We start from the raw sequence: 115,343 nt of genomic DNA on the forward strand, positions 1-115,343 counted from the left end.
TTATTTCGTCGCTTACTTTCGCTCGCATCGCTTTCGCTTTTTGACAACTTTATTACTATACTTTATTCTTCTCGCTTTGTCAACTACTTGCTCGCGTTCTTTTTCACTCGCTCACACCGTTGCTCTCTTTCGCTCTTAAGAACATATACTAATATACCAACCTTTTCCCCCCTCGTCAACTACTTCCTTTACTTTGTTTTTACTCTTCGTTTTATCTTCCTTATCCTCTTGATTTCCCCTTGCCTCGTTCGCTTTCTGCCTGTGAATTTATCAAAAAAGCGCACAATGTTCTTTTTTATTCTCAAAATAAATTAAGTGCCTTAATGCGATTTGCTGCTTCGACTAATCTGTCTTCGGTAATAGTTAACCCAACACGGACATAACCTTCACCGGCATCCCCAAATCCAGAAGCATCTGCTACAGCAACATTCGCCCGATTCAATAACAACTCAGCAAATTGTGCCGATGTATATCCTTTCGGTACCGGCATCAAAACATAGAATGCCCCTTTTGGTACATACGGCTCCCAATTAAAGCTACGTACAGCATTAATGAATGCGTTTCGGCGTGATTCATAAACTGCCTGTAATTGTCCTACGGCATCTGTCCGTTGCTTACGCTGAGCTAATGCCGCAATCGCCGCATCCTGAATTGCTGGAAAAATAGAAACAAACAGATGGTCTTGAATCAAGTTGAGCGCAGCAATCATATCAGCATTGCCAACTGCAAAACCAACACGCCAACCAGCCATATTGAACGTCTTGGAAAAAGTATAGGTCTCAATACCAACACTTTTGGCGCCTGCTGTTTGTAAAAATGACAGTGGCTGGTTACCATCAAAACCAATTGCCCCATAAGCAAAGTCGGACACAATACCGACTTGATGTTCCTCAGCAAAAGCAACTGTATCTTTATAAAATTGTGCTGTAGCGACTGCCCCAGTTGGATTATTGGGGTAATTCATATATAAGAATTTTGCCTGTTGAGAAACACCATTGGGAATGGCTTGATAATCAATCAAAAAATCGTTAGCTTCTTTAAGCGGTATACGCGTCACATTGACCTGACCTAACACAGCACCTGATAAGTAATCAGGATAACCTGGGTTTGGTAATAGCAATGTTTCGCCTGGGTTCATTAAAGCCAAGGGTAGTTCTACTAAACCAATCTTACTACCTGCTAAAATAGCTACTTCGCTATTTGGATCCAGTGTGACACCATATTCAGTACGATAAAAATCTGCAATTGCTTCTTTAAAGCGCATTTCACCACGGAACGGTGAGTATTTATGGTCAGCTGATCGCCCTGTTGCCTCTTGCATCGCTTTAACAATATAATCGGGTGTTGGCATATCCGGATTGCCTTGCCCTAAATTGATAACATCTTCACCCGCTGCAACCTTAGTATTAACTTTGGCAACAAGCGACGCAAAAAACTGTTCTGGTAGTTGTTTTAATAAATTTGACTCTGAAAAATGCATGCTTGTTCTCCTAATGATATAACGTTGGTCGGCGATCATTGAACACAGGTATTTCGCCACGAATTGCCTGTTCTTGACTAATATCAATGGTACGAATTAACAATGCTTCTTGCGTATCGGATGCTTGCCCAACAATATGGCCTAAGGGATCGATGATTAATGAACGACCGCCAAAAATATTGTCATCATCATGCCCGACACGGTTTGCTGCAATAACAAATGCTTGGTTTTCAATGGCACGTGCCTGTAGCAAAATTTGCCATTGCGCAATGCGTTGAATAGGCCATTCAGCCACGATATACAGTATTTCTTGTGGGCCAACTGCCATCATTGTTCGCAGCCATTCTGGAAAGCGGATATCATAACAAATCGCACCTGCAGATGGGATACCAGCCAAGGTGAAGACATTAGTAGTACGTCCGGCTGAAATAAATTTTTCCTCCGCCATTAAACCAAAAAGATGTAACTTATTATAGGTTGATACCTGATGCCCATTTTTATCGTAGACAAACATTGTGTTATAAAACGCATCTTGCTGACGTGTGGCAACAGAGCCACCAATAATGTTGATATGATATTGACGTGCTAATTGGCTTAACAAGTCTTGCGTTTTGACACCCTCTTCGTCTGCTAAGTTAACAAGTTGTTCTAAGGCATAACCGGTACGCCACATTTCTGGATAAATCAAAACATCCACACCAGCTTCTCCGGCCTTTTGTGCGTACTGCGCCACTGTCAACTGATTAATGTCTGGCTGAGCTAAAGCAATATCTATCTGAGCAATCGCCACTGTTAATTTCATAGCACACACTCCTTATGAGCTATTTTGCAACAAATGAGATTTTTTGTCAATATTTTATCATCTTAAACTCATTTTAAAATAAAAAACGCCTACTGGCGTTTAAGGAAATTTTGGAAACTGGTCAAAATCAGGTTGTCGCTTTTCTTTGAACGAATCGCGCCCCTCTTTTGCTTCGTCAGTTGTGTAATAAAGCATCGTTGCATCACCCGCAAATTGTTGTAACCCAGCTAGCCCGTCTGTATCGGCATTCATGGCTGCCTTAATAAAGCGCAACGCTGTCGGTGATTTGGTTAACATTTCATCAGCCCAAGCTATTGTTGCTGTTTCAACTTCGGCCAATGGGACAACTTTGTTAATCCAATTCATTTGATAAGCTTCGTCAGCACTGTACACATGATTCAAGAACCAGACTTCTTTTGCACGCTTATGTCCAACGACACGAGCCAAATAACCCGAACCATAACCTGCATCGAATGAACCAACTTTTGGTCCTGTTTGCCCAAATTTAGCATTATCAGCGGCAATTGTTAAATCAGCAACTAATTGCAGGATGTTGCCACCACCAATCGACCAGCCTTTAACCATGGCGATGATTGGTTTAGGGATGACACGCATTAAGCGTTGTAGATCCAAAACATTTAAACGTGGAATGCCATCGGCACCAACATAACCACCATTCCCACGTACTTTCTGATTACCGCCAGATGAGAATGCTTGGTCTCCAGCACCTGTTAAAATAATAACCCCGATATGGGCGTCATCTCGTGATATAGTGAATGCATCAATCATTTCAGCAACCATACCAGGGGTAAATGCATTGTGCGTTGCGACATCGTTCATCGTGATTTTAGCAATTTTGCCAGGATTCTGGCCATCAGCATTGACTTCAAATAAAATTTCGTTGTACGCTTTGATAGCGTGCCATGTTGTCATAATATGTTATACTCCATTTCAGAAAGGGGATTTTTGTCCTATGAATATTATAGAACTTTTGGGCCTAAAAACCACATTAATATCAGCAGAAAAAACCATTGTCTCAGTATCTGTTTCAGATAAACTTATGCAACCATACGGCATCGTACATGGTGGTGTCAATGCACTCCTAGCAGAAACAGCAGCTTCTTTGGGAGCCAAAGCAACTTTACCACCAGAATATATTCCTGTTGGCGTAGATATTCAAACACACCATCTCAAAGCCGTGTCTGCCGGCCATCTTATCGCTACTGCAGAGCCTATCAATATCGGTCATAGCATACAAGTTTGGTCAGTCACGATACAAGAGCAAACAGCCAATATAGTAACAAGCTTTAGTACCGTCACAATTAAGTGTCAAAAAAACAACAAATAACACGAATTCTACGTGTTATTTTTTATTTGCCGTAAAAAAACGCGCAACCGCATTTTTCTTGGGATGAGCTGCATCATAAGCGGCTTGCAATCGTACTTCTTCCGGTGTCGGTGTCTCGTACGTTAGCATATCCAGTCGCTCATACTTAGGTCTGATTACCTGAACCGCCAACGTGTAGTTTGGTGCAATTGGGTTACTTAAATAATTCACACCAGTGACTGCACGTTCAAGTCGCAAATCTGGTGCTGGTACTAAATTAACATCCTCACTGATTGTTGCCAAACTCCCCTTAAATTGACTTTGATAATACAATGCGGCGTAACTAGATATCGGCCCATAACCAATAAATTCGACGCGTCGTGCATGTACTTGTTTACGTGCTTGTTTAATAGCCATTATCACTGCTTGCTCATCTTGTCGATAATAACGTGCATTGATAGCACTACTAGCAATATATTGTACCGCTTGCTGTGTTTCTTTCACCCAATCAGACATATAATCAGTGACCTGATCTTCCGGCTCGGAGAAAATGACACGCAATGTTTTTGACGTGATTTTTGCTGGTATTTCAATATAACTATAAAGATTTGGCGCTATCCTTTGGTCATCATCACGTAAAATGCCCTTTTTTTGTGGTCGAATGGCAATATTGTGGAAAATAAAACTACCAAGACCAGCCGACACCAAGTCAATGGTGTAGAAAGCATAGTTATCTGGGACTTTGATCACCACTTCATCTTTATTTTGACTTGTTGTCATCAAGGTTTGATACTGATCATCATAAAATGTCACCGTCAAATAAGCAAACATACGCTCACTATTATCGATGTGCTTAATAAATGCGTAGGTCTCACCACGCAATAACTGTGGTAAATCTGCAAGCCGTTGATTTTGACTGCTATGTTGTGATTGCCAAGAAACAATTGTGCGACCACTAGGCAAAAAGTAATTTTCATAATAAACATCATCACGTGCACGAAAATCAACCGTAGCGCCTTGTAATTCCAGCAATTGTGTTTGCGGCGTCCAATAAACTTGATATTGCATCTGTTAGTTTGCCTCCTGCCGTAAATCATCACGTAGCTTAGTGAGTTCTGCCGTTATAAATGCAACCATCTCAGGTATTTTTGCTGTATGCGGTCCTTCGGCAATAACATGTGTTAGTGCCACATCACGTGTAGCCCAAAAGGTTAATAACTGCTGTAAGCTTTGTCCATCATATTCATCTTGTGACATCGTAAATAATGACACTGGAATTTTTGACCAGTCGACATTTTGTATGTGTTCCCAAAGAATTTGATTTAGCGCTTCAGTATCATCTAGGGCCATCCGCCCAGCTAAATAGCGACGCAAATCTAACGTCCAATCTTGATTAAATTCCCTAGGAAACTCTGGATTGGCGGTCATGGTGCCAATGTTGATAATCGGTTTAGCAATAACGATTGCACCAGGTTTAATGTCAGCAGCATAGTATATTGCTGGCAAACTCCCCATGGAATAACCTGTCAAAATAACCTCTTGAGCAGATAGGTGCAACGCCGCCATAGCTTGATGGATAATTTCAACGACTCTCTCTTCATAATGTTTTGTACCAATTTCAAACGCACCACCTTGAGTTCTTGTATCAGTAAATAACAAAAACGGTGTGCCTAGTTCTCGCATTGGTCCTAACATCTCAAAGCCATCCACATGCAAACGCAAGCCTGAGAAATTAACAATCAGGGGGCCTTTGCGATCACCAGGATTGAAGTAACTCATAATTTCTTCGTTCTCTTCTGTCAGTTCCCAATGATCACCAGGTAACAGCAACCCAAAGCCATGCCTACTCTGACGTTGATGCAATACATGTAAGTCCAGTCCGCCCTTACCACGTGCATAAACTAACACTTGATAATCTTGATAATCTGATACATCCCCAATTGTGTTCAAACGGCGTAACGCATCCCCTGAAATTGTTTGTGTCGTTTGTATCTTGCCTTGATTAAAGAAAACAAATTCAAGTTGGACTTCTACAGTTCCGCTTTGTTCATAATCGAGCCAAACGTCATGAGCTTTTGCTATTGCAAAGTCAGTTGCATACGTTTTTAATTGGCCAATTTGTTGCCATTTTGTGCCAAAATTACCATTAAATTGTGCTGAAAAACGGCCCTCTCGCTTAAAATGCGTATTGTTAGGCGGCAGTGGGATAAATTGTGTTTCACTAAAGCGCGTTTGAAAACCAACTTGCCTAAGCTGTAAGTCAGTTAGAATACGCGAAATGATGGCTTCCGGCGCTTTTTCTGGCAAATGAAAAGCGCGTCGTTCATCTAAGATATGTTGAAAATCATCTGTGATGTCTTCGGCAAAATAAAGTGTTCTATATGCCGGCCATTCGCTAATCTGGCTAGATAATAACGTACTATCTAATATATTATCGGTAAGTAAGACATAAGTTTGCTCTAGCACATACGGGTCACGTTGTTGTGCCAAAAAGGTTGGTAAATCTAACACTGCCGTATAATGCCAGTCTATATGATTGTGATTAATCTTTGGCGTCCAATCGGTTGCACCAATTTGTAGCACTGAAATATCTGCCATGGCTCATTTACCTGATGCCTTTCGTTGCTTAATCTGATTAAAAACTTGCTGCCACTTAATCCACAACATGTCGTCTTGATAATTAGCCCCTATCGCCTGAGAGGTTTCTCTAACAGCCTGCTGATTGTACCGCCCTGTTAAATAAGATACTAGTATTTCTTGCAACTGATCTGAATTTTGAATGATTTGTCCATTCTGATTTGGCTTCACGTACGGTGTTTCGATACGATTAATTTGTGGCACATCATGACTAATAGCCGCTGTTTGTAGAAACTGTTCTGGCGCTGGTGTTAAGTCCATTAAAAGGCGTGCATTGCTGAGATAACGTAACCGACTAGCTTCATCTTGTTGTGATAAAAACTGATATCGTGCTTGATGGGCTTTTTGGCTGTGTTCATCAACTAGACCGTGCACATTAACAGCTTGTTGGCTATCCAAGAGAATCAGGTCATCAAACGCGCGATGATCCTGTGTTGTCTCAATTAAGAGTAACCATTTTGGATAGGCTAACATTAAGGCACGCATAGCATCAAACACTTCATTATCTATTTCAGGTGCATACCAGTATACTGTGGTAATTGGCGCTGGTGTTTGGACAGGTAAGGCCGTCGTTGCATAAGGCGGAATAACTGCGACTGCTGTCTGATCATCAAATTGTGAATTGATAGTCTCCAACTGTTGCTGGGTATCAACGACCGCAAAATCAACTGTACCAGAAATCTGGAGCAATAGTTCTTGTTCTAACTGCGGTACTGTACGTTGGGTTTGGTAACTTAAAATAATCGCCTGTTTAGGGGCAACTTTATTCACTAAAAAGATAGCTGTTTGACTTTGTGCTATGATCAAAGTATCTTCATCAGGCAAATCATGAACGTGATAAGCTACTACTTCAGCAATTAGTTCAGCCATATTTTTAAAAGTCGTTTGGGGTGTCCAAGATTGTTGGGTTGTGACTGCTCCTGTCAGACAATCTTCTTGGACGGCAACCGCGCCGCTGGGCGTTAGGTAATCTCGCCTCGTTGCCCGGCCATGATTATCAAGCGTTGTTGCACATGAAATAAAACCACGATCATCGAGGATTAATTCTTGCACGCGTTCACCCGCCTCAAACAAATCAATGCGATCGTAACGGGCATGCGTGACTTGATCAAGCCACACCGTTGCATAGTGCTTTTTTGCGACACGAACAACGACACGATCAGACATCTCAATAAATTCAGCGGCATCTGGCCAATCAATATCCATCAAGGCTATCGGACTATCATACTTCAATTGAACGCGTTGCAACACATCATAGGCAGACCATATTTGGGCAGATTCAATTTGGCCATGAAAAAGAATCTGTCGTAGATTTGGTAAATAGTCAACTACAACTAATGCGACTGCTTGTCCTTGTGACAGAAAAAGCTGCACTTGATGAACTGTGTCGTTGAATTCTGGCAAACGCCTCTGATAAGCGTGCCAATCAGGAATAATATGCAATGTCATCGTTCACCTCTCACGAATAGGGTACCTGCTTAAATAAGCTACCATTATTGCTTACTATTATACCAAATACGACGGATGACTTTTACCGATATCCTGTAACCTTTTAAGTGAGGGTTCGCACCAATGACCAATTGCTAACTTGACTGCCATTAAAATACAGCATGCGCTCATCTACAACTTGAAATTGATTTTTTTGATAGAAACTAACATTTCGTGGTGTATTGGTAATTAATGATAACGTTTTAGCACCATGTGCTTTAGCATATGGTATGACAAATGCTTCCAAAGTACGTGAGCCAATTTTTTGGCCTTGATGTACTGGATTTACGGCCAACAAATTCACATGCCAATTTGTTTGTGGCTTTTGTTGTGGCAATTTTTCTGCTTTATCTAACATCGTTAAAAATTTACCAAGTTGATTGCCTATAAAGTATGGCACTAATTGCCAGCCACCTGCTTGAATATATTGCCACATATTGGCCGACGGCATGCGCTCGTTATCTAGCACTACAACCGACAAAATTTGTTGCCCGTCCTCTAAAACAAAAACTTTATTTTTTGCAATACTTGCCGCTAAATGCACATCGTGTAATCGTTTTAAAAACTGATGAAAATCTGCCGCTTGTTTAAATGTCTGACCAATTGTTTGTTGATACAGGTCATAATCTTTAAACGCATCTGCTACTAATTGGGACAAGTATTTTACTTCAGGTTGTACAGCTAATCGAAAGTTCATGTGTCACCCCTTTATAATTGAATTTATTAGATTATCACAAGTTTAACGTTATATTTGACGTGTTACAATGAACACATCTTTACTTTTTGTTGATTAAACAACATATCTAATGAAATTGAGGCCCTTTAGTCATGGATCGTAGACAAAATAAAACACAAGCACAAATTAAAGCCGTTTTCGTTACCTTGCTGGCCGAAATGCCCATTGAAAAGATAACTGTTTCACGCATTGCTGACTTAGCTAACATTAATCGTGGCACATTCTATCGACATTATAAGGATGTCTATGATTTACACGACCAAGTTTTATCTGATTTAATGACTGATATGACGCAAATCTTTAAAGCCACTTATCCTTCAGAATCTACTTACCACGATGATTTTAAAACGCTAAGTTATCTATTAGTCACTTATATTGAGCAACACAAATCAACTGTTGCTGTCTTGCTTAACCACCCGCAAGCAGGTGCCCAAGCATTCAGGCAAGTTAAAAGGGCCTTTATTCAAAAAGTATTGCTACTCGAAAAAGACCGCCCTAATAATATACCAAGTCTTGTTGAAATTGATTTTATTGTTTCTGGTATCATGGGGCTCGTCACGGATTACGTATCACAACAGTTAACCCTGACTGCCGATGAACTATATGAAGAGATTTACCGTCTCCTACAAAAGTTTTAAACTTGCCAGTGTTGATTTCCTATCAGCATGCTCATCCCCATACCACCAGCAACACATAGCGTGGCAATACCCAACGCCGGTTGTGTGATGCGATTTAAACTATTCAATAATCGCGCAATCATAATGCCACCCGTAGCACCATAGGGATGACCATAAGCTAACGCGCCACCTAATGGATTTAATTGTTCATCGGTAATTTTTAACGCTGCTTGGCATAAAATACTTTGCACGGCAAAAGCCTCATTAAGTTCCACAACTGCAATATCAGACATATTTAGTGCATATTTGTCTAATAACTTTTGTGTGGCAGCAATTGGACCCAGAATGAATTTTTCAGGCGCAATGCCTACGGTCGTATGCCCTAAATAATACCCCGCCATTGCTTCCCCTGTTTGACTTCCCGTCATCAGCACCGTTGCCGCACCATCATTAATCGGACAACTATTGCCCGCAGTCACCGTACCACCAGAACGAAACGCCGGCTTCAATTGGTGTAATTTACTAAGCGAGGTATCAAATCTCGGACACTGGTCTTGTGTGATATTGACTGACGCCTGACTAAAAGGAACAATTTCAGCATTGATTTGCTTATTTTCAAAAGCTTTTTTTGCTTTTTGATGGCTGTTGCACGCGTAATTATCCTGTTGCTCGCGTGAAATGTTATAACGAGAGCTCATATTTTCCGCCACAATACCCATGTCTAAGTCCAGTTGCCCTTCTGGTACCATTGGAAAGCGTTTAAGTGGCTCATTTGTTTCTCGATCAATTGTCACATAACTACGGGAAGTACTTTCGACGCCACCCGCAACGACTAATTTGGCATCCTGATTCAAGATGGCTTGGGCGCCGGAAGCAATAGCCACCAAACCAGAAGCACATTGCGCATCTATAGTATAAGCTGGTGTGCTCGAACCTATCCCAGCGGCTAAAGCTGCACGACGTGCAATATTTCCCCCTTGATTCGTGACATTGCCTAAAATGACTTGATCAACCTGCTTTAAACGATGTGTTGATAGCATGGCTACCTGCTGTTGTAACAAATTAGCAACAAGTGTCTCAGGCGACTGTTCTGTGTATAAACCATTAATTTTACCAATTGGGAGACGTTTTGCACTTAATATGCCTACCGGTGTTGTCAAGTTATTCATGTCCATTCTCCTGCCACGTATCGCAAGGCTAATTGCGTTCGTGAAATTTTTTGTTGCTTTGTTTTTGGGATCTCAGATACAAAAATGTATTGGCTTGGGCGTTTATAAGCTGGGGTCTGCTCTGCCATCACCATTTGTAGCTTATCTAAGGGCTTATTTGTGACCACCATAGCAACAATTTTCTCACCATAAGTGCTGTCTGGCACGCCAAAGACAACCGCTGCCGTTGTGATTGTTTGCAAAATGGTTTCAAGTTGACTAGGATAAATTTTATTGCCACCATGATTAATGACATCACTTGCGCGACCGTAAACAAATAGCTGCTCATCTTGATAATCGCCTACATCATCTGTCTCAACAAAGGTTATTTTTTGTGTTGATCCTAAATAGCCACTAAATAGATAGGGACTAGCAACTGTGATATGTTGGTTTGTAAATGTTAGTTCAACATCCGCAAACAGTCGGCCAACTTGGTTGACCTTTTTTCCGTGCATCAAGTTTTGAAAAGCAATTAAACTGGTCTCCGATGCCCCATATAATTCGTATAGTGCCTGTTGCGGGTATAAGCGATGCCAATCTCTGACTAATGACGGTGTTAATTCGCCACCGCAAGAAACAACCCCTTTAACCTGTGCATCATCCGCCCAACCACGATATTTTGCTGTCATGAAGGTTGGTACAGTGTAGACTAACGTTGCTGACGTCAATTGCTGCTGTTGCTGACGTGTATAGCAATAAAATGTTTTACCAAGATATAAGCTTAATAGTAAACTATGCAATCCGAGCGACGTAGCCATTGGACTCGTTGTCATCACCCCTGCATAGTCAGTCATTTCGAATGCTTTTTCACATTGTTTAAAACCAAGCTGCCAGGACAACCAGTCACGTTGATAAAATTTAGGGGTTCCGGTTGTGCCCGAGGTCATACCTAAAAATAGCAAGTTTGAGCGAGTAATAGGCTTTTTTTTACTGACAGCGCAATCGTCTAGCCACTGCCAGTCTATTGCAGACAATAAAGTAGCTAGTTGTGGCGCCTCTCTTTGATTAACTACCACAGGTACGCAGCCTGCTTTATGAATGGCTAAAAACTGACTAATAAATGTGAGGTTACTTTGTGCAATTAAAACCACATATGGCGCATTGAATTGATGCGCCTTATAAACAGCTGCCACTTTATCTGCCAGTTCGCCATAATTGTATGCCCGCCCGTTATCTACAATTGCCGTTTTGTTTTGATATTTTTGAACCAATTTTGCAAAATCAAAATCACGTGTCATATTTCCCCTTAATATTTCCGGATAACCTAATGAAAAACGATGTTTCACGTGAAACATCGTTTTTTAAGCCATAAAAGTTATCTGCCCATTTTCAAAAGCAGCAATCCGAGCTAGACTTTCAACACGTATGCCAGCCTCGTCAAGTAATTGACGACCTTGTTGAAAAGCCTTTTCAATCACAATACCAGCCCCAACGATTTCTGCATGGGCTTGTGTGACGATAGCTACTAACCCAGCAACAGCCTGTCCGTTAGCCAGGAAATCATCAATAATCAAAACGCGCTCCCCCGCTGTTAAAAAACGTTGATCGATCATAATATGATTTGTCGTTTGCTTTGTAAAAGAATAGACATCGGCAATCCATACGCCGTCTGGTAATGTTAGCGATTTGTTTTTTCTAGCAAATACCACGGGCACATGCAAAGCTAAGCCGGTCATTACCGCTGGTGCAATACCTGAGGATTCAACTGTTAAAATCTTATCAATAGCAACATGACGGAAAATCGTTGCAAATTCATCCCCTATTTTCTGCATTAACTCAGGGTCGATTTGATGATTCAAAAAGGTATCAACTTTCAAAATGTCCTTTCCCAAAATACGGCCATCTTGACGAATACGTTCTTCTAATAGTTTCATAATACTCCATTTTTATTTTCGAAAAAAACCATTTAATGCCAATAAAAGACTTACCAAGCCCATCAGTAAAACGGTGATTACAATAGATACCCACCAGCCTTCTTGAATATCAGCAAAGGGTAACCACTTCACATTTTCACCGTAAAAACCACTCACGATTGTTGGCACAGTTAGCACAATTGAATAAACAGTTAAGACTTTCATTGTCCAGTTTAAGTCACGATTACTTAGATTACCATAAGCGTCTGACACTGAATTAATAACAGCCATGGCCAAGTCTGCCATGTGCTCAGCCTGTCCCACTTCAACACGCACATCATCAATATGCTCCAGTTCAAAGGCTTGCATCTCTAGTCGATAATCCTGCTTAAAGGCATCTAGCATCACATGGTTATTAGCCAATGAATTTTGAATATAAATCATTTGCGTCTGTAAGCGCAACAAGTCATTCATTTGTTTTGTCGTACGTTTTTGATGACCAAATTGCGCTTGGATAACACGACGTTTACGATTAATTTCGGTGACTTGCTCAACATAACGTGTCATCAAAGAATAGAGACCAGTCATAATAAAATCAATGGCAGTGATTTCCTCATCCGTTGCACGCTTTTGCCGATTTTTTGGCGCCAACAAAACTGCCTGTACGTAATCTGTTACAGTATGCGAAAAAGTGTATAGATTATTATGAGCAAATAATATACCAATTGGTCGCGTCTCAACAACATCTTCATGATAGGAAATGACATCTATCACCATCAATGATTCGTCTGCTTCTTCATCATATTCCATTCGCACAGCTTCATTATGATCGACGGCATAGCCGATAATCTCATTAGTGAGTCTGTGCTGCTCAACCAAGGTTAAATTATCATCTGGCGTCATGTTGGATACATGGTACCAAGTAAATTGATTAAATTGTTTAACTTTTTCTATCATCTCTATATGTCACATTTTCTGGTTTTGCTAATTTTGAATAACTGACAATCTTAAAGCCTTCACGCTCATAAAATCGGCGTGCAGCCTGGTTAACTAGCACAACTTTCAGTTCCAGCGGATGGTGCGCTTTTTGTCGTGCCCAAGATAATAACGCTGCCCCAATGCCTTGCCCATGCCAACCTACTTTGACAAAGAGCAAGTGCAAAAAACTATCCCATTCAGATAATGATGCAAAACCAACAATTTCATCATTTATCACAGCAACCCGAACAGTTTCTCCCTTACTGGCCCGCTGGAAATCTTCTAATTTTGGTTGTCGAAGCCATGAAAAATATTGTCGACGGGTTGTGAGATAAATTTGTGATAAAGCAACGACATCATCAGGCACCATATCACGCAATATCAAGTTGTTGATACCAGAAATAACCTTGTCTTGATTGTTTCCCATAATTATCTACCTACTAAATGGTCAAATTGTTCAATACATTAAAGTTTATTATAGCAGTTTTGAACTATTGAAGCGTTCTTGAGACTAAATTATTTATTAAATATTTGTTTTTTGTAACATCACCATCTGCCAAATAACGTCAGCGTATCTCGCCTGTTTGTTAAATTGTGTTAGTAGCGCCCGCGTCTGTTTAGGATAATCTGTAATATACCCCGTCACTCCGAGCGCATACGCGGTGGCAATATCAGATTTCTGATTCAAAGTCCAAACATAAAGTGCCTTGTGATACTGTGTTACACGTTGGGCCAAATTTGCGTTCGCATTTGAATACTCGATGGCGTAAAAACGACTAAACTTGGCCCCATCAATACTATTAACAACGGGAGATAACAGGCCCATAGGTTGATTCATGTGTTCTGATAAGCGTTTAATTATATTTTGATTCAACGATTGTAATTGTGCATGATTTGCTTTCAAAGCCTCACCATAGCGATTTTGAAAGTCCAATAACGCCTGTGTCGTGATTGTATCACTGATTTTTAATTCAACTAAAAGTTTTTGATGTAATTGATTAGCACGCGAAATATAATCATTAAATGAGGTTACGCTGAGTGTTTGACCTTTTGTGCGGTAACGAATTGTTTTCAATGTCTGCCACGAAGTCTCATCTATCTTGTAGCTTTTGCCATCAGTAGCCTTAATATCACCATCGTGACTTAATACATAGACCCCATCACGCGTTGGCTGAATATCAATTTCAACAAAATCAGGCTTTGTTTGTGCCACTTGTGTCAGTGTCGCAAGCGTATTTGGTGCTTGTTTTTCTGAAGCTATTCCTTTATGAGCTATGACAACTGTATTTTTATTTGGTTCCCTAACAAATTTTCCAGACAAAAAACTACTAAAAATACCAATTATCATTAATATACCCAAATAACTCACACCCATTAATAAACTTTTAGTTGATTTCGATTGTGTTTCGGGTTTAACCAATGCTGTGTAGAATAAGTAACATTGACTTGTCACAATGTAAAAATAACCAATGCCAATAGCAATGAGAGCGTTGGCTATCCAACGTTTTTGTTCGCCCACTAGGAATTGATCCAAACCTTTTTGTATCAAAAATAGCACAATTATGACGAGTGCAATGCACCCCAGCAATTTTATGCCAAAATACAATACAGACCTATTTTGCTGGCGTGTTTCCTGCCAACTTTGCTTGATATTTTTCTTCATCCCTTGTGCTGTCGTGATGGCAAAATAAGCGACTAAATATAAGCGAAAAGCTAGCCATAATAAAATCAAATAACTAACAACCGATAGACACCAAATTATTGGATTTTGAATCACATCAATAAATGTTTTTGGCATTGTCAAATAATAAGCCACTGGGAATTTAAAGCCAATTTGTGTTAACGGCACGCTCAATAGCAACATCAGTAGCACACTCAAATGTATTTGGCCAGATTTCAATGCCTTAATATAATACCGCCGATTTAACTGATGCCAAGAGAGCAACATGATTGTCACAGCTAACGTCACTAATAAACCCCAAATAACTAGATAACCGACCAGCGTGATGGTATATGTACGCCAATTTTGTGCCATAAAATGGCCTAATTTTTGCAAACTACCTGTCGCAATGTCATAAGCTGGTGGTTGAAATGACTGTAGTGTGTCAACAATCTTTGCTGTTAGCATATTAAACAAAAATAACAAACTAGCGGTCAATAGCAGTAGCTGGCCATGATGCAATCTCTCTTTTATCATTCTACACACTCCAAATTTATGATTATTAGGTTAGCATACCACGTTTACACGGTGTCGTCTTTAGAATAATAAAAAGCCATGTTACTGATTTCGTAACATGGCTTTTTATTAATTCTTATAATTAACGCTTAGCACTACGCTTTGCTTTTTTAATTTTACGTTTCATATCGCGTTCTTTTTGCGCCGCTAATTCACGTTCACGACGAATCTTAAATGGATTCTGTAAGAAGAACGTTTGAATTGTTTGGAATAAGTTTCCGACAACCCAGTAAAGTGACAAAGCACTTGGTACAGCCATCGCTGAGAAGAAGATAACAACTGGAAAAATATATGGCATCGCTTTTGTCATACCATTTTGTTCCGGTGTTGATTGCATTGACAGCCAAGATGAAGCAAAAGTAAAGACTGCAGCCAGCACTGGCAACACATAATAAGGGTCATGACTACCTAATTGTAACCATAAAAACTTACCAGATTTTAAAACTGGTGAATTATAAATTGATTGATACAAAGCAAACAATACTGGCATTTGGACAATTAATGGCAACATTGAAGCAAACGGATTAACACCCTCTTTTTTATAGAGTGCCTGTTGTTCAGCCATCATTAATTGACGACTTTCAGTATCTTTTCCAGGATACTTGGCTTGCAAGGCTTTTAATGCTGGTTGCACAACTTGCATCTTCATCATTGATTGAATCTGATAAACCATTAATGGCAAAATCAAGAAACGAATCAGAATTGTGAAAACAATAATGCCTAATCCATAATTATTGCCAAACCATGCTGAGGTGCCTAATATTGACGACGTAAAAGCAGCCACAATGGCGCTCCAAAAGCTATTAGAAGCAACATGCCCTTTAAATGTTAAACTAGCAACAATAATAATGGCCAACGCAATAATCGCAAGAATAATTGGTAATGGGCCAATCCTTTTTAAAATGTTCTCAAAACGTTTCATTTATCTTCTACTTTCAATATATCAGCTAACTTTAGCACATGGATAATCTGTTCTTTAATAAATTTTTGGCTTTGCTTAGCAACAGCCGGCCGTGCGATGACTAGTAAGTCGATATCGTGCGGTAAATCCGACTTCAATTCTAAAATACTTTGTCTGATTCGCCTTTTAACCCACACACGATCATGTGCTTTACCAACTTTTTTGCTGACCGAAAGCCCCAAACGGAAATGCTTTTGCTCGGGCTTATCAATGTGGTATACAATAAAATATTTGTTGGCTACTGACTGATGTTTATTGAAAACGATTTGAAAATCAGCAGGCTTTTTAATTCGAAAAGTTTTTCTCATTAGTTCTGGACTCTCTTGCAGGATATGTACGCGGTTATAGCCGCATGAAACTCAGTGACACGCTGTGCTTTTAGAGAAAAATCAGACGTATCGAAATAAAAAAGCCACTGCTTAGCAGCGACCTTGTTAGGCTGATAGAACCTTGCGGCCCTTTGCACGACGGCGAGCCAAAACTTTACGACCGTTGCTCGTGCTCATACGCTTACGGAATCCGTGTACGCGTTCACGATGGCGTTTCTTTGGTTGGTATGTACGCTTCATGTGTGTTCACCTCCATTCGCGATTTTTACCTGCAAAAACTTTGCAATTCGAGTTTAATCATAACATGTATTAATACCATTGGCAAGCTAATCTCAACAAATCTACGTATTGTTCTTGCTGAGATGAGACTGACACTTAAATTTTACGTTAATCTGGCATAAAATACAATAAAAAACCCAACCATAAGGGCTAGGCTTTGAGTAAATTATAATGAGACGTTATGGTGAACAGTTTGTACATCTTCATCGGATTCAAGTACATCAACTAACTTCTCAAAGGTTGCTAAGTCATCTCCTTCAAGGGTCACTTCTGCTTGTGGTAACATTGTGATTTCAGTCGTTGAAAATTCTGAAACACCACTTTGTCTTAATGCGCCAATGGCTTTATGTAAGTCACTTGGTTCTGTGTATACGACAACCTGATCATCTTGTTGCTCGGCATCACGTACGTCTACTTCGGCGTCTAGTAGCGTTTCCAATACGTCATCGGCATCATCCCCTGCAAAAACAATCACGCCAGTTTCATCAAATAGATAACTGACTGATCCGGCAGCCCCATACGTTCCACCATTTTTGTTAAAAGCAGTGCGTACGTTTGTTGCTGTCCGGTTAACATTAGATGTTAATGTATCAACAATGATCAATGAGCCATTAGGTCCAAATCCTTCATAACGGCCGGTAATAAAAGTTTCGTCTCCGGAACCACTGGCCTTCTCTAAAGCACGTTCGATAACATGTTTTGGTACCTGTGCTTGCTTAGCACGATCAATGACAAACTTTAAAGTTGAGTTTGCTTCTGGATCAACACTGCCACCTTGTTTGGCAGCAGCATAAATTTCAATACCGTACTTACTATTCACTTTAGCGGCAGCCCCATCGGTCTGCGCTTTCTTCATTTTGATATTTTCCCACTTGCGTCCCATGGTTCACCTCATTAAATTTGTTTATTTTCTTATTATAATGTTTCTTTGCCGTTTTGCATTAAAAAAATCACTCATTTTATAGTAATTAAACGCAATTCACTTAATAATTCGATACTGTCCTGGTTGCAAATCTGCCAAATGATAATCACCAATATGCGTTCGAATTAATCTTAAAGTTGGTATACCAACTGCAGCTGTCATCCGTCGAACTTGGCGATTACGACCTTCTTTTATTTTTAACTGAATAAAACTCGTTGGTTGATTTTGCCGTGTGCGAATTGGTTTTTCCCGCGCCCATAACCACTTAGGATATGGTATTCGTTTTACTTTCGCTGGTAATGTTAAGCCATCCTTAAGGTCGACACCCTGCTCAAGCTGTTTAAGTTGCGCTTTGGTGGGGATTCCTTCGACTTGTACAACATAAGTTTTGTAAGCTTTATTATCTGGATCAGTCAATGCATGGTTCAAATGCCCTTGATCTGTCAACAACAAAAGCCCCTCACTATCCATGTCCAAACGCCCAGCAGCATATACACGTGGTATATCAATATAGTCTGCTAAGGTTGCACGGCCTTCAGTGTCGGTAAACTTCGTTAAAACATTATAGGGTTTGTTAAACAATACAATCATACGCCCCATTATAACAAATATTGTGGTATTAAAAACATTAAAATTTAAGCACCTTAAGATTTTCTTTACAATTCACAATGTTATCCAAAAACAACAACAACCCTGTGTAACAACAAGGTTCTTTCATTTTTTACCCACAAGGCTATTTGGCACTTATCCACATATCCACAACTTGTGATTACAAAATTGTGGATAATGTTCATAACAAACCTCAAATATTGTCCTTACCCACTTTAGCGTGTGCACAACATTGTTTCTTTGTGGATAACTCGCACATTTGTTCGTGTTTCTATCCACATTCTGTTTATTTCTGTGTCCACAGTTGTTGATATTCTATAAAGTTGTCCTTCACCTGTGGAAAACTAATTTTCTTACTGTTATAATTATCTTTGCTACTTCTTCTTTAATTATAGAAAAGTTGACTCGTGTGTCATGCCCGACATATCGTCGTTATTTTTGTGCGCACATGATTTATTAGGAGAGATATTCGTGACCAAACCAATTACAAAAGAGGAACTATGGAATCAAATTAAAGCTAAATTCTATCAGGAAATTGGCCCCGTTTCTTTTGATACCTATATAGAACCGTTAATACCAATAACCTTAACTGAATCCAGCATTATTTTAGAAGTCCCTGCTGATGAAAGTACTGATATCATCGATAATTGGAATAAATCTTATGCCATGAGTTTTGTTCAATACGCGATGGAGATTGCTGAAGGTTTTATTAAGCCTGAGTTACGCGTAGCAGACATTTTACCAAAAACCATGCCACTGACTTCTGAAAACTTGACCTTCACACGCGAATCTGATCTCAACGAAAATTTCACATTTGATAAATTTGTTGTTGGCACTGGTAATGAGAATGCTTATGCTATCGCTCGTGCCGTTGCCGAAGATCCTGGCCGTGTTTATAATCCGTATCTTATTTATGGTGGTGTCGGTTTAGGCAAAACACATCTGATGCAAGCTATCGGCAATGCTTATTCTAAAACGACGCCTTCTGCTCGTATTAAGTATGCAACAGCAGAGGATTTTCTTAATGACTTCACTGAATCATTACGTGCTGGTGAAGGTGCAACGGCGGCTTTTAAGAAAGAATATCGTACCGTTGATTTGTTATTAATTGATGATATTCAATTTTGGTCGGGCAAAGAAAAGGTGCAAGAAGAATTTTTTAATACCTTTAATGTGCTCACTAAAACAGGCAAACAAATTATTATGACCTCTGATAAATTACCAACTGAAATTGTTGATTTGCAATCACGTCTAACATCACGTTTTGAGGCAGGCATCTCGATGGATATCCAAAAGCCTGATTTACCAACACGTGTCGCCATTTTAAAAAACCTCGCCGAGACAGATGGTCTAACGATTCCAAATGATGTCTTAGAATTGATTGCTGATAAAATTGATTCAAATATTAGAACATTAGAAGGGACGTTCCATCGTTTTGAAGCCATGTTGCGTTTCAGAAATAAGCCGGCAACCAAAGAGACTGCACAACAAATTTTAGGTGACTTAAATATTAATCAAGGCTTTAAAATTACGGTGGAGCGTATTCAACAAGTTGTAGCGGACTATTACATGCAAACAATTGATGACTTAAAAAGTACCAGCCGTAAAAAAGATTTAGTCACCGCACGACATGTTGCTATGTATCTGACACGAACATTGACCAATGAAAGTTTGCCTGATATTGGCCGCTCGTTTGGTGGCCGAGATCATTCATCAGTACTGCACGCAACCAACAAGATAACTGAAAAGGCTGAATCAGATGCTCGGACAAAAGAGATGTTAGATGCCTTAACCGATGAAATAAAAAATGGTAAATAAGCCGTGTGAATAACTTTGTAAAAACAAAGCGTTTTACACACAGTGTTGTGAACAAGCAGAATTAAGACAGCTGTTATACACAGCCGCTTATCCACAAGATAAACACCCCTTATTATTACTACTAGATCTTTTAATCTATTAATTACAAATAGGCATCGCCTTAGATACTAAAAAGGAGCATAAATATGCAATTCTCAATTAATCGTCAGGCTTTTATCAAATCACTCAATGAAATTGCACGTGCAATTTCATCACGCACAACAATTCCTATTTTGACAAATATCAAAATTGTGCTATCGGAAGACGAGCTCATTTTGACTGGATCTAATAGTGATATTTCTATTGAGACACGCATTGAACAATCAGATACAACAGCACAGCTTGTGATTAAAGAAAAGGGCGGCATTACATTACCAGCAACATTCTTTGCAAACATCGTTAAGAATTTACCAGCTGATGATTTAATGTTGGCAGTTGATGGCCTACGTGCAAATATCACTTCAGGAGCATCAGCATTTACAATTAATGGTCAAGATGTTCGTAACTATCCGCAATTACCTGAAATGGATGATGTGCAAAGTTTGAGTGTCTCGGCAGCACAGTTAATTGATATTATTTCGCAAACAAAAATATCAGCATCCACGCAAGAAAGTCGACCAATTTTGACAGGCATTCATTTAGCGCTTAATGGCAATGACGTCAAAGCTGTTACAACAGACTCACATCGTTTATCACAACGTATTGTCACGCTAACCGGCACAGAGGCACATGTCTCAGCTGATGTGATTATTCCAGCTAAATCATTCAACGAATTACAAAGTTTGCTAGAAGGGCAAGATCGTGTAGATATTAAATTATCTGCAAATCAAGCTGTTTTTGATTTAGGTCATACAACATTCTATTCTCGTTTACTAGAAGGTAATTACCCCGAAACTGATCGCTTAATTCCAACAGAGAGTACAACGGAACTTACCATGGATGCCGGTGCATTGCTTGGGGCCATTAACCGTGCGAGCCTATTGAGTCATGAAAGTCGTAACAACGTGGTACAACTCACTTTGAAAGCTGGTGTTGCGACATTAACAGGGACATCTCAAGAAGTTGGCCAAGTACAAGAAGAGTTGGTCACTAAGTCAGTTGCCGGAGAAGACTTAGAAATTTCATTTAATCCAGATTACGTTCGTGACGCACTCCGAGTATTTAGTGGTAAGCCTGTGGATGTTAAGTTCACAAGTAATTTGAGACCGTTTACATTAACGCCAGCTGGGGAAACTGATAATAAGCAGTTACAATTGATTACGCCAGTAAGAACTTTTTAATTGCTCATAGGCGTTTTAAATAATTTTATAGACAATCAAACACTTATGCTTAAAACGGCCTAAAATCGCTTAAAATCGATTTTAGGCCGTTTTTTAAAGCTATCAAGTTGAAAAAATGGTATAATACAAAGGTAACTAATATGACGAAAACTGTAAAAATTACAACTGAATATATCACACTCACACAATTACTAAAGGAAGAAAATATTATTTCTTCAGGCGGGCAAGCAAAATACTATCTTATGGATTTTCCTGTATTATTGAACGGCGAACAGGAGAACAGACGCGGTAAGAAGTTATATGATCACGATGAAATCATTGTCGGCGATGAAACTTTTATTATTGCACTAGCAGAAAATGCTGACGAATTAATTGTTGCTGCACAAGAAGAGAAGGCAGAGCGTGCAGCAGCAGCTAAAAAAACAGTGCGTGATGACCGTATTAAGGCTCAAAAAGCAGCAGCGGCTAAAGTACGTAAAGAGGCGCGTTTTGCTGAATTACGGCGTCAAAATCGGACGCGCTCAGGTGGCGTTGGTCGTCAAACTGCTACGGGTCGTAATAATAAAGGACCCAAAGGACCAGGTTCTTGGAACTCACATCACTAAAACTGGTTAATTATCGTAATTATGCCAATTTGGAGTTAGACTTTAGTCCCGGAGTGAATGTGTTTTTAGGTGAGAATGCGCAAGGCAAGACGAACTTGTTAGAAAGTATCTATGTCTTAGCTTTAGCGCGCTCTCATCGAACGAGTAGTGATAAAGACTTAATTAATTGGACAGCAAAAGAAACCACAATCAGCGGTCGTATTAAAAAAAACATTAGCGAAACACCTTTGTCTTTGCATTTTTCCAGTAAAGGCAAAAAAGCACGTGTCAATCATTTAGAGCAGTCCAAGTTATCTCAATATGTTGGACAATTAAATGTTATTTTATTTGCTCCTGAGGATTTAGAATTAGTAAAAGGGGCACCAAGCGTTCGTCGTCGCTTTATTGATATGGAATTCGGGCAAATGAATCCGCTGTATCTCTACAACATCACGCAGTATCGACGCATTTTGAAAGATAGGAACGCTTATCTAAAACGGTTGCAACTGAAACAAACTAAGGATACTGTGTTTCTGGATGTCTTAACCGATCAGCTTGTCTCAGTTGGAGCAGAAGTAATCTTGGCGCGGCAACTTTTTGTAAGGCGGTTGCAAGCAGCAGCTCAGCCTATTCATGCAGAAGTATCCAATCAGCGAGAACAATTAACACTGGTTTACCAGACAAGTATTGATTTTGAAGAGCATGCAGATTTAGAGCAAATCAAAGCAACCTTTGCAGCAACTTTAAATCGACAGCGGACACGTGAAGTGATGCAAGGTTCGACCGTAGTTGGACCTCATCGTGATGATTTACAGTTTATCGTTAATGAGAATGATGTGGCTGTTTTTGGCTCGCAAGGGCAACAACGGACAACAGCGTTGGCTATTAAATTAGCGGAGATAGATTTAATGGCACAAGAAACGGGCGAGTATCCAATTTTATTACTAGATGATGTCTTAAGCGAGCTAGATGCAAGCCGCCAAACACATCTTTTATTGGCCATTCAGGATAAGGTGCAAACCTTTATCACGGCGCCTTCTTTAAGTGATGTCGCACGGCAATTGATTCATACGCCTAAGGTGTTTCACGTGAAACAAGGAGAAATCACGTTAGAAGCAAAGCATACGTCGGAAAAGTAACAAGTACATAAAGGATTGAATATGTCTGAAGAAAATAATAATGAAATCGAAAACATTGATGGTATCGTGACAGATGATGAAGAGATTCGCAGTGCCAGCACGGTCACGGCTAATGCTGGAGATTACAATGCCGATCAAATTCAAGTTTTAGAAGGTTTAGAAGCTGTACGTAAGCGACCAGGAATGTATATTGGAACGACAACAGCCCAAGGGTTGCATCATCTTGTTTGGGAAATTGTTGATAATGGTATTGATGAGGCTTTGGCCGGCTTTGCCTCACATATTACAGTCACAATTGAAGCCGATAATTCAATCACGGTCACTGATGATGGGCGCGGAATCCCGGTAGACATCCAGACTAAAACTGGCAAACCAGCGCTTGAAACAGTCTTTACAGTGTTGCATGCTGGTGGTAAATTTGGTGGCGGTGGCTATAAAGTCTCTGGTGGATTGCATGGTGTTGGGGCATCAGTTGTTAACGCTTTGTCAACCAATTTAGATGTTAAAGTTGTCCGTGATGGGCAAGTTTATTATATGGACTTTAAAGTTGGTCGCGTAAATACCCGTATGGTTAAATTGGATGAAAAACCAACAATTGCACGTGGGACAATTGTTCATTTTAAGCCGGATGCCGATATTTTCAGAGAAACAACCACCTTTAATTACAATACATTATTAACTCGTGTGCGGGAATTGGCATTTTTAAACAAGGGCTTGCGTATCTCAATTACAGATAATCGTGCCGAAACGCCGATGACGGAAAGTTTTCACTATGAAGGTGGGATTAAAGAATATGTAAAGTATCTTAATGCCGAGAAAGTGGTTGTTTTCCCAGAGCCTGTTTACGTTGAAGGGGAAGAAAACGGGATTGTCGTTGAAGCTGCCTTACAATATACAACAGATGTGAAGGATAGTTTACGTACATTTACGAATAACATTAATACCTATGAAGGTGGGACACACGAAACAGGCTTCAAAACTGCGCTAACACGCGTTATCAATGATTATGCCAGAAAGAACGGCCAGCTCAAAGAAAATGCCGAAAGTCTAACTGGTGAAGATGTACGTGAAGGCATGACAGCCATTGTATCAATTAAACATCCGGACCCACAATTTGAGGGTCAGACCAAGACAAAACTTGGGAACTCTGATGCCCGCCAAGCAACTGATCGCATGTTTTCTGAAACCTTCAGTCGCTTTATGATGGAAAATCCCGCTGTGGCAAAGCAAATCGTTGAAAAAGGTATTTTAGCGCAAAAAGCGCGCTTAGCAGCTAAACGTGCGCGCGAAATGACACGGAAACAGTCCGGCCTAGAGATTGGTAATTTACCAGGAAAATTGGCAGATAATACGTCAAATGATCCAGCAATCTCTGAGTTATTTATTGTTGAGGGCGATTCTGCCGGCGGCTCAGCTAAACAAGGAAGAAATCGCTTAACACAAGCTATCCTACCAATTCGTGGTAAGATTTTGAACGTTGAAAAAGCAACGCTAGACAAGGTTTTGGCTAATGAAGAAATCCGCTCATTGTTTACGGCAATGGGTACAGGTTTTGGCGATGATTTTAACGTTGAAAAAGCGAATTATCATAAAGTGATTATCATGACAGATGCTGATGTGGATGGCGCACACATCCGGACATTATTGCTGACGCTATTCTATCGTTATATGCGGCCGTTAGTTGATTCAGGTTACATTTATATTGCGCAACCACCGTTGTATGGTGTTGCTTTGGGCAATTCAAAGAATCGCGAATATCTTGATTCAGATGAGGAACTAGAAGATTATTTGGCGCAGTTACCAGCAAATATTAAGCCAAAAGTACAACGTTATAAGGGATTGGGAGAAATGGACTTTGATCAGTTAGCTGATACAACCATGGACCCACTAAATCGTCGTTTATTACGTGTTGATCCAGCTGATGCAGAAGCAGCGGATAGCATATTTGATATGTTGATGGGTGATGATGTTGCACCGCGTCGTGAGTTCATTGAAGAGAATGCGGTTTTCGTCGAAAACTTGGATATTTAGTGGCAAGCTAAATCAAATACATCACAAAACTGCTTAGTTAATTAAGCAGTACATAAATTCAAGAATAACGTTATTAAGGAGTAAGAAATGTCTGAACAAAATGACACGCGCATTCGTAATGCGAATTTGTCAGAACAAATGAAAACATCATTTTTATCATACGCGATGTCAGTTATTGTTGCGCGTGCATTACCTGATGTTCGTGATGGCATGAAGCCCGTTCATCGTCGTATTTTGTATTCAATGATTGAACAAGGCAATACACCAGATAAACCACATAAAAAGTCTGCACGTATTGTAGGTGATGTGATGGGAAAGTACCATCCTCACGGTGATTCAGCAATTTATGAATCAATGGTACGTATGGCACAACCCTTTTCATATCGTCATATGCTTGTGGATGGACACGGTAACTTTGGATCTGTCGATGGTGATAGCGCAGCGGCAATGCGTTATACTGAAGCGCGCTTATCAAAAGTCGCGATGGAGATGGTACGTGATCTTAACAAAGATACAGTTAATTTTGTGCCAAACTATGATGGCGAAGAACGTGAGCCAGAGGTTTTGCCATCACGTTTCCCTAATTTATTAGTTAATGGGGCGACTGGTATTGCGGTGGGAATGGCGACTAATATTCCTACACATAATTTGGGTGAGGTTATCTCAGCGCTGCATGTTTTGATGAACAATCCTGATGCTACCACAACAGATCTTATGGATGTTTTGCCGGGACCGGATTTTCCAACTGGTGGCATTGTTATGGGTAAATCAGGTATTCGTCGTGCTTATGAGACTGGGCGTGGGCGCGTTACAGTTCGCGCTAAAGTCGATATTGAGCAAACAAAAACTGGTAAAGAACAGATTATTGTGACAGAGTTGCCATATGCTGTTAATAAAGCACGATTGATTGAACGTATTTCAGAACTCGCAAGAGACAAGCGTATTGAAGGTATTACTGGTATCCGCGATGAATCAGATCGTGATGGTTTACGTATTTCAATTGATGTGCGACGTGACACGTCAGCCAGTGTGATATTAAATAATCTTTATAAAGAAACCTTATTACAAACAAACTTTAGCTTTAATATGCTGGCTATCAATGGTGGCAAGCCACAGACAATGAGCCTTAAAGATATTCTGGTAGCTTACTTAACGCATCAACGGGAAGTCATTCGTCGTCGTACAGCATTTGATTTACAAAAAGCTCAGGCTCGTGCGCATATACTAGAAGGGTTACGTATTGCCCTAGATCATATTGATGCCATTATCAATATTATTCGGTCTTCAGCAACTTCTGAAGAGGCCAAGACACGTTTGATTGATGGTTACGCGTTATCAGATAAACAGGCGCAAGCAATTTTAGATATGCGATTAGTGCGTTTAACTGGTTTGGAACGAGATAAAATCGAGGACGAATACCAAAAATTGGTTGCATTAATTGCTGATTTGAAAGATATTTTGGCACATCAAGAACGTGTTGATCAAATTATTTATGATGAATTACTAGAAATCCAAACAAAATTTGGGGATGCACGTCGCACTGAGCTTCAGGTTGGGGATGTGACAAATCTTGAAGATGAAGACTTGATTGAAGAAGAAGATGTGATTGTGACATTAACACGCAACGGTTATATTAAGCGCGTCCCACAAGCAGAATTTAAAGCACAAAATCGTGGTGGTCGTGGTGTTCAAGGCATGAATGTCAATGATGAGGATTTTGTCGACCAAATGTTAGCAACTTCAACTCACGATACCTTGCTCTTCTTTACTAATAAAGGGAAGGTTTATCGGATGAAAGGGTATGAAGTACCCGAATATGGCCGACAAGCTAAGGGCATCCCAGTTGTTAATTTATTAAACTTTGAAGACGATGAAAAAATTCAAGCTGTCATTAGTGTTCGTGGTGAAGCGAGTGAAAGTAAGGACTACTTATTCTTCGTCACACGATTGGGCGTTGTTAAACGTACTGCCGTCAGTGAATTTGCTAACATCAGAACAAATGGTCTAAAAGCATTAACCTTACATGACGGGGATGAAGTGCTTTCAGTTCAAATTACGAATGGGACACAAAGCATTCTAATCGCCACGCAAGCGGGTTATTCAGTCAGATTTGCTGAGGATTCTGTGCGTGTTATGGGCCGATCAGCAGCTGGTGTCCGTGGTATACGCTTACGTGATAATGATGTTGTTATTGGAGCAGATGTGGTGACATCGTCAGACAATGTGTTGGTCATTACAGAAAAAGGTTTTGGAAAGCAAACGCCAGCCAGTGAATATCCTATCAAGGGTCGTGGTGGAAAAGGCATCAAAACTGCTAATATTACTGATAAAAATGGTGTATTAGCTGGCATGACAATTATTCATGGCCATGAAGATATTATGGTAACAACGACACAAGGGGTCATGATTCGGTTTGCAGCAGATTCTGTGAGTCAAACAGGTCGTGCCACGTTAGGTGTTCGTTTAATTCGTCTGGAAGAAGGCACTAAAGTGGCAACCTTAACGAAGGTAGATCAGGAAGATTTACCTGATGAAATCGCTACCGATGTGACCGATGACACAGTATTAAATAATGAACAACTTTCACAAGTATCAGAACTTCTGTCGCGCGCAGCAAGAGATGATGAGGATAGTGAAGCATAATTAGCAATGAAAAAGCAGATGACAAAAGTCATCTGCTTTTTGTTATGAAATACCCTTTTTACGAGTAATCAACTTTGATAAAAATTGAAACATTTTATTCACCACCTTTGCTATAAGATACTTAATAGTACGAGCAAAAATAATGAAATACTTATTATTAGTTAAAAATCATCAGGTGTGATATCTTTTCGGCGACCATCACCATAGTAAGAAGTTGACTGCCTTGGATCATCAGGGATAATAATCCAAGCTAAGATATAAAATATGATACCAGGGAAAGCTGCTAGCGTAATCAACACATAAATGAGTCGCGTGATTGTCACATTCCAACCAAAGTATTCGGCAACACCGCCCAATACACCGCCGAGAATACGATTTTTGTGCGAACGGGTCAAATTTTTCTTCTTTGTCATAGTCAATCTCCTTTATTTAATTAAGTGCTGAACGGTTACGGCAATATAGTAGCCAACCGAAGCCCAGCTGAGAAGAGCGTGCCATAATGTGGCAAACCAATCATGTGATGTTGCAAATTCAAGGCCTGCAGCTAATAAAAAGCCGACACCATAAGCTTGTAAGCCATGCGAATCATGGATATGATGGTAATATTCTTTCATATTATTGTTGTCTCCATTGCAATTAAGATTTTAAGACAGTCTAATACACTTTAATTGTACCAGAGTCGACATTTGCGTCAATTGTGAATTTTGGATTATCACCGTAGAACCCACACTTATAACTATTTGTGTTTTTATCGAAGTGCGTTGTCTCGGTGTGATCCATGACGATACTGCCCATATTAGCAGATAAATTAAAATAGCAATCTTGACTTTCAGGCATTGTTACTCTAATTGAGCCAGTCTTGGCCTGTAATTTAAGGTCATCAGTCAATTTATCGATGCGTAAACGCAAAGAACCCGTATGCGTAGCAAACTGACCACCACCGGTAAAATGAGAAATTTGAACAGTACCAGATGTGACTGTGATGTGGCTGTCTTCAACGGTCATATTGTCTAATTTAAGATTACCAGACTTATTAAAAATATCGGCATGCTTAAAGTTTAGTTCCTGTACTTTAACTTCCCCAGCGTGAATTTGCCAGTTAGCAGTTTCAGCTTGAATATGATTGCCCCTAAAGTTACCAGCATGTAAGTATAGGTTAAATTGCTGTAGGCTGAGATCCTGTGCCATGATACGACCAGAGTGGTTAATCATTGTTATCTTACCGTGATTAAAGTCTTTGGGTAAACCAATATTAACTTGTGTTCGGACATGGAACAATAATGGATTATCGCCTTGCGTAACTGAAATCTGCTCATTAGTTTCTTGAATATCTGCAAAGTAGCGGTTATTATCACGGCTAAAAAATTCATCAAGTGTTATTAAATCTGCTTTGTCATTACTATAAAAATGGACGTCAGCGTTTTTATAATCAAAAACGAAAGGTTTATCACTAGTGGGAATCTGCGCATTATGATGAGCTACTGACCAACTAGGCGTATGCGTGGTATCAGAAGGTTCATCTTCGTCAAAACGATAATATTTACGACCAACACGTGCACCAGAACGATCAACATGGAGCCAATCACCTAATTGTACTTTATCGTGCTTACCATCAATAACAATATCATCGCCAAGACGAACGCCTTGACCATCGATATGGAGATTACCGAGATGGAGACCGTCGTTTGAAAATTCAAAAAATGACGATTTTTTCGTCTGACTTTTTGAGTCGTCATTTTCTTGTTTTTTAGTTTGACTAAGTTCACGCAAAATTGTGTCAATATCACCCAACTGTGCAAAAGCGTCATCAAGTGCTTCGTCATGTGATTTATCTTGCTTAGCAAAATCTTGATAAGCATCTAGTAGATCAGCCACCAACTCTTCCTTAAATTCTGTTAGTTGTTCGTTCGGTGTGTATTTCGAAAAAATAACGTCTAAGCGTGTTCGAATTGCCATTTCAATTGAAGTCATGATTCCTCTCCTTCTGCAATAGTACCGGTAATCAGTTGACTGATAACGTTTTTAGCAAATGCCCATTCTGCAATGGCATGAGTGAGATGAGCTTGTCCAGCTGGGGTGATTTTATAATATTTTCGTCTGGCGCCCTGTGTTTCATCGCCCCAATAACTTGTAATATCACCACTTTTTTCTAACCTTCTGAAAGCCGTGTACAGCGTTGCTTCATTCAAATCATATTGATTCTGACTTAATATGCGAACTGATTTACCAACTTGGTAACCATATGAGTCACTCTGATTAAGTATATTTAATATAATCGTGTCAATATGCCCACGAATGAGATCTTTTGAAATGGCCATTTTTTAATCCTCTGTTCGGCTTTGAGTACATCATATAACAAATTACTATGGTTGTCAAAGTAATTTGTTAGGCATAGTTTTAAAGTCAATGAATATAATGGGAATCGTTAGTCGGTTTCATGATGCAGATGTTCTAATAATGTTGTTAATTGCACATCAAAAGTATTAGCAATGGCTAGCAGTGTTGCCAATGGTGGTTCACTAACACCACGTTCCCAATTGGAAACAGTTTGTCTCGAAACAAAAATTTTTGCGCCGAACTGCTCTTGGGAAAGTTGAAAAGTTTTTCGTAAATCTCGAAGCATAAATTTTAACATGTGAGCTAATCTCCATTTTTTGTATATTATATCAGTAATACTTGGTGATGGGAAATATGACAAAAAAAAGTGGCGTAGTCAATTATTAGTACATGATAGAATAAAAAATGTTCTTGTAATAAGATGAGCAATCAATATGTAGCTTATTTATATTGTTAGAACATTAAATTTATCAAAAGGAGGAATAACATGACTTTACGGTCAAAAACATGGCAAAGATTATATGCAATTGGCATAACCTTTTTACTTGTCCAGGGAATAAGAAATTTGTGGTTGGGAGAATTGGTAGCAAAGTTTCACATTGATCGCGCAACAGCTGCGTGGGGAGTGCAGCTTGTAACTGGAGGAGTAGGTTGGGTATTTATTGCAGCGTTTCCTTATTTTTCGCCATGGCTATTAACGATAGAAGGACTTATTGCTACTATTGGTACTGCTGCAACAATTGGTTGGTAATAAGTAAATTTTAAATAATGGAGGAATTACAACATGTTAATGAATATGTTAGGAATGCTTGTTCAGAGATTCGGCATTTCAGAACCGGTTGCGTTTTCAATTGTTCATATTATGAGTACCGGAGGGGCTTACGCAGTAGCTATTGCTTATCCTGCTTTTGCACCATTTATAGCTACCGCGAAGGCTTATCTAGCTATTATGGGAATGGCCGCAGGCGTCGGATTTTAATTTGATGCGACTAAAAAAAGATTTACTGATGACATCTATGGTGGTGATATTTGGCAGTCTTATAGGTTACGAGTTTGCGCCTCATAGTATGCAACCAGATTTACACAAAAATGTTGATTTAAAAATTGAACAGATATGGAATCACAATATTGGTGTCATCCTATTAATTATTTTTGGTGGGATAATAACCTTTGGTTTATTATCTTGTATTATTTTGTTTATTAATGGGTTGTCATTTGGTATTGTTATGGCAAACTTACCTAGTCAGACGATTTTGTTTGTCTTGGTACCTTATGCTACCTTGGAGTTATCTGCTTTTTTAGTAGCCAGTTTAATGAGTTTTTATTTATCTAGAAAAATAAAACAGGCTCTTTATTATAGACAAATTGCATATTTGTATAAAAATTTAGGATACGAAAAATTATTTTTGGCAACTATGTTCATATTATTAGGTGTAGCAGCAATATTAGAGGTTTACTTATGACTAACAATTCCACTAAAGTAATATATCTTTCCCTATTATTATGTGTCACCTTATTAGGTCTAATATTAAGTATTCATGGTGCCACAGAATTGATTCATAATGTCAATAATCTTTCTCATACATCTGTGGTACTTGATGTGCCAATCACTTCGAAATTATCAGGGTGGATAATGTGGTTATCATTCGCAATGTTTATCCTATATATTTTTTTATTTAAAGAAAGGAAGCGCAATCTTTTTTGGATGTTGATATCTTTTATTGGTATAATCATCTTTTCAATAACATCGCTAATTTATGTGTTTAAAAATAAAGAAAAAGCTTGATCTGACAGTTAGACCCCTAGATAGCTATGATATTGTTATGGCTATTGGGATTATTAGCACATCGTGTCACTTTGGTATATATAATTTTATTTTCCTTTATTTATTATTTATGTTACCTGAAATTATAGAAACAGTAGCCTGTATAAACCATTATTTCTCAAATAGAGGGCCTCGTGGAAAATAAAGCGGTAGAACAATAACTAACTAACGCCGAGAAGCGTTAATATGTACTGGCTCTTTTCGATTTTTACCATAAATAATAGTTTTTGTCTACATAGAAAAATGGGCACAAAGTGATAGATGACTCACGTATAATGTAACTATTATTGCTCAAAGCGTAACAAGAGGAGAAAAATTATGAATAAAAAGAATCAAGCGATTATTGCAATTTTGGCAACATTGGTACTGGTCGGTATTAGTATGATAACTGCAGTTGGAACTAATGCTACAAATGAAATGAAGTTAAATAGCACGATGTTGTTGGCTTCCGTCAGCACTGTTGTTATTATCAGTGTGATTATTGGTGCCTTAATTAACAAGCTGTTTATCTGGTTGTCACAGTTAGGGCAAGAAGACCAGCACACGGTCTCATTTCTAACATCTTGGTATGCAGGGAGTATCAGTGCCTTACCAATGGCAATTGTCAATGTTTTTGCGATAACAGTGTTAACACTATACAAGTCTGGTAATACGAGCGTCAATATTATCAGTAGTATTATTTCAGCTATTATTTATACACTTATTTTGCGCAAAGAAAATGTCATTACAAAACGCACGCAGATTATCTATTTTGTGATTATTGTTGTTTTGACTGTTGCAATGAACGTCGTAACAAAGTTTGCTTTTAAATAAATTCCGGTAATTGGGGGAATAGTATGAAAAAATCGACAAAAACGGCATTAATTGTTGTAAGCAGTTTGGTTGGTATTGGGTTACTCACAACTGCTGGTGTGACAACTTATCAAAAAACAACGCATAAAACAGCGACAAAAGATAAAAAAGGGTATCAAAGTTATACGGTAACTACGACACCAGCGCTTTCAATGTCTGGGAAAGTAATAGCAAGTAAAACACAAGTGCTCAACGCACCAGCTGGAAAGCTACAACAACTTAATGTTAGTGATGGCCAGAATGTGCACCAAGGGGATATATTAATGACGGTTAATAATCCAGAAGCTCAAGAAGCAGTTGATGCGCAAAAAGAGATGATGCGTCAATCAAGTCGAGCTGGAACAAGCATAAAAGATGTTGCACAACAAGCAAATAATCGGGCTAATGAACGAGGTAAAGGGCCGTCTGATTCGCAATCGCAACAAATCATAAATGATGCCAATGTGGATGTGCAAGAAGCACAGAATAGGTTAGTAGCGTTACAAAGCAAAGTAACGACAGCTGTAACGGCGCCTTTTGATGGGATTGTTTCTGTGGATTACAATAAAAAAGATGGTTTGCCTGGATTAACGCTCAATGCTGTTGATAAAGTTTTGAAGGCCAATGTATCAGAATATGATTATCACAAGTTACACAGTGGTGATAAATTGTCAGTTAGCGGCATAGATGGCACGCCGACGCAAGAAACAACAATCACAAAAATTGAGCAAATCCCTACAGATCAAGGAAAGGGAACCACTTATTATCCTTTCTCGGCTACGGTAAATAACGATTTTTTGTATGGGCAGAGTGTTAAAGTTAAGATTCAACAATCAGATTTAAAGATACCAAAATCAGCTGTATATCAAGGAAACTTATATAAAATCAGTGATGGTAAAGCACAGCGTATCAGTGCTGATGTTGTACAAGCGGGCACCAATTATATTGTTAAATCGGGCATTGTAAAAGGTGAAAAAATTGTTCTTAATCCAGATAGTCATTTGAAAAATGGTGAGGCTGTGCATGATTAATTTGTCTGACGTTGCTAAAAGTTATCGACAAGGTGGCGATGACTACCAAGTATTACACGATATTAATGTAACAATCAGTGCTGGTGAATTTGTCGCCATTATGGGTCCTTCCGGTTCTGGCAAGTCAACTTTGATAAATATTATAGGTTTTTTAGATCAACATTTCGATGGTAGTTATGTGTTTGACGACGTGACAGTTAGTAAATTGAATCGTAAACAGCACGCAAAATTGAGAAACCAATCTGTGGGATTTATTTTTCAGAATTTTAAATTAATAACAAATCAGAGTGTTGGCGAGAATGTTGGGTTACCTTTATTGTATGCTGGTATGAAGCGTCGGGATATTTTTGCGCGCGTTAATGATGTACTAGCACAAGTTGGTTTGCCAAATAGTTATCATAAGTTGCCTAAAAATTTGTCTGGAGGACAGCAGCAGCGTGTTGCTATTGCACGATCTATTGTAACTCGGCCTAACTTTTTGGTAGCTGATGAACCAACAGGAGCACTTGATTCAGCCACTTCAGCTGAAATTATGGCACTGTTTAAAGCCTTAAATCAGGATGGAACAACTGTTATTATGGTTACCCATGATGAAGAGGTTGCCCTACAAACCAATCGTTTAATTCGTATTCTAGATGGTCGCATTAAAAGTGATGAGGAGGTATCACATGCAAATACGTGAACTTTTTGTCAGTGCATGTCGCTCCCTTCTATCCAACAAACGACGGAGTGTTCTGACAATGGTCGGGATTGTAATAGGCATTGCTGCAGTTATTACAATCTTAGCACTTGGCGATGGGGCACGATTGGCAATGATGAAAAATCTTCAGGCCGACACGAGTGGCAAACAATCTACTGAAATCCAGTTTGTATCAAAAAATGACAGCAAAGTATCAGGGTTTAGTGATGATGATTTAAATCGCATACGAGAAAATGATAAGGTAACTAAGGGTAATGTCCAGTCCGATGATCATGGTATTTTATCAGCTACGGGCAACATTAACGGTAAAAATATTGATTCAACGACATATTTAGCACAGTCTGCGAATCAAAAGTTTTTAACAACTGGGCGTGGCATATCAAAGCAAGATATATTGGTCGGGAACCCAGTAGCGTTGGTCAGTCAACGCATAGCCAAAAAAGGCTATGAAACAGTTAAAAATGCTTTGAATGCAGGTATTGATATTAATGGGACAACTTATACTATTATTGGTATTTTGAGTAACGATGCGGTCCAAGGGAGTTATCAAAACTATGATGTCGTTTTGCCACGTCAAGTTTTTGAAACCAATAACAATAATGGTGCTGCAAATACTTTGAAGCTAACGTTTACTACAGGCACAAATGTCTCTAAGGAAACTCAAAAAATAGTGGATCAACTTAATAGCAGTGGCTCACAACATAATACAGGGGATTATCAGTTTTACGATATGGCTGCAATGCTTAAAGGTATCAGTGCTGTTATTAAAGGGATTACTTACTTTATTGTTGCTGTCGCGAGCATTTCATTGTTCATTGCCGGTATTGGTGTGATGAACATGATGTATATTGCGGTTAGTGAGCGGACACAGGAAATTGGCATTCGTATGGCAGTGGGTGCTTCACAAAATCAAATTTTGTGGCAGTTTTTAATTGAGGCCGTGCTACTAACACTTAGTGGCGGTATGATTGGTTATCTAGGTGGTCTTGGGATTGCTATGGGAATTTCAGTATTCTTACCATTCAAAGCCAGTGTCTCATTAGCAACATTCATATTAGCTTTTGGCACGTCAACAGTTGTCGGTCTTGTTTTTGGAATATTACCAGCCAAAACAGCAAGTAATAAAAATTTGATTGATATTCTACGATGATATGACATGCTAGTTTAGTCTTGTGCATAGCATAAGCAATAAAAAGCGTGGCGCCAATTAGGTGCCACGCTTTTTACTACCGGCAATACAGCTTTGGTGATTAAAAGAGAGTTATGAGATAATAGCTAGGAAACAAATGATAATTGGAGGGGACGATTATGGCAAACCAATGGATTGAAATTGAACATGCGAATCAGAATAACTTAAAAGATATCTCTGTGACTATTCCAAAGCATAAAATGACAGTCTTTACGGGTGTATCAGGTTCTGGAAAATCGAGCTTGGTTTTTGATACGATTGTGGCACAATCACGTCGGGAGCTCAATGAAACGTTTTCCAGCTATGTTCAACATGTGTTACCTAAATACGGACGACCATCTGTATCTCGGATTAAAAATTTACCGATTGCCATACCAATTGAACAGCGTCAAATGAGAGGGAATGTGCGATCGACAGTAGGCACATACACGGAGCTTTATACCTATTTACGATTGCTGTTTTCACGAATTGGCGTGCCATTTGTAGGTTACTCTGATGCCTTTTCGTTTAATGATCCACAAGGGCAGTGCCCTATATGTAACGGTTTAGGATTACAAAAAAAAATCGACTTACATCAGCTTGTTGATTTTGATAAGTCGCTTAATGAAGGACCAATCAATTTTCCGACATTTGGCAGAGATGCTTGGCGTTGGAAGCGATATGCTTATAGCGGGTTATTTGATTTAGATAAAAAAATAAAAGACTACAGTAAGAAAGAATTAGACTTATTACTTTACTCACCACAAATTAAACTTAATCATGCGGCAAATGGTTGGCCTAAAACAGCACTTTATGAAGGTCTTGTACCACGATTTGAAAGAAGTATTATCAATACAGATGAGGGGAAAAGACATGCAGCCCAATTGGCAGTTTTTGTCCATTCTGAGCTATGTTCAGCCTGCCACGGCGCGCGTTTAAATCAGGCAGCACTATCTTCAAAAATAAATGGTCAAAACATATATGAGCTGTCAACTTTGCAGATTAATGAATTAAAAGATTTCATTCAGACGATTGATAATGAGTTAGTTGCTGATGTTAAACATAAAATTATAGATTATGCAGATGCACTAATGCAAATTGGATTAGATTACTTAAATCTGGCGCATCGAACCGAAACACTATCTGGTGGTGAAGCCCAACGACTAAAAATAGCTAAGCATATGACTAGCTCGTTAAATGATGTGCTTTATGTATTGGATGAGCCTAGTGCTGGTCTACACCCAAAAGATATTGAAAAAATTATGTTTTGTTTGGCACGACTAAAAAATCAGGGGAATACAATTTTGATTGTTGAACATAATCCTTTACTGATAAAAAAAGCAGATTATGTCATTGATATTGGACCTGGGGCTGGTGTTAATGGTGGCGAAGTCATATTTTCTGGAACAATTGATCAATTTTTGCTGTCATCTACACAAACTAATCGCTTAATCCAACGACCACTGCAATATGCGCAACAACAGTGCGAGATGTCACACTGGTTTTTGTTTGATGATCAAAGTGCTAATACAGTCAATCATGTTTCTTTCAAAATACCACAGCAAGCATTAACTGTTATTTGTGGTGTTGCTGGTTCTGGAAAATCATCACTAGCTAAGATTATAAATCAACAATTAACACAGTCGGGGCAAGCTGTCATTAGTATCTCACAAAAAGAAATCGGTAAAAGTAGTCGATCCACACTGATTACTTATCTGGATATATTTACCGAGATTCGTCATCTTTTTGCTCAGACATGTCATGTTAGTGCAGCATTGTTTAGTTTTAATTCGCAGGGAGCATGCCCGAATTGCAAAGGTAAAGGGGTGATTGTTCATAATATGTATTTTATGGATAATATGACAACAACTTGTGAACTGTGTTCAGGCACGCGATATCGACCTGAAGTCTTAGCATACAAATATAACGGAAAAACAATTGTTGATGTGCTAGCTATGACGGCTAGCCAGGCTCTGACTTTCTTTAAAAAGCAGCCAAAGATAAAACAAGGCTTGCAAGCCATTAATGATGTCGGACTCGGTTATTTAAAATTAGATCAGACATTTACGACATTGTCTGGTGGTGAGTTACAGCGGGCTAAGCTATCTAAGTACCTTAATCAAAAGGGCAGTGTTTATATCATGGATGAACCAAGTGCAGGATTACATTTGAAAGATATAGATTTATTACTGGCGCTTTTTTCATCACTTATCAAAAAAGGGAATACAATTGTAATTATCGAGCATAACTTAAATTTGATTAGTCAGGGTGATTGGTTGATTGAGACTGGGCCAGGTGGTGGCAAATACGGTGGTCACATTATATTTACAGGAACAGTATCAGATTTGAAACAATCTGATGACGAAATTACAAAGCCATATTTACCATAAAAAAGCGATACTATGCTGTATCGCTTTTTTATATCAAAAATACTGGTTAGGATAACCAAATGCTGATGCGACTATCAGTGAGCTGTCTAATCCGACTTTGAAATTCAGATAGGGGCTCAGGGATCTCTTGACTCATCCATACGGATATAAAGGCCATTAATGTCTCGATGAGATATTCTGTACGTAAGGCATCAGTTTGATTATCTCGATTATACTGGACTAGTAAATATTTATATTTCGAACGAATGAATTGTGTCCACACGCCCCTAATATAGGGACGTGTGTATAAAATATGCAGTGCATCTTTTTTTTGATACAGCATAGGCGCCATATCATCGATGAAGGTGTCGAGAACAGGCTTATTAGTCGCTAAGCTATCTGCTACTTGAGTTTTAATGCTCTGATCGATTTTGTTAATGAAGGCATAAATGATATCGTCAAAAGATGGAAAGTAGGCCTTAATACGATGAATAGAAATACCTGATACTTTTTGAATCGATTTTAAAGTAGGAATTTCATCTAAATTATGTGACATATTGGTTAAAAAAGCAGATAAAATTAAATCTTCTTCGTTATCATGAGCCTTATCATGCGCCATGATGAAAAAATCTAACGGCAAATTGAACGTTTCAATCATTGTGAGCATCATTTCAGCTGTTGGATGACGTTTTTGACGTTCCCAGTTAGAAACAGATTGATAGGAAATAAAAAGTTTGTCTGCAAATTCTTGTTGTGTGAGTCCTTGCGAGATTCTGAGCTGTTTAATTTTTATACCAATATGCATACTTGTCTCCGGTCAATTTGTTATAACAAAAATTATCATAAAACGGCTAACAATGCAATACTTTTAAAGGTTTAGCGTAACAGCCAATGATGCTATCCCCACATTACCATGTAACGTTTCACATGAAACATTGCATGGTAATCACTTAGTAGCCTCAGCTAAGTGTTTTTGTAACCAAAAAAGCAGAAATAGTAGTAATGCGATGACAAAAAGTAGCCATAAAAATTGGTTTAAGCCAACGGCAATGCCACCTTGGTTAGACCCCAATAATGCCGCCACTGTGGTACCCAGGGCACCCATAAACATTTGTGATGCTTGTAGAATAGCGTTGGCATCGTTTTGTTGAGCAATAGGCAATTGATCAACAGCTGCTGTCATACCGGTACTAAAAGCCATACTGCGACCAATAGTAAAAATAATATAACTAATTAAAATTAATATAAATCCCAGACGATGTGTTAAAAGTGCCATGCCGAACAAACTGATGGTAAAAATACCATTCCCTAAAAAAATTAATTTAGTTGCGCCAACTTTATCATATAATGACCCAAAATAAGGTGATAGAAAGGCACCAAATAATGTGCCTGGTAATAAAGCAAATCCGGCTAAGAAGCTAGTTGTGCCAGCACTAGCCTGCAAATAATTGGGAATTAATAAACTTAGGCCAAGATTGGCAAACATATAAAATGTGACAGGAATGAGTAACAGTGTGAATGTTTGCGATTTAAATAGTCTGATATTGAGAAATACTTTCTGACTATGTTGAGATTTATAAATAAAAGCAGTCACTGAAATAATGGCTAGGATTAAAAATAATATATTTAACCGCCCTGTTTCTAGTTGGTTGACGACTAATAATCCGGTGATTAAGGCAATAGCTAATAATGAAAACGCGATGAAATCAAATGAAAGATGCTTATTTTGTTTTGCTACATGAGCAATATTATGCCAGCCAAGTAATAAAGAGGCTATTGGAATTACTAATAACGTAAAGAAAATAGCCCGCCAGCCTAAAGTTTCAATCAAGGCGCCACCATAGGTAGGGCCAAAAGAAGGCGCCAAACTAATTACCATGGCACCAATACCCATCCATACACCAATTTTTGGTTTAGGAATAAGCGAGAGAACTAAATTAAACATGAGTGGCATAGCAAGTCCGGCTGCTATGCCCTCCAATACACGACCGAGAAGTAATATTGCCAAGCTGTTAGCAAAGCCGGCACATATTGTACCACCAATGAATAATAGATTGGCAGTTAGCCATATTCGCCTGGCGCCAAAGCGGTTGGTTAAGTAGGCACTTGTTGTCATAGTCACAGTAACAGCTAAAAGGTAAGCGGTTGTTACCCATTGTATGTTATTAAGAGATGTATGAAAAACTTGCGTTAGTTTTGGAAAAGTGACATTCATAGCTGTTTCTATCATAATGCCGCCGGCTGCCAGTAAGGCAACGGAAATGATAGCTAGAACATGCTGCTTAGGAACTACTGTTGTAGCCATAAATTATTTCTCCTTTTGCGTGACAGATTGACCGACCATTTTTAAAAATTGTAAAATAACAGTTTGTTCAGCATCTGTAAAAGGGGCTAACATACGACTATCGTGTTCAGCAATGTAACCTTTGATGATGTCACTGACCTCAAAACCGCGAGTCGTCAAATGAATTTCATTAATACGCTTATCTTTCGTACTCTTTTGACGTGTGATCAAGTTTTTGTTGGCCATGCGATCTAGCATAACAGTGACTGTGGAACCTTGAATATTAAATTCTTGCTCAATATCATGCTGAGTCGTCACGCGACTCGCGTTACTGAGATAATCAATTATAGTCATTTGAACGGCTGTCAGGCCGTGAGGTTGAGCAATTGCATCTAAATCTCGCATGAGTGATGTATGCGCGATTTTGAGTAATTTACCAATTGATTCTGTCATGAAGTATACCCCTTTATAATAATTAGTTAGCTAACTAATTATTATAAAGGGTTTACTCCCCCAGTGCAAGTCTGACAGTGTTGAAAGTAGTGTATTTTATCACATAGTTTAGATAAAGTCACTAATCTATTTAAACTTGGAAGAGTTGAAATTTCTAATCAAACAATTTGATAGAATAGTTTTTGGGGAGCTGAACGACAAGTGAAGCATTATCATCAAACTAGGGGTTTTCCTATACAACGCATCTACTGAGCCTACACGATAGGCTATTACTTGAGATGTAGGGTATAGGATTTTTTTAATTTATAGTATAAATGAGGGCGGTTGATGTTTGGAAATCGAGAAAAATTTATTGAGAAGAGTAAACAAGGCGTTGGAATTTTAACCGTCACAATTTTAATCGTGATTATTGTTTCTTGCCAAGGTATATTTTTAGGTTGTTTATTAATACCGCGAATAACATTATTATTGCAGATTAGCTTTACAGGATTAAATGTTTTGTTTGGTGTACTACTTGCTTATTTGAGCTGATTACGTTTCTAAAGGATTAGCATAAGCAATAAAAAAGAATGTGCTTGGCACATTCTTTTTTTATAAGACGGTATTTTGTTCGGTTGGTGGGAGTAATTCGCGAAGGGCAATGTAGAATTCAGCACGAATAGCTAGCGTGTATGGTAAAACAAAAATATTTGCCAAACCAAAAGTGATTAGTGTGACAAAGTACCAACCAATCAAGCTTAAATACATGATAAATAGTTGTCCTTTGAAACCATACATCATCTTTCTTGATTCAGAGATGTAAGTGTTGGCTGTCTTAATTTCTCGACCATGGCGTAAATCATCGCGATATAAATATATTGCTTGCGAATAAGATAGACTTTTAATAATACCAGGGACGATGAATAATAGTGACCAAAGTATGGTATAAATAGCACGTAGTAGCGCAATTTTAAAGTTCATACTTGTGAGTAATTGAAAGCCAGCTTTAATTGGGTGTTCTGGTGTGACATTGGTTTCATGCCAATCAATAAATCCGCTAACCGAACTTTCCGTAAAGAACGTTGCGACGGCACTCATTACAGCACTGATGACGAGCAGAAATGCAGCAATAACAAGAGAAACTAATAATATAGTGGGCCAGTTGTCTTGTAAAAAATGATTGATTTCATGTGGGACATTTGTATAATCACTGTTGTCTAACATGCGATCATCAGTAAAGTTAGTAGTGCGGTTATGGTTAGACATAACACTTAATACTGTTAAAATCATTGGTACAAGTGAGACTAAAAAGGCTGCTTTGAAATGCTTTGTCACACGAGCCCAAGCAATAGTTTTAATATTTCTATTATTTGGCATACATCAACCTCAAACTTTCTCTTTGTCACACAATTGTAACAATTATAAGAAGGAAAATCAACGTATAGCTGGTTTATTCTCGAATTGATAACATAATAATACCAAAAACCATAAGACATAGACCGGCTAACTGGGCTGGTGTCGGGAGCGCATGGCCGAGGAATAATAGACTGAGTAAAACAGAAAAAATAACTTCCATAGCTTGTGTCGCTTCAACAGCAGCTAGACTTTTCATATCGTGAACAGCTAATTGTGTTGCACCAAAAAAAAGAACAGTAGCAATCACGCCGGAACACAGTGCGACAATGAATGTGTTAAGCAACTGTGGTGCGGATGGCAAGCCAACCTGAGTATATGATAAAGTAGCGATAATAAGCCAAGTCGGGTACGAACAAATTAACATTGCTAATACTTTTTCAGAAGCAGTGACAGTCCCATCTGTCGTGGCCATGATTTGTCTATTGCCAAGTGGATAAGCAACTGCTGCTAGCATGATAGCAATAATCGCGAATAGTAACGGGGCAATGTGTTTTAAGTGAGTAATATAACTGGCGACAGTTAAGAACACTCCAACAAGAATGATAACCATCCATGGGATTGCTTTGGTTGGGATTTTTAATCGAACGTAGCCGCTTTGTTGTGTTTTGACACGCACCAATGGTGTAGTTAAAACGCCAAAGATGATAGTCAATTGCCAAGTAGCAGATATCAGCCATCCTGGCAGATAGTTAACAGCCCAACACAAAGGCACATAAAATAAAACAAAACAAACCTGAGACCAGATGAACCAGGATTTCATATCGCGTTTGATAATACCCAGAACATGTCTCACATTTGAGCCAAATAGTTTATTGACAATTAACATTAAGGGCAGCATCCATAAGTACCGTAAAGCAGCGGTGTAGCCCCAATAGCCGTGAGCATTGGCCATAACTTCATTAACAACAAAGGTAATTGAAAAAAAGAAGGCAGATATAATTCCTAGTGTAATGGCTTTAAAACGAATCGACATGGTAAGCTCCTAAAAAATAAAAATTTAGTAAAAGTAATATGCTATTCATTTTAGCAAAAAGATTCAACATGTTGACATTCACAAGTTGAATCTTTTTCAAGGACAGATGAGCTTAATAATAGGTGTTCTTGTCAGGTGTAAAAAAGTTTGGCGAAATTGATCGGGTGGTGTGGGAACTGGTTGTGTGAGCCAAGTTGAAATAATCGATAGGGTTGTCTTGACTGTGAGTTCGATGGCGAATTTACGAGAGACTGGTGCTGTTGTAATGTCATAGTTATCAAAAAAGGGTGCGGCCCATTTTTGATAACTATTTTTAAGAAAAGTGAGCCATTCACCATTAGCGTAGTGACCAGTATATAAGATTTTGAGCGTATGATTATGTTGATAGAGAACTGGTAATACAGCATCTGCAATCATCATAAGAGGATCATCATCACTGTAATTATCAAGTGCTGCAATGACTTGTGCATCGATTTGTTGGGCAATATATTGTAAAATTGCTGACGGTGAATTGAACAATGTAATGGCATGTTCATAGTCGATGCCGGATTCAGCAATAATTAAATCAATTGTACTGTATTGGCCGTTATGACGATGAAGTAAAGTTAGGAATGCCTCAACAATAAGTTGACGCTCGGCTGCATGCTCACGATTGGCTTGTTCACCGTCAAGAGCAGACAGTAATTGTGTTAACGGCACATCAAAAGTATTTGCAATAATGCTGAGTGCTGTTACCGGAGGGATACTAATACCCCGTTCCCAGTTAGAGACAGTTTGTCGGGAAACAAATATTTTTTCTGCAAAATCTACTTGTGTGAGGTTTTGCTTGGTGCGTATATTTTGTAAAGTATGTTGTATAGTATTAAATTTCATAAAACCCTTCCCAATCAGAACCTAATTATAACAAGAAATAATCGGTCTGTCATAAAACAGATAAACGTTTATCATTAAAAAGATCAGTTGTTATTATTGTGATAAAAATTTGAAAAATCACATATCTTAATATTTTCTGGTATAATGAAGACATCATCAGTTGATAAAGACACAGATTGACGCGTTAAAGAAAGTTAGTGGTTGATGAGAACTAACCCGTCGCTGTGCTCGAGTTACACAACATAAAAACGTATGACGTATGCCGCGATAAGGCGTTATAAGTGGTAGGTCCGATGACTTACAATTTAGGTGGTACCACGGTTAAAACCGTCCTATAGTATTTATAGGGCGGTTTTTGCTATCCACAAGAAGATATAGGGAGATGAAGATGAATTTTATAGAAGATCTTAAATGGCGTGGTGCGTTAAATCAAATCACAGATGAAGCAGGATTATTAGAAGCTATGGCTAGTGGCAAAGTTGGCGCTTACGTAGGTACTGATCCAACTGCCGATTCGCTGCATTTAGGACATTTGATTCCATTTATGGTATTAAAGCGCTTTCAAAATGCTGGTGGAAAAGCTGTTATTATTATTGGTGGCGCAACCGGGGCAATTGGTGATCCACGGCCAACAACTGAACGTCAGTTGTTATCGTCAGAACAACTTGCAGAAAACGAAAAGGGTATTACAGCGCAAGTAACCAAGCTATTTGGCGATAATGATACGCGAATTGTTAACAATAATGATTGGCTTGGTCAGTTGACATTAACGGATTTTTTGCGTGATTATGGCAAGTTATTTTCAATCAATGTGATGTTGAAAAAAGATGTCGTGGCTTCGCGCTTAGAAACGGGTATTTCATTTACTGAATTCACTTATCAAGTATTGCAAGGGATTGATTTCCATGAATTGTGGCGTCGTGAAGATGTGAAGTTGCAAATTGGTGGTTCTGATCAGTGGGGAAATATCACATCAGGTATCGACTTAATTCACTCTTTGGAAGGTAATGAAGCAAAGGCCTTTGGTTTAACAATCCCGTTGATGACTGATTCAACAGGGAAGAAGTTTGGTAAGTCAGAAGGCAATGCTATTTGGTTGGATCCTAAAAAAACGTCGCCTTATACTTTCTACCAATTCTGGCTTAATCAAGGGGATGCAGATGTTGTGAAATATCTTAAGTATTTCACTTTCTTGGGTAGTGAAGAAATTGATGATTTGGCTGAAGCAGTGGCCACAAATCCTGGCGAACGTTTAGCGCAACGCCGATTGGCACAAGAAGTGACTAAATTTGTGCATGGCGAAGCTGCAGTTAAAGAAGCTGAAGATCTTTCAACTGCATTATTCAGTGGTAATGTGGCAACCTTATCAGCAGCACAAATCGCTGATGCATTTGGTGGTGTGCCTAGTTTTGAGGCAGCAAACACTGTCAAAAATATTGTTGATTTCTTGGTTGATGGTGGTGTCGAAGCTTCAAAGCGTCAGGCACGTGAAGATGTGGCAAATGGCGCTATTAGTATTAATGGTGAAAAAGTAACAGATGTTGCAGCAGAGATTAATCCCTTGTCACATTATGATGGTCAATTTGTGTTAGTTCGACGTGGTAAGAAAAAATATTTCTTAGGTAAAATTAAGTAAACAAAAGCACGCTTTTTGCGTGCTTTTAATTTAAATTAAAAAGGAGCAAGACTGATGAAAATAATAATGTATAACACAGTAAAAGAAGAATTACCCTTTGTTGATGAATGGGTGGCTAAAACGGGACACGATGTTGTCAATGTGTACGAGCCACTAAACGTGGATAATGTTGCACAGGCGCAAAGTTTTGATGCAGTGACGACACAACAAACAACAGCCATACCAGCTCCTGTATACGAATCATTAGCAGGCTATGGGATTAAACAAATAGCTTTACGACAAGTTGGGTACGACGTATTTGATTTACCAGCCGCATTTGGGCAGCATATTCGCTTATCAAACGTTGCTGCTTATTCACCACGTGCAATTGCAGAATATACGTTGACACAATTACTTAATATTTTGCGGCACAATAAAAAATTTGATCGTGCCATGGCGACAGGGGACTACACGTGGGCAGCCGGCGGTCAAGCAAGAGAAATTTATCAGATGACAGTGGCAATCATCGGAGTCGGCCGTATTGGAACAGCATTAGCACAGATGCTACATGCCTTGGGTGCAAATGTGCTTGGGGTTGACCCTGTGTATCGTGCGCAAAACGAGGCATTTTTAGAATATACTTCATTAGATGATGCTTTGTCTCGCGCCAATGTTATTAGTTTTCACACACCATTGAATGATGAAACACGGGGATTAGCGAATCAAAACTTTTTTGATAAAATACAGCCAGGAACAATTATGCTGAACATGGCACGCGGCGAAATTGTTGACATGGCCGCATTAGAATCTAGTTTACTATCAGGACAATTATACGGTGCTGCATTTGATGTGGCACCTAACGAAAATGATTTTATGGATCAAAAACAAGCAGTTGCTGATTTGCCAGAAAATATTCAACGTCTAACGCAATTAGACAATTTTTATTTGTCACCACATATAGCTTTTTATACTAATACCGCTATTAAAAACATGGTAGAAATGGCACTAAATGACGCAGTGACATTGGCACGCGGTGGCTACACAGAAAATGAAATTTTGAGGTAAAAATATGAAAATAGGATTTGTTGGCACGGGCGTTATGGGGACGGGCGTAATTAATAATTTCTTAAAAGCTGGGCATGAAGTCACTGTGTATAATCGAACACGTGCCAAGGCGAATGACGTCCTGGCGCATGGCGCACACTGGGCAAATTCACCGGCAAATGTAACGCGTGCATCCGAGATAACATTTACGATGGTAGGTTATCCTAAAGATGTCGAAACAGTCTGGCTAGGGCCAGAAGGTGTATTTGCCGGTGCGAAAGAAAACGACATTTTAATTGATATGACAACCTCGACACCCCGATTGGCTGAGACTTTATTTAAAAGGGGTGAACAGCAAGGCGTACATGTACTCGATGCACCAGTGTCGGGTGGCGATGTTGGTGCGAAAAATGGCACATTATCTATTATGGTAGGCGGAGACAAAGCTATATTTGAACGGATAATGCCTGTTCTTAAAGCCATAGGAACCCAAATTATTCATGTTGGTTCAGCTGGTAAAGGACAACACATGAAAATGAGTAATAACATTGGTGTGGCTGCAACCGTTCTGGGAATGGCGGAGTCAATGGCTTATGCGCAAGCAGCCGGTTTAAATTTGTCAGATGCCTACCAAGTATGGGCTAATGGCGCCGCTGGTTCATGGTCTATTACCAATTATATGCCACGTGTGTTAAACGATGATTTTAAAGCCGGTTTCTATGTGAAACATTTATTGAAAGATTTACGCATTGCATTAGATGCGGCAGCCGAAATGCAAGTGCAACTACCAGAGACAGTACTTGCTGAGCAATTATTCACTAAATTAAATCAAGAACATGGGGATGAAGGTGTCCAAGCAATTGTCAAGTTATGGACATCGTTAACTTAACGTTTCACGTGAAACAATTAAAAAAAACACAGGAGTTCGCTGTCAATAAGTGCCACTCAAGTTATCATTAAAAAGCCTTGATTTTCTGTATCATCAAGGCTTTTTATATAGCTTATTTAAGTCAGTATAAGTAATGATAGTTGTTTTTACGTATGATTTGATAAGCAATAACAAAGGAAAACTATACGAAAAAGTGACAATTAGTTTATTGCTGGCGAAACATGAATCAATTAATCTTGATTAGTCATCAATTGGGTCAAATCTTGGCTTTGGGATAATAACCAAGTATGAGATTTATCACTAATTTTGAGTTGATTATTTTGATATATAGTTGTGTTAAAGCCGAGTTGATGCGCTTGAATATAACTTTGTCTTATTTGTTTAGGAATCCGCTCAAATATGTCATTCGAATTTTCGGATTGGCGTTGATTGCGCAAGGCAATACCTTGTTTTCGACCAAAAGCCATGAGTGATTCATCTTTTATCTCGCTAACTAATTGCCCACTGATTGTTAAATTTGGTTGCTTTAAAGCAGTATTGACGTTATTTAACGCGGATATAAAATCAAGTTTCAATTTTTCTGGTGCTGCTTCAGCAATGATTGTTAAGCGTGATAACAATTGATAAGCTTGTGATTTGAGCTCAGCTGACAACTCACTACCGGCTGGTTGTAAAGCAACCAAATGATTCTTATTTTTCGCAATACGTAATTTTTCTGGTTCCCAATTTTCAGGATTGATGATGGCATCGATAATGAGTAGATGGAGAAAACTTAATGCGTCTTGTGATATACCATCGACAGTAAAAGGATTAATATCAAACATACGAAATTCTAGGTAGTCCGCGCCGTTAATGCGCAAGTCATTGGGACTACCAGATGCACGAAGTCTTACTGGGCCATAAAATTCACTTTTGTCGTAGAGATCCCCATTGGTAATGTGGTTAGTTAGTTGTTTAATATGTGTGTTAAAGTCGGTATAGTTTACATCGATGTGAGGTTGATTGGTAAAGCCAAAATTACTTGCACGCCAAGACCTTACAGGTTGGCGCTTACGATAATTATTGGGCAAATTTGCTGATGAATTTTCATTCACTGGCGCAGCGCCAAACAAGTAGGTTAATAGCCAACGATAGCCAGCTATTTGTTGAGCAATTTGGAAAAACAATTTATTTTTTGCGGTGACATAATCGGTAAGTGCATGTTGGTTAGCGTAATTTTTGATGACACTATCTTCTGGTGAAAAATTGACATGAATTCCCGTCATAATGTGTTGAAAAGGACCATACCGCAGAAATAATACATCGCGATATTTTTGATACCATGGTCGTTCAAAGTGTGTTTTTAGAAAAATAATGTCGGCTTCTCTCAGATAAGGTGGCATTGATAGTGGCCAAATAAATTCATTCCCTTGTAGTGACTGCGTCAGCATGAACTGCAGTTCATGAAGATGTTGTAATGCTGCTGAAGAAGATGACTGTACTGCGGTAACCACTTCTTCCTGACTTTCTGAGAAGTCAGTTTGGAAGTAGGGATGTGTTTTTCGCTTACCAAGAGATGCGGGATGGGGATGCTGTGATAATGATAAGGTATCTGTTTGTACACGATGTTCTTCAATTTCGATGCCAAATTTACCAGAAAATAAATTACTATTTAAATTATTTGAGCTGATGTTTTCATCATTTGTAGTCATATAATCTCCTCTTTGCAAGCACTTTGCCTTCTAGTGTACCGCACTTTGCAGTCAAAGCGTTGTGAAATGATTAGTCTTGTCAATGTGATTTTTATATTATATATGTGATAAAATATGTTGAACGTTTGAAATTCATTTGTATTACATACTGAGACAAACCTATAGTTATTCACTCAATGGAGACGCAAGCATGTTTCATTCTTTTTTGAATCTACTCAACGCCCTAACATGGTCGGCTTTTGAAGCTTTTGCTATGATAAGTTGGTTTGATATATTGTCTGGCCAAAAAATCACAAAACATAAATTTTGCATGCTACTATTACTTATATATATCGTGAGTATGGTATCTAATGGTGTTGGCTCACCATTTGTTAGAGCAACATTAGCATCAACTATAAATATTGTTTTGTTGTACTATATTGGCTGTCGAGAACGCTTTTGGCATGATAGTCACTTAGTTATCTTACTTTGTGCAGTAGTTAGCACCTTAATGACTTATGGATTAATGAATCCAGTGACTCAGCTCACTACATTAGCGGGTTGGTCAGTTCAGTATCAGGTTATCAGTAATCTCTGTGTTAATATCGTGACAACATTTGTGGTTATTATGTTACGTTGTTTCAGATTCAAGTGGGTGCCAGGTGAGTTTTTACAAGCACACATGAAACAGCTGATGTGCCTTTTAGTCATTAGCATATTTTTACGTATATGGGGTAATTATCAGGCCTATCATTTTGCGCGCAACCACTATACTATGTCAATTTGGCGTGAATTAGTTTGGTTATTAATGATAGTGGCTATAGTATTGGTGCCCATGCTATATCGCTACTATGAACAACTACAGAATAAGGTAGAGCAACACTTTGAAGCATTATCTGCATCGCAATATTATGTTAATCAATTAGAAAAGCAATATGCTGAGTATCGTTTCTTTAAGCATGATTATAAGAATATATTAGCTAGTTTAGAGTATGCTATTCAGACGGAGAACATGCACGATATTAAGGAAACATATTATTCTGTTATTAGACGTAGTCAGCTACTGTTACCTAAAGAAACAATGTTGCAGCTTAGTCAATTATCAGATATTCAGTTGCGTGGCGTCATTCTGGTGAAGTATCAGTTGGCAGCAGAGCACTCAGTGAATATTACGTTATCAGTAGATAAATTATTTGATAATACCAGCATTGAAAAAGACATCGATTTTTATCGTGTGGTGGGAATTTTATTAGATAATGCGATAGAGGCAGTCAGTCTAACAACTGATAAAAAAGTGTCGATTATTTTTTCAAAGGACAATGAGATTATTATTGTTAATTCTTACCAAGAAAATATAGATATTCACCGTATAGAAGAGTTGGGTTATTCGTCCAAAAATACACACGAAGGTATTGGTCTTAGTTTCATCACACGGTATACGATGCAACAGCCATTAATTGAGCATTGTACAATAATAGAAAATAGACAATTTATCCAAAAGTTAATAGTGGGGTGATGATAATGCATTATTATCTATTAGAGGACAATATTGTTCAACAACTCCGTATCAAGCGTATTCTACCTCATTGTGAAGTATTTGGTCAGCCCAAGCAGTTTTTATCAGTGCTAATGTCTGATAAGCAGCCTAAAATTATACTACTTGACTTGGAAATCAATCATCATAATTATACCGGCTTGAGCATAGCACAATTTATCAGAAGTCGAGATGTTATTTCGCCAATTATTATTGTGACAACACATACCGAATTAATGGCCACCAGTTATCAATATCAAATTAGCGCTTTAGACTTCATTAATAAATTTCAAGCTGAATCTATTTTTAAGCAACGGTTAGTATCTGCAATTACTACTGCTGAAAAACAACTTGCTGAACACGTGATAGCAAAACCTGATTTTATAGCTATTCCCAACGGTAGAAAGTCGGAAAAAGTTGACATACACGAAGTAGTCTATATCGCATCAGATGTGTTGCGTAGTCATCGGTTAATTGTTTATAGTGAGAAAAGTCAACTTAGCGTGCGGGGGACGATGCAGCACATTGAACAACTACATAAGGATTTAATGCGAGTTCATGCTGCTTATATTGTTAATCGGCACAAAATAGCGTCGCTGAACACAAAAGAGCGGACTTTGACGTTAACTAATCAGGCCAGGGTACCGTTATCCAAAAAGTATTACAAAAAATTGCAAGCAGTGATGGCACAGGACAAGCATTAGCATGAGTGAACTTTTTGAAAAGCATAGTAAAAACCACTATAATGGTAACTAGTTTATAGATAAAAAAATGCGTCTATTGTTGTACGCTATGGAGAGAAAAATATATGCAAGTTGCAATTATAGGTGCCGGTCCTCGGGGACTAGCAGTAGCTGAGCGATTAATTAATTTAGCTAATGACGACACGCAAATTGATGTTCAAATTTATGATCCACACGCGATTGGGGGACGTGTGTGGGATCCGTTTTTATCACAAAATAGATCTTTTCTCATGAATACAGTTATCGATCAAATTACTTTGTTTAATGATGAATCCATTGAAAATGGGGGGAAACCTTTACCAGGGCCTAACATGTTCCAATGGTTAGAGTCAGAAGCGAAAGATTTTTTGTCCCATCACCAAGAATTCGATGCGAGTTATACTAATGAATTATCGCGTTTGACGCAAGTTGGTGATTTTGCAACACGTGGTATGATGGGTATATATGCTGCCTGGTTTTTTGAATGGTTAATGCGCCGAGTACGACATAATCAAACATTAAATTTTACTCAGCAAAGCGTGATGAATGTTCAGAAACTAGGCGAAAAGTTTCAATTAATGCTCAATGATGGGACACAATTATTAGCAGACCACGTTGTGATGGCATTGGGTCATTCAGATGATAACTTAACTGACGAAGAACAGGGCTTTAAGACATTTGCACAAAATAAGGGGTTACATTATTTATCACCTATGCATCCGGCGGAGGCAGATTTATCGGTATTTAATGAGAATGATAAAATTATTATACGTGGTCTTGGGCTGAGTTTCTTTGATTATATGACTGCTTTATCAGTGGGTAAGGGTGGACGTTTTATTCGCGACGAAAATGATAATCTGATTTATAAGCCTTCAGGACATGAACCATTGGTTGTGGCGGGGTCCCGCCGTGGTTTTCCGTTGCATGCTCGGGGTGTTAATGAAAAATCAGCCAGTGAATTATACGAACCAAAATTTTTCACTATAGCTGCCTTGGAGGCGTTGCGTGCGGCTGGCAATGGTCATATTCAATACCAAGATTTTGAAAACCTTGTCGTTAAGGAAATGACATATAAATATTTGTTGAATCGTATTAATCAACCAGATAGCTCACTAACTTATGATCAATCTGAGGCACTAAAACAGGCGTTGCTAACAAGTATTGATTTAAAAACGACGGCTGAAGAATACGGCTTAGATGACGTTTTTGAATTTGATATTGCTTTAATCCGTAATCCAGCGCGAGATTTACCAAATGATGCTGACTATACGACATGGATGCAGTCTTATTTATCAGCAGATATTCATGATGCACGTTTGGGTAATAAGAGCGCACCGTTTGCCGGTGCATTTGATATCCTTCGTGATATTCGTGATCGCGTACGTTATATAGTAGAACGCGATTATTTTACTGCTGAAGATTATGAAAAGTTTTTGGAACATTTCAAACCATTTGATGCATTAGTATCCGTGGGTCCTCCTTTGGAGCGAATTGAGCAATTACTCGCGCTGATGAAGGCGGGATTATTTAAGATAACAGCGGCCAACATACATGTTACGACTGACGCTACAGGATTTGAGGCCAGTGATTCTCGTGGGCAATTATTTCATGGCAACGCACTCGTTGAAGCGCGCCTTGGCGCAACAAATCTTTCATTATCTCGTAACCCATTAATCGCCAATCTGCGTGACAATGGTATGTTTGTACAACCTAGAAAAATACGTTCTGATGGCACTAGTTATCAATTAGGTGCAGCCAATATTAATAAGCAGACCTTTGAAGTTATCAATCGTGATGGGGAAACAATCAATCATTTATATCTTTATGGGATTACCTTGGAAGGGCTAAAATGGTTTGGTACAGTTATTCCAAGGCCAGGTGTTAATACACTTGTTTTACGTGAAGGTGCTTGGATCGCACAACGAATTTTAGCTTATGCTTAAGAAATTGTCTGATAAATCAGCTAGTCACATGGTACACTATGAGTAATTAAGCACGTAGATCCGCAATATTTTATAAGTTAAGGAAACTAGGATAAAGTATGACAAATATTCAGCTGATAGCAACTGATTTAGATGGGACGTTTTTAGCAGATGATAAAACATTTGATAAAGCACTATTTAAGGTTGTCCTAGAAAGATTAAAAGCAAAAAATATTGGTTTTGTGATAGCAACAGGTGTCCATCAGGAGCGTATTGAGATGTTGTTAGCTGATTTTTTACACGCTGGCTTATTTTATGTCACAAATAATGGCGCACGCGTTATTGCGCCTAATGGTGAGGTACTTTATAACCAAGCAATACCTTGGTCAGTATTGGCGCAAATTCAAACCTTAATCACAGCCTTTGAACCAAAGCCAGATCAAGGTTTGGTTTATTCGACTGATGACACAGCTTATATACCGCGAAGTTTTTCTCATTTAGCCACTGCTGATCGGTTAAAATATTTTAAAAAAGTGATTTTGTTTGACGATGTATCTGAAATCGTGACGCCAATTTTTAAAGTAACCATGAATTGGATAGATTTTGATGAAAGTAAATTGTATGCTGCGGCTAAACAAGCTTTAGGCCATCAAGTACACGTGACAGAGACAGGGACGGGTGCGATTGATATTGTGCCAGCAGGTGTCAATAAAGCAGTCGGATTAAAGGTTTTAGCAGATAATTTAGGGATTCAATTATCACAAGTCGCAGCTTTCGGTGATGGGGGCAATGACATCGAAATGCTGACACAGGTGGGGTACCCATACATTATGCCCAATACTAAACTTTCTGGTGATTTCTTACCAGTTGTGGCTGATAACAATCATGCTGGTGTGCTAAGAACCATTTTAACGATACTAGAAAAAAGCAGTGTGAGTTAACTCACACTGCTTTTATATGCTCATTGATAAACGCTAGCTTTTCATAATAAATAGCGGATGTATTATAGTCACTTGGACCATGATCAGCATTGGGTATGATAAGAGTTGTTGGTTTTTTTCCTACCAATCTGTGATAATCTTCTGCAAGTTTGAGACTTTGTAGATAAGGCACAACATGATCTTTAGTGCCGGCGATAAGTAACGTAGGTGGTGTGGATGGTGTGAAATAAGTTGCAGGATTGGCCTGCTTAACTAATGAGGGGACGCTATCAGGGCGATTGCCTTGTAACATAATGCCTTCGAAGGCTATCGCTGAACCTGTTTCCAGAAATTTTGGGATTATATGCAATTGATTAAATTGTGTTGCAAACTGGTCGACTTGATAAGGGCCGTACAGGCCAATAACACCGGCTACTTTTGGGAATTGATCTAGGAATCGATGGTTTGGTATGTGACCAAGTGTCACGTTTGCAGCAAAACTAGCAGCGGCTAACATAGCTAATTGTGCGCCACTAGATTCACCAATTAAAATGACGTGTTGCATATCAAGATTGTACATTGTTGCACTGCGCGTTAAAAAATCTAATGCCGCACGGATTTCTGCAATTTGATTTGGAAACTCACAATAAGGTGGTACATTTAAACGATAATCCATGCTAATCACAGCAAACTGATCAGTTAAAAATCGTAAACTTGGATTTAGTTTGAAAGATGATTTTTTACCACGCAGAAGGCCGCCACCATATAAGTCTAAAATGACTGGGAAAGGTTTGACACCACTAGGTAAGTAGATGTCTAAAGTGTGTCGAGAACCAGTAGCATAAGGTAAATCTTGTATGACCGTCTTGGCTGTATTGGGCACAGTTGCTGGCGTAAATTGATAAACTTGATCTTTAAATAACATCGGCAATCCTTTTAATTATTTCTATTTATTTCAGTATACAAAAAATGGCAATAAAAAAGACCTGTTAAGGTCTTTTTTTAAATAGTTGTTAAATGTCCATGCTTGTCTTTGGCGATAAGATAATAAACAGTTGCTGCAATCGCCCAAGCCCAAACGATGTGGCCGAAAAATTCTGAAAAATGTTCAGCAAAAGGCTGATGCCAAGGGGCCGGCACTGTACCAAAAGCTGGCATTAAAATAACATGCCAGACGACCCAAAGGACAACGCCATAAACGGCACCTTGCCAAAGGCCAATGAGTGGCCAGTATTGAGATACAAAAACGTAGAGTATCGCAAAAACAATGGCGAACGAAAAGTGTAATAACAATGTAAACCAAAAAACTTTTTGATCTTGAGAATAGTACACAAATGCGTGAACAAGTTTATCTGAAAAACCCAATTGTTCGGCCATATGTTGTGGTGGATTGGTCATATTACGTGCGATGGTGCGTGGTGGTAAAATAGCTTCCCAGCCTATTTTTACCATCCCAGATATCATACCGGCTATAAAACCATAAAAAATGCTTTTGCTTGTGATTTCAAGCAAGTTAGCTTTGGGTTTTTGTAATGTGAACATGTGTGTTATTTCCCCTCTAATAACGGTATTTTTTTAAAGATTATTTGACACTAATATCATTGTTCAAGAACGGCATCTTTGAACGTAGGAATGGTGTAACCCATCTGTCTAAGCCAATTTTTCCTGAATTGAATCCGGAAATGAGCAATAGACCACCTAAAATAATGTAGGTTGGGTTGACTGAAACAACGCCTGCACCAAGATAAGAAAAGTTCATGACTAATGCGAAAAATGCTGCGGCAAGTGTTAACGTGCCAAAAATTAGGCCGAGTCCAACCAGTAGTTCACCCCAAGATACTAAGAAAGAAAAGGCAGCAGTAGAATGACCGTTGTTGGTGAAAGTAGTCAAGAACCAGTCATATAGCGGAAAAGCTTTTGCCCCACCGGGTGCAGTAACAGGATTTTTAATTGCCCCCATAATTAAACCAGATGCATCAAATGGTTTGGGACCAGTTAATTTTTCAAAACCGTCCTTTGCCCAAGCAAACCCCAGATAGAGCCGAATAATAGTCAATCCCCACATTGCAATTTTTGAATGACGTAACCACGCTAACATAACGATTTTCTCCTTATCATATAATTATTATCGTGCTTTCTATTACAATAAGTAAGTATAATGGTTTTATTGTGAAATGTCAAACAATTCCAAGTGTTTACTTGTAAAATAATAGTAAAAGAAAGTGCGTTAATTTTAAAAGGATTTTTTAACTTGAATTTAATCTTGAATCGTTAATATATAGTTATTGATAAGAACAAATAACACTTATTAATTGAACAGAACCCTGCAGATGATATAGGATTTTCATTTCATTCTCTCCCAAATCTTCTCTTCTCATTCTTGAATATATTTTCTTTCTCCCGTATTGTTAACAGATGCGGGGTTTTGTTTTTACAAAAAAGCCAGTAGACGCTACCATGATTGTCTGCTGGCTTTTTTAATGTGTTGGGGCTAATGAGTGTTGCAGTTTCTGGCCTAAAATAGGATAGACAATCATAACAACAAGCAAGGTTGTGACACAATTAACCAAAGTGGGAAAGAGCGTCGATAATGTTGCAACAAATGCCGGCTGAATAGTCATGCCTTTGACTAAACTCATAACAAAATTGTGTAGCGTTGTCATGACGAGTTTGGTGATAATTGCTGCAACAACAATGAGAACTAATTTACTAGTTTGTGGCTTTTTGTTGTAGTGGAGGCTATAAAATACGAGCATAGCACTACCCCCAACGATGAAAATTTCGATAAAATAATAAGGTGCGTCAAGAATATAGTTGTGTGTGACATCAAAAAGCGCTAAGCCCATGCCACCAGCTAATGCACCACGTTTATAGCCCAGAATCAGTACTGATAGGAGTGCAGCAGCATTACCCAGATGGACAAAGGGTTTGCCAATGAGTGCTGGCATTGGCACCTGAATGCTAGTTGCCACAAAAGTAATAGCTGCAAAAAAAGCGACAAAAACAATGGTTTGGGTAGTTTTTTCTTTTGTCATTGATGTATCCTCTGATTACGAATAGTATGATCTAAATGAAAACAATTGACCTAATTTTATCATACATTTGTGCTAAAAATTGATTTATATTTCGTATTTGATTTATCGCATCACGGACTTGACAAATATAACTGTACCGCGTAACATAGTACACATGATACAGATAGTACACTTAGTACACTTATTCATAGGGGAATTAATGAAGCGCATTTTAATCAGTTGGTGTATGTGACAGACGTTGGGGTTAAGCATACACGAAAAATGATAAAGGAAGTGCATAAATGGCACAAATTCAGCGAAATCAGCCATTATATGAGCAGTTGATGTGGCGAATCAAGTCTCAAGTTGCTGCAGGTGTTTTATCCGTGGGCGAAAAATTGCCCTCTGTCAGAGAAATGGCGCTAATCGAAGGGCTAAATCCCAATACAGTTGCTAAAGCCTATAAGGCATTAGAAAGTCAAAATGTGATTGAAACTGTTGCTGGTAAAGGTACTTTCGTACGTGAAAATGATGGTGTGATCGCGGATGATCGTTTTATTGCCAATGTTCAACAACAATTGGGGGAAGTTGTGATTGAGGCAAAGCGTGCGGGCATATCTTCTGATATTTTGCATCAGTGGATTGATGCTAGTTACGGAAAAGATGTTAAAGCGAGCAAGGAGGAGAGATGACACTCGTTATTGAAAATATTTCTAAGAAAATTCAAAATAAACAAGTGTTGAAGAATGTTAATTTTGAATTGCATAAGGGCGAGATTGTTGGTCTAGTAGGCCGCAATGGCGCAGGGAAGACGACATTGTTTGGGACACTGTCAGGTGAGTTATTACCTGACTTTGGTCGTGTTGGACTAGATGGCATAGACTATCTGAAAACAACAAAGCGACATGATCAATTGTTTTATATCGATATGCCTGATAATTGGTTACGTTACTATTCACCAAAACGAATTAAAGCTATTCTAAAAGTGGCCTATAAGGATTTCGATGAAGCTTGGTATGATGCAGAAATCAAACGATTTGGCTTGAATAATAGTAAACAGATTAAAACTTATTCTAAAGGTATGCGTGCACTATTTATGATTATTCTCAGCTTTGCTAGTCGTGCGCAATATATTTTACTGGATGAACCACTAGATGGTCTAGATGTCTTAATTCGAGATCAGGTTAAGCAATTAATTGTTAACCAAGTCATGGAGCAGCAAACAACAGTTTTGATTGCCTCACATAACTTGGTCGAATTAGATACATTAGTTGATCGCATTCTACTGCTCAAAAACCAGACAATCGATCGTACATTTGCTATTGATGAGAATAAAGATGTTAAAAAGTATCAACTAGCTTTTGTCGGCCAAGAGCTACCCGCATTTCTTCGCGAGACAGGGACAATCATTGCTCAAACAGGGCATGTTGTGACGATTGTCTTTAACGATTTTACGGAAGATATTGGAATTAAGTTGGCCAGCCAAGAATTTAAATTTGTTGAAGAATTACCTATTAGTAGTGAAGATATTTTCCGCGCTAGTTTTGCCGAAGAAGCGTATGCATGGCAACAAGAATTGGAGGGGGAAATATGAGACAAGCAATGATTTTGTACATGAAAATCAAAAAGAATCAACTGATTCTAGCATTAAGTTTAGGTGTACTACTAACAGTCATTCAAGTAGGGTCTTCGATATGGCAGTATGGATTACACGGTAATTTCAGCGCTGAAAAAGGATTTGGCCCTGTTTTAATAGGGGTTTGGCTATTTATAGCAGCCATTTCGTTACTCAATGATCAGTCACGTCGCTTAGATTTATGGTTGTTCACGCAAAATATTTCACGTGGTCAGTTGTTTATTGCACGAATATTTTGGTTAGTCATTGTCCCAATCGTCGCCGCTATCGTTGTGGATGGGGCAATTGTTGGTATTTTTCACCCCACTGATTTTGGTCAAGCGCTTAATCTTGATATTATGACTAGCGCGCACTTCTTTTTCATCGCCAGTGTGATGGCCGGCATTTATACTATTATTGGGCCCAATTGGATGAAAATTGCGGGGGCGATGTTTGTTGGGTTGGTTGCTATTCAACCATTAACTTTGATCTATAAATTATTAGAAGATAGTAAACAACCAATACAGTTTATGATTCTGATTCTGGCTGGTTTATTGTTATTTGCGGTTGGTTATTATTTATCTACCAAAATTAGTGGCGACTCAATCGATGAGGCAGTGCGTTTAAGAATTTTACGTTGGCCGGTTGTTATATTTGTGTTTGTAACATCTTATGCAGTAGTCTTAGCCAACAATAGTGAGACGTTGTCTGCTGTAAAATTGTTTGATTTGTTGTTAACACCAGCTATTTTAACAGGTGTTACATTTACGTTTGTATTTAAACCCACACTCAAAGTAACGTGGGATAAATAAGTAGTATTATTTAGGGGGAAACATGGCATTATTAGAAGTTAAAAATGTTAACAAGCAGTATGGTTCAAAAAAGGCAATGGAAAATGTCAGCTTTAATGTTGAAGCGGGACACATTGTTGGCTTGATTGGACCAAACGGTGCAGGAAAGTCGACTGCAATGCGTGCAATTACTGGATTGATGAGCTATTCATCAGGTAACATCACATTTGAAGGACAACCAGTAACCTTTAGTAACCATCAAGCGTTGGGTAAAATTGGTAATTTGATTGAATATCCGTCAATTTATCCGAATTTGACAGCCCTTGAGCATTTGAAGTTGTATGCAATGGATACCGATAATCCAGCTGATTTCAAAACTTTAATGAAACAAACCCAAATTGATGGTGAAAACTTTGGTAAGCGTAAGGCTAAGAATTTCTCATTAGGAATGAAGCAACGTTTGGGAATTGCCATTGCGCTAATTCGTAATCCTAAGTTGGTTATTTTAGATGAGCCAATGAATGGCTTAGATCCACAATCAGTTCATGATTTGCGACGTTTGATTCGCGAATTGGCCGATACAGGTGTCGCATTCTTGATTTCTAGTCACTTGTTGGATGAGTTACAGAAGCTAGTTGATGACGTTGTGATTATTAATCACGGTAAAATTATTGAAACAGCAACAATGGCTGCATTCTTTAGCCATGATAAAGTACGTTGGGCACTCGAAACGTCAGATAACCAAAAAACAATTAATTTGGCTATTGCTAATCAATGGGTAGCGAATATGGAGGATGGGCATGTCCTTGTTTCTGGGGCTGACAACTTGCAGCAAGTCATCACTGCTGTGAATCAAGCTGGTATCGACATTACAACAATGAATACAGTCACAGGAAATTTGGAAAAGTCGTTACTTGATATGTTGGCTAACGATGATAAGGGGGAGTAATTGACATGTTAACATTAATGAAACAGGAATATTATAAAGCAATAAAACAAAACAGACTGTATATTTGGATTGCATTGAGTTTTATTTTTCCGTTGGCAATATTGGCTATTTTTAAATCGCAGCGAACAGTAAATGCGATAACTAACTTTGGTCAGGGGACAATTTATGTATTTATGGCAGGTATTATTATTACCGCGCTAAGTGTTTCGCAAGAATTTGGTTTTGGTACAATTAGACCATTGTTATCACGACGTTTTAACCGCGGGATGGTTTTCACTAGTAAATTATTGCTGAATTTCAGTGTTTATATTAGTTTGTTTGTTGCTGCGTTTCTAGGTACGATGCTTGGCAAGATGATTTTCGCACCAAAGATTAACTTGGCTGATAAAATCAACTATGTCGGAACTGGTTGGCAAAATATGGGGCTAACAGCCTTAACAACTTTGTTGCAAATGATTTTCATTGCCGCATTAGTATTGTTGATTACTAACTTAGTTAAGAATTCTGGTGCTGCTATTGGTTTAGGGGTTGTCATGATTGTTGGAACACCTATTCTGAGCTCTATTTCATCACTATTAATTAATATGGCGCCTATCTTAAAGTGGAATCCGTTTAATATTTTCTTGGGTGTAGCCGTTTATCGACAAATGCCAGCCCACTTATTCAAGGAGATGGTTCATATGTCAGAGGGTGCTGTGTTTACAGCTTACGCTGTGTATATTATTCTGATGTACGGGATTGCATACTTTATCTTTAAAAAGCGTTCTGTTTAAATAAAAAAGCGTTGTTTCACGTGAAACAACGCTTTTTTATTAGAAGTCAGCTTTATCAGCATCTAGGTGCTCGCCGGCTGTATGTTCCAAAGCATCAAGTGTTTGGATATCTTCAATAGATAGTGCAAAGTCGAAGACGTCGCTGTTTGCTTGAATATATTCTTGGTGAGTCGATTTAGGTAGTGGTAGGAAACCACTGTCTAGAGACCAACGGATAAGAATCTGAGGAATAGACTTATTATACTTTTTGGCAATATCGTTTACTGGGGACAAATCAATTAATTTGCCAGTGCCCAAAGGCGAATACGCTTCGGTTAGTATATTGTGTGCTTTATTATAAGCAACTAACTCGTTTTGATGATCAGAAGGATTCAAGAAAATTTGATTAACCATTGGGGCAATCTTTTGCGTTTTAGCCAATGCTTCTAAATGATGAATTTGGAAGTTGGAAACACCAATTGCTTTGGCTTTACCATTTTCATAAGCTGCTTCTAAGGCAAGCCAAGTATCAGCATTTGCTGATTCCCAAGCATTTTCTTGTTCATTTCTAAGGGCTGCCGGATTAGGCCAATGAATCAGATATAAATCTACGTAATCTAATCCTAATTTGTCGAGAGATGTGTCAAGTGCTGCTGTAGCTTTGTCATAATTATGTGCATCATTCCAAAGCTTGGTTGTTACAAAGAGATCATCGCGTGAGATACCAGAATCTTTGATTGCACGACCAACAGAAGATTCGTTACCGTAAATAGCTGCCGTATCAATGTGGCGGTAGCCAGCCTCTAAAGCCCATTTTACAGCTTGGTAAGCAACATCACCGTCAGCCGATTGCCAAGTACCAAAACCAATAACTGGAATTTTGTGTCCATTTGATAAGGTGTAGGTGTCTGTGAGTGACATGAATATAGACCTCCATTTTTAATGATATTTTCTGAGAACAGTAAGACACTGGACCCACAGTCAGTATAACATGACTTGAAATGAAAGCGGTTAAATTTGATGGTTTGTGGTTTTATTTTGCCTGGGTAATTTTTTGAATTTCTTTCAATTCAGCGACTTTCCAGCTAACATAGTGCTCACCATTTGGAATTGTTTCTGTGACATTAACAATAGGGATATTATTTTCTTTGGCTAAGTTCAACATATTTGAAACGGTTGGGCTAGTAGTTTGCTTATTGTTAACAAAAAAGGCGATTTGATGATTAGTGATTGCGGATTTGAGAGAAGTAAGTGTTGCTGGTGAAGGGTCATTACCTTCTTCAATAGCCTCCGAAAAATCAGTATCCATGACCTTGTAACCGAGAGCTGTCAGCATATATTCAAATACAGGCTCACTTTGAGCAACTGATTGCCCTTTAGCCTCTTTTTTGAGTTCGGTAATCAATGTTGTCACTGGGGCTAAACTTGAAATATATTTTTTCGCATTAGCTTGATATTCAGACTTGTTTTTGGGGTCTCTTTTTGACAAATCATTGGCTAAATAGTTAGCCGTTTTAATCATCGTATCTGGGTTATTCCAAAGATGAGGATTAGCACCAGACTTCTCATGTAATACATCTTCTCCGACACGCACGAGTTGCGTTTGTCGTGATGACTTAGCTAATTTATTTAGCCAAGCATCATAGCCAAGACCATTGGCTATTGCAATATCGGTGCCGTTAACCTTTTTGGCAACTGCAGTGGTAGGCTCATAGTCCTCTGGTGATACATTTGCATCTTTAATGATGGCTGTAGCTTTCCCGTGATTGCCTACAATGGTTTGGGCTAATTCGGCATAAAAATCAGTTGATGCAACGATAGTAATTTGGTTGGTTTCTTTTTTTGTTGCTTGGCCCTTAAAGGCTGCAAAACCGACAATAGCAATAATAATAACAGCCATAATGGCAATAATTTTTTTCATGATTGGTTATCCTCTAGGTGATTGATTTGTGCTAAAAATGCCACAATTGTCTCACGTTGTGCTGGTGTAAAAGTTGCAATCGTGTGATCAATGCGATGGTGTAAGTTACGGTGTGACGCCTCGTGTTGCGCTGCTAATTGCATGCCTTCAGTACTTAACTGATAATTAACACTACGTTTGTCATTGACATCTTTAGTCGCGACAACGTAGCCATGTGCAATCAAATTCTTTATAGCTTTTGTAATTGCTGGTTTTGTTAAATGCATGCTCTCCGCTAGTGATGAATTGGTGGCGTGCTGTGTTTTAAGCAACATGAGCAGATGTGCTTGTGTTGCATTTATTTTTTGTGCCGCAGTTGTTTGAATAAATTCGGAACTGGCAGCATAGGTTTGCACGAACGTATTAAGTTCTTGAATAATATGGTCTGATTGGGACATGAGATACCTCGATAGTTTACTGGTTAATTAACAGGTAAACTATATCAATAAAAATAAGCCCTGTCAAGATACATTTTACAACCATAAAAATGAGCGTATAATGACAAATAAAAGATTTTTATTATTTTTAAAATATTGATGAATGAGAGAATGTTAAAAAAATGAGGGAAATCAAAGCGTTGTGCCGTATCTATTTTATAAACATGTTGAGTAATAAGTTTGTATTTATATTCAATTTATTACTGCCAACCGGTTATTTTATATTTCAAAATCATCGTGTCATTGGGAAAAAAATGTCATTTAATGAACAAACCTTAGCTTTTTTGAGCTATTTTTGGGCTTATATTATTTTAGTGACACTTTTAAATAATGTTATTGTGGCGATAATTTCACAGCGAGAAAGTGGATTTTACAAGCAACTATATTTTATTGTTGGATCAAAATGGCAGATATTAAGTAGTCAAGTGAGTGTACACTGGTTTATTTTAAATATTGAGTTGTTGCTTTTTAATGTCGTGTTCATGTCTGTGACCAATCATTGGGATATGCGAATTATTTTTGCTGCTTTTTTGGTATCTGTCATTGTTTCTCTACCGATTATCCTGTTATCTAGTATTCTAGTACTATTACCCATTAAAATTGAATCGCTTAATGTTTTAACCAGCGTGCTGATATTTGGCGCATTTCTTTTTTTGAAATTACCCGAGGGAAAGTTACTACAAGATGTCGTGACTATGTTCAACCCAATATCTTATATAGCCGGTACTGCCGATGAATTACTACTTGGTTTTTTTCATCGAGCAATCGCGTCTCAATTCATATGGTGTTGGTTGATAGTAACGCTAATTTATAGTTTGGTTGGCTATTTTTCAGTATCAAAATTCACAGTGAATGCTGTTGCAAAGCGCGTTTAATTTGGAGGAGCACACTATGCATATTAGTCATTATTCAGCTCAGTATGGCCACCGCGTCTTGGCGCGTGATTTTTCTATGACATTAAAGCCAAATGTCGTGAATATTCTTATTGGAGCCAATGGTTCAGGTAAAACAACGTTATTGGACTTCATTGCTGGTGTCGCAACGACTAAGGTGACGGGGGTCAAGTACGATGTGCCGAAGCCTAAACAGATTGCATATCAATTGCAACAGGTGCAGTTTTTACCAACATTAACCGTGGCACAAACACTTAAAATGTACCAAGAATTGGGAGGCAAAACAACAACTTTTCATGATGATGTGAGTGAACTAATTAGTCCTGTATTGGACCACATCTGGTCAACAAAAATGGGGCAATTATCTGGTGGCGAAATACAGCTGGTGAGTACTTATGGGCAATTTTTATTGAATCGTCAGTTGTATATTTTTGATGAACCAACAAGTAACGTAGACAGTCATAACACTGAAATCATTCTTAACTTGATTGAATATCTTGTGCTGGTGCGCCATAAAGTGGTTTTGATCACCACACATCATCCAGAACAGCTGGCTGATTTACCAACTCATATCACCACACTAAACTAACAAAAAGATTACGGTGTTTCTAGCCGACAAGAACATTTTTAAGGTAGGTATTTTTGTTAAAAGCGAACAATTAATGAAAAATATAATAAATTGTTTCTTTATTTAACCCAATTATAATCAAAAACACGCATATGCAATGCGATACTATTGATTATAATTGGAGGGTATGAGAATGAAAAGTGTTGCAACGCGCAAATTAACGCGTTTATTTGTTGTGGGATTAATGACTGGTTTGGCATTAGTTAGTTACGGCGGGCGAGTACAAGCAGATCTTGCAATTATAAACGGTACGGATCAGTATGCTAAGCCAAAATTGGAAAAAGATTATCCAAGGGCCAACCAGAAGCATAAAAATGATATTGCTGTTCAAATTTTAGGAATTAACGATTTACATGGTGGCCTTGATACCACCGGAGATGTCAAAATAGGGGACAAGAATTATAGCAAGGCCGGCACGGTATCGCGCTTGGCAGCTTATTTGGATCAAGCACAATCGCACTTTAAATCGGTCACTGAATCTGATAATACTTTGCGTATTGAAGCTGGCGATGCTGTCGGTGCAGCACCCGCCAATTCAACGCTTTTGGCCCACGAATCTACAATGCATGCCTTAAAAGCAATGAAGTTTAGTATTGGGACGCTTGGAAATCATGAGTTTGATCATGGATTGCCCGAATTTAATCGTATTTTAACAGGTAAAAAGCCTGATAATTCAGCGGATAAGTTGCTTAAAAATTATCCCCATCGCACGTCAGGTGTTGATATGATTGTTGCCAATGTGGTGAACAAAAAAGATCAAAAAATCCCTTATGGTTATCAACCCTATATAATCAAGACTGTTAAACAAAACAATCAGACAGCTAAGGTTGGCATTATCGGTATTGAGACTGCCACATTACCAAGCTTAACGCTATATCAAAATTATAAAGACTATGATGTGCTTGATGAGGCCGAGACAATTGCTAAATATGATAAAATTTTACGCGAAAAAGGTGTTAATGCCATTATTGTTGTAGCACACACTGGTGTAGAAACAAAAACAGATACAACGTCAGGCCAAAGCGTGGCTATTTTAAACAAGTTAAATAATTTGTCTCCTGACAACCAAGTTGGTTTGTATGTCGCTGGTCATTCACATCAGTATGCTAACGCGAAGGTGGGTCGTACTCAAGTCGTTCAAGCTGTCTATACTGGAAAAGCGTACGATAATAGTTGGTGTTATATTGATGGCAAATCAGGACGTTTTACTGATGTGACGTCACATGTTTATCCGGTACTTTCAGCTAAAGATGATCCCAAAACCAAATCAGATAAAACAGTAGCAAATATTGTTAAAGATGCTGATAAACGCGTCAATAAAAAAGTGAGTCAAGTGATTGGTTATGCGGCAACAAATGAAACAATCACAGGCCGATTGCATAATAATGACACGCTTGAAAATCAAGCGGGTGAATTAGTTGCTGATTCGCAACTTGCAGCAGCACAACATGCACAATTAAACCCGGATTTTGCGATGACGAACACGGGTGGTGTACGAGCTGATTTAGCTGTGAATAAACGTAAAGCAATTACTTGGGGTGCAGCGACAGCTGTTCAACCTTTTGGTAATATTTTGCAAGTTGTTGACATGACTGGGGCTCAAATAAGGCAAGCATTAAATCAACAATATAACGAAAACCAGCACTATTATCTCCAAATTGCAGGATTGCAGTATACTTACCATAAGTCTGATGAGACAAATCCTTCTGATCGTGTGATAGAGATGCGTGATACACATGGCACAAGCATAGAGGACACCAAAAATTATCGTGTTGTTATCAATGACTTTTTGCATGGTGGGGGTGATAATTTCACAGCCTTTAAAAATACAAAAATAGTTGGTGCCGCAGGGACTGATACTGACGCGCTGATTAAATATATTGAAGAAAAAACACGAACAGCACAAAAGGTGACTGCACCACAACTTAATCGTAAAATTGCTGTTGAATAAAAAAAGAAGACTAGCTTAGCTAGTCTTCTTTTTTTATTTTATTAACCCTTAAATACCCAAGCGTCACCGTTTTCGGCTAACAGCTTGTCAGATGCTTCAGGTCCCATGGAACCTGACTTGTATGTTTCAAGTGGTGCTTTATCAGCAGTGTAGACAGCTGAAATAGCATCCACAAACTTCCAAGCAATAGCAACACCGTTCCAGTCAGCGAAGTTTGATCCGTCACCATTCATTGTGTCGTGAATCATACGTTCGTATGGCTCAGGTGTATTTTGCTTATCTTCATCAGAAATTGACCAATCAAGATTAATCATACGTGTATTGAAAGCATCTTCAACTGACTTTGAATTAATCTTGAATTCGATACCACCCTTAGGATCAATCAAAATTGATAACACAGCTTCTTGCGCTTCTTGTTCAGAACCAAAGGCAAAGGTACCAGCCTTGAAGACGATATCGACACGTGTTTGTTTAGCAGCTAAACGCTTGCCTGAACGCACGTAGAATGGCACACCTTCCCAACGTGGCAAATCAAACTGTAATTCACCAGCGATGAATGTATTGTTCTTTGAGTCAGCGGGTACGTCCATTTCTTCAAGATATGGCTTGAAATCAGCAGTGTCTCCGGCACCATACTGTGCACGGACGAAATACTTGTTGACTTCGGCTTCATCATAAATTTTAAGAGCATTAAAAGCCGCATTCTTAGCCGCACGGATATCCTTATCAGTAAATGAATCTGGCTTTTCCATAGCAAGCCAACCAACAATTTGCATAGTGTGGTTTTGAATCATATCTAATAATGCACCGGCTGTATCGTAATAACCGGCACGTTCTTCAACACCAAGCACTTCAGACAAAGTAACTTGGACGTTCTTAATGTAATCTTTGTTCCAAGCGGCATCAAAGATGGGGTTACCAAAACGAAGGGCAGCAATATTTTGGACCATTTCTTTACCAAGATAATGATCAATACGGAATAATTGATTATCGTCAAAAGCGTTTTCTAAGTCTTTTTGTAGCTCTTCGGCAGTGGCGTATGATGTACCAAAAGGCTTTTCAATCATCAAACGGTTGTAACCACTATCAGCTAGCAAGCCCTCTGACTTGAGGTATTTTGCAATTGTCCCAAAGAATCGTGGTGCCACAGACATGTAGAAAATACGATTACCTTGAATATCGAACTTTTCGGCTGCTTCTTCAATTGCTTGTTTTAAGATGTTGTATGAAGCTGCATCGGTTACATCATGTGCACGGTATGAAAAGTGTGCGATGAAGGCCTCGGCTTGGGCTTTATCTTCAGTAAAGTCAGCGATTGATTCGCGAACCAATTGCTTGAATTCAGCATCAGTCAAATCCTGACGTGCTGTACCAACAATGGCAAAATGTTCTTGTAAGTAACCTTTCTTGTAAAGGTTAAAAACTGAAGGATAAAGCTTACGCTTTGCTAAATCACCAGTTCCACCAAAAAAAGTAACTAATGTTTTGATTTCTGCAACCATGATGTTCCCCTTAATACTATAATTAAATTCATTTACCATTATAACGCAAAATCATTTAAAAAGTACCTATTTTCACAAACGGATTAAGCGTTTAACAAATAAAAGTGTGTCGTTATTCTTGGTGTGGCAAAATCAAAACAGCCTCGTAGATATGTTTACTTTAGAATATCATGGACAAGTTCTTCAAATGATTGTTGACCTATGGGAGTTTTCACAACTGTAAAACCGTGATAAGCATTTGGATATCGTGCAAGGGTGACACGCACGTAGGCTGCTACGAGATGTTGTGCAAAAGTTTCGGCTTCATCGCGTAGACTGTCAAATTCGGCAGTATGAATTATGGTTGTTGGAAAGCCGAGTAAATCAGACGTACTTGCAAATATGGGTGATATCATTGGATTTTTAGCAAAATCTACCGTGTCATTTTGTAAATAAAAACGATTCATCAGGCGCGATTCTGCCACTGGAATGCCTTTACCATCAGGGTATTTTTTATCAGCGGCATCAGTGGCTAAGTCTAATACTGGAAAATCCAGTACAACTTTGTTAGCTAAAGGAATGCCGTCTTTTTTAGCACGGAGTTGTGTTGTCACTGCTAAGTTCCCTCCGGCACTATGACCCATAACAATCAAAGGCGAATCTACTGGTGCAAATGTTGTAAAACTTTCTTGTACATATTTAAAGGCAGCAAATGCAGCGTCAACGGCAGCGGGGAAAGGGTGTTCAGGGGCAATAGGGTAATCTACATCGATTACAGTATAGTTTGTTGCATACACAAGCGATTTAGCAAAAGCATAGTCGCCATCCGTCCAAGGATACATAAAGCCCGAGCCGCGAAAATTAAGTATGATACCTTGACTAGGTAAATAGTTGGGCGTGTAGATTATTAATTTTAGGGCGTCTTGATTGGGCACGTCTATTGTTTGTTCTGACCTTGTTATGCCATGATGTCGTTCGTCAGGCAAGGGTAGATCATAAACAGCCACCTGATTTCGCATATTTTTCGCTTGTTCAAGCATGTCATTTTTTGTCATCATGTTGCTCCTTTTCTTTGTCTAACCAAATAAATGCCTCGTGGAGTGATTGGTCCCAAAAATCCCAATCATGAATACCAGGATGTGAAACCCAGGTATGGTGGGATCCGATTTTATCTGCTAATTGTTGGCTAAAAATGACGTTTTGTTGGTACAATGCATCTTCTTCACCACAGGTCGTATAAATAGATAATGGCCACTTGTTGTTATCTAGATGAACTAATGTGTCTGCAAGAGATAGGGGCTTGCGTGTTATATCTTGCCCGCTAAAAACGAGGTCGAAATCAGGCATGGCGAAGATATCGCGTTTATCATAAAAATCAACTAAGTCGACAACACCTGATAAAGCTACGATATGTGCGAACTGTTGCGGACAATTCAATCCCCATTTTAAAGCACCATAGCCACCCATTGAATTGCCAATCACAACATTATCTTCACGTTGGTCACTAAGTGGCAAGAGTTGGCGCAGTCGGTGAGGTAATTCTTCGGTAATAAAACGCCAGTAATCTGGGCCAGAGGTCATATTGTTATAAAAGCTACGCGCGACGTCGGGCATAATAATAGCATAACCATATTCAGTCGCATAACGTTCCAAGCCGGTCATACGGTACCAATCAGTGGCGTCACCTGACAAGCCATGCAACAGCCAGATTGTTTTCAAAGGTTGGGCATGTAATTGGTCGTAGGCTACTGTGCCATCGGCTTCACGCCTTTCGGGGATGATAGCAGAAACTTCTGTCATCTTATTAAGTACGTTTGAGAAGTAGTGTAAGGTCATAAAAGCCATAATTAATTCCGCCTATATTTTATATTGGTTTTAGATAGTAGTTACCGGTTGTGTCGCTGCTTTTTTTGTGTGCTTTTCTAAGAAGGCATGAACAATTTTTTTGGCCTGAGTTGACCAAAAAGCATCGGTGCCGTGATTACTGCCTTTAACTGTGACAAAAGTGTTGTCAACAGTAGCGTCATCTAATGCTGTTTTGAGCGAGACGCTTTGCTGAAAGGGTACAATCATGTCCATTGTACCGTGGAAAATCAAAAATGGTGGACATGCCGTATTGATGTATGTCAGTGGATTAGCCTGTGTCATGATAGGATTCGTTGCTTGAATAGCTGCATGACCAAAGTAAGCGCCGACCCAACTGTTAGCTGAACGGTGTTCTTGTATGGAAGGTGATAGGTCTAAATCTTGTAATACAGTCGGCCCATAAAAGTCAATGACACCTTTAAACTGTCGATTTTTAGCTTCATTGTGGAAAAAGAAAGCATCATCTTGGGTTAACGCCATCATAATGGCAGTATAGGCGCCTGATGATTCACCCCATAGGACAATCTGAGTCGTATCAATATGATAGTCTTTGGCATGCGATAACAAAAATTCTAGTGCAGCATTAGCATCGCGAATAGTTGATGGAAATTCACCGCCTTTATCGCTACCTTGATAGGCTACCGATGCCACAACATAACCTTGTTGTGCAAATTCACTAAGATGTGGCAGATGAAGACCAATTTCTTGGGTGGCAAAAGCAGAGCCTTGAATCCATAAAATAAGTGGAAACTGCCGTTGATCGTTAATGCCAGTTTCCGGAATGTAGACAGGCGGTACTAAAATATCCATAAATAATGACGGATGATTTTCATCATATGCGATGTTTGTAAAGCACATCGGTATGATGGGGGTGTCATCACCGTTTAAAGTGATAGTATTTGGCACCAGTGTTGTATCCTCCGGAAAATCCTGTGGGGAGAATGGTGTCATGTAGTGTGTAGGATTAGACAACAGCGTAACCTCCAATTAATAAGTGTATGGGTAATGTTGCATTTTTAATACGCCTTCATAGTAAACATATTTGTTTTATATGTCAAGCGCAAAGCATAATATTTTATTCTTAAATATAGAGATATAAGGGATAAAAAAAGTTTTTTAAGATATTATTGTGACGTCCGCTTGACACAATGAAAAACACAGCATATAATAAAGTCGGTTAAAAATGTAAGCGCTTTCGCTGATTTAATTGAGGAGGAAACTCAAATGGAAAACAAGTTAACCACTGCTAATAAGGTCGCGTATGGTTTCAGTGACTTTGGTAACAACTTAGTGTTTGTTGCCGCAACAAATTACCTGATGTTTTACTATACTGATGTGGCTGGACTAAGCTTGGCTGCCACGGGTATATTATTCCTAATTGTACGTATTTTTGATGCCTTTGCTGGACCAATCTTTGGTATTTTGGTGGACAAGACACAAACAAGGTTTGGTAAAGTCCGACCATGGTTCTTGTGGATGGCCGTTCCTTATGCCATATCAGCTGTTCTGCTGTTCTCGATAGCATTTTTCCCGGCAGGCTCGCGACTGACATTGGCTTATATTACATACGCAGTCTTTACGGTCTACTTTGCTGGTTTAGGCACAGCCATTAACGCAATTTTACCAAGTTTATCAGCCGATCCGAATGAACGTGCTTCAGCTAATATGTTCCGAAATGTACTAGGACAAGCTGGTGGTTTAATTTCAGGCTTAGCAATTTTACCCCTTGTTTCAATGCTAGGCGGAACGAATAACGCCAAAGGATTTGCTATGGGGATGGGACTTTTCGCGGTAATTTTGGTTATCGCGGAAGTATTTACTTTTATTAATGTTCGTGAAAATATCACCCCTGAGCAAGAAAAACCTGTCCCTTTGCATGATAGTATCAAAGCACTGCTCCCAAATGGTCCATGGTGGACAATCATTATCACTAATATCATCATTTTTATTGGTGTCGTGGTTAAAAATTCATCTACTGTTTACTTCTTTAAATATGTTTTACACAATGAAGGCATGTCAGCTATTGCCAACTCAGTTAGTTCCCTGGCAATGATTGTTGGTGCGATTACGATTCCTTTCTTAATTAAAAAGTATCCTATGCGAACCGTTGTTATCGCTAATTTGCTTGTTGCTATTCTAGGGCAAGGGGTGCTACTGGTTGCCGCACAAACAGCAAGCGTAGGTTCTGCTATCCTTGGTGTTGCAGTATCTGCCTTCGGGTTAGGTGCAGCACAGAGCCTAATGTTTGTTATGACAGCAGAAACTGTTGATTATGGTGAATGGCGCTTTGGTGTCCGTGCCCAAGGCTTGCTGACATCAGTTTCTGCCATTGGTGCCAGCATTGGTGCTGGTTTAGCAGGTGTGATTAACAGTGAAATTTTGGCACGTTTCCACTTTGTGCCTAATGTCACACAAACAGCGTCTGGCATCATGGGGATTAATATCTGTTTTATTTATGGACCAGCTTTGATTGACGCGCTTTGTGTCATTAGTATTTTGTTCTATGGCTTGGATAAAGTGAGTGCTAAAATGCATGCTGATTTAATGGCTAAACGTGAAAGTGAAATGAATGAGGGAGCAATTTAGTGATGATTAACTACGTGAATACGACAATCAATGGACTAACATTGCGAGGCACAGCATATGTGCCAGATAATATCACAGCACCCGTACCAACCGTGCTCCTGTTTCATGGTTTTGGGGCAGTGCGAACAGAGTATTTTTGTTCATTTGTTCAAATTAGTCGATTACTTGCCAAGAGCGGTATTGCAGCGATTGCATTTGACTTTTCGGCACATGGTGAGAGTGATGGCACCTTTATGGATTTCACGTTTAGCAATGAGATTTTTGAGGGAACGCAGCTTGTTTCCTTTGTGAAAACACTGGATTTTGTTGATGAAAACCGTGTGGCGTTGCTGGGTATGAGTCTGGGTAGCGTTGCTGCAAGTATGGTTGCTGGACAATTGGGCAGTCAAATTGCCGGTCTATGCATGTGGTCACCGGCAGCTGTTTTTCAAGACGAAATTCTAGAACATAAAACACTGCAAGGTAAGTCAATCGCTAGTGTTTCTGAGCAAGGCTATTTTGATTTTAATTCGATGAAGTTGGGTGCTGCCTTCTTTGAAGATTTAAAGACAGTGGCAATTTATGACACAGCCGTTAATTATCAGGGACCGGTTAAAATTATTCATGGTGGATCAGATATGATTGCGCCAGTGGCGTATGCTCAAAAATACGTGACAACTTATCGCCAGTCTGCAGACTTGACAGTGGTTGCTAATGCGGATCATAGTTGGGGAGATGTACAGACAAGAGAGACACTATTTAACGCAACGTTAGCATTTTTTGATAAACTATATAAATAAAGACGTTATCGAACCGAGGATGGGTAAATTGGGCTATACATTAAAAGATGTCGCAGAACGTGCAGGTGTATCATTGACTACAGTGTCACGAGTTATAAATAAACGTGGTTATTTTTCCGAAAAAACCGAGTCGCGTATTTATACAGCGATGCAAGAAATGAACTACCATCCTAATTCAGTCGCGCGCTCATTGTCGGGTAAACGCACGAAACTCATTGGTGTGATTTTAACAGATACACGTAATCCATTTAATGCACAGTTGCTTGAGAAAATAGAATCAGAACTATTTAATCGTGAATATAAAGTGATTCTTGCTAACAGCTCTGATAATCCCCAGAAAGAACGCTCTTACATTGGTATGTTGCAATCTAATCAAGTTGACGGGCTGATTACAGCCTCACATAATACGATTATTGACGACTATCAACAATTGAATCTACCCGTTGTGTCTTTGGATCGCTATTTTGGACCTAATATTCCAACAATTAGTTCTGATAATTTTTCAGGTGGGCAAACGGCAGCCCGTGTATTATTAGCCGGTGGTGCCAAAAAGTTACTCGTCTTTTCTGGGGAAATCCATGATACAAATCCCACTGTTGATCGGACAAATGGCTTTATGGACATTGCTAAAAAGCACCAACTGACACCAGCCATACAGATGATGCCCAGCGATGCGACCGTTAATTTTCGTAAGATGCTTATTCACCAAGAAATTTTAAAACAAAAACCAGATGGTATTATGGCAACAGACGATACGACAGCATTGTTAGTTTTAGAAGAGCTACGTATGATGCATTTACGTGTGCCGCAAGATGTTCAAGTTGTTGGTTATGACGGTAGTGACTTTATACGAGAAAGTTTTCCAACGCTATCAACTGTTGTGCAGCCTATCTCTGATTTAGCAAAAACATTAGTAGATACCCTAATTCGGAAAATAGAACAACCAGATTTAGCGCAAGAACGCCAATATACATTTCCAATTACATTTCATCGTGGGACAACAACAAAAAACGCCTAATAAAGGCGTTTTTTTAGTGGTCACCATGACATCTTTAGCAACGATTCATGCTAAAATGAAGTATTAGTTTGGAGGATTTATGCAAACGGATTTAACAGATAAATCGCGTGTTTTGAGTGAAAAATGGTTATTAATTGGGACAATGCTATCTAGCTCGGGCAACTCGATGATATGGCCAGTGATGACATTATATATGACTGGCACGCTACACCAAAGTTTTACGACGGCCGGGATTGTGTTGATGATTGGTGCTCTGATGGGGATGATTGGGGCCTTTATCGGAGGGAAACTATTTGATCGCTGGCACCCGTATAAAGCGATGGTTCTGACCAGCCTCGTGACATTGGTATCAGTGACAAGTCTGATTTTCTGGAATAGCTGGCCAGTTTTTGCCATACTTGTATGGTTAGCTAACCTAAGTATGGGTGTTGAACAAACACTGGTTAATGCTTTTGCCACAATTATTCCTGGTCATAAGGCACGCGTCGTTTTTAATAACCTATACATTGTATTAAATATCGGGGTTGTTGTCGGCACTTTGGCGGTGGGTTATCTCTTTGATTTGGGATTTAGTCTTTTAATGAGTATATCTGCTAGCATTTACGCGGTATTAGCAGTGATTGTTATTACCAAGTTCAATGTGAATTTATCAGCCAGAAAAAAAGTTGTGACTGATGTGACAGAAATGGCCACAACAACAGCAAAGTTCAAGGTGACGTTCTTACTAGCAGTAATAGGTGCGTTATTGTTTATTACTTACTTATCCTATATGTTATGGGAAACGGTCATGGCGCCACATATGAAAATGATTGGTATGCCGACACGTAATTACGCTGATTTGTGGATGATTAATGGTGTTACAATTATTATTTTTCAAAAATTTGTTTCCAATTGGGCTAATAAACACCCCTATCATGTGTCGGTTATTATCGGTAGCGTTATTTTTGCTAGTAGCTTTTTCTTTTTAATTTTTGTGCAAGAATTTTGGCAAATGGTTATTGTTTTTGAATTGCTAACCGTGGGGGAAATGCTGCAAAGTCCACAAGTACCAGCTTGGGTAGCGCAAATCACACCGCCAGCCGTTGCTGGTCAAGCACAAGGTTTTGTCACGATGATGATCAGTTTTGGACGTGTTGTGGGACCGATATATTCAGGCCTGATGATGGATAAAGGGTGGATGAATAGTCTCTTTTTGTCAGTATTTATTGCTATGATGCTTGTCACAGGGTTTTTGTTGTTTATGGTTAGGCGACCGGTTGACAAGCACTCGGCAACATAGTACACTATGCTTACTTGAAATTAGCACTTTTTGAGTAGGATAAACATTCGGCGTCAAGAGAAGCAGTGGTTGGTGAAAACTGCACAGGTGTTATCATCCGAAATACAGCTATCGATTTAAGCGTGGCAGCACCATGTTATCAAATGCCAAAGTGATGCGTTTTTTAGCGCGTAAGCTGGGTGGTACCACGGATTTTTTAATTGTCGATTCGTCCCTTCTGTCATTATGACAGCGGGGACTTTTTTTATTATAAAAAACATCAGGTAACTGGTGACGACAGGAGAAAATAATGACAAATAAGTTAGGAACAAAATTGTCTGTTATATTGTTGTTGGCGACGGTAGTGATTTTAGCCACGGGTGTAATTGGCTTTGGCCTCATGCCAATAGCGCCGATATTAGTGGTTGTTGGCATGATTATGATTGTTGCTAGAACACAGGGGGTGTCATGGCGTGATAGTCAACAGGCATTAATTAAAGGCATTGAATCAGGTTTAACACCACTTTTTCTATTTTTACTGATTGGTGCCTTGATCGCATTGTGGTTGGCTACAGGTGTAATTCCAACTATGATTTGGGTAGGCTTTAAGCTATTAACACCAACTTTCTTTTTACCTACGGCGTTTCTGACCACGTCAATTGTTGGTGCTTTGATTGGTAGTGCTTTTACAACGTTATCAACAGTTGGCGTATCACTCATGGGTGTTGGCACATTGATGGGGATGAATCCGGCACTAGTTGCGGGCATTGTCTTATCAGGTGCTATCTTTGGTGATAAGAGCTCGCCATTATCGGATTCAACAAATTTAGCTAGTGCTATTTCTGAGACGGATTTATTTGCGCATATCAAGAATTTGATGTGGACAACAGTACCTGCTTGGGGACTCACATTTTTGGTGAGTGTTGTACTGAGTTTTGGACATCACACAACAGCCCATGCGACACAAAAAATTGCAGCATTATTACCGTTACTGCAACCGACTTTGTGGGCTGTCGTACCACTTGGCTTACTAGTTATCACAGCGTGGTTCAAAATTCCCGCTATACCAGCATTGATGTTAAATATCATCGTTTCAAGTGCGGCTTTCCTGACGCAGCATAGTATTACGGTATGGGCTAATTTATTAGTAAAAGGATTCAAAACAACTAGTCATAACCCAACACTTATAGCATTACTCAATCGCGGCGGTATGTCTGCCATGATGGACACGATTATGATGATTATGCTGGCCTTAGCGTTGGGTGGTTTACTGAGTGGACTTGGTATATTAAATACTGTCATGGCACCGATTGTGGCACATTTACGTAGTCAACGTGCCATTGTGTTAGCGACACTATTAACAGGCATTAGCGCCAATTTCTTAGTCGGAGAACAATACTTGTCAACTATTTTGGCAGGACAATTGTTTAAAGAGAGTTTCAAAACAGTTAAACTTTCACCATTGGCTTTGGGTCGCACAATTGAAGATTCAGGCACGGTAATGAATTATCTTGTGCCATGGGGTGTAGCAGGTGCTTTCGCCGCACAAACGCTAGGTGTACCTGTTGTACAGTTTGCCCCATACACACTCTTTGCTTTACTCTCACCTATTATGTCTATTTTGTCAGCAATAACAGGTATCGGCTTAAAACAACGTGAATTGTAAGTTGTAACAGCAAGTGAAATGACTGCAGCATACTAAAAAAATCAGGCAGTCACATTGGTGTCACGACGGCAATCAAATGGCATACAAAAAGCCCACCTCATTTGGATTACTCTAAATCAGGTGGGCTTTTGCTAGGGCATGAATACAGTTACTTCATTAAAATAAGATACGAATTAAAATCACTGCTAAAATCACTTGGACTAGACCAGTGACCAAACCATAAGTCAAGAATTTACCACCGGCTTTTTTGATAGTATTAATTTTCAAGTTCAATCCAATACCAGCTAGGTTCACAATACCAAAGAAACCAGAAATGCTTTTCGCACCAGTTGTCAAAACATGGGGGAGCATCATAAAGCTGTTAGCCAGTAAAAGAACGACAAAGGCAATGATAAACCAGGGGATTTTAATCCCTTTCGGTGCAACAACAGTGGTATCAGTTTGTTGCTTTTGTGCCATTTTTGAGAAAACGATGACGACAATTGTGAGCAAAATAACGCGTAGCATCTTAAATAGCGTGGCATAGGTCACAACAGTTGGATTGATCAATGCGGCTGTACCAACAACTTGACCAACAGACTGCACGACACCACCAACTAATGCACCAAGCAGAATGTTGTGCTGGCCAACAAGATAGGGACCAACTGCCGGTAGTAGCAACAAGAGCACAACACCGGTAATGCTGACAGTGGCAACTGTTGTACGACGTTGATCGTCGGTTGCGCCAATCGCTGGGGCTACCGAAGCAATAGCACTGGAGCCACAGACGGCATTACCAGCGCCCATAAGCATGGCAGCTTTAGGTGAGACTTTGAATAATCGACCACCTAGCCACAAAACGATTAAAATTGTCAATGACATTTGTAGCAGAATAAATAAAATACCATGTAGCTTGAGCTGCTCAATAGTACGCAGTGTCACAGTGAGGCCCATGAGGGCGATACCGATTTCAATGGGGTATTTTTCGGCCCACTTCATACCTGGGGCGAAACCGGCTTGTTTTAACAGTGTATTACCTAAGACAATGCCTAGTAACATTGCGATGCCTTCGGCGCCTAAAAAGGGCAACCATTGTGCTAAAAATTTTGAGATCACAGATAATATGAGTGTCATAATGATACCCGATATCATGTTAGATTTAATTCTCATGACTCTTCCCTCCGATGTGTGTGCCAAGCACAACAACTTTTAATATGATTAATGCTACCGCGCTATTTGCTATTTGTAAAATAAATATTTATAATGTGTTTAATTAATAAATGTAATAGGTGAGAACATGTTTAAATTACTTCAAACTTTTGTGGCAGTTTATGAGACGCGTTCTTTTTCAAAAGCAGCAGCGCAACGTTTTATTTCTCAACCAACTGTTAGTGTGCATATTCAACAATTAGAAAAAGAATTAGGAGCCCAACTCTTTCATCGTAACGGTCGGACAGAATTTACACCAACGCAAAATGGTCGGTTACTCTACCAAAAGGCGCGACATTTACTTGATGAATGGCAAACGGTGACAGATAGTGTTGGACGCGATGAAAGGCTGAATATTAGTATTGGTGTATCGCAAACGTCAGCGACAGTTCTTTTACCAAAATTGTTTGCACAGATGCGTTCTGAGCAGCTTGATAGTGTTGATGTGACGATTGAAATGCATAATTCAGAAGAAATTCTGGCCGGTGTTTTAAATCATCGTTTTGATTTTGGTATGATTGAAAAACCCATTACCCATGATTACATTTTGCGTGATGAGGTAGCTGTCGATCAATTGGTATTAGCTGGTAATCTAACAGATCAACGTTGGCTTGTGCGTGAAAAAGGCTCAGGTGTGTATCATTACACACAGCAATATTTTAAACAAAATAACATTGTGCCACAGCACGCCATGACAATTTCTAATAACGATGTTATTGTGAGAATGTTAGCGCAAAATGTTGGCAAATCGATTGTGAGCATCCAGAGTCTGACACCAGATATTCCTTATCAAGTTTTACCGGAGACATTTAACCGCTCGTTTTATATGATTCGCTTATCACATGAAAATCGTGCGGAATATATGAAGTGGTATAATCAGGTTGTTGAAACAGCACGGCAGTTGCAGGATTAGTTGATTATAGTTATGCTGTGTCAAATCAGCAATAATGGAGAATAAGATGATTCGTGATATGGTTCGCGCCAAACCTTTGAGTTGGCTACTTTTTATTTTGGGCTCAGATATATTAACTGCTTATGTTTTAAACATAGTCCATCAGCAACATTTTAATGTGACACGAGATTATTTGACAATTCTTAAATTAGTGGGCATGGATCTTTTGAGCTTTATTTTTATTATGCTATTTTTAGATTGGTTACATATGAAATTTTTTGCTGGTCAACCCGAAAACTGGTTTGATAAAATCACGCGAATTGGTGGCAATATTCTAGCTGCTTATTTTGGGTGGTTTAGTATTTTGTACCTCATGATGCAAAGTGTCTACATTTTAAGAGGGCAATTTTCAGGATTTCAATGGCTGCAGTTATATATATTAATTGCACTTGCTGGCATAGTTGCTGTCAGTCATTTTTTATTACGCCGAAAAACCACATGGCGTTTCCAATTGAACCCTTTCTAAGGCTGTTTTTTTAGTTGTGTAATACATGAATTTGTTAGTGATACGAATCGTATCGTTGAAATAGCAGGCATGATACGATTTGTAGCTACAAAAAACAAAATATATCTGCATAATAAATAGTCAAGGAGGTGCCCAAATTGACAATTAATAATAGAATTAAAGAGCAACGATTGAAAAAAGGATGGACACAAGAATTTTTGGCGAACGCTTTGAATGTCTCGCGTTCGACAGTATCGAGCTGGGAAGTTGGACGCAACTATCCAGATTTGGAAACAATTGTATTAATTAGTGATTTATTTGGCGTATCTCTTGATATTTTATTAAGAGGAGATGTTGATATGATTAAATCAACAAGTAGAAAAACGAGGCATTTTAAAATCTATAAAGTAGTTGCTTTGTTATTAGGTTTCTTGATTGTGGCATATATTGGGTATAACTGGAAATTGCAACACGATGAAAATAATTATCGAGACAATTTATCTTTTTATGGCTGGACTGTTAACAATAAAGTTCAAGGTGATGGTAATGGTTTTGAATTAAAGCAAGGACGTATGCATTTTTTTACACATGTCATGCCTACTGGTGTGATTGGCATACCTTTGTCTGAACAAAAAAGAACGATTATTGTCAGACAAAATAATTTGGTTGTGCAGGTGATGGCTAAACAAAAATATGAAATCATTTTGTCAACGTCTAATGATGAAAGTGTACCCGTGACAGGAAGTATTGCTGTCGACAATCATGTTAATTTACATGAAGATAAACGTATGTCGGCAACAAAAATAATTAAAATTAAAAGTTACTTAGCAAAGTATCAATCAGAATATCAAGATATGATTAATCAAGGTCATAAAAGGAGCTTACAATTGGCTTCGGGAAAGACGAGATAAGCGCTAAAGTCTAAAAAGGTATTGTTTCTGAAAAGAGGCAATACCTTTTTAGACTGAGAACAATTCTGATACTATATCAAGAGTCTAGCATATTTGTCATTCACTAATGACAAATATACTAGACTTTTAGTCATATATAAGTTATGATTTTATCATATTAATAAGAGGGGACGTTTAATAATGAACTATAGTAAAACTGATCGCTGGGGCAGGGATGAGCTTCAGGTTCTAAAAACGGGTTACATTGATACAAGAGGTTTGTACATTGCCATGGGGAGTGTAGTTATTTTAGCAGTGGTATCGTTGTTAGATATGCAGTGGGCTACGACTGATGCACAAATGGTATTTATTTTTTATATTTTGCTCATTCATCAAGCCGTTGAGCAAAATTTACAGTTAACAGATACCTATTTTTTGAAATTAAAACGTGAGACGCAAGTTGCTTTGGCTATGTTTACTGAGATTATTGGCCTTGGCCTGGTGTTTTTGTTTCTTACCAGTGGGTACACTGTTAAACAACAATTAGCCTTTAACGATATGTTGTTGTTGATGAACGCTGTATTTTTAGTGATTTACGGTGTGATTATTGGGTTTGTCATTTATAGAGAAGCGAAATTCGGTGATGACAAATAATAAGAATTTAAAATTAAAGGCAGCCAGAACGCTTGCGGGGATGACACAAAATGATCTTGCTCAATCTGTGAATGTATCTCGTCAAACAATCGTTGCAGTTGAATCAGGGAATTATAATCCGAGTATCAATCTCTGCGTTGATATTTGTAAAGTATTGGGATGCACTTTGGACGAATTATTTTGGCAAACAGACATGTAGTTAATATTTTGTGGTAAATAAAGCATATAAGATGAAATACAAGGTCTTGTATGTTTTTTCTAATTCTAATGATACTATTGGTAAGATTATTACTTATCAGTGGTATTTTCTTGTGCTAATAATGATTGATAGTAACTTTTCTTACTAGATAAAAAATCAATATGTTGTTGTATTTTAGCTTTTTCCGAACGTAGTAATTGCTCTTGTTGCCTGAGAAGACTAATTCTGGCAGCAATTGTACTGTTTCCTTGCTTTCGTAATTGTGCATATGTAATGATTTTTGAGAGTGGCATACCAGTTGCTTTTGCACGCTTGATGAAAGTCAGCCACCGTATGTCTTGATCAGTAAATATACGGTAATTCGCTTCATTGCGAACAGGGTGTATTAGACCTATACTTTCATAGTAACGTAGTGTGGGCGCTGATAGTCGTGTCAATGTTGCGATTTCCGAAATACTGTATGTCTTTACCATGATACTGCCGCCTTTAAAAATATGATTTGCTATAAAGTTTACTTGATAGTTTATAGTCAAGCTTATCATATATAAAAGGAGATAGTATTTTGAATAAATACGAAAATGGTTTAAAAATTAGAGAAGCAGTTATTGGTAAAGAGGCAAGTCGAATGGTTTCTGATAGTTTGTCTGAAATTGCACCATTATTAGATAAAAAAACCTTATTAGTCTTTGATGAAGCAGTTGCGCGGGGCATATTGGATATGAAGCAAAGAGAAATGATTACAATTACCACTTTGTTAACACAAGGGGATACAGTGAGTCAGCTTCGAATTCATATTCAGGCGGCTTTAAATGTCGGTATGACACGAGATGAAATTGTTGAAACAATGATACACTGTTTATCGTATGTTGGGTTTCCAAAGGTGCTTAATGCGATAGCTATTGCTAAAGAAATATTTAATCAGTATGGTGATTAGACATTGTGGGGTGTTGTTAACATGCTGCCACTTTTAACTTATTGGTATATTGTGCTGATACACGACTAGCACAGAAATCTCTAACAAAATTATGCCATTAATAGGTGGGTTCTTCATGTGTTGTCTCGGCACGTCGCTTGATAATCGCCATTTCTTTCTTGAGGGAAAAGTGTGCCACACCAAAGTAATTGGCAAAAAATTCGCGTGCTTCATTGTTAAACTTAAAACCAGAGCCAACAATTTTGGTTTTAAGTGATAACTGTCCTGTCGCTAATTTTTTGTGAGGTGGTCTTTTGCGAGTAGATTTAATGTGAGTGATTGGTTCACCAGATAGATATAAACGGATATATTGATTGAGTTCAGCCTTGGTGCCGTATGCAGGTAAACCATACTGTTTGCACAGCGATACTAATTCTGTTTTATAGAAGTAATGCGCATTAAATTGCGCTAAAGTAAGTTGTTGATGCATTTCAAACCGCCAATCGATGTTAAAAATAACGCGCTAACGCTGTTTTATTATCAGTAATTATTGTGGTTAAATATTATGGTCGTAAAAGATCCAAGCGATTAGATAAATAAGTAACATCAGATTAAAGCATACCGCAATTAAAATAATTGGGATTAAGCGTAACATCATAATAGAATTAGTAAGTAAATTGGAGAATAATAAAATGGCCAAAGATGCAGCCAAGATATTCGTCATAAAGCGGTAAGTAATTTTAGTAGCATGTTGTGAAATGAGTTGTTCACGTTCATCTTGGCAACTGAATTCTGCTGCTTTAGTATCATAACCATCATGTTGACCAAAAACTTTGCCGTAAACGTAGCGGAGAATAGAAAAAATAATAGACATCAATATGAACAATAACCATAATCTGTTGAATTTGATCTCGACAAAATAGTTAGTGTTGGATGTATCAATTGTAGAATGTAATACTGTGGTTGCAGTGGCACAAGCTAATAGTGTTGCGAGAATCATATTAACAACTTGCTCAAAAATAATTTTTGTCATGACGAATAGCACCTTTTTATTCCTTTATACTGAAGATAACATTGATATCTAAGTTAAGTATTTTTGATATCTGCAAAGCCAATAACAACGATGGCGTGTAATGCCCACGTTCTAAAGAGTTAATCGTTTTTCGAGAAACATGGGCTAATTGCGCTAATTTTTCTTGTGTTAGGTTAGCTTGCTTACGATAATGCTGAACATGATTAACTATTTCCAAAACAATGACCTCTAAATGTGTAATTAACTTCTCTTTTATACTATCATAAATGAGAAGTCAACAATACGTTTATAACGATTATAGTCATGAGTAGTATTATTTAAGCGCACAATAATAAAAAAACGCGTAGAATTAAAGAATAAATCATAATCGTCATTTAACAGGAGGTGTCATAATGAAACTATATACGGTGCGACATGGGCAGACAATTTTTAATCAATTAGACAAGGTTCAAGGATGGGCTGACACACCCTTGACGGCACAAGGCGAGCATGATGGTAAGGCTGCAGGAGAACGTTTACAAAACGTGCGTTTTGATGCGGCATTGTCGTCAGATACTTCTCGAGCTATGCATACGGCGGAATTTATTTTAGCTGAAAATCAATTCGATACGCCTGAATTAAAGGTTACAGCAGATTGGCGTGAATATTTCTTTGGTAGCTTTGAAGGCGGCGGCAATCATGAGATGTGGGGTGCGGTTGGTGACGCGTTAGGCTTACCAACTGACAATCCAAGCGAAATTGGTCAACATGTCGATATGACAACTATCATGGATACAATCTATCAGTTGGACCCACAACATTTAGGTGAAAATGCCGCAGCTTTTTGGCGGCGCATCGATCAATCACTAGCTACGCTGCAGCAACATTATCCTGCCAATGCTAATCTGTTGTTGGTCACACATGGTCAATTAATTGGCAATCTTGCGCAACATTACGGCAAACTACAGACGGCCGCACGTCCTAAAAATGGTGCAGTAGCTGTGTTTGATTTAGATGAACATGGTCAATTACATGTCGCTAATTTTAATGATGTCACGACAGTGTTTTAAGTACGCATGAGATAAGCCAATGGCTTATAATGGAATTATGCAAAAACCGCGTGAAATTTTAAAAGAAGTATTTGGGTACGATGATTTTCGTACAGGACAATTAGATATTATAGAAAAAGTGCTGGCACACAAGCATGCATTAGCAATTATGCCAACGGGTGGGGGAAAATCAATTACCTACCAATTACCAGCGTTGATGTTTGAAGGTATTACTTTAGTAATTTCTCCGTTGATTTCATTAATGAAAGATCAAGTTGACGGTTTGAATGCGATGGGAATAGACGCAACATTTTTAAATTCCACGTTACCTGGTTCAGAGCAAGCGCAGCGTATGTCAGATATTCGTGCTGGTCTTTATAAAATGTTGTATGTGTCACCAGAACGCTTGGAAATCCCGAGCTTTTTTGGGTTTATCCAGCAATTACCCATTGAATTGATAGCCATTGATGAAGCCCATGTTATGTCACAGTGGGGACATGATTTTCGGCCGAGCTATTTGAACATACTGCCATTACTGTCACAAATTTCAGGGCAACCAGCAGTTCTTGGTTTAACAGCAACAGCCACGGAGCGTGTACGTCAGAATTTGCAGCAATTACTGGGCGTAGCGGATGAGGATACTGTACTGACAGGGTTCGCTCGCGACAATTTAGCACTTAAGATTGCGCACCAAGTGGATAAGCGACAGTATGTACAAGACTATTTAAGAGCAAATCAGGGTAAAAGTGGTATTATTTATGCTGCTACGCGTAAGCAAGTGGATGAGTTATATACGTCTCTGAATAAACAGGGAATGAAAGTTGGGCGTTATCATGCGGGTTTGCCTGAAAAAGAAAGGCAAGCCATGCAAGAAGCCTTTTTATATGATGAAGTAGAAGTTATGATTGCAACAAATGCCTTTGGCATGGGCATTAATAAACCAGATGTTCGGTTTGTGATTCACTATGCTGTGCCTGGTAATATTGAAGCCTATTATCAGGAAATAGGACGTGCTGGGCGCGATGGTTTACCGTCGGAAGCCTTACTGCTATATGCGCCACAAGACATACATTTGCAAGAGTTCTTCGTCCAAAAATCTGAAGGGACTGAGGCGTATAAACAAAACGAATATAACAAAATTCGTGAAATGAATGCTTTTGCTAATACCGGAACATGTTTACCGCGTTATCTATTAGCATATTTTGGTGAAGTAGTTGCCAAAGATTGTGGGCAATGCTCTAATTGTTTAGATTCTCGTGACATCGTTGATGTAACGACTGATTCACAGCGTGTTTTGGCCAATGTTGTGCGAATGAATCAAAGTTTTGGTAAAACGATGGTTGCCAAGGTGCTAAAGGGATCCCATGATGCAGCTGTGAAAAAGTATGATTATTTAACCGCCTTACCGACATATGGGCTCATGAAAGAACGAACAATTAAAGATATCAGTCGGTTTATCGACTATTTAACCGCTGATGGCTACCTGAAAATTGAAGGTGGTGAGTATCCAGTTCTGAAATTAACGGCTATGGGTGTTCGTGTGCTTAAAGGTGAACTTGTGGTCGAAAAACGTGTCAATCGCCAAGTTATTGCACAACGACAAGCGACATCAGCAGCTACCGGTTTGAAAATGTCAGATGCTGATAATCAATTGTTCGCTAAGCTAAAGGCCAAGCGCTTAGAGTTAGCACGAGCAGCAGGCTTACCGCCTTTTTTGATATTCTCGGATAAAACATTGATGAATATGGCCATTTTAAGGCCAAAAACAGATGAAGAATTTTTGTCTATTTCTGGTGTTGGTGAAAAAAAGTATGCTATTTACCATGAGGATTTTGCTGGCGTACTAGCGAGTGATGGAAATGTTTGATTATGAAAACACTTGCTACTAATGATTTTATCTGGTATAGTAGTATCTGTTATGGAGAAGTACTCAAGCGGCTGAAGAGGCGCCCTTGCTAAGGGTGTAGACGTGTTAAAGCGTGCGAGGGTTCGAATCCCTTCTTCTCCAGTAATATTTAAGCGTAGTATCAGATTTTTAAAATCTGATACTGCGTTTTTTTGTGGAATAAAATGTCAGTAGATATCAAACGATCGTTAGGCTAATAAAAATAGCATTTTAATAACAAGTTTGTTATAATCAGCATTAAAGAGAATTATTGTATCAATAAATTTTAAAATTTATATACAAGAAAGAAGGGGGAGATTTGATAAAAAAAATACTTTTATTTATTTGGCTTTGTTTATTTTCGTGTTTTATACAATATTCTGTGAGTGCTAATGGAACTGGAACTGCTGCTAACCCTTATACAGTAGGTACTTCATCGGAATTAACCTCGGCTCTCAATAATGGCGCGACCTTGTCTTCTTCTGAGACACTACATATAAAGTTAACAGACAATATATCATATACAGCAAATGATTCCTTCAAAATTCAATCCAATGTTGTCGTTGATGGTAATGGCTATTCTATGCACTATACTGGTACAAACTATACAACTGGAACTGCTGGCTATCTGCTGACTAAGAATGGGTATAATGTAACCTATAGTAATTTAATTTTTGGTAGTAGTGACTATTCATTTGGACAAACGTATTATGGCATATTACTGGGCACATCTTACCAAGCTAACTTGACGATTCATGATGTAACTTACTATGGAAAGAATGGTGCTCAACCGATATGCAATTATAATGCAGGAACCATAGTTACAATGACAGGGACAAATAACTTCTCAGCTATACCTGGCAGTTATGGGCAAGAATTTATGGAAGGCGCAAATTTAGTATTTGGCAGTGACAGTATAACTAATATAATCCATAATACTAATGATGCTACTGCATTACTATGGAACTCCGCAAGTGGAAATGATTTTAATATGACTTTACAGAAAAATGCTAAAGTTAATATTCAAACAAGTAAACCTTTGTTTTCATATGGTAAGAGATTGAGCATTGATATGGCAGATTCATCACAGTTAAACATTACAAACACTGCCTATGACATTACAATGACAAACAGTGTTGGCTCAAATATAAACATGGCAAAAAATTCTTCATTCAATGCTACTGGGAACGGGAAATTTGGCAATCAAGCGAGCGGATTATATACAAACTTTACTACATCAGACCCATCTAAAATTAGTTTTGAAAATACATCTTCCACAAATGGTATTTTTACTTCCTCGCCAAAGATTACACCAACAACACAGACCGCATACTCTCTCGATTCGTACGTTAATTCGAATAAAACAACACGGGATGCTTCTGCGAATGCTTTTAACCTAACAGATTCTTTATTTCCATCTAATACTAAAAGAGTAATTTATTATCCTAAAATTATTCCAACAGCCGTGATTAGTAGCCATGTTAATAATAATCCACTAGTTAGTGAAATTTTATTTAATAGTCTTGGTGTCAATGTTCCTTATACTTATGTGAGTACACAATACAAAATTTACAAGAACTCACAAATAGATGGAGATATTACAAGTTCAGACAATCAATCTATTATAGAAAATTCACAATCAGCTCTATATAAGGGTATATTTGAAAATGATACAGGTCAAGTTTCACAGATAAATGCTGGAAACTATGTTGTTTATTTAAAAATAAATGTTACATCAGCTACTGGTAGTTCTTCATCTCAATGGATATCCAAGTCTATTGAGGTGCCTAAATCACTACTGAATATTACGGTTCCCACAAATATGGCATTTTTGGCATTAAATAACGATATGTTTACATCTAACAGTAGTTATGAAGTGGTGAACCATTCAAATTTTGATACAGACTTTGGAATTTCAGCTATATCAGGTGGCGATAGCAATATTAATTTAGTAGAAAACTTAGCAACAACGACAGAACCAAATCCTTTGTACTTAGCGTTGAAAAATACCGACGGTATTGAAATGCCTTTTGTCCAATCTGGCAAAAAAACAAGATTTAACGTTTCGCCCTTTGAGGGAAGCAGTAAGTTTAATTTAATTGGTCAATATGGGGGAGCAATTAGTAGCAAAAACAAGGCAGTAATTAATTATATAATGAGACTAAACTTTACACAATAAAGGAGTAAAAAACGTTTTGGAAAACAATAAAGAGCCTCAAGATAAGCAGAAAAAGCGTAGATTAATTTGGCTTTTACTATTATTATTAATGGCTTTTATGATTGCTGGTGGACTAACATTGGTTTATTTAAACAGTCAAGAAAGAATAACGAAGAAAACAAAAATTATAGCTGGTGATTTTTTGCCTTCTGAAAAAGATGCATCAAAGATGAATGAGAGTCAGTTAGCGCGTTCTGCTCAATCAGCGGTTAATAAGAGTAAATTTCAAATGATTATTAACCCTGAGATCAATGCCAATCAGAAAACAGCGTACAGCGATATGTACATTGAGAATCCAGCAAATAATGCTTATCCCATTGCCGTCACAATTAACTTAGATAGTGGCATGACTATTTATTCGTCGGGAGCTATAAAACCAGGTTATGAAGTCAAAAATGCCAAGTTAGATAAAGTTTTGAAAGTTGGTCATTACACTGGGAAAGCTAATTTCAAACTTTATAATGCTAAAACTTCAAAAGCCCAAGGTCAGGTATCAACAGCTGTAAAAATTGTTGTGCAGGACTAAGAATATAGAAGGAGAATGAGATGAATAAAATATTACGAAATACTATTGTAAGTGGTGTTGTTGCAATACTAGGCGTAAGTACTGTAGGGACAACAGTTGTAAATGCCACTACAATATCAGATGGCACTAATAATGCGGATGTTACTGTAAACGGCACTTTGGGTGCAGATAACACAGACCCAGTAGCACCAATTCCAGAAGGTTCAGATAAGTGGATTAACGTAACGTTAGATACTGCAACAATTTTTTATAACACTCAAACAGACAAAAATATTGTATCACCCACATATAATATTACTAACAATTCTGGTCGTCCAGTAAGCTTTAAAGTTAATTCCTTCAAACAAAATGATTCTGTACCACTTTCATCAATTAGTTCATTGAATGCAAATTTCACAAGAAAAGTTACTGCCACTGATACATCAGGGTCGAATGTTTCAACCAATTTAATCACTGGTGGATCGATTAATAGTGATTTTTCAAGCGCAACATCAACACAGTTAGCCAACAAAAATGGAATGCTTAGTGCTAAGGACACAAGTGGCGCATATTCAAATAGTGCAACATTCAATTATAACGGAACTGTTACTGATAAATTAACAGCTACGATAAATCCTAAATTTACTATGAATTTGTTATTCACTCCATCAGATTGGACTAAATAATATTATTTTATAGGGCAAATACTAGCAAATTAGTATTTGCTTTTTATTTTATGTTACAGTCATCTCTTCTTTAATAAATAATGACCGTTTTGAAAATAAATTTAACAATAAATCAAATCATAATTAATAATGTAAAGTTTATTTTTTGGAAAATAGTTTCTTTAATATCCATAAAGTATTGGAAGAATGAGTCAAATATGATATAAGCAAATGTCACTTCTTTCTAATAGTCTTGGCTATAGTCAGCTGTTTGAATAGATTTTTTCATATTATGATTGAGCTGTTTGTGAAGTGAAATAGTCTTATGATAGCAAAGCAAGAGATTCGGCAACTTGATTTGATTCTAGACGAGCGATGGTTACTCTTAAGGATTTCATTTTATTCGCTAATTCTTGTTGGGTTAGTTTTTTGTTCACGTAATAGTTTGATGCGTTCAGCAGTCATAGACATCATATGTACCTTTTTAAAAATTCATTAAGAGAGTGTTGGAAAAAGGTCAGTTTAAGAAAGTATACACTATACTGTCACTTAAGGATTTAATCGTAAATACAACAGCCATTCGATAGTTGAGAGCACAGTATCTGAAAATGAAAACCACAAGACGTTATTAATGACACTAGTAGAAGTTGATTATATCAGTTCTTTGTTGGAAGGACCAATATTTATAATTAATAAGTCAAATAAAAACTTTCACCCAGTTGCTAAAAGCAGGCTAGAAAGTATTGTGTTGTGAGATTAGTACCTCTGAAAAGTCATTTCATATGACAGAACATCGACAACCAAAGCACATACTTGTATTAAACAATTTTCGTGGATAAGTGCTATACTGCTTTAAAAAGGCGTAGGAAAATAAAATGAACGTGATCGTGCATATCGATGAAACAAACAAGTGGCCAACCGTATTATCTAATCTGTCACACTTATATGAACATTGGCAGCAAAGTCATGATGACGGGATAATTGAATTGTTGGTTAATGGTGAGGCGGTTACGCAGGTACGCCAAGACGCCGACATCAATTTAACTGACTTATATCGACGAGGCATCGATGTTGCGGTTTGCAACAATTCATTACAGCAACGACAAATACTACCAAAACAAGTACAAGCCGAGAGTCGTATCGTACCATCTGGCGTTGTAGAGTTGGTGAACAAACAACATCAAGGCTTTGCCTACATTAAGCCATAGCACAGTCGCATGACATTAAAAAAAGATCATCAACTATTATGATGTTGACGATCTTTTTTAATTGCGACCTCTTTATTATGGGCATGAGTCTGCAAGTGGTTATCAGTTGTCGAAATTGTCGACTCTAGTTTTGATACCGAAAGCCATAATGATAATGGCAATTAACAATAAGCATACAAATAGACTAAAGACGCCACCAATACCTACTTTAATATCAAGTAACCAGCCGACTAAGAATGGGCCAATCACGGCACCCAAGCGGCCAACTGCTTGAGCTGAACCCATTGCAGTACCGCGAATAGCGTGTGGGAAGAGGCTAGGTGTTAAGGCGATAAGGATGCCCCAAGCACCTAAATCAAAGAATGATAATGCCGCGCCGGCAATTAAAATAATGGGAACATTATTGGCCAATCCAAATATCAGGCTAGCTAAAATTGTTCCCATAAGATAGCCGATGAGTAGTTTTTTAGGGTTCATTTTAGCCAGTAAATGCGCTGCTAAATAATAGCCGGGTAGCTGTGCGATACTCATAGCAAGTGTGTAGCCTAGCGAATGGACAATTGAAAAACCACGTAAAACAAGCACGCTAGGTAACCATAGGAAAATACCATAATAGGTCAACATCACAATGAACCAAACCAAACTTAGCATAATTAAAGGCCACTTGTGTTTTGGGGAGAAGAGTTGTCGGAAAGAAGCAGTATTTTGCTTGTGGATAATCGCATCATCGGGCAAATGTTTTCGTAAGACGAAAACGTACAACGCCAATACTACTGTAAGTAGTGCAGCAATTCGCCAACCAAAGTGTGGGATGACAAAGAAAGCAATTAGGGATGCTAAAATCCAGCCATAAGCCCAAAAACTATCACTCAGCACGAGCATTTGTGAACGTTTTGTGCCAGTATAGCGGTCGGCAATTAGTGCTGCAGCTACAGGCAATTCACCGCCGAGACCTATACCAGTAATAAAACGAATCGCCATGAACCAAGTGACATTTGGTGCAAAAACGAGCGCCAAATTACTAAGCGAAAACAAAATAAGTGTCCCCATTAGTATTTTCTTACGACCAAATCGATCAGACAGTTTACCGCAAAGTAATGCCCCAATCAACATGCCAAATGAAGTCATTGCACCGACTAAGCCGAGTTGCGTTTCATTTAATGTCCATTCTGTTTTGATGAGTGGCATCATAAATGACAGTATAGCGACGTCCAGAGCATCAATCATCCAAGCTGTGCCAACGATAAGTAGCAGACGTTTAGATTTGTCCATGACAAAATCTCTCCTTCCAATGCTAATAAAAGTTAATTTTACTTTTATTGATTAAGGAGAACTATACACTATAATAAATCAATAAGCAACTGATATTTTTTTGCTGGCCGACCAGGCTTATTTTGACTACTTGAACCTACCGGAATCAAAATATTTTGATGGTTTCTAAGAAAGTTTGAGTTATCAGGCTCTTTTTTGCCAAAAATTTCAAAGACTTGTCGGGCTTGTTTTAAAGTGAATGCGGGTCCAAGTATTAACAAGATGGTTGGCTGGTAATCCAGTTTGTTCACAATTCGTTGCGTAGCAACAGTGAGTATCCAGTTATGATCGAACGCGAGTCGGTGTTGCGGGTCGTTGTGTGTGATATAGTCATCAGCTAACAGCGTACGAAATAACAGCTCGCGATACTTAAACTGAAATAAACCAGATTTGTGTTTTTTTAATGTGAACCATTGGGCGTCTGTTGCTCCTGGGCCAGGTGTTAGCAGAGGCTCGACTGGTAGAAAAGTCATATAACTTAACGATAGCGCACGTTCACCAGGTGATCGGTCTGGCTCAGTGAATGTTGCGAGTTGCTCAGCGTGAATATTGGGTAAATCAAGCCCTAGCTTTTCTCTAACTAAGCGTAATGTGGCCTCATGAGCGCTCTCATCTACGCGCAGCCAGGTTTCTGGCAGAGCCCAAAAATTTTGGAACGGCGTATCTGCACGTTTGATGAGCAATAGCTTAATGGCTTGGTTGACAGCATCATAACACCAAATGACATTGGTAATTGTAATACGTGGTTTTTCTATAGCATTGTTTGTCATGGTTACCGCCTTTGATATGTAACTTTTGGTTGTGTAGCTTATCTCAATATTTTAACATTTTGTGTGTTGTAAATAGTTGGTTTGCGTGAAATGGGAATTAATTATTTCTATTGTTCGGATTAAAAAGTGCTACAATAAACGAGTCCAAGAGACAAATAAAACGGGGTAGATAGTTGTGCGTTAAGTGTGAAGGAAACGGAATGTGGGCCTTCAACGAAATGTTTTCGATATTGAAAACGTGCGATGCAACTGTCACATTCACCAAAATATATTTGCGGTGAACACTCCAATAGGAGGTTCAGAACAATGTTTGTTCAAAAAGTATCAGGGATTACCAATAAGTGGGCCCTGCCGAAGTTAGATAGTCGTCAACTAGTCGTTTTAGCATTACTGATGGGATTAGATTTAGTCTTGGGTAAGCTGACGATTGGTACGAATGTTATTAAAGTGGGCTTTGTGTTTATTGCCATATCCCTTATCGCCAAATGGTATGGGCCTTTGTGGACGATGTTGATTGCGTTGGTATTAGATGTCGTTAATATTACAATTGTTAACCCCACGAGTGTCTTTTTTATCGGATTTACGGTATCAGCCGTCTTTAGTGCGTTAGTTTATGCATTAGGTTATTATCAACAAGATTATGTTGGTTGGCTGCGTATTATCCTAGTTGTCGGGGTAATAACCCTTGTTGTTAACATCTTTTTAAATACAGTGTGGCTGTTTATCATGTATTCCCATGTGCATAATATGACTACTTTTATGACTCTGTTAGGGCCAAGGTTTGTCAAATCCGTCATTGTTTTCCCAATTCAGGTTTTGATTACTTACGCTGTTCTTAATAATGGGGCTGTAAAACAAGCAACAAAAAAGATATTTATGTCATAATATTGGAAACGGCTGTCGCCGTTTTTTTATTGTTATCAAAATAAACCAATGGTAGAATGGACAAAACGAATTGAGTTTTATGGGGGATTAATATGACAGCTTGGGCAGCATTAGTCGATTTTTTTAAAAGATACGCCACATTTCGGGGGACCAGTTCACAGCGTGCTTTTAATTGGGTGACATGGTTTTGGGGTGTAATCTATTTATGCTTAATGTGTGTTGTTGTTATGGTTGCAGGATTAGGAACTTTCTTTGGCAAGCGGGGTAATGTGGCAACCGAGAGCTCACCGTTAATGGGTACGGTGTCATTTTTAATTGTTGTCTCCGCAATCATTGCAGTGATTGTCTTCATACCCAATATAGCGTTATACACACGTCGTCTGCATGATGCTGGGTTTTCTGGTTGGTGGCAGCTGATACCAATGGGATGTTATGTTGCTTTCGCTGCCTTAGTTATTATCTTTCATATTGATAAGGCGAGTTCGAGTTATAATTTAATCAGGTGGATTCCTGTAAGTGTCAGTATTATTTTTTCGTTATGGCTCACCTTTGCTAAAACAAAATTTAATAGCCCATATATTTAAAAAAGTGCTTGGTTTTATACCCAAGCACTTTTTTAATTGCCTCGAACATCGCCATGAACCAGGTGTTTAAAAATATATTTATCAGCCCAGGCAATATTACGACCTTGGAAAAGAAACGAGACAATTGTACCAATACCAAGGGCAACAAACTGGTGTGTAAATAAAAATGTGATTAAGGAAATAGCAATAGCTACTATGAAATTGCTCATCTGTGCTTTTGAAGCATTGCCGTGAAAGTAATCAAAACGTAGAATGTTTGTCAAATCGTCAAGGGGATGCAAAACCCAGTTCACACGTTGATAAATTGAGATGGCAACACCTATATTCCAAATAGCAAAGAAATCAATCGGCAAACGTAACCACCATGGCAAGGTATGTATCCCTAAATTAATAAATAGTGAAGAAAACAAGCCAACCAAAAAACTAAATGATAGGCCAAAAGCCACATTTCCCAGTAGTCTAGGCCAATTGAAATTCATGGCTAGAAACATATTGAGAAAAGCAACTGCTATGGCAAAAAGAGCTAGAAAAATTCCGATTTGCCAGCCAGTTAGATTTGCTAAGTTAGCAGCACCAGCAGTCCAAGGGGCAGATCCCATATCGGATGCAACACTTAAACCATTACCGAAGGAATTAATGACGAGGGAAACAATAAAAAAACTTATTTTTTGTTTTAATCCCAGTTGATAAAATTGACCATCAATGTAATACATATATGTCTCCCGTAAATACTAATAGTTTTATTTTATACCAATGGCAGTTAGCAAGGGTAAAATTGTTTAACGATTTATGTTTACTTTTTCACAAAACGGCGTATATTGTTAAGTGTAGATATAAAAAAATAAGGAAGATATGTGATTATGACAAAAGTAGCATTAGTAACAGGCGCTGGACAAGGCATAGGACAAGCGATTGCAGAACGATTGGCAAAGGATGGTTTTAAGTTGGCACTTGTTGGTCGTCATTTAGATAAAGTGCAAAAGGTAGCAAGCGAGATTAATCAACAAGGTGGCGAAGCTATCGCGATTAAAGCTGATGTCGCAAAGCGTGATGAGGTTTTTGCAGCTGTTAAGGCAACAAAAGCAAAGTTTGGTGATTTCTCCGTTATCATCAACAATGCTGGTGTAGCACCAACAACCCCTATCATGGCGGTTACGGAGGACGATATGAACTGGACATGGGGAATTAACGTCAACGGTGTCGTTTGGGGCACACAAGCTGCTACCGAGGCCTTTAAAGCATTAGGACATGGCGGTAAAATTATTAATGCCACATCACAAGCAGGTGTTGAAGGCAATCCTAATCTAACGGTTTATGGTTCAACTAAATTTGCTATTCGTGGCATTACGCAAACAACAGCTAAAGAACTAGCAGAGTTTGGTATTACCGTTAATGCTTTTGCACCGGGTATTGTCAAGACGCCTATGATGTGGGATATTGCTCATGAAGTTGGACAAAATGCGGGTAAGGATGATGAATGGGGCATGGCGCAATTCTCTAATGGTATCGCATTGGGCCGTCTGAGTGAAGCCAAAGATGTGGCTAATGTTGTTAGTTTCCTAGCAGGGGATGATTCAAACTATATCACTGGTCAAACGATTATCGTTGATGGTGGTATGGTATTTCATTAATAATTAAATAACTTGAATAAAAAAGCAGTTAAATGACATTGATCATTTAACTGCTTTTTTATTGTCATTACAAATTTTCTTCGTTGAGAATGCGATAAGCCATAGCTTCAGTGAGAATCATATCTGTTATAAGTTTGCCGCGAAGTGCTCCGACAACGGGTCGAGATTTTGATTTACCACGCACCAAACAGATACGTCTTGGCACTTTCATAATTTGATTAACGGGTAGGCCAACAATTTTATCATCATCTTGATTCAAAAAATGGCCATGAATATCGTATGGGCGACCGTAAATCATCCCAGCAATATCACGGAAATTGATAGTTGGGAAAATGCCATTTAGATTGTTGCACCAAATTGGAATAGATTCCAGTGAGCGCAACGTACCCAAGCCGGTAATTAACGCATCCATATTATTTGCTACAGCCAGTGTATTTTGCAGGGAAGGTTCAGAATATAGTCCCTGTCTAACGATGTCATTCAAAATATATAGTGGTGCTGGTAAAGTCAAAAATTCACCCGAAACTTTTTTAGCCGCACGTTCAACCATACGTATTGAGCCTGCAGTTGAGTTATATTTCATATTTTCACCTAAAAATTGTGTGAATTTAACCCGTTCTAAAGGCGTACTTTTGAGGCTATCAATCATACTATATATCGTTTCACCCCAAGTTAGGCCAATCACTTTATTATTATCGTTGAGTAATTTGTCAACTAAGTTCGCCGCATAATTTGATAAATGTTCTGACGTCGTAATGTTATTGATATCGTCTTGCACAACATAGAAGCTAATATCAGCATACTTGTCTTGTAAAATGTGCTCAAGTTGTGCATTGCGATGAGAATTAGCGGTTATTTCAATTTTTACAATGCCTTCTTTTACAGCTTCGTTAAGATATTTATTCACTAAGTAACGACTAATATGATATTTTTTTGAGATGTCGCCAAAGGGTCGTTTGTTCAAATAATAGTCTTCAGCAATTTGAGATAGTAATTCATGTGAACTCATATTTTGGTCCTCTGTTGCTATTGTACTAAATTTTTAATATTGAAACAAACTGTTTAAAAAATACGATTCATTTTAAAAAATTAAATTCAAAAATATTCATTCGTTTTAAATATTTAAAAAATCGTCTATTTATAAAAAAATATTTAAAAAATATCAATAAAAATCGTTGACAGTACCATAGCCTCTTACTAGAATAGGGGTTGTTAATTAATGTACATGTACAAAACACATGCTACAAAAAGAAAAGAGGCGTAGCTATGGTAAATATGGCAGAAGTTTTATCGATTCATGAAGCACACACAGGTGTATTGGATATTGAATCTAAGTTTGATATTACGACACCGTCTGAGTTGAGTGAAGCTTACACACCAGGGGTAGCTGGACTAGCAAAACTCATTGCTGCCGATGAGTCACAGAAGAAAGCTTATACAATGAGCGGAAAACTAATTCCTGTGATTACTGATGGATCAGCCGTTTTAGGGCTTGGTAATATTGGTCCCGCAGCAGGATTACCTATTGTTGAAGGAAAGGCTTTAATTTATAAAAACTTTGCGGATGTTAATGCCATCCCAATGGCTTTAAATCAAGTGAGTGTGGATGAATTTGTTAATTCGGTTAAAGCAATGGCTCCGTCATTTGCTGGGATACATTTAGAAGACATTGCAGCACCACGAGTATTTGAAATTGAACGCCGATTGAGTGAAGAACTTAACATACCGGTATATCACGATGATCAAACAGGAACAGCAATTGTTGTACTGGCAGGATTGATTAATGCCGCCAAGGTTGTTCATAAAAAATTATCAGAACTCAAAGTAATTATTAATGGCGTTGGTGCTGCTGGCGTGGCTACCGCAAAGATTTTAATAGCGGCGGGTATGACTAAGATAACCTTGATTGATGTCCATGGTGTTGTTTCACAAAATGACGATAGATATAACAGTTATCAACGTGAATTAGCACGAAAGGTTTCTCAAGCAGCTGGCGAAACATTGGACGACGTCATCACTGGACAAGACGTGTTTATTGGCTTATCAGATGCGCACGTTTTATCGGGGGAGCAGGTTGCAAAAATGGGCGTACGGCCAATCATTTTTGCACTAGCTAATCCCGTTCCAGAAATTTTACCCGAAGAAGCGCTTGCTGCTGGGGCTAAAGTTGTTGCAACAGGTTCATCACAATGGCCAAACCAAGTTAACAATGTGCTGGTATTTCCTGGCTTATTCAAAGGGTTATTGGCCAGTGGCTTAAAGCATGTTGATATGGCATTACAGGTACAAATTGCAAAAGCTTTAGCAAACATGATGACAGATCCAGACGAAACACATATTGTGCCAGGTGTATTTGGCAAAGGTGTTGTTTCTCAAGTAGAAGCAGCAGTTTTGACCTACGCTAAACAACACAAAGAGGGTAGCTGATGGCTGATATCATACGGGATATTAATCTAAATAACCCAACGCAGCGGCAATATTGGCAAACATTTTTATCTGAACTAGATATTGATAATTTTAATGTAAAAGAATTAATAGGGATTGAAAAAATAGTTGGTCTATTTGACGGTGAGCGCCTAGTGGGGACTGGCGCAATCGCAGGTAAAGTATTGAAATATATCGCCGTTTGCGACCGTGGGGCAACCTCTAAAGGGGCACGATTTAATCAGGTCATGACAACTTTGGAAAACTATATGGCAACACTTGGTCGTTTTCATCATTTTGTGTTTACAAAGCCACGATATATCGCTAGTTTTAAACACATTGGATTTGGTGTATTGGCTGAGTCTAGTCTGGGGGCGATTTTAGAAAAAGGGTTGCCTGATGTCCATAGCTTTATACGGCAGTTGCCACAAATGGGAAATCAGACCTCAAGAATAGCTGCTGTTGTCGTTAACGCTAATCCTTTTACCAGGGGACATCGTTATCTCATTGAAAAAGCGGCCACAGAAAATGATTTTGTTTATGTTTTTGTGGTTGCGCAGGATGTTTCTCTTTTCACAACGGCTGAACGCCAAATGCTTGTTTCAAAAGGTGTAGCAGATTTGAAGAATGTGGTGGTCGTCAGTGGGGGTGACTACATGGTTAGCTATCTCACCTTTCCTTCTTACTTTATTCATGATGAAACGACTGTTATTGATTATCAGACAACTTTGGACGCACGTCTTTTCAAAAATATTATCGCACCGGCGCGACATATTACCCGACGTTATGTTGGTAGTGAACCCCTATCTGAAACAACGGCACATTACAATCAAACATTGGCACGAGAGTTCGATGACAGTATCGAACTAACAATCGTACCACGATTAAATAGTCAGCGACAGGTTGTCTCAGCGCGTGCCGTACGAGAAGCTATTGCAACTGATAACCGCCAAGTTTGGACGGAGATGGTACCAGAAACGACCGCGCTGTTTATATCAGAAAATATTACCGCGCTACAAACGCGCATTAGAAAGGGACAAAAAATTGATGGAAATTAAAAAAACTGCGATGGCAGGAACGTTAGAATCTTCTGATGTACAAATTATGTTGAGTCAAGGGAGCGATGGGATTACTTTCGATTTAGTCTCAGATGTTGCAAAACAATTTGATGATGCAATCAAAGCAACAATTACGGCAGTTTTAGCACTGTATGGTGTCGACAATGCTGAGGTAAAAGTTGTTGATAAGGGTGCCTTGGATATGGTGATCAAAGCACGCGCTATGACAGCTGTGCAACGGGCATTAGACCTAGCAGATGAACCAAATTGGGAGGTAATGTAATGGCTACGGAAGAAAGATTACGCCGCACCATGATGTTTGTGCCAGGAAACAATCCGGCGATGGTTAAAGATGCTGGTATTTTTGGGGCAGATTCAATTATGTTTGATCTAGAAGATGCGGTTTCATTGGATGAAAAAGATGCGGCACGTTATCTTGTTTATCAAGCACTAAAAACAGTGGACTATGGGGATGCTGAGCTGGTAGTACGTATTAATGGCTTAGATACACCTTTTTATCAAAATGATATTAAAGCTATGGTCAAGGCTGGGATTGATGTGATTCGCTTGCCCAAAGTGGAATCAGTTGAAATGATTCAAACGCTTGAAAAGTTGGTTATTGAAGCAGAGAAACAGTTTGGACGAGAGATAGGTTCAACACAACTCATGGCCGCAATTGAATCGGCACGTGGTGTGGTTAATGCGAATGCAATTGCTATGGCATCAACACGTATGATTGGTATTGCATTATCTGCAGAAGATTACACAACGGATATGAAAACGCACCGTTACCCCGATGGCCAAGAATTAAGCTATGCACGTAACGTCATTTTACATGCAGCACGAGCAGCTGGTATTGCAGCGTTTGACACGGTCTTTACAGACTTAAATGATGAAGCTGGCTTTTATCGTGAAACGGAGCTTATTCATCAGCTTGGTTTTGACGGTAAGTCACTCATTAATCCACGGCAAATTGACATGGTGAACAAAGTTTACGAACCATCTCAACAAGAGATTTTAAATGCACAAAATGTGATTGCTGCAATTGAAGAAGCTCGTCAAAAAGGGTCTGGTGTCATTGCAATGAATGGGCAAATGGTTGACCGTCCTGTTGTACTAAGAGCAGAACGTGTGATGCGACTGGCAAAGGCCAACCACTTAGTTGATATGGAGGGAAATTACATTGAAAAATAAAGTAGCACGTGACATACCAGATAATATTTTAAAGCAAATGACACGCAAGCCTTTCAACGGTGTGACGTATGGACACCCAATAGCGCAAAGGGTTGCGCCCAAGGTTCGTGCAACCACTGGGCGTGATAAAGTTTTGTCATCAATTGACGAAGTTGTTGCCAAAACTGTCGCTGATGGGATGACAATATCATTTCATCATCATTTTCGAGAAGGCGACTACGTCTTTAATCAGGTCATGCGTAGCATTATTGATCAGGGATACCATAATTTAACTTTAGCACCGTCTTCTTTGACAAATGTTATGAACGACATTGTTGTAGAGGCAATTAAAAAGGGCGTTGTTACCAATATTACGTCTTCGGGTATGCGAGGTTCGTTGGGGGATGCAGTATCACATGGCTTACTTGAAAATCCGGTAGTCTTCCGATCACATGGTAATCGTGCACGCGCCATTGAGCAAGGTGAGATTAAAATTGACGTGGCTTTTCTTGGTGTACCCAATTCAGATAATGCTGGCAATGCGAATGGCATGGACGGTGATGCGGCGTTTGGCTCACTTGGTTACGCTTTAATTGACGCGCAATACGCTGATACTTTGGTATTGGTAACTGACAATATTAAAGCTTATCCTAATACACCAGCTTCTATCAAGCAAACGCAAGTCGATTACATTGTCAAAGTTGACGCTGTGGGAGATCCAGAAAAGATTGGTTCTGGGGCAACCCGTTTCACAAAAGATCCTAAAGAGCTAAAAATTGCTAAAACAGTGAATGATGTCATCATCAATTCAGTTTACTTCAAAGAGGGTTTTTCATTTCAAACAGGCTCTGGTGGTGCTGCTTTGGCGGTCACACGTTTTCTTAGACAAGCTATGATTAACAATCAGATTAAGGCATCATTTGCACTTGGTGGCATCACAAAACCGACAATTGATTTACTGAATGAGGGCTTAGTGGCACGTGTGATGGATGTGCAGGACTTTGATAAAGGCGCTGCTGAGTCCATGAAAGATAATCGTCAGCAACAAGAAATTGACGCGTCTTGGTATGCAGATCCAGCTAATAAAGGCGCTATGGTTGACCAATTAGATGTGGCGATTTTGTCCGCTTTAGAAATTGACACACAGTTTAATGTGAATGTTATGTCTGGATCTGATGGCATTATACGTGGTGCTATTGGCGGCCATCAGGATGCAGCAACAGCTAAATTAACTATTATCTCGGCACCGCTTGTTCGTGGCCGTATTGCAACTATTGTGCCTAATGTTACAACTGTGATTACACCCGGTGATTCGATTGATGTGGTGGTGACTGAAATTGGCATTGCTATTAATCCAAAACGGCAAGACTTAATTGAACAACTATCGCATGTCCCTGGATTACCAATTTATACCATTGAGGCTTTGCAGCAAAAAGCCGAGAAAATTGTCGGACAGGCTAAACCTCTAGTATTTACAGATCGTGTTGTAGCTGTTGCAGAGTATCGTGATGGCACAGTGATTGACGTCATCAAAGCCGTTAAAGACTAGACTAAAACGAATCGAAAGATTCGTGTACATAAAAATAAGTGAAAGAAGACAAATAATGAATATCTTCCAAGATGGACAACCTATTGATCTAGAGACAGTGCTCGCCAACAAAGACTGGCGAACTGCATTTCAGACGCAATTAGAAAAACACTATCCGGACGATGTCGTTGTTAGTGTCAAATTGAATATACCGGGACCCATTAAAAACAGCCCAGGATTACAACAATTATTTCAGCAAGGTTTCAATCGGTTGCGTATGATGCTAGGGCGCCTTCATGTGAAAGATATTAAATTTTTTGTTGCACGGCCCAGTGGACCAGAAACCTTCCTGATTGTTAGTGAAGACATTACCACAGTTAAACGTGTCGCAGTATTGTTTGAGTCTGATATGCTGACTGGTCGCTTATTTGATGTTGATGTTATGGCTTATCATAATGAAAAGCAATTATCACGTCAGGCGTTAGGTTTACCTGCGCGGCAGTGCCTAATATGTGATAAAGATGCCAAAGTATGTATGAAGTTGGGTGCGCATACGTTAACTGAAGGTTATCAAGTCATCAATCAACTGTATAAAAAAATGGCCACAACACCATTGCGTATCTGGCCACAAACGCAAGCAGCAGTTGTACAATATGCGCTATCTGCTCTTCTTTATGAGGTGAGTGTCAATCCGAAACCTGGATTGGTTGACCCAGTAAGTAACGGTGCTCACGATGACATGACTGTTTTTACCTTTATTGATAGTAGCTTAGCTTTGACTAATTATTTTAATCAGGCTTATCGTATCGGGCTGGATTATTCAGGAGGTGAACTCACATCAATTTTTCAGATGCTCAGGAAAGCTGGCATCGCTGCTGAAAAGCAAATGTTTGTGGCAACAAATGGGATTAATACACATAAAGGCGCCATATTTTCTTTGGGTATTTTGGTTACAGCCATTGCTTACATTAGTCGTCAGGGTGTGGCTTCGCTACAGCAGTTACAACAAGTTGTCCAAGGGATGTTGCAAGGTATTGTGACGCAAGATTTAAACCACAGTTTTGGAAAACGCGTACTAACCGCTGGCGAAAAGCAGTATCAAGCCTATCAATTAACTGGTGTGCGTGGCGAAGCTGCTGCTGGATTCCCGACTGTAATGGCCATTGCTTTGCCCTTCTTGCAGCAAGCTTCAGGTACCACTAACCAAAAATTACTCGATACGTTGATGGTCATCGCTGACAATATTAACGATACCAATTTGATTAAACGTGCTGGCACAATCGCTATCATACCGGAACTAAAACAATGGATAAACCATTATTTTGAGCTAGGTGGCAGTGTCACGCCAGAAGGCCTGTCATATTTGTATACGCTTGATGAACATTTTATGACACGCAACTTGAGTATAGGCGGTGCAGCAGACAATCTAATCCTAACTACTTTTCTGGCAAAGATGGGAGGTATCTTGTAATGCACTTTTTAACAAGTGACGGGGTACAACTAACTTATACCGACGAAGGCACTGGGGATGTTGTAATTCTATTGACAGGATACTCAGGCATCAAAGAGGAATGGTATGAGCAGACAACCTACCTACGTAATCAGGGATTTCGCGTCATTACATTGGATTGGCGTAGTCATGGTGCTTCAACACGTACGACTAAAAATTTGCGCGTCATGCGACTAGCGGCAGATCTTAATGAATTGATTCAAAAAACAGCCGTCAATAATATGATCATGATAGGGCATTCTATGGGAGCCAGTATCATTTGGGCATATATTACGATATTTGGGCAAAAGAACTTAAAAAGCATTATTACGATAGATGAATCGCCTAAACCAATTAATGATGCGCATTGGCAATCAGGATTACAAGGCTTGAATTGGGATAATTTTTGGCTGATGTCACCGCATATATTAGATCGACCGATGACAATATGTGAGATACCAAAAAATTTGCGACGACGAGTAGAAAAACAACGGTCAGCATATCCCTTCAACAAAGAAATTGGGTTTGAATTACTAGTCGATCATTTAATGCAGGACTGGCGTCGCGTCATACACCAAGTGCAAGTGCCTCAACTTTTTATTTTTTCGGTGGACTCGGGATTATGGCAAGGAAATTACAGGAAATTTTGTGAAAAAGAAAACAATATTGGAATAAGTGTAAAAAGTATTGCACATGCTGGGCATTTAGTTCATATGGAAAAACCAAGCATAGTAAATGCTTTTATATCAGACTTTTTGTTTAAATCAATGAGATGAATTTAAGTGGACTATCAAAGGCGGTGATTTTTATAAAAGCAAGTTTATATTTTTTTATCTATTATTGTGAATTTTGTAACTAATTTAAAAATAAATGGAGACATCAAATCATGGGAAACAAGCAACAAAAAAATATTAACCAGTCATCTGATTGGCGCCAAAAATTAGCAAGGTTAGACAATATTAAAATTAGTGGCATAGGCCTAGTTGCCTATATTATTATGGCTGTTCTATTAGTGGTAGCTATTCGGACGCACACTTTACCGAATAATATGATTGGCGCCATTTTAGCGCTAGTTGTTATGGGACATGTTTTTTACTATATCGGGGCCAAACTACCGATTTTCCGTTCATATTTAGGCGGTGGTTCAGTTTTTACCATTGTTACGGCAGCAGTTTTAGCTGCTTCTGGTATTATTCCACCCGATGTTGTTAAAACTGCATCCGGTTTTATTAACACATCCGATTTTCTAGATTTATATATTGTATCGTTAATTGGGTCATCTATTTTTAGAATGAATCGTAGTTTAATCTTAAAGGCAGCAGTTCGCTTTTTACCAGTGGCCTTTTTATCCATGGCAGTGACATTTTTTGGTGTAGGACTTGTTGGTTTGTTGATAGGTGAGGGCTTTAGTCATTCTGTATTGTATGTCGGGATGCCGATTATGGCTGGGGGTGTCGGTGCAGGTATTGTGCCCTTATCTGGTATTTATGCGCATGCATTTGGTCATCCAGCTAAAGTGATTTTATCGCAACTTTTTCCTGCCGTTATTTTTGGTAACTTGTTGGCTATCATTAGTGCGGGGTTAGTTTCTAAAATATTTATGACGAGTAAAAATAATGGGCATGGGGCCTTGTTGAAGACCAATGAAACTGAAACAAAACAGGCAACAGAAGTATCATTAGACTATATGCAAATTGGTGTTGGTCTAACGATGTCAGTGGCATTCTTTGTATTGGGTACTTTGCTGAACAAGCTAGTGCCACAAGTGAATGCTTACGCTTTTGTTATCTTGACCATTGTGTTGATTAAATCGTTAGGTTTGTTGCCCAAGTATTACGAAGACTCTGTGATTATGTTTGGTCAATTGGTAGTAAAAAACATGACACATGCCTTGTTAGCGGGTGTCGGTTTGTCATTATTGAATATGAAGTTATTGATGGCAGCACTTTCTTGGCAGTTTGTGGTATTGTGTGTTTCAAGCATTATTATCATTTCATTATCAAGTGCAATTTTAGGCAAATTATTTGGTCTTTATCCAGTTGAAGCTGTGATTACGGCAGGATTAGCTAATAACAGTATGGGCGGTACAGGAAATGTTGCTGTTTTAGCAGCATCAGACCGTATGAATTTAATTGCGTTTGCACAAATGGGTAATCGAATTGGTGGGGCATTAATTTTGGTTGTCGCCGGTATTCTTGTGAGTTTTATGCACTAAAAAGTCTAAAGATTAGCATATTTTTAGGCTTTTTTTGTATACAGGCACAGAAAAACGATTATTCCGGCAATCCTTTTCACCTGAAGCGATAACAGCAAAGCAATTTATTAATAAGCATTATTATAATAACATTGGAGAACTAAGCAGCTATCAACCAGTTACCCTATGCAATTTTATTAAACAACTACCTAGGAACCGTATGATTCATCTAGATCGTGGTTGGTCCCATTTATCTGAGCTATTAGCTGTGCTAGATCATTTTCCCAACCAGCAACAGCAGTTTGTGATTAAAATAAAACCAAAAGCAGAACAGATAGCCACTTTGCGTCAGCACAGAATAAAGTATATGACGGTTGTGATTGTTAATCATGACAGTGAGTTGCAGTATATTCTCAATCACTTGACTGACGAGATTAATATCATTGGTATTGAATTAGTGGCTGCTAATCTTTCAGATTCGCATGTACAGCTAGATGTCATTAAGCATATCAAGGCTTTGGGATTAACTGTAATGATTAATACGTTGACTTTAAATACTACCACGTCACTTTTTGGGACGCTAGATGATGATAACGCTATATTAGCATCGCCAGAAAATATTTGGCAGGAAGTTATGATAAATTATCAACCTAATATGATTAATACCGACTGGGCGCCATTATTAAGTCAGTATCGTCGGCAGTTAGAACATTAAAAACCTACCTTTTAATGGGCAGGTTTTTTTAGCCTTTTCCTGCAATAAAAAGGGCTATTTCCTTCATATTGTTTATTAATGCACAATTAATCACTTATTATAAAAGCGCTTACAAAACGCTTTATATAAGCTATTTAAGATAAATGAATAAAAAACTTGCTTTTTTTAAAGGGGTGTTATATACTTATATTGTTAAGAAATGAGCAAACGATAAAAGGAGCATTAATTATGGTAGAAGCAACAACAAAGAAGCCAGTCAAAAAGGTTTTGACGCCCGAAGAAAAAGCAGCATTACAAACTCAGGCAGAAAAAATGACGGCAGAACTAGTTGAAAAGTCACAAAAAGCTTTAGCTGAGTTTTCAACATTCACGCAAGAACAAGTGGATAAAATTGTTGCAGCAATGGCATTAGCTGGATCAGAAAATTCATTGTTATTGGCTCACGAAGCACACGACGAAACTGGTCGTGGTGTTGTCGAAGATAAAGACACCAAGAATCGTTTTGCATCTGAATCAGTATATAACGCTATCAAATATGACAAGACCGTTGGTGTCATTAATGAAGATAAAATTCAAGGAAAGGTTGAATTAGCTGCGCCACTTGGTGTTTTAGCTGGTATTGTGCCAACAACTAACCCAACATCGACAACTATTTTCAAGTCAATGCTCACAGCGAAGACACGTAATACAATTATCTTTGCTTTCCATCCACAGGCACAGAAATCATCATCACATGCTGCACAAATTGTTTATGAAGCAGCCTTAAAGGCTGGTGCACCTGAAAACTTTATTCAATGGATTGAAAAGCCATCAATCTATGGCACAAGTGCGTTAATTCAAAATACGGGTATTGCATCAATCCTAGCAACTGGTGGCCCATCAATGGTTAATGCAGCCTTGAAATCAGGTAATCCATCAATGGGTGTTGGGGCAGGTAACGGTGCAGTTTATATTGACGGTACGGTAGATACTGATCGTGCTGTTTCAGATTTGTTGTTATCAAAGCGTTTTGATAATGGTATGATCTGTGCTACAGAAAACTCAGCAGTTATTCAAGCTTCAGTCTATGACGACGTGTTGCAAAAGTTGCAAGATCAAGGGGCTTACCTCGTACCTAAAAAAGATTACAAGAAAATCGCGGACTATGTTTTTAAGCCGAATGCTGAAGGTTTTGGTGTAGCAGGTCCTGTTGCCGGCATGTCAGGCCGTTGGATTGCAGAACAAGCTGGCGTTAAGATTCCTGAAGGCAAAGATGTTTTGCTGTTTGAATTGGATCAAAAGAACATTGGCGAGGCTTTATCATCAGAAAAGTTGTCACCATTATTGTCAATTTACAAGGTCACAGAACGCCAAGAAGCAATCGATACAGTACAAGCATTGTTGAATTATCAAGGTGCAGGACATAACGCAGCGATTCAAATTGGCTCACAAGACGATCCGTTTATTAAGTCATATGCTGACGCCATTGGGGCATCACGTATTTTGGTTAACCAGCCAGACTCAATTGGCGGTGTTGGTGATATTTATACAGATGCCATGCGCCCATCATTAACGCTTGGTACCGGATCATGGGGGAAGAATTCATTGTCTCACAACTTGTCAACATACGATTTACTCAACATTAAAACTGTGGCACGTCGTCGTAATCGGCCACAATGGATCCGTTTGCCAAAGGAAGTTTACTATGAAGCAAACGCAATTACCTACCTGCAAGACTTACCATCAGTTAAGCGTGCCTTTATCGTCGCCGACCCTGGTATGGTAGAATTCGGCTTTGTTGGTAAGGTTTTGAGTCAACTTGAGCTTCGCCAAGAACAAGTTGAAACGAACATTTATGGATCAGTTAAGCCAGATCCAACATTGTCACAGGCTGTTGACATTGCCCGCCAAATGGCTGATTTTAAGCCCGATACAGTGATTTTACTTGGTGGTGGTTCAGCCTTAGATGCCGGTAAGATTGGTCGCTTCTTGTATGAATACTCAACGCGTCATGAGGGTATTTTATCAGATGAAGAAGGTATCAAAGAGTTATTCATGGAATTGCAACAAAAGTTCATGGATATTCGTAAGCGTATTGTTAAGTTCTATCATGCACGTTTGACACAAATGGTGGCGATTCCTACGACATCAGGAACTGGTTCAGAAGTGACACCATTTGCCGTTATCACAGATGACCATACTCATGTGAAGTACCCCTTGGCTGATTATGAATTGACGCCTGAAGTGGCTATTGTCGATCCTGAATTTGTCATGACAGTACCAAAGCGTACAGTAGCCTTTTCTGGGTTGGATGCTTTGTCACATGCCTTTGAATCATATGTATCAGTCATGGCTTCAGAGTTCACACGACCATGGGCATTGCAAGCAATTAAGCTAATTTTTGAAAACCTCACAACATCTTACAAGTATGATCCAAAGCAGCCAACCAAAGAAGGACAGAACGCACGTACAAAAATGCATTACGCTTCAACTTTGGCAGGTATGTCATTTGCCAATGCCTTCTTAGGCATTAATCACTCACTTGCACACAAAACAGGTGGTGAGTTCGGTTTGCCACATGGTTTGGCCATTGCGATTGCAATGCCACATGTGATTAAGTTTAATGCTGTAACAGGTAACGTTAAGCGTACACCATACCCACGCTACGAAACTTACACAGCACAAAAGGACTATGCAGACATTGCGCGTTACTTAGGTTTGCAAGGGACGACAGATGCTGAATTGGTTGATGCCTTAATCGCAGCGATTAAAGCATTAGCAAAGTCGGTAGAAGTTGACCAAACATTGTCAGGAAACGGAGTTAAAAAAGCTGACCTTGAAAAGAATATCGATCAGTTGACTGACCTTGTATATAATGACCAGTGCACACCTGGTAACCCACGCCAACCAAGTTTGGCTGAAATCAAGCAATTATTGATGGATCAACTTTAAAATGTTATAAAGCAATATGTCAGATTTATTTATTAAGTCTGGCATTTTTTTTATGGTAAATACACAATGAATAGGGTTTTTAGTGAGTCATAAAAATTATGATATAATCAGTGGTAGACTATGGGTATTGTGAGGCGGTAAAATGAAAAAATATATATTGAAACTCGCCATAGTCATCATATTTCTATGCCCTATTGGTACGGTTAGTGCTTATGATAAATTACCATTAAAAATGGTGGCTCATGGCAAGAAGACTTTTCAAATATTACCACAGATTCCACAAATGCGATGAATATAGCGCAACCTTTTTTGCTATTTACTCGCAATTTGAACATTAATGGCGGACAGATGCTCGATGGCAACATTGCTACTCAAAATCTAAACACATATGGATCATTTCTGAACGGGAAAACAGGTATTAGTTATGTTCAAAATAGCATCACCAATACTGCTTCTTGGCTACATATTAATCAGGCCAGTAAGTTTGTTTTTGGTTCATCATTTAAAATTGTGAGAGCAAATAATGCTATGCAAATTGAGGCCGGACCCTCAAATTTAAAACAGTTAGTCAATAATGTTTCTCAATCGCAACTTTATCAAGACACCGAGTCACATAAATATTTGGATTTTGACCGAGGATTTGCGCAGTTGGATAGTAATGCCAAAACAATTATTACCCAAGCAAGTAGAATTTCTAAGCCGATAATAACGGAGGATCCATGGTACTGGCCAAGAATTACGATAGACACCTCTAACGTAGCAACCGCAGCTAATGGAACAAAGATTATCTCGTTATCGGCTCGAGATTTAGATTATCGACGTACAGTCATTTTAAAAGGACTGGGAAAAGCAGAAAAGATAATATTTGCTATTAATACCGATGGTGTGTCGCAAATTGATTTACAGTCCATTCGCTTTGGTAACGAAAATGAATGGCGTGATGTACAATTGCCTATGATGTTTACGTTTTCCAATACATCGTCAGCATACACCGGTGGCTTGAGAATCGGGATGAATGATTCCTTCACTACGCCAGTACGAAGTATTCTGGCACCCCAAGCTGCAGTCGATATTTTAGGCGATTTTCATGGCAGCATAGCCTCTGATACCGTTAATTATCATTGGGGTAAGCTACGTGCAGATCAAGGTGTTCTATTTCCGGTAGATAATTTGCCAGAAGAAGGCAGTTTATCTTGGGTCACTAATACTTTTGGCGTATCATTTGGGACACTTAAATCTGTCAATAATCATTTTGAAGACGGTGGCGCATTATCAGAACAGTTGCGTAACATCAATGGTGATTTTTCCGGTATCATGCAGGTTAAAGATACACGTAATTTGTCGAGTACTGTAAAGTTACCATTTTATCTTACTTTATCATGGACACAACCTTTTACAACGAATGAAATGCAGAACCAATTAACACGTACATCAATAGATATACCAGCTAAATTGGGTTCGAATGCTGGTAGTCTAAAACTTGAACCGGGAGAGACTATTCAAGTGCCATCAAATGGTTCTGCTAATGCGAAAGATGTTTACATGTTCAAGGTGAAAAATGATACAACTAGTGGTATAAAAACATTGTATAGTCAAGGAAAAGAAAATCAATTTGCGTTTGATAAATGGCAGCTGAACATTGGTGCACAGGATAGTCAGCTTAATATGGGAACTTATACGGCTGGTTTTACATGGACACTATCTCCTAGTCGACTAACAAATAGAATTAACCCCTAGATGGATACTATAATACAACTTAAAGATAACAGCTGAAAAGGCTTTAAAATGCTTTGTCATACTGATTTTTTGTGTCTATAGTGACATTTTTAAATGATAATCTTGCATTTTGGCATAGCGGATATTATAATTTAAATTGGAGATTTTGTGTAATTACAATATCAATAATTGTATGGAAAAGGGAATAAAATGATTAAAAATACACGTAACATGTTAATATTAGGCACGCTACTGTCTACTACATTTTTATCTGTAGGCCAAATATCAGCTGACACTTTGTCTAGTCATTCGAACGGAACAGTGACATTTGAAAAAAGTACAGATGGGATTAAAGTTTTAGATCCTAATGATAATTCGAAAGAGTTCACACCGGGGACCACAGATGGTACAGTTAATAAAACAGATAATATCGATAACGGACTCTATTTATCATACGTGCCTAATTTTAATTTTAACACTCATAAAGTCAATCAAATTCGTGATAAAGTGTTCTTCGCGAATACACAAGCTGAAGGTCGTCCTAACTTTGTTCAGGTATCAGATTTACGTTCAAAAAATAGTAGTAAATGGACCCTGGGTGTTAGCGTAGGTGCATTTACTAATACGAAGAATGCTAATGATAAATTAGACGGAGCATCATTAATTTTTCGTAATATGATGGATCAGGATGTCACAGCAGCAACAAATACACCTGTGGCAGGACCCGTATCATTGGGTGATAAATTTGCCAGCCTAATGAATACACAAAATACAGCAGCCAATGCTACATCTGGCGAGACAGTTTACACTATGGCTGCTGACGGCACGTCAAATATTCTTGTTAAAGCAACTAATGGCACACATTTGTTGACAGCCGGTAATCAGAGTAATGCTGCTGTTAGTGTGGGATTATATGTACCTAAAAATACACAATCTGAAGCGACTTACAACTCCGATATAACATGGACATTAGCTCTAGCCCCTACGGCTGGAAACTAAATACTTTAATAACTATGAAATTAGCAATAAAGCTGTACACTATGGTAGCAGTGATAGTACTATTTTTAGGTATGTTCATGATTAATACAGTCACTGCAAAAGCTGATAGCACATCAACTAGTTCAGGTTTATCGTTTACTGTTAAAACTAACTTACCTGATAATCAGATTGATAAAAATAATGATTTTTATCAACTTAAAATGCAACCTGGTCAAAAGCAAACAATCACGGCTACAATTTATAATATTACCCAAAAAGAAACAAAAGTAGCTATAAATGTACAATCTGCTTCAACAACAATAAACGGGTCACTTGATTATTCTAAAGCGCCCAATAGTTGGGATAACTCACTGAAATACAAATTAAGCGATATGATTAGATATCCAAAATTAGTCACAGTAGATGCCGGTAAGTCACAGGATGTTTCTTTTGAAATCACGATGCCAAACGACCTATTCAATGGAATATTACTTGGTGGTATTACGTTTAATCAAGCAGATAGTGACGGCGTTGAGCTGAGTCGTGGGGCAAGTATTCAGAATAGATATGCCTACGCTGTGGCTATGGTGTTAAAGGAGTCTGATAGTCAGGTTAAACCTAATATTAATTTACAGAGGGTGACTCCAGGTCAGAATAATGGTCATAATGTACTGAATGTCAGTTTTCAAAATGATCAACCACTATTGATGTCCAACGTTCAGGTCAATGCTAAAATTTATTCTGAAATGGGTAAAAAGCCAGTATATTCATCAATGAAATCGGATATGCAAATTGCACCCAATAGTCAATTTAAATATCCAGTATCGTTACAAGGCACGCCTATGCAGCCGGGGAAATATCGTATAGAGGCTACTGTTACTGGAACAGCGTACAAAACACCTAAAACTTGGCACTTTTCCCGAAAATTTACTATAGAACGTCAAGAAGCCCATGCCTTGAATCAATCAGATGTTGACCTTGCTGCCAATACTAACAACCAGACAATACTATTTATTGCTTTTGCTATGATTGCTTTGCTCATCATTTTGTTCATGATATTATTAATTTTGAAACGAAAAAAGTCTCATACTATGAATAAATAATATTTGTTTTCAGAAAGCAAAAGAAATTTTGCTTTTTTGTTTGCATTTCTTTTTATCCGTGTATATAATATATCCATAGATAAAATAAGTACACGAAAAAGAGGCGTTTTATGAAGTTTTGGCAAAGTGCAGAGTGGCAACGTATTAGTAAATTACGTGGTCTGAAATTATTGCTTGTTGGGATTGCGGTTATCCCAAGTATTTATGCAGTGATTTTTTTGTCTTCCCTATGGGATACCTATGGCAAAATAGATAACCTACCGGTGGCCGTTGTCAACAATGATCAAGCAGCCGATATTAATGGTAAAACACAGCATTTGGGACAAGATTTGACCGATAAACTGTTACGGGAAAAGCCTTTGAAACTGAGTGAAGTGTCCTCTCAGAAAGCAAAAGATGGTTTAAAGTCAGGTAAATATTATATGACAATCACGATTCCTAGTGATTTCACTAATAATGCTGGCACATTGCTCAGCAACGATCCTAAATATGCTAAAATTGATATCGCGCAAAATGCCGGTCAAAGTTTTATTGCTGAAAAGATGACGAGTTCGGCTGCGGATAAGATTAAAGCGAGTGTGAATCGCTCATTACAGCAAGTTTATAATGAAACGATTTTATCAGCAACAAAGTCGTCACAAAAAGGTTTCCAAGCGGGTGCTGACGGGGCAACTCAGCTTAATAATGGTCTCGGCCAGTTAGCAGATGGTAGTCAGAAGTTAAACGATGGGGCCCAGGCGCTGACGAATGGGTCATCAACATTAGCAGGTGGTTTATCACAATATACGAATGGTGTGTCACAGGCCAATACAGGCTCTAATCAGTTATCTAATGGTGCTGGTGCCGCGGCAACTGGCGCAAATCAGCTCGCTTCC

The 115,343-nt window shown here is 38.6% G+C and carries 116 protein-coding genes, 1 tRNA gene and 1 riboswitch (1 of these 118 running past the window's edge); of the genes, 67 read left to right on the forward strand and 50 right to left on the reverse strand.

Features of this window, described 5'->3' with window-relative positions; genetic code table 11:
- Positions 1 to 301 precede the first annotated feature (301 nt).
- The 3 genes from C5L21_RS00500 to menB all read right to left on the reverse strand — a co-directional run bounded on the left by C5L21_RS00500 (position 302) and on the right by menB (position 3,215).
- On the reverse strand, positions 302 to 1,480 hold the full coding sequence (locus tag C5L21_RS00500; RefSeq protein ID WP_085699498.1) for a pyridoxal phosphate-dependent aminotransferase: 1,179 nt from the start codon (positions 1,478 to 1,480) through the stop codon (positions 302 to 304).
- A gap of 10 nt (positions 1,481 to 1,490) precedes the next feature.
- The gene (locus C5L21_RS00505; RefSeq protein WP_004909553.1) at positions 1,491 to 2,282 is read right to left on the reverse strand and encodes a carbon-nitrogen family hydrolase; all 792 of its coding nucleotides are present in this window, start codon (positions 2,280 to 2,282) and stop codon (positions 1,491 to 1,493) included.
- A 99-nt stretch (positions 2,283 to 2,381) separates the two neighbouring features.
- On the reverse strand, positions 2,382 to 3,215 hold the full coding sequence (gene menB / locus C5L21_RS00510; RefSeq protein WP_004903637.1) for a 1,4-dihydroxy-2-naphthoyl-CoA synthase: 834 nt from the start codon (positions 3,213 to 3,215) through the stop codon (positions 2,382 to 2,384).
- Between the two features lie 40 nt (positions 3,216 to 3,255).
- Here menB and C5L21_RS00515 point away from each other — a divergent pair, with 40 nt between their 5' ends.
- Positions 3,256 to 3,630, forward strand: coding sequence for a PaaI family thioesterase (locus C5L21_RS00515; protein WP_085699496.1), 375 nt, complete (start codon positions 3,256 to 3,258; stop codon positions 3,628 to 3,630).
- A gap of 15 nt (positions 3,631 to 3,645) precedes the next feature.
- On the opposite strand, the gene asp3 is transcribed toward C5L21_RS00515, so the two are convergent.
- The 4 genes from asp3 to C5L21_RS00535 form a co-directional block, all read right to left on the reverse strand.
- Positions 3,646 to 4,677, reverse strand: a complete 1,032-nt coding sequence (gene asp3 / locus C5L21_RS00520; RefSeq protein ID WP_085699494.1) for an accessory Sec system protein Asp3 — start codon at positions 4,675 to 4,677, stop codon at positions 3,646 to 3,648.
- Positions 4,678 to 4,680: 3 nt separating this feature from the next.
- Complete coding sequence (gene asp2 / locus C5L21_RS00525; RefSeq protein WP_085699492.1) at positions 4,681 to 6,207, reverse strand: accessory Sec system protein Asp2; 1,527 nt, start codon at positions 6,205 to 6,207, stop codon at positions 4,681 to 4,683.
- Between the two features lie 3 nt (positions 6,208 to 6,210).
- Positions 6,211 to 7,695 carry an accessory Sec system protein Asp1 gene (gene asp1, locus C5L21_RS00530; protein ID WP_085699490.1) on the reverse strand — a complete coding sequence of 495 codons (1,485 nt, stop codon included), beginning with the start codon at positions 7,693 to 7,695 and terminating at the stop codon, positions 6,211 to 6,213.
- Positions 7,696 to 7,798: 103 nt separating this feature from the next.
- Entirely contained in the window at positions 7,799 to 8,431 is a 633-nt protein-coding gene (locus C5L21_RS00535) for a GNAT family N-acetyltransferase (RefSeq protein WP_048801882.1), read from the reverse strand.
- A gap of 131 nt (positions 8,432 to 8,562) precedes the next feature.
- Between C5L21_RS00535 and C5L21_RS00540 the strand changes: the two genes are divergently transcribed.
- Positions 8,563 to 9,108 carry a TetR/AcrR family transcriptional regulator gene (locus C5L21_RS00540; protein WP_004906311.1) on the forward strand — a complete coding sequence of 182 codons (546 nt, stop codon included), beginning with the start codon at positions 8,563 to 8,565 and terminating at the stop codon, positions 9,106 to 9,108.
- On the opposite strand, the gene C5L21_RS00545 is transcribed toward C5L21_RS00540, so the two are convergent.
- The 11 genes from C5L21_RS00545 to C5L21_RS00595 all read right to left on the reverse strand — a co-directional run bounded on the left by C5L21_RS00545 (position 9,105) and on the right by C5L21_RS00595 (position 18,444).
- Entirely contained in the window at positions 9,105 to 10,256 is a 1,152-nt protein-coding gene (locus tag C5L21_RS00545; protein ID WP_085699488.1) for a thiolase family protein, read from the reverse strand. The genes C5L21_RS00540 and C5L21_RS00545 overlap by 4 nt on opposite strands.
- Positions 10,253 to 11,533 carry a class I adenylate-forming enzyme family protein gene (locus C5L21_RS00550; RefSeq protein WP_004903651.1) on the reverse strand — a complete coding sequence of 427 codons (1,281 nt, stop codon included), beginning with the start codon at positions 11,531 to 11,533 and terminating at the stop codon, positions 10,253 to 10,255. The genes C5L21_RS00545 and C5L21_RS00550 overlap by 4 nt, the downstream gene beginning before the upstream one ends.
- 63 nt (positions 11,534 to 11,596) lie before the next feature.
- A complete protein-coding gene (locus C5L21_RS00555; protein WP_085699486.1) occupies positions 11,597 to 12,169 on the reverse strand; it encodes a xanthine phosphoribosyltransferase in 573 nt (190 codons plus the stop codon).
- A 12-nt stretch (positions 12,170 to 12,181) separates the two neighbouring features.
- Positions 12,182 to 13,105 carry a magnesium transporter CorA family protein gene (locus tag C5L21_RS00560; protein ID WP_085699484.1) on the reverse strand — a complete coding sequence of 308 codons (924 nt, stop codon included), beginning with the start codon at positions 13,103 to 13,105 and terminating at the stop codon, positions 12,182 to 12,184.
- On the reverse strand, positions 13,089 to 13,553 hold the full coding sequence (locus C5L21_RS00565; protein WP_004903658.1) for a GNAT family N-acetyltransferase: 465 nt from the start codon (positions 13,551 to 13,553) through the stop codon (positions 13,089 to 13,091). Before C5L21_RS00565 ends, C5L21_RS00560 begins: the two co-directional genes overlap by 17 nt.
- A gap of 96 nt (positions 13,554 to 13,649) precedes the next feature.
- Complete coding sequence (locus tag C5L21_RS00570; protein ID WP_133285975.1) at positions 13,650 to 15,323, reverse strand: glycerophosphodiester phosphodiesterase family protein; 1,674 nt, start codon at positions 15,321 to 15,323, stop codon at positions 13,650 to 13,652.
- A 121-nt stretch (positions 15,324 to 15,444) separates the two neighbouring features.
- Positions 15,445 to 16,284 (reverse strand): YidC/Oxa1 family membrane protein insertase, encoded by an 840-nt coding sequence (locus tag C5L21_RS00575; protein ID WP_004902205.1) that lies wholly within the window; start codon positions 16,282 to 16,284, stop codon positions 15,445 to 15,447.
- Positions 16,281 to 16,631: a ribonuclease P protein component gene (gene rnpA, locus C5L21_RS00580; RefSeq protein ID WP_004902207.1), complete on the reverse strand. Its 351-nt coding sequence runs from the start codon at positions 16,629 to 16,631 to the stop codon at positions 16,281 to 16,283. The genes C5L21_RS00575 and rnpA overlap by 4 nt, the downstream gene beginning before the upstream one ends.
- A gap of 126 nt (positions 16,632 to 16,757) precedes the next feature.
- Complete coding sequence (rpmH, locus tag C5L21_RS00585) at positions 16,758 to 16,892, reverse strand: 50S ribosomal protein L34 (RefSeq protein WP_002816117.1); 135 nt, start codon at positions 16,890 to 16,892, stop codon at positions 16,758 to 16,760.
- A 205-nt stretch (positions 16,893 to 17,097) separates the two neighbouring features.
- Positions 17,098 to 17,814: a YebC/PmpR family DNA-binding transcriptional regulator gene (locus tag C5L21_RS00590; protein ID WP_004902218.1), complete on the reverse strand. Its 717-nt coding sequence runs from the start codon at positions 17,812 to 17,814 to the stop codon at positions 17,098 to 17,100.
- A 96-nt stretch (positions 17,815 to 17,910) separates the two neighbouring features.
- Positions 17,911 to 18,444 (reverse strand): rRNA large subunit pseudouridine synthase E, encoded by a 534-nt coding sequence (locus tag C5L21_RS00595; protein WP_012305457.1) that lies wholly within the window; start codon positions 18,442 to 18,444, stop codon positions 17,911 to 17,913.
- Positions 18,445 to 18,933: 489 nt separating this feature from the next.
- Here C5L21_RS00595 and dnaA point away from each other — a divergent pair, with 489 nt between their 5' ends.
- The 6 genes from dnaA (at position 18,934) to gyrA (ending at position 27,996) form a co-directional block, all read left to right on the forward strand.
- Positions 18,934 to 20,280: a chromosomal replication initiator protein DnaA gene (dnaA, locus tag C5L21_RS00600; RefSeq protein WP_004905133.1), complete on the forward strand. Its 1,347-nt coding sequence runs from the start codon at positions 18,934 to 18,936 to the stop codon at positions 20,278 to 20,280.
- Between the two features lie 185 nt (positions 20,281 to 20,465).
- Entirely contained in the window at positions 20,466 to 21,599 is a 1,134-nt protein-coding gene (dnaN, locus tag C5L21_RS00605; RefSeq protein WP_085699480.1) for a DNA polymerase III subunit beta, read from the forward strand.
- Positions 21,600 to 21,739: 140 nt separating this feature from the next.
- Positions 21,740 to 22,204 carry a S4 domain-containing protein YaaA gene (yaaA, locus tag C5L21_RS00610; RefSeq protein WP_004902231.1) on the forward strand — a complete coding sequence of 155 codons (465 nt, stop codon included), beginning with the start codon at positions 21,740 to 21,742 and terminating at the stop codon, positions 22,202 to 22,204.
- Positions 22,186 to 23,322 carry a DNA replication/repair protein RecF gene (gene recF / locus C5L21_RS00615; RefSeq protein ID WP_004902234.1) on the forward strand — a complete coding sequence of 379 codons (1,137 nt, stop codon included), beginning with the start codon at positions 22,186 to 22,188 and terminating at the stop codon, positions 23,320 to 23,322. The genes yaaA and recF overlap by 19 nt, the downstream gene beginning before the upstream one ends.
- Before the next feature lie 21 nt (positions 23,323 to 23,343).
- Positions 23,344 to 25,353, forward strand: a complete 2,010-nt coding sequence (gene gyrB, locus C5L21_RS00620) for a DNA topoisomerase (ATP-hydrolyzing) subunit B (protein ID WP_004902237.1) — start codon at positions 23,344 to 23,346, stop codon at positions 25,351 to 25,353.
- An 87-nt stretch (positions 25,354 to 25,440) separates the two neighbouring features.
- Positions 25,441 to 27,996 carry a DNA gyrase subunit A gene (gene gyrA, locus C5L21_RS00625; protein ID WP_085699478.1) on the forward strand — a complete coding sequence of 852 codons (2,556 nt, stop codon included), beginning with the start codon at positions 25,441 to 25,443 and terminating at the stop codon, positions 27,994 to 27,996.
- Positions 27,997 to 28,157: 161 nt separating this feature from the next.
- On the opposite strand, the gene C5L21_RS00630 is transcribed toward gyrA, so the two are convergent.
- The 5 genes from C5L21_RS00630 to C5L21_RS00650 form a co-directional block, all read right to left on the reverse strand.
- A complete protein-coding gene (locus C5L21_RS00630; protein ID WP_004905131.1) occupies positions 28,158 to 28,409 on the reverse strand; it encodes a PspC domain-containing protein in 252 nt (83 codons plus the stop codon).
- Between the two features lie 12 nt (positions 28,410 to 28,421).
- Positions 28,422 to 28,610, reverse strand: coding sequence for a hypothetical protein (locus C5L21_RS00635; RefSeq protein ID WP_004902247.1), 189 nt, complete (start codon positions 28,608 to 28,610; stop codon positions 28,422 to 28,424).
- Positions 28,611 to 28,650: 40 nt separating this feature from the next.
- On the reverse strand, positions 28,651 to 29,967 hold the full coding sequence (locus C5L21_RS00640) for a DUF4097 family beta strand repeat-containing protein (RefSeq protein WP_133285976.1): 1,317 nt from the start codon (positions 29,965 to 29,967) through the stop codon (positions 28,651 to 28,653).
- Positions 29,964 to 30,314 (reverse strand): PadR family transcriptional regulator, encoded by a 351-nt coding sequence (locus C5L21_RS00645; protein WP_004902253.1) that lies wholly within the window; start codon positions 30,312 to 30,314, stop codon positions 29,964 to 29,966. Before C5L21_RS00645 ends, C5L21_RS00640 begins: the two co-directional genes overlap by 4 nt.
- Before the next feature lie 107 nt (positions 30,315 to 30,421).
- Positions 30,422 to 30,631, reverse strand: coding sequence for a helix-turn-helix domain-containing protein (locus C5L21_RS00650; RefSeq protein ID WP_085699474.1), 210 nt, complete (start codon positions 30,629 to 30,631; stop codon positions 30,422 to 30,424).
- Positions 30,632 to 30,820: 189 nt separating this feature from the next.
- Between C5L21_RS00650 and C5L21_RS00655 the strand changes: the two genes are divergently transcribed.
- From C5L21_RS00655 to C5L21_RS00690, 8 genes are all read left to right on the forward strand, one after another.
- Positions 30,821 to 31,084, forward strand: coding sequence for a hypothetical protein (locus C5L21_RS00655; protein WP_085699473.1), 264 nt, complete (start codon positions 30,821 to 30,823; stop codon positions 31,082 to 31,084).
- A 33-nt stretch (positions 31,085 to 31,117) separates the two neighbouring features.
- Positions 31,118 to 31,312 carry a hypothetical protein gene (locus C5L21_RS00660; RefSeq protein ID WP_085699471.1) on the forward strand — a complete coding sequence of 65 codons (195 nt, stop codon included), beginning with the start codon at positions 31,118 to 31,120 and terminating at the stop codon, positions 31,310 to 31,312.
- Positions 31,313 to 31,316: 4 nt separating this feature from the next.
- On the forward strand, positions 31,317 to 31,796 hold the full coding sequence (locus C5L21_RS00665; protein WP_133285977.1) for a stage II sporulation protein M: 480 nt from the start codon (positions 31,317 to 31,319) through the stop codon (positions 31,794 to 31,796).
- 680 nt (positions 31,797 to 32,476) lie between these two features.
- On the forward strand, positions 32,477 to 32,971 hold the full coding sequence (locus tag C5L21_RS00670; protein WP_004902267.1) for a hypothetical protein: 495 nt from the start codon (positions 32,477 to 32,479) through the stop codon (positions 32,969 to 32,971).
- Between the two features lie 23 nt (positions 32,972 to 32,994).
- Positions 32,995 to 34,020 carry an efflux RND transporter periplasmic adaptor subunit gene (locus C5L21_RS00675; protein ID WP_085699467.1) on the forward strand — a complete coding sequence of 342 codons (1,026 nt, stop codon included), beginning with the start codon at positions 32,995 to 32,997 and terminating at the stop codon, positions 34,018 to 34,020.
- Positions 34,013 to 34,702: an ABC transporter ATP-binding protein gene (locus C5L21_RS00680; RefSeq protein WP_004902272.1), complete on the forward strand. Its 690-nt coding sequence runs from the start codon at positions 34,013 to 34,015 to the stop codon at positions 34,700 to 34,702. The genes C5L21_RS00675 and C5L21_RS00680 overlap by 8 nt, the downstream gene beginning before the upstream one ends.
- Positions 34,689 to 35,870 carry an ABC transporter permease gene (locus C5L21_RS00685; protein ID WP_085699465.1) on the forward strand — a complete coding sequence of 394 codons (1,182 nt, stop codon included), beginning with the start codon at positions 34,689 to 34,691 and terminating at the stop codon, positions 35,868 to 35,870. The genes C5L21_RS00680 and C5L21_RS00685 overlap by 14 nt, the downstream gene beginning before the upstream one ends.
- Positions 35,871 to 36,028: 158 nt before the next feature.
- Positions 36,029 to 38,278: an ATP-binding cassette domain-containing protein gene (locus tag C5L21_RS00690; protein ID WP_085699464.1), complete on the forward strand. Its 2,250-nt coding sequence runs from the start codon at positions 36,029 to 36,031 to the stop codon at positions 38,276 to 38,278.
- Between the two features lie 46 nt (positions 38,279 to 38,324).
- Here the strand turns inward: C5L21_RS00690 and C5L21_RS00695 are convergent, their stop codons facing one another.
- The 6 genes from C5L21_RS00695 to C5L21_RS00725 all read right to left on the reverse strand — a co-directional run bounded on the left by C5L21_RS00695 (position 38,325) and on the right by C5L21_RS00725 (position 44,235).
- Positions 38,325 to 39,062, reverse strand: coding sequence for a helix-turn-helix domain-containing protein (locus C5L21_RS00695; RefSeq protein ID WP_004902283.1), 738 nt, complete (start codon positions 39,060 to 39,062; stop codon positions 38,325 to 38,327).
- Positions 39,063 to 39,203: 141 nt separating this feature from the next.
- Positions 39,204 to 40,562, reverse strand: coding sequence for an MFS transporter (locus C5L21_RS00700; protein ID WP_133285978.1), 1,359 nt, complete (start codon positions 40,560 to 40,562; stop codon positions 39,204 to 39,206).
- Between the two features lie 3 nt (positions 40,563 to 40,565).
- Positions 40,566 to 40,994 (reverse strand): MarR family winged helix-turn-helix transcriptional regulator, encoded by a 429-nt coding sequence (locus tag C5L21_RS00705; RefSeq protein WP_004905120.1) that lies wholly within the window; start codon positions 40,992 to 40,994, stop codon positions 40,566 to 40,568.
- Between the two features lie 591 nt (positions 40,995 to 41,585).
- Positions 41,586 to 42,350 (reverse strand): DUF975 family protein, encoded by a 765-nt coding sequence (locus tag C5L21_RS00715; protein ID WP_004905116.1) that lies wholly within the window; start codon positions 42,348 to 42,350, stop codon positions 41,586 to 41,588.
- Positions 42,351 to 42,423: 73 nt separating this feature from the next.
- Positions 42,424 to 43,362, reverse strand: a complete 939-nt coding sequence (locus C5L21_RS00720; RefSeq protein ID WP_004905115.1) for a multidrug resistance efflux transporter family protein — start codon at positions 43,360 to 43,362, stop codon at positions 42,424 to 42,426.
- 96 nt (positions 43,363 to 43,458) lie between these two features.
- Positions 43,459 to 44,235, reverse strand: coding sequence for a helix-turn-helix domain-containing protein (locus C5L21_RS00725; RefSeq protein ID WP_004905114.1), 777 nt, complete (start codon positions 44,233 to 44,235; stop codon positions 43,459 to 43,461).
- Between the two features lie 388 nt (positions 44,236 to 44,623).
- Here C5L21_RS00725 and tyrS point away from each other — a divergent pair, with 388 nt between their 5' ends.
- From tyrS to C5L21_RS00740, 3 genes are read left to right on the forward strand one after another with little or no spacing between them, the layout of a single operon-like run.
- On the forward strand, positions 44,624 to 45,871 hold the full coding sequence (tyrS, locus tag C5L21_RS00730) for a tyrosine--tRNA ligase (RefSeq protein WP_085699460.1): 1,248 nt from the start codon (positions 44,624 to 44,626) through the stop codon (positions 45,869 to 45,871).
- A gap of 54 nt (positions 45,872 to 45,925) precedes the next feature.
- Complete coding sequence (locus C5L21_RS00735; protein ID WP_040176507.1) at positions 45,926 to 46,915, forward strand: D-2-hydroxyacid dehydrogenase; 990 nt, start codon at positions 45,926 to 45,928, stop codon at positions 46,913 to 46,915.
- Between the two features lie 4 nt (positions 46,916 to 46,919).
- Positions 46,920 to 47,783, forward strand: coding sequence for an NAD(P)-dependent oxidoreductase (locus tag C5L21_RS00740; RefSeq protein WP_004902321.1), 864 nt, complete (start codon positions 46,920 to 46,922; stop codon positions 47,781 to 47,783).
- Between the two features lie 230 nt (positions 47,784 to 48,013).
- On the opposite strand, the gene C5L21_RS00745 is transcribed toward C5L21_RS00740, so the two are convergent.
- Entirely contained in the window at positions 48,014 to 49,474 is a 1,461-nt protein-coding gene (locus C5L21_RS00745) for a glutamate--cysteine ligase (protein ID WP_085699458.1), read from the reverse strand.
- Between the two features lie 340 nt (positions 49,475 to 49,814).
- Here C5L21_RS00745 and C5L21_RS00750 point away from each other — a divergent pair, with 340 nt between their 5' ends.
- From C5L21_RS00750 to C5L21_RS00765, 4 genes are all read left to right on the forward strand, one after another.
- Positions 49,815 to 50,969 carry a GHKL domain-containing protein gene (locus C5L21_RS00750; RefSeq protein ID WP_227005691.1) on the forward strand — a complete coding sequence of 385 codons (1,155 nt, stop codon included), beginning with the start codon at positions 49,815 to 49,817 and terminating at the stop codon, positions 50,967 to 50,969.
- 5 nt (positions 50,970 to 50,974) lie between these two features.
- Positions 50,975 to 51,691, forward strand: a complete 717-nt coding sequence (locus C5L21_RS00755; RefSeq protein WP_004905108.1) for a LytR/AlgR family response regulator transcription factor — start codon at positions 50,975 to 50,977, stop codon at positions 51,689 to 51,691.
- Positions 51,692 to 51,795: 104 nt separating this feature from the next.
- Positions 51,796 to 53,652: an FAD/NAD(P)-binding protein gene (locus C5L21_RS00760; RefSeq protein ID WP_099044802.1), complete on the forward strand. Its 1,857-nt coding sequence runs from the start codon at positions 51,796 to 51,798 to the stop codon at positions 53,650 to 53,652.
- Positions 53,653 to 53,750: 98 nt separating this feature from the next.
- A complete protein-coding gene (locus C5L21_RS00765) occupies positions 53,751 to 54,572 on the forward strand; it encodes an HAD-IIB family hydrolase (RefSeq protein ID WP_085699452.1) in 822 nt (273 codons plus the stop codon).
- 1 nt (position 54,573) lies between these two features.
- Here the strand turns inward: C5L21_RS00765 and C5L21_RS00770 are convergent, their stop codons facing one another.
- The 4 genes from C5L21_RS00770 to C5L21_RS00785 form a co-directional block, all read right to left on the reverse strand.
- Positions 54,574 to 55,476 (reverse strand): alpha/beta hydrolase, encoded by a 903-nt coding sequence (locus C5L21_RS00770; protein WP_085699450.1) that lies wholly within the window; start codon positions 55,474 to 55,476, stop codon positions 54,574 to 54,576.
- 77 nt (positions 55,477 to 55,553) lie between these two features.
- Complete coding sequence (locus C5L21_RS00775; protein WP_085699448.1) at positions 55,554 to 56,093, reverse strand: YagU family protein; 540 nt, start codon at positions 56,091 to 56,093, stop codon at positions 55,554 to 55,556.
- A 40-nt stretch (positions 56,094 to 56,133) separates the two neighbouring features.
- Positions 56,134 to 56,649 carry a DoxX family membrane protein gene (locus C5L21_RS00780; RefSeq protein WP_004902344.1) on the reverse strand — a complete coding sequence of 172 codons (516 nt, stop codon included), beginning with the start codon at positions 56,647 to 56,649 and terminating at the stop codon, positions 56,134 to 56,136.
- 379 nt (positions 56,650 to 57,028) lie between these two features.
- The gene (locus C5L21_RS00785) at positions 57,029 to 57,586 is read right to left on the reverse strand and encodes an ECF transporter S component (RefSeq protein WP_085699446.1); all 558 of its coding nucleotides are present in this window, start codon (positions 57,584 to 57,586) and stop codon (positions 57,029 to 57,031) included.
- A 281-nt stretch (positions 57,587 to 57,867) separates the two neighbouring features.
- On the opposite strand from C5L21_RS00785, the gene C5L21_RS00790 reads away from it, so the two are divergent.
- Genes C5L21_RS00790 through C5L21_RS00810 form a run of 5 tightly spaced genes read left to right on the forward strand, consistent with a single transcriptional unit; the run spans position 57,868 to position 61,693 of the window.
- Entirely contained in the window at positions 57,868 to 58,257 is a 390-nt protein-coding gene (locus C5L21_RS00790) for a GntR family transcriptional regulator (protein WP_004902346.1), read from the forward strand.
- Complete coding sequence (locus C5L21_RS00795; protein ID WP_004902349.1) at positions 58,254 to 59,159, forward strand: ATP-binding cassette domain-containing protein; 906 nt, start codon at positions 58,254 to 58,256, stop codon at positions 59,157 to 59,159. The genes C5L21_RS00790 and C5L21_RS00795 overlap by 4 nt, the downstream gene beginning before the upstream one ends.
- Positions 59,156 to 59,992, forward strand: a complete 837-nt coding sequence (locus C5L21_RS00800; protein WP_004902352.1) for a hypothetical protein — start codon at positions 59,156 to 59,158, stop codon at positions 59,990 to 59,992. The genes C5L21_RS00795 and C5L21_RS00800 overlap by 4 nt, the downstream gene beginning before the upstream one ends.
- A 22-nt stretch (positions 59,993 to 60,014) precedes the next feature.
- Positions 60,015 to 60,920, forward strand: coding sequence for an ABC transporter ATP-binding protein (locus C5L21_RS00805; protein WP_004902356.1), 906 nt, complete (start codon positions 60,015 to 60,017; stop codon positions 60,918 to 60,920).
- Between the two features lie 5 nt (positions 60,921 to 60,925).
- Complete coding sequence (locus C5L21_RS00810; RefSeq protein WP_085699444.1) at positions 60,926 to 61,693, forward strand: ABC transporter permease; 768 nt, start codon at positions 60,926 to 60,928, stop codon at positions 61,691 to 61,693.
- A gap of 39 nt (positions 61,694 to 61,732) precedes the next feature.
- Here the strand turns inward: C5L21_RS00810 and C5L21_RS00815 are convergent, their stop codons facing one another.
- The 3 genes from C5L21_RS00815 to C5L21_RS00825 all read right to left on the reverse strand — a co-directional run bounded on the left by C5L21_RS00815 (position 61,733) and on the right by C5L21_RS00825 (position 64,030).
- Positions 61,733 to 62,593, reverse strand: a complete 861-nt coding sequence (locus tag C5L21_RS00815; RefSeq protein WP_085699442.1) for an aldo/keto reductase — start codon at positions 62,591 to 62,593, stop codon at positions 61,733 to 61,735.
- 112 nt (positions 62,594 to 62,705) lie between these two features.
- Positions 62,706 to 63,593, reverse strand: coding sequence for a metal ABC transporter solute-binding protein (locus tag C5L21_RS00820; RefSeq protein ID WP_040189675.1), 888 nt, complete (start codon positions 63,591 to 63,593; stop codon positions 62,706 to 62,708).
- A complete protein-coding gene (locus C5L21_RS00825; RefSeq protein ID WP_004902369.1) occupies positions 63,590 to 64,030 on the reverse strand; it encodes a MarR family winged helix-turn-helix transcriptional regulator in 441 nt (146 codons plus the stop codon). Before C5L21_RS00825 ends, C5L21_RS00820 begins: the two co-directional genes overlap by 4 nt.
- A gap of 203 nt (positions 64,031 to 64,233) precedes the next feature.
- On the opposite strand from C5L21_RS00825, the gene C5L21_RS00830 reads away from it, so the two are divergent.
- The 3 genes from C5L21_RS00830 (at position 64,234) to C5L21_RS00840 (ending at position 67,541) form a co-directional block, all read left to right on the forward strand.
- Positions 64,234 to 64,944: a hypothetical protein gene (locus tag C5L21_RS00830; RefSeq protein ID WP_004905098.1), complete on the forward strand. Its 711-nt coding sequence runs from the start codon at positions 64,234 to 64,236 to the stop codon at positions 64,942 to 64,944.
- 16 nt (positions 64,945 to 64,960) lie between these two features.
- Positions 64,961 to 65,551, forward strand: a complete 591-nt coding sequence (locus C5L21_RS00835; RefSeq protein ID WP_099044808.1) for an ABC transporter ATP-binding protein — start codon at positions 64,961 to 64,963, stop codon at positions 65,549 to 65,551.
- Between the two features lie 172 nt (positions 65,552 to 65,723).
- Positions 65,724 to 67,541 carry a bifunctional metallophosphatase/5'-nucleotidase gene (locus tag C5L21_RS00840; protein ID WP_085699438.1) on the forward strand — a complete coding sequence of 606 codons (1,818 nt, stop codon included), beginning with the start codon at positions 65,724 to 65,726 and terminating at the stop codon, positions 67,539 to 67,541.
- Positions 67,542 to 67,582: 41 nt separating this feature from the next.
- On the opposite strand, the gene zwf is transcribed toward C5L21_RS00840, so the two are convergent.
- From zwf to C5L21_RS00860, 4 genes are all read right to left on the reverse strand, one after another.
- Positions 67,583 to 69,043, reverse strand: coding sequence for a glucose-6-phosphate dehydrogenase (gene zwf / locus C5L21_RS00845; protein ID WP_004908307.1), 1,461 nt, complete (start codon positions 69,041 to 69,043; stop codon positions 67,583 to 67,585).
- A gap of 155 nt (positions 69,044 to 69,198) precedes the next feature.
- Positions 69,199 to 70,080: an alpha/beta hydrolase fold domain-containing protein gene (locus tag C5L21_RS00850; protein ID WP_004902387.1), complete on the reverse strand. Its 882-nt coding sequence runs from the start codon at positions 70,078 to 70,080 to the stop codon at positions 69,199 to 69,201.
- Positions 70,064 to 70,867, reverse strand: a complete 804-nt coding sequence (locus C5L21_RS00855; protein ID WP_004905092.1) for an alpha/beta hydrolase — start codon at positions 70,865 to 70,867, stop codon at positions 70,064 to 70,066. The genes C5L21_RS00850 and C5L21_RS00855 overlap by 17 nt, the downstream gene beginning before the upstream one ends.
- 30 nt (positions 70,868 to 70,897) lie before the next feature.
- Positions 70,898 to 71,860: a prolyl oligopeptidase family serine peptidase gene (locus C5L21_RS00860; protein ID WP_085699436.1), complete on the reverse strand. Its 963-nt coding sequence runs from the start codon at positions 71,858 to 71,860 to the stop codon at positions 70,898 to 70,900.
- 252 nt (positions 71,861 to 72,112) lie between these two features.
- Here C5L21_RS00860 and C5L21_RS00865 point away from each other — a divergent pair, with 252 nt between their 5' ends.
- The 5 genes from C5L21_RS00865 to C5L21_RS00885 all read left to right on the forward strand — a co-directional run bounded on the left by C5L21_RS00865 (position 72,113) and on the right by C5L21_RS00885 (position 78,195).
- Complete coding sequence (locus C5L21_RS00865; RefSeq protein WP_133285979.1) at positions 72,113 to 73,474, forward strand: glycoside-pentoside-hexuronide (GPH):cation symporter; 1,362 nt, start codon at positions 72,113 to 72,115, stop codon at positions 73,472 to 73,474.
- 2 nt (positions 73,475 to 73,476) lie between these two features.
- The gene (locus tag C5L21_RS00870; protein WP_036058438.1) at positions 73,477 to 74,253 is read left to right on the forward strand and encodes an alpha/beta hydrolase; all 777 of its coding nucleotides are present in this window, start codon (positions 73,477 to 73,479) and stop codon (positions 74,251 to 74,253) included.
- 19 nt (positions 74,254 to 74,272) lie between these two features.
- Positions 74,273 to 75,271, forward strand: coding sequence for a LacI family DNA-binding transcriptional regulator (locus tag C5L21_RS00875; RefSeq protein WP_004905088.1), 999 nt, complete (start codon positions 74,273 to 74,275; stop codon positions 75,269 to 75,271).
- 79 nt (positions 75,272 to 75,350) lie between these two features.
- Positions 75,351 to 76,550, forward strand: a complete 1,200-nt coding sequence (locus tag C5L21_RS00880; protein WP_133285980.1) for an MFS transporter — start codon at positions 75,351 to 75,353, stop codon at positions 76,548 to 76,550.
- Positions 76,551 to 76,839: 289 nt separating this feature from the next.
- A complete protein-coding gene (locus tag C5L21_RS00885; RefSeq protein ID WP_085699433.1) occupies positions 76,840 to 78,195 on the forward strand; it encodes a Na+/H+ antiporter NhaC family protein in 1,356 nt (451 codons plus the stop codon).
- A 156-nt stretch (positions 78,196 to 78,351) separates the two neighbouring features.
- On the opposite strand, the gene C5L21_RS00890 is transcribed toward C5L21_RS00885, so the two are convergent.
- The gene (locus C5L21_RS00890; RefSeq protein WP_004905085.1) at positions 78,352 to 79,344 is read right to left on the reverse strand and encodes a YeiH family protein; all 993 of its coding nucleotides are present in this window, start codon (positions 79,342 to 79,344) and stop codon (positions 78,352 to 78,354) included.
- Between the two features lie 127 nt (positions 79,345 to 79,471).
- Here C5L21_RS00890 and C5L21_RS00895 point away from each other — a divergent pair, with 127 nt between their 5' ends.
- From C5L21_RS00895 to C5L21_RS00915, 5 genes are all read left to right on the forward strand, one after another.
- Entirely contained in the window at positions 79,472 to 80,296 is an 825-nt protein-coding gene (locus C5L21_RS00895) for a LysR family transcriptional regulator (RefSeq protein WP_085699431.1), read from the forward strand.
- Positions 80,297 to 80,342: 46 nt separating this feature from the next.
- Positions 80,343 to 80,801, forward strand: coding sequence for a Tellurite resistance protein (locus C5L21_RS00900; protein WP_085699429.1), 459 nt, complete (start codon positions 80,343 to 80,345; stop codon positions 80,799 to 80,801).
- Between the two features lie 128 nt (positions 80,802 to 80,929).
- Positions 80,930 to 81,691 (forward strand): helix-turn-helix domain-containing protein, encoded by a 762-nt coding sequence (locus C5L21_RS00905; protein ID WP_241652865.1) that lies wholly within the window; start codon positions 80,930 to 80,932, stop codon positions 81,689 to 81,691.
- A 180-nt stretch (positions 81,692 to 81,871) separates the two neighbouring features.
- Positions 81,872 to 82,324 carry a hypothetical protein gene (locus C5L21_RS00910; protein ID WP_085699426.1) on the forward strand — a complete coding sequence of 151 codons (453 nt, stop codon included), beginning with the start codon at positions 81,872 to 81,874 and terminating at the stop codon, positions 82,322 to 82,324.
- A complete protein-coding gene (locus tag C5L21_RS00915; protein WP_004905080.1) occupies positions 82,314 to 82,523 on the forward strand; it encodes a helix-turn-helix transcriptional regulator in 210 nt (69 codons plus the stop codon). The genes C5L21_RS00910 and C5L21_RS00915 overlap by 11 nt, the downstream gene beginning before the upstream one ends.
- A gap of 89 nt (positions 82,524 to 82,612) precedes the next feature.
- On the opposite strand, the gene C5L21_RS00920 is transcribed toward C5L21_RS00915, so the two are convergent.
- The gene (locus C5L21_RS00920) at positions 82,613 to 82,996 is read right to left on the reverse strand and encodes a MerR family transcriptional regulator (protein WP_004905079.1); all 384 of its coding nucleotides are present in this window, start codon (positions 82,994 to 82,996) and stop codon (positions 82,613 to 82,615) included.
- 89 nt (positions 82,997 to 83,085) lie between these two features.
- Between C5L21_RS00920 and C5L21_RS00925 the strand changes: the two genes are divergently transcribed.
- A complete protein-coding gene (locus tag C5L21_RS00925; protein ID WP_004905078.1) occupies positions 83,086 to 83,457 on the forward strand; it encodes a carboxymuconolactone decarboxylase family protein in 372 nt (123 codons plus the stop codon).
- A gap of 97 nt (positions 83,458 to 83,554) precedes the next feature.
- On the opposite strand, the gene C5L21_RS00930 is transcribed toward C5L21_RS00925, so the two are convergent.
- The 3 genes from C5L21_RS00930 to C5L21_RS00940 form a co-directional block, all read right to left on the reverse strand.
- Positions 83,555 to 83,926 carry an SAP domain-containing protein gene (locus C5L21_RS00930; protein ID WP_004905077.1) on the reverse strand — a complete coding sequence of 124 codons (372 nt, stop codon included), beginning with the start codon at positions 83,924 to 83,926 and terminating at the stop codon, positions 83,555 to 83,557.
- 66 nt (positions 83,927 to 83,992) lie between these two features.
- Positions 83,993 to 84,469, reverse strand: a complete 477-nt coding sequence (locus C5L21_RS00935; protein WP_085699424.1) for a DUF2178 domain-containing protein — start codon at positions 84,467 to 84,469, stop codon at positions 83,993 to 83,995.
- Positions 84,470 to 84,485: 16 nt separating this feature from the next.
- Positions 84,486 to 84,686, reverse strand: a complete 201-nt coding sequence (locus C5L21_RS00940; protein ID WP_085699422.1) for a helix-turn-helix transcriptional regulator — start codon at positions 84,684 to 84,686, stop codon at positions 84,486 to 84,488.
- A gap of 175 nt (positions 84,687 to 84,861) precedes the next feature.
- On the opposite strand from C5L21_RS00940, the gene C5L21_RS00945 reads away from it, so the two are divergent.
- The 7 genes from C5L21_RS00945 (at position 84,862) to C5L21_RS00975 (ending at position 91,978) form a co-directional block, all read left to right on the forward strand.
- On the forward strand, positions 84,862 to 85,518 hold the full coding sequence (locus C5L21_RS00945; protein WP_085699420.1) for a histidine phosphatase family protein: 657 nt from the start codon (positions 84,862 to 84,864) through the stop codon (positions 85,516 to 85,518).
- A 19-nt stretch (positions 85,519 to 85,537) separates the two neighbouring features.
- Positions 85,538 to 87,364 carry a DNA helicase RecQ gene (gene recQ, locus C5L21_RS00950; RefSeq protein ID WP_085699418.1) on the forward strand — a complete coding sequence of 609 codons (1,827 nt, stop codon included), beginning with the start codon at positions 85,538 to 85,540 and terminating at the stop codon, positions 87,362 to 87,364.
- A gap of 53 nt (positions 87,365 to 87,417) precedes the next feature.
- Positions 87,418 to 87,505, forward strand: a tRNA-Ser gene (locus C5L21_RS00955).
- A 196-nt stretch (positions 87,506 to 87,701) separates the two neighbouring features.
- Positions 87,702 to 89,561, forward strand: coding sequence for a hypothetical protein (locus tag C5L21_RS00960; protein ID WP_085699417.1), 1,860 nt, complete (start codon positions 87,702 to 87,704; stop codon positions 89,559 to 89,561).
- A 16-nt stretch (positions 89,562 to 89,577) separates the two neighbouring features.
- Positions 89,578 to 90,126, forward strand: a complete 549-nt coding sequence (locus tag C5L21_RS00965; protein WP_004902429.1) for a hypothetical protein — start codon at positions 89,578 to 89,580, stop codon at positions 90,124 to 90,126.
- A gap of 20 nt (positions 90,127 to 90,146) precedes the next feature.
- Complete coding sequence (locus C5L21_RS00970; RefSeq protein WP_004902432.1) at positions 90,147 to 90,791, forward strand: hypothetical protein; 645 nt, start codon at positions 90,147 to 90,149, stop codon at positions 90,789 to 90,791.
- An 854-nt stretch (positions 90,792 to 91,645) separates the two neighbouring features.
- Complete coding sequence (locus tag C5L21_RS00975; protein WP_004902438.1) at positions 91,646 to 91,978, forward strand: DsrE family protein; 333 nt, start codon at positions 91,646 to 91,648, stop codon at positions 91,976 to 91,978.
- 102 nt (positions 91,979 to 92,080) lie between these two features.
- Here the strand turns inward: C5L21_RS00975 and C5L21_RS00980 are convergent, their stop codons facing one another.
- On the reverse strand, positions 92,081 to 93,250 hold the full coding sequence (locus tag C5L21_RS00980) for an MFS transporter (RefSeq protein ID WP_085699415.1): 1,170 nt from the start codon (positions 93,248 to 93,250) through the stop codon (positions 92,081 to 92,083).
- 68 nt (positions 93,251 to 93,318) lie between these two features.
- Positions 93,319 to 94,059 carry an NUDIX hydrolase gene (locus tag C5L21_RS00985; protein WP_085699413.1) on the reverse strand — a complete coding sequence of 247 codons (741 nt, stop codon included), beginning with the start codon at positions 94,057 to 94,059 and terminating at the stop codon, positions 93,319 to 93,321.
- A gap of 159 nt (positions 94,060 to 94,218) precedes the next feature.
- Positions 94,219 to 94,325, forward strand: a riboswitch (THF riboswitch).
- 40 nt (positions 94,326 to 94,365) lie between these two features.
- Here C5L21_RS00985 and C5L21_RS00990 point away from each other — a divergent pair.
- Together C5L21_RS00990 and C5L21_RS00995 are read left to right on the forward strand one after the other, a co-directional pair.
- Positions 94,366 to 94,944 (forward strand): folate family ECF transporter S component, encoded by a 579-nt coding sequence (locus C5L21_RS00990; protein WP_085699411.1) that lies wholly within the window; start codon positions 94,366 to 94,368, stop codon positions 94,942 to 94,944.
- A 92-nt stretch (positions 94,945 to 95,036) separates the two neighbouring features.
- Positions 95,037 to 95,528 carry a DUF805 domain-containing protein gene (locus C5L21_RS00995; RefSeq protein WP_004906214.1) on the forward strand — a complete coding sequence of 164 codons (492 nt, stop codon included), beginning with the start codon at positions 95,037 to 95,039 and terminating at the stop codon, positions 95,526 to 95,528.
- A gap of 32 nt (positions 95,529 to 95,560) precedes the next feature.
- On the opposite strand, the gene C5L21_RS01000 is transcribed toward C5L21_RS00995, so the two are convergent.
- Positions 95,561 to 96,241 carry a DUF6198 family protein gene (locus C5L21_RS01000; RefSeq protein ID WP_004902448.1) on the reverse strand — a complete coding sequence of 227 codons (681 nt, stop codon included), beginning with the start codon at positions 96,239 to 96,241 and terminating at the stop codon, positions 95,561 to 95,563.
- 147 nt (positions 96,242 to 96,388) lie between these two features.
- Between C5L21_RS01000 and C5L21_RS01005 the strand changes: the two genes are divergently transcribed.
- Positions 96,389 to 97,159, forward strand: a complete 771-nt coding sequence (locus tag C5L21_RS01005; RefSeq protein ID WP_004902450.1) for a (S)-acetoin forming diacetyl reductase — start codon at positions 96,389 to 96,391, stop codon at positions 97,157 to 97,159.
- A 67-nt stretch (positions 97,160 to 97,226) separates the two neighbouring features.
- Here C5L21_RS01005 and C5L21_RS01010 read toward each other — a convergent pair whose 3' ends face one another.
- Positions 97,227 to 98,168 (reverse strand): sugar-binding transcriptional regulator, encoded by a 942-nt coding sequence (locus C5L21_RS01010; protein ID WP_004899675.1) that lies wholly within the window; start codon positions 98,166 to 98,168, stop codon positions 97,227 to 97,229.
- 257 nt (positions 98,169 to 98,425) lie between these two features.
- On the opposite strand from C5L21_RS01010, the gene C5L21_RS01015 reads away from it, so the two are divergent.
- The 15 genes from C5L21_RS01015 to C5L21_RS01080 all read left to right on the forward strand — a co-directional run.
- Positions 98,426 to 99,586 (forward strand): NAD(P)-dependent malic enzyme, encoded by a 1,161-nt coding sequence (locus C5L21_RS01015; protein ID WP_048801853.1) that lies wholly within the window; start codon positions 98,426 to 98,428, stop codon positions 99,584 to 99,586.
- Positions 99,586 to 100,641 carry a [citrate (pro-3S)-lyase] ligase gene (citC, locus tag C5L21_RS01020; RefSeq protein WP_133285981.1) on the forward strand — a complete coding sequence of 352 codons (1,056 nt, stop codon included), beginning with the start codon at positions 99,586 to 99,588 and terminating at the stop codon, positions 100,639 to 100,641. The genes C5L21_RS01015 and citC overlap by 1 nt, the downstream gene beginning before the upstream one ends.
- The gene (gene citD, locus C5L21_RS01025; RefSeq protein WP_004899669.1) at positions 100,631 to 100,924 is read left to right on the forward strand and encodes a citrate lyase acyl carrier protein; all 294 of its coding nucleotides are present in this window, start codon (positions 100,631 to 100,633) and stop codon (positions 100,922 to 100,924) included. Before citC ends, citD begins: the two co-directional genes overlap by 11 nt.
- Positions 100,924 to 101,835, forward strand: a complete 912-nt coding sequence (citE, locus tag C5L21_RS01030; RefSeq protein ID WP_048801852.1) for a citrate (pro-3S)-lyase subunit beta — start codon at positions 100,924 to 100,926, stop codon at positions 101,833 to 101,835. Before citD ends, citE begins: the two co-directional genes overlap by 1 nt.
- Positions 101,825 to 103,363: a citrate lyase subunit alpha gene (gene citF, locus C5L21_RS01035; RefSeq protein ID WP_004899665.1), complete on the forward strand. Its 1,539-nt coding sequence runs from the start codon at positions 101,825 to 101,827 to the stop codon at positions 103,361 to 103,363. Before citE ends, citF begins: the two co-directional genes overlap by 11 nt.
- A 55-nt stretch (positions 103,364 to 103,418) precedes the next feature.
- Positions 103,419 to 104,813, forward strand: a complete 1,395-nt coding sequence (gene citG / locus C5L21_RS01040; RefSeq protein WP_085699409.1) for a triphosphoribosyl-dephospho-CoA synthase CitG — start codon at positions 103,419 to 103,421, stop codon at positions 104,811 to 104,813.
- Complete coding sequence (locus tag C5L21_RS01045; protein ID WP_040176525.1) at positions 104,813 to 105,607, forward strand: alpha/beta fold hydrolase; 795 nt, start codon at positions 104,813 to 104,815, stop codon at positions 105,605 to 105,607. Before citG ends, C5L21_RS01045 begins: the two co-directional genes overlap by 1 nt.
- 110 nt (positions 105,608 to 105,717) lie before the next feature.
- Positions 105,718 to 107,046, forward strand: coding sequence for a 2-hydroxycarboxylate transporter family protein (locus C5L21_RS01050; RefSeq protein WP_004904591.1), 1,329 nt, complete (start codon positions 105,718 to 105,720; stop codon positions 107,044 to 107,046).
- Positions 107,047 to 107,080: 34 nt separating this feature from the next.
- Positions 107,081 to 107,740, forward strand: a complete 660-nt coding sequence (locus tag C5L21_RS01055; RefSeq protein WP_085699405.1) for a glycerophosphodiester phosphodiesterase — start codon at positions 107,081 to 107,083, stop codon at positions 107,738 to 107,740.
- Positions 107,741 to 107,968: 228 nt separating this feature from the next.
- On the forward strand, positions 107,969 to 110,671 hold the full coding sequence (gene adhE / locus C5L21_RS01060; protein ID WP_004899657.1) for a bifunctional acetaldehyde-CoA/alcohol dehydrogenase: 2,703 nt from the start codon (positions 107,969 to 107,971) through the stop codon (positions 110,669 to 110,671).
- Between the two features lie 142 nt (positions 110,672 to 110,813).
- On the forward strand, positions 110,814 to 110,963 hold the full coding sequence (locus C5L21_RS09405) for a hypothetical protein (RefSeq protein ID WP_170167803.1): 150 nt from the start codon (positions 110,814 to 110,816) through the stop codon (positions 110,961 to 110,963).
- Positions 110,960 to 112,408, forward strand: a complete 1,449-nt coding sequence (locus C5L21_RS01065) for a WxL domain-containing protein (RefSeq protein WP_133285982.1) — start codon at positions 110,960 to 110,962, stop codon at positions 112,406 to 112,408. The genes C5L21_RS09405 and C5L21_RS01065 overlap by 4 nt, the downstream gene beginning before the upstream one ends.
- Before the next feature lie 189 nt (positions 112,409 to 112,597).
- Positions 112,598 to 113,386: a WxL domain-containing protein gene (locus tag C5L21_RS01070; protein ID WP_133285983.1), complete on the forward strand. Its 789-nt coding sequence runs from the start codon at positions 112,598 to 112,600 to the stop codon at positions 113,384 to 113,386.
- 14 nt (positions 113,387 to 113,400) lie between these two features.
- On the forward strand, positions 113,401 to 114,468 hold the full coding sequence (locus tag C5L21_RS01075) for a WxLIP family cell surface protein (RefSeq protein WP_170167804.1): 1,068 nt from the start codon (positions 113,401 to 113,403) through the stop codon (positions 114,466 to 114,468).
- A 110-nt stretch (positions 114,469 to 114,578) separates the two neighbouring features.
- Positions 114,579 to 115,343, forward strand: the 5' portion of a protein-coding gene (locus C5L21_RS01080; protein ID WP_133285984.1) for a YhgE/Pip domain-containing protein. Its footprint extends 1,608 nt past the window's final position; 765 of the gene's 2,373 nt are visible here — the first part of the coding sequence; its start codon is at positions 114,579 to 114,581; the stop codon falls past the right edge of the window.

Origin of the sequence: Leuconostoc citreum, from assembly GCF_004354555.1 — a bacterium.
Classification (GTDB): domain Bacteria; phylum Bacillota; class Bacilli; order Lactobacillales; family Lactobacillaceae; genus Leuconostoc; species Leuconostoc citreum.

Excerpts from the sequence above, each read along its gene's own strand:
- C5L21_RS00500 (WP_085699498.1), bottom strand. The coding sequence starts at position 1,480 with ATGCATTTTTCAGAGTCAAATTTATTAAAACAACTACCAGAACAGTTT.
- C5L21_RS00505 (WP_004909553.1), bottom strand. The coding sequence starts at position 2,282 with ATGAAATTAACAGTGGCGATTGCTCAGATAGATATTGCTTTAGCTCAG.
- menB (WP_004903637.1), bottom strand. The coding sequence starts at position 3,215 with ATGACAACATGGCACGCTATCAAAGCGTACAACGAAATTTTATTTGAA.
- C5L21_RS00515 (WP_085699496.1), top strand. The coding sequence starts at position 3,256 with ATGAATATTATAGAACTTTTGGGCCTAAAAACCACATTAATATCAGCA.
- asp3 (WP_085699494.1), bottom strand. The coding sequence starts at position 4,677 with ATGCAATATCAAGTTTATTGGACGCCGCAAACACAATTGCTGGAATTA.
- asp2 (WP_085699492.1), bottom strand. The coding sequence starts at position 6,207 with ATGGCAGATATTTCAGTGCTACAAATTGGTGCAACCGATTGGACGCCA.
- asp1 (WP_085699490.1), bottom strand. The coding sequence starts at position 7,695 with ATGACATTGCATATTATTCCTGATTGGCACGCTTATCAGAGGCGTTTG.
- C5L21_RS00535 (WP_048801882.1), bottom strand. The coding sequence starts at position 8,431 with ATGAACTTTCGATTAGCTGTACAACCTGAAGTAAAATACTTGTCCCAA.
- C5L21_RS00540 (WP_004906311.1), top strand. The coding sequence starts at position 8,563 with ATGGATCGTAGACAAAATAAAACACAAGCACAAATTAAAGCCGTTTTC.
- C5L21_RS00545 (WP_085699488.1), bottom strand. The coding sequence starts at position 10,256 with ATGAATAACTTGACAACACCGGTAGGCATATTAAGTGCAAAACGTCTC.
- C5L21_RS00550 (WP_004903651.1), bottom strand. The coding sequence starts at position 11,533 with ATGACACGTGATTTTGATTTTGCAAAATTGGTTCAAAAATATCAAAAC.
- C5L21_RS00555 (WP_085699486.1), bottom strand. The coding sequence starts at position 12,169 with ATGAAACTATTAGAAGAACGTATTCGTCAAGATGGCCGTATTTTGGGA.
- C5L21_RS00560 (WP_085699484.1), bottom strand. The coding sequence starts at position 13,105 with ATGATAGAAAAAGTTAAACAATTTAATCAATTTACTTGGTACCATGTA.
- C5L21_RS00565 (WP_004903658.1), bottom strand. The coding sequence starts at position 13,553 with ATGGGAAACAATCAAGACAAGGTTATTTCTGGTATCAACAACTTGATA.
- C5L21_RS00570 (WP_133285975.1), bottom strand. The coding sequence starts at position 15,323 with ATGATAAAAGAGAGATTGCATCATGGCCAGCTACTGCTATTGACCGCT.
- C5L21_RS00575 (WP_004902205.1), bottom strand. The coding sequence starts at position 16,284 with ATGAAACGTTTTGAGAACATTTTAAAAAGGATTGGCCCATTACCAATT.
- rnpA (WP_004902207.1), bottom strand. The coding sequence starts at position 16,631 with ATGAGAAAAACTTTTCGAATTAAAAAGCCTGCTGATTTTCAAATCGTT.
- rpmH (WP_002816117.1), bottom strand. The coding sequence starts at position 16,892 with ATGAAGCGTACATACCAACCAAAGAAACGCCATCGTGAACGCGTACAC.
- C5L21_RS00590 (WP_004902218.1), bottom strand. The coding sequence starts at position 17,814 with ATGGGACGCAAGTGGGAAAATATCAAAATGAAGAAAGCGCAGACCGAT.
- C5L21_RS00595 (WP_012305457.1), bottom strand. The coding sequence starts at position 18,444 with ATGATTGTATTGTTTAACAAACCCTATAATGTTTTAACGAAGTTTACC.
- dnaN (WP_085699480.1), top strand. The coding sequence starts at position 20,466 with ATGCAATTCTCAATTAATCGTCAGGCTTTTATCAAATCACTCAATGAA.
- yaaA (WP_004902231.1), top strand. The coding sequence starts at position 21,740 with ATGACGAAAACTGTAAAAATTACAACTGAATATATCACACTCACACAA.
- gyrB (WP_004902237.1), top strand. The coding sequence starts at position 23,344 with ATGTCTGAAGAAAATAATAATGAAATCGAAAACATTGATGGTATCGTG.
- gyrA (WP_085699478.1), top strand. The coding sequence starts at position 25,441 with ATGTCTGAACAAAATGACACGCGCATTCGTAATGCGAATTTGTCAGAA.
- C5L21_RS00630 (WP_004905131.1), bottom strand. The coding sequence starts at position 28,409 with ATGACAAAGAAGAAAAATTTGACCCGTTCGCACAAAAATCGTATTCTC.
- C5L21_RS00635 (WP_004902247.1), bottom strand. The coding sequence starts at position 28,610 with ATGAAAGAATATTACCATCATATCCATGATTCGCATGGCTTACAAGCT.
- C5L21_RS00640 (WP_133285976.1), bottom strand. The coding sequence starts at position 29,967 with ATGACTTCAATTGAAATGGCAATTCGAACACGCTTAGACGTTATTTTT.
- C5L21_RS00645 (WP_004902253.1), bottom strand. The coding sequence starts at position 30,314 with ATGGCCATTTCAAAAGATCTCATTCGTGGGCATATTGACACGATTATA.
- C5L21_RS00650 (WP_085699474.1), bottom strand. The coding sequence starts at position 30,631 with ATGTTAAAATTTATGCTTCGAGATTTACGAAAAACTTTTCAACTTTCC.
- C5L21_RS00655 (WP_085699473.1), top strand. The coding sequence starts at position 30,821 with ATGACTTTACGGTCAAAAACATGGCAAAGATTATATGCAATTGGCATA.
- C5L21_RS00660 (WP_085699471.1), top strand. The coding sequence starts at position 31,118 with ATGTTAATGAATATGTTAGGAATGCTTGTTCAGAGATTCGGCATTTCA.
- C5L21_RS00665 (WP_133285977.1), top strand. The coding sequence starts at position 31,317 with ATGCGACTAAAAAAAGATTTACTGATGACATCTATGGTGGTGATATTT.
- C5L21_RS00670 (WP_004902267.1), top strand. The coding sequence starts at position 32,477 with ATGAATAAAAAGAATCAAGCGATTATTGCAATTTTGGCAACATTGGTA.
- C5L21_RS00675 (WP_085699467.1), top strand. The coding sequence starts at position 32,995 with ATGAAAAAATCGACAAAAACGGCATTAATTGTTGTAAGCAGTTTGGTT.
- C5L21_RS00680 (WP_004902272.1), top strand. The coding sequence starts at position 34,013 with ATGATTAATTTGTCTGACGTTGCTAAAAGTTATCGACAAGGTGGCGAT.
- C5L21_RS00685 (WP_085699465.1), top strand. The coding sequence starts at position 34,689 with ATGCAAATACGTGAACTTTTTGTCAGTGCATGTCGCTCCCTTCTATCC.
- C5L21_RS00690 (WP_085699464.1), top strand. The coding sequence starts at position 36,029 with ATGGCAAACCAATGGATTGAAATTGAACATGCGAATCAGAATAACTTA.
- C5L21_RS00695 (WP_004902283.1), bottom strand. The coding sequence starts at position 39,062 with ATGCATATTGGTATAAAAATTAAACAGCTCAGAATCTCGCAAGGACTC.
- C5L21_RS00700 (WP_133285978.1), bottom strand. The coding sequence starts at position 40,562 with ATGGCTACAACAGTAGTTCCTAAGCAGCATGTTCTAGCTATCATTTCC.
- C5L21_RS00705 (WP_004905120.1), bottom strand. The coding sequence starts at position 40,994 with ATGACAGAATCAATTGGTAAATTACTCAAAATCGCGCATACATCACTC.
- C5L21_RS00715 (WP_004905116.1), bottom strand. The coding sequence starts at position 42,350 with ATGCCAAATAATAGAAATATTAAAACTATTGCTTGGGCTCGTGTGACA.
- C5L21_RS00720 (WP_004905115.1), bottom strand. The coding sequence starts at position 43,362 with ATGTCGATTCGTTTTAAAGCCATTACACTAGGAATTATATCTGCCTTC.
- C5L21_RS00725 (WP_004905114.1), bottom strand. The coding sequence starts at position 44,235 with ATGAAATTTAATACTATACAACATACTTTACAAAATATACGCACCAAG.
- tyrS (WP_085699460.1), top strand. The coding sequence starts at position 44,624 with ATGAATTTTATAGAAGATCTTAAATGGCGTGGTGCGTTAAATCAAATC.
- C5L21_RS00735 (WP_040176507.1), top strand. The coding sequence starts at position 45,926 with ATGAAAATAATAATGTATAACACAGTAAAAGAAGAATTACCCTTTGTT.
- C5L21_RS00740 (WP_004902321.1), top strand. The coding sequence starts at position 46,920 with ATGAAAATAGGATTTGTTGGCACGGGCGTTATGGGGACGGGCGTAATT.
- C5L21_RS00745 (WP_085699458.1), bottom strand. The coding sequence starts at position 49,474 with ATGACTACAAATGATGAAAACATCAGCTCAAATAATTTAAATAGTAAT.
- C5L21_RS00750 (WP_227005691.1), top strand. The coding sequence starts at position 49,815 with ATGGTATCTAATGGTGTTGGCTCACCATTTGTTAGAGCAACATTAGCA.
- C5L21_RS00755 (WP_004905108.1), top strand. The coding sequence starts at position 50,975 with ATGCATTATTATCTATTAGAGGACAATATTGTTCAACAACTCCGTATC.
- C5L21_RS00760 (WP_099044802.1), top strand. The coding sequence starts at position 51,796 with ATGCAAGTTGCAATTATAGGTGCCGGTCCTCGGGGACTAGCAGTAGCT.
- C5L21_RS00765 (WP_085699452.1), top strand. The coding sequence starts at position 53,751 with ATGACAAATATTCAGCTGATAGCAACTGATTTAGATGGGACGTTTTTA.
- C5L21_RS00770 (WP_085699450.1), bottom strand. The coding sequence starts at position 55,476 with ATGTTATTTAAAGATCAAGTTTATCAATTTACGCCAGCAACTGTGCCC.
- C5L21_RS00775 (WP_085699448.1), bottom strand. The coding sequence starts at position 56,093 with ATGTTCACATTACAAAAACCCAAAGCTAACTTGCTTGAAATCACAAGC.
- C5L21_RS00780 (WP_004902344.1), bottom strand. The coding sequence starts at position 56,649 with ATGTTAGCGTGGTTACGTCATTCAAAAATTGCAATGTGGGGATTGACT.
- C5L21_RS00785 (WP_085699446.1), bottom strand. The coding sequence starts at position 57,586 with ATGACAAAAGAAAAAACTACCCAAACCATTGTTTTTGTCGCTTTTTTT.
- C5L21_RS00790 (WP_004902346.1), top strand. The coding sequence starts at position 57,868 with ATGGCACAAATTCAGCGAAATCAGCCATTATATGAGCAGTTGATGTGG.
- C5L21_RS00795 (WP_004902349.1), top strand. The coding sequence starts at position 58,254 with ATGACACTCGTTATTGAAAATATTTCTAAGAAAATTCAAAATAAACAA.
- C5L21_RS00800 (WP_004902352.1), top strand. The coding sequence starts at position 59,156 with ATGAGACAAGCAATGATTTTGTACATGAAAATCAAAAAGAATCAACTG.
- C5L21_RS00805 (WP_004902356.1), top strand. The coding sequence starts at position 60,015 with ATGGCATTATTAGAAGTTAAAAATGTTAACAAGCAGTATGGTTCAAAA.
- C5L21_RS00810 (WP_085699444.1), top strand. The coding sequence starts at position 60,926 with ATGTTAACATTAATGAAACAGGAATATTATAAAGCAATAAAACAAAAC.
- C5L21_RS00815 (WP_085699442.1), bottom strand. The coding sequence starts at position 62,593 with ATGTCACTCACAGACACCTACACCTTATCAAATGGACACAAAATTCCA.
- C5L21_RS00820 (WP_040189675.1), bottom strand. The coding sequence starts at position 63,593 with ATGAAAAAAATTATTGCCATTATGGCTGTTATTATTATTGCTATTGTC.
- C5L21_RS00825 (WP_004902369.1), bottom strand. The coding sequence starts at position 64,030 with ATGTCCCAATCAGACCATATTATTCAAGAACTTAATACGTTCGTGCAA.
- C5L21_RS00830 (WP_004905098.1), top strand. The coding sequence starts at position 64,234 with ATGTTGAGTAATAAGTTTGTATTTATATTCAATTTATTACTGCCAACC.
- C5L21_RS00835 (WP_099044808.1), top strand. The coding sequence starts at position 64,961 with ATGCATATTAGTCATTATTCAGCTCAGTATGGCCACCGCGTCTTGGCG.
- C5L21_RS00840 (WP_085699438.1), top strand. The coding sequence starts at position 65,724 with ATGAAAAGTGTTGCAACGCGCAAATTAACGCGTTTATTTGTTGTGGGA.
- zwf (WP_004908307.1), bottom strand. The coding sequence starts at position 69,043 with ATGGTTGCAGAAATCAAAACATTAGTTACTTTTTTTGGTGGAACTGGT.
- C5L21_RS00850 (WP_004902387.1), bottom strand. The coding sequence starts at position 70,080 with ATGATGACAAAAAATGACATGCTTGAACAAGCGAAAAATATGCGAAAT.
- C5L21_RS00855 (WP_004905092.1), bottom strand. The coding sequence starts at position 70,867 with ATGGCTTTTATGACCTTACACTACTTCTCAAACGTACTTAATAAGATG.
- C5L21_RS00865 (WP_133285979.1), top strand. The coding sequence starts at position 72,113 with ATGGAAAACAAGTTAACCACTGCTAATAAGGTCGCGTATGGTTTCAGT.
- C5L21_RS00870 (WP_036058438.1), top strand. The coding sequence starts at position 73,477 with ATGATTAACTACGTGAATACGACAATCAATGGACTAACATTGCGAGGC.
- C5L21_RS00875 (WP_004905088.1), top strand. The coding sequence starts at position 74,273 with ATGGGTAAATTGGGCTATACATTAAAAGATGTCGCAGAACGTGCAGGT.
- C5L21_RS00880 (WP_133285980.1), top strand. The coding sequence starts at position 75,351 with ATGCAAACGGATTTAACAGATAAATCGCGTGTTTTGAGTGAAAAATGG.
- C5L21_RS00885 (WP_085699433.1), top strand. The coding sequence starts at position 76,840 with ATGACAAATAAGTTAGGAACAAAATTGTCTGTTATATTGTTGTTGGCG.
- C5L21_RS00890 (WP_004905085.1), bottom strand. The coding sequence starts at position 79,344 with ATGAGAATTAAATCTAACATGATATCGGGTATCATTATGACACTCATA.
- C5L21_RS00895 (WP_085699431.1), top strand. The coding sequence starts at position 79,472 with ATGTTTAAATTACTTCAAACTTTTGTGGCAGTTTATGAGACGCGTTCT.
- C5L21_RS00900 (WP_085699429.1), top strand. The coding sequence starts at position 80,343 with ATGATTCGTGATATGGTTCGCGCCAAACCTTTGAGTTGGCTACTTTTT.
- C5L21_RS00910 (WP_085699426.1), top strand. The coding sequence starts at position 81,872 with ATGAACTATAGTAAAACTGATCGCTGGGGCAGGGATGAGCTTCAGGTT.
- C5L21_RS00915 (WP_004905080.1), top strand. The coding sequence starts at position 82,314 with ATGACAAATAATAAGAATTTAAAATTAAAGGCAGCCAGAACGCTTGCG.
- C5L21_RS00920 (WP_004905079.1), bottom strand. The coding sequence starts at position 82,996 with ATGGTAAAGACATACAGTATTTCGGAAATCGCAACATTGACACGACTA.
- C5L21_RS00930 (WP_004905077.1), bottom strand. The coding sequence starts at position 83,926 with ATGCATCAACAACTTACTTTAGCGCAATTTAATGCGCATTACTTCTAT.
- C5L21_RS00935 (WP_085699424.1), bottom strand. The coding sequence starts at position 84,469 with ATGACAAAAATTATTTTTGAGCAAGTTGTTAATATGATTCTCGCAACA.
- C5L21_RS00945 (WP_085699420.1), top strand. The coding sequence starts at position 84,862 with ATGAAACTATATACGGTGCGACATGGGCAGACAATTTTTAATCAATTA.
- recQ (WP_085699418.1), top strand. The coding sequence starts at position 85,538 with ATGGCTTATAATGGAATTATGCAAAAACCGCGTGAAATTTTAAAAGAA.
- C5L21_RS00970 (WP_004902432.1), top strand. The coding sequence starts at position 90,147 with ATGAATAAAATATTACGAAATACTATTGTAAGTGGTGTTGTTGCAATA.
- C5L21_RS00975 (WP_004902438.1), top strand. The coding sequence starts at position 91,646 with ATGAACGTGATCGTGCATATCGATGAAACAAACAAGTGGCCAACCGTA.
- C5L21_RS00980 (WP_085699415.1), bottom strand. The coding sequence starts at position 93,250 with ATGGACAAATCTAAACGTCTGCTACTTATCGTTGGCACAGCTTGGATG.
- C5L21_RS00985 (WP_085699413.1), bottom strand. The coding sequence starts at position 94,059 with ATGACAAACAATGCTATAGAAAAACCACGTATTACAATTACCAATGTC.
- C5L21_RS00990 (WP_085699411.1), top strand. The coding sequence starts at position 94,366 with ATGTTTGTTCAAAAAGTATCAGGGATTACCAATAAGTGGGCCCTGCCG.
- C5L21_RS00995 (WP_004906214.1), top strand. The coding sequence starts at position 95,037 with ATGACAGCTTGGGCAGCATTAGTCGATTTTTTTAAAAGATACGCCACA.
- C5L21_RS01000 (WP_004902448.1), bottom strand. The coding sequence starts at position 96,241 with ATGTATTACATTGATGGTCAATTTTATCAACTGGGATTAAAACAAAAA.
- C5L21_RS01005 (WP_004902450.1), top strand. The coding sequence starts at position 96,389 with ATGACAAAAGTAGCATTAGTAACAGGCGCTGGACAAGGCATAGGACAA.
- C5L21_RS01010 (WP_004899675.1), bottom strand. The coding sequence starts at position 98,168 with ATGAGTTCACATGAATTACTATCTCAAATTGCTGAAGACTATTATTTG.
- C5L21_RS01015 (WP_048801853.1), top strand. The coding sequence starts at position 98,426 with ATGGTAAATATGGCAGAAGTTTTATCGATTCATGAAGCACACACAGGT.
- citC (WP_133285981.1), top strand. The coding sequence starts at position 99,586 with ATGGCTGATATCATACGGGATATTAATCTAAATAACCCAACGCAGCGG.
- citD (WP_004899669.1), top strand. The coding sequence starts at position 100,631 with ATGGAAATTAAAAAAACTGCGATGGCAGGAACGTTAGAATCTTCTGAT.
- citE (WP_048801852.1), top strand. The coding sequence starts at position 100,924 with ATGGCTACGGAAGAAAGATTACGCCGCACCATGATGTTTGTGCCAGGA.
- citG (WP_085699409.1), top strand. The coding sequence starts at position 103,419 with ATGAATATCTTCCAAGATGGACAACCTATTGATCTAGAGACAGTGCTC.
- C5L21_RS01045 (WP_040176525.1), top strand. The coding sequence starts at position 104,813 with ATGCACTTTTTAACAAGTGACGGGGTACAACTAACTTATACCGACGAA.
- C5L21_RS01050 (WP_004904591.1), top strand. The coding sequence starts at position 105,718 with ATGGGAAACAAGCAACAAAAAAATATTAACCAGTCATCTGATTGGCGC.
- adhE (WP_004899657.1), top strand. The coding sequence starts at position 107,969 with ATGGTAGAAGCAACAACAAAGAAGCCAGTCAAAAAGGTTTTGACGCCC.
- C5L21_RS09405 (WP_170167803.1), top strand. The coding sequence starts at position 110,814 with ATGAAAAAATATATATTGAAACTCGCCATAGTCATCATATTTCTATGC.
- C5L21_RS01065 (WP_133285982.1), top strand. The coding sequence starts at position 110,960 with ATGAATATAGCGCAACCTTTTTTGCTATTTACTCGCAATTTGAACATT.
- C5L21_RS01070 (WP_133285983.1), top strand. The coding sequence starts at position 112,598 with ATGATTAAAAATACACGTAACATGTTAATATTAGGCACGCTACTGTCT.
- C5L21_RS01075 (WP_170167804.1), top strand. The coding sequence starts at position 113,401 with ATGAAATTAGCAATAAAGCTGTACACTATGGTAGCAGTGATAGTACTA.